This is a genomic window from Methylomonas sp. 2BW1-5-20 (assembly GCF_052474515.1).
The window spans coordinates 3,165,522-3,275,731 of record NZ_CP184127.1 but is presented as its reverse complement, the minus strand read 5'-3'; the positions used below and the strand labels follow the sequence as shown (position 1 = coordinate 3,275,731).

The following is a 110,210-nucleotide window of genomic DNA, read 5'->3' as shown; positions in this document are numbered from 1 at the left end:
GATTGCTGTTGCAAATTGGTTAGGCGCACACTGCAATCGGCGGCGGTTTTTTGCACCTGCGCCGCCAAATTCCTTTCGGCATTGCTGCCCACGTATACGCTCGTGCCTAGCCAGGCTATCACTAACGCGCCAATGCCCGCCGCTGCTTGAATCAGAATTTTGTTTTCCACTTTCACCACCTTAAGGTTGCCTAAAACTGGTGCCAGTCTAACCAGACCGACAGGCGTAAAACTGCGTCAAACCGTAGCAAAAATATAGTTGTTTTATGCGGTATGTAGCGTTCGGCAGCTGGGTGGCCCGGCAAGTTGCCGTATTCTCGCGGCGGCACAGCATGCGCCGGTATCCTAACGGCTGCGGATGTGTGAACAAACCGCAGCCGTTAGCAAGACGACTTAGCGTACTTCGATCAGACTCGGATCGTAATCTTCCGGCGCGTCATAGCCCAGCAGATTCAAAATGGTTGCCGCCACGTTTGACAGACCCGCTTTCGGTAAATCCTGGCGCAAGGTGTAACCCGAGTTTTCCCCGGAAATTAGCACGAAAGGGACGGGATTCAAGGTGTGCGAGGTTTTGGCCTTGGTGCGGCCTTCGGCATTGCGCGTGACATTGCCTTTTTTATCCAGCTCGTACATTTCGTCGGCATTGCCGTGGTCGGCGGTAATGATCGCCGTGCCGTTCATTTCCAAAATCACCGGAATCAAACGCGCCAATTGCAAATCCAGCCCTTGCATCGCAGTAACGGCAGCTTCGAAATTGCCGGTATGGCCGACCATGTCGCCGTTGGCGTAATTGACCCGCAAGTATTTATATTTACCGGAGCGAACCGCGTCGATCAGCGCATCGGTGATTTCGGCGCATTTCATCCAAGGCCGTTGTTCGAAAGGTACGACGTCGCTGGGGATTTCTACGTAAGTTTCGGAAGCTTCGTCAAACTTGCCGGAGCGGTTGCCGTTCCAAAAATAGGTTACGTGACCGAATTTTTGGGTTTCGCTGATCGCGTATTGCGACACGCCGTTCTTGGCTAAATATTCGCCCAGAGTGCGGTCTATGGTAGGTGGTTCGACCAAAAAGCGCGGAGGCAATTTGGTATCGCCGTCGTATTGCATCATGCCGGCGTAAGTCACTTTCGGCAGCGGGCCGCGCTCGAACGGGCTGAATTGCTCTTCGGTAAAGGCGCGGGAAATTTCGATGGCCCGGTCACCACGGAAGTTAAAAAACACCACCGCATCGCCGTCGACGATAGTGCCCAGCGGTTTGCCGTCTTTGGCAATCACGAAACCGGGCAAATCCTGGTCGATGACGTTGGCTTCATTGCGGAAGGTTGCAATCGCTTCGTGGGCACTGGCAAATTGTCTGCCTAAGCCCAGTACATGAATGTCCCAGCCGCGTTTGACCATACTCCAGTCCGCTTCGTAGCGGTCCATGGTGATTTGCATGCGGCCGCCGCCGGAAGCAATCGCCACGTCGAATGCCGCGCTGCGCAAGCCGTCCAGATAGGCTTCGAACGGATCGACGTAATCCAATGCGGAAGTCTCGCCGACGTCGCGGCCGTCCAACAGGATGTGAAGCCGCACTTTGGCTACGCCTTCTTGCTTGGCTCGTTCGATCATCGCTTTCAAATGATCGATGTGCGAATGGACGTTGCCGTCGGAGAATAAACCCAGGAAATGCAAAGTGCCGCCTTGTTTGGCGGTGGCTACCACGTCGTGCCAGGCATGACCTTGCCAGAGATGGCCGCTGGTGATGGATTCGGCGACCAATTTGGCGCCTTGCGCAAACACCCGGCCGGCGCCGAAGGCATTGTGGCCGACTTCGCTGTTGCCCATGTCCTCGTCGCTGGGCATGCCGACTGCGGTGCCGTGCGCCAGCAGTTTGGTCATCGGATAGCTGGCCATGTAGCGGTCCAGGTTGGGTGTGCGCGCGGCTTTCACTGCATCGCCGTCTTCGCGCGGCGAAATACCCACGCCGTCCAGGACGATGGTGACGACAGGGCCAGGGCAGGCGGGAAAACGGGAAGATTTTGCTAATTTCATGGTGTTATTCAATGGGTGGCACTTTGGAAGTTAAAAGAAACGGGGTTAGGCTAACGCGGCAATCAAGCCAGGGCAGGTTATTGCGCTGTCACAAAGCCGTACATCATACCTGATCGGCGACGTCCAGCATTACGTCCTCGTAAATCGCACTTAGATCCAGATTGATGTCCAAGCCGGATAGCGGCAGACGGTCGGCGGTGTTGGTAAAACTGTGCAGCAACCAGCCTTGCGCGGTACGCTCGAAACAATCGATGGCTTGGCTTTGGCTGTCGATCAGCCAATAATGTTGCAGGCTGTCGAGTTGGCGGTAGGCGGCGAATTTGGCGCCGCGATCAAAACCTTCGGTGGAAGGCGACAGCACCTCGGCGATGAATAGCGGATGCTGCTTGAACAGGCGGTTGTCGCGGTCTTTAGGTTCGCAGGTCACCAGCACGTCGGGGTAAAAAAATGCGTTGGCTTTGGCGACATTGACTTTCATGTCGGAAATGTAGGCGCGGCAGGGCGTGCCTTTGAGATGTTGTTTAAGCAGAAAGAACAAATTGCCAGCAATCGAAACATGCGCGTCGCTGGCGCCGACCATGGCCCAGACGTCACCGTCGAGGTATTCGTGTTTGACCTGAGCAGACGCCTCGCCTTGCAGGTAGTCGTCCGCGCTTAGTTTTAATTTCTCTGCCAGAGCCATAGCCGATTTGTCTTGGATATATGACGCGATTCTAACGGTTGCAGGCTAATTGTGGAACCCTTGCACTAAGTATTTCATCTACTGTGCGGATCGAAAATGCATCTTTTTGTTGATAGGCGGAATATCCCACTTAACAAACCAACCTTTCCAAATTACCGAGCGTACAATTTAGGAAATAACGCCGTTTACATGGATTGCTTAATTTTAAAAAGGTGCCAGCCATGACCGTAAACCAACCGCAAAACCCGCTAGAGCAGTTACAGGAAAATTGCCGCTATTTTGAATATACCCAAGCCGCCGATCCGATTGCTTCTGGCGCTATATCCAAGCTGCCGTTTGCTAATTTCGGCAGCGAGTTGCATCAAACCGGCGGCACCCGGATTATCCCGCTCGACGTCAGCGCGCAGTTAAATTGTCCCGGTCCGGCCACCAGCCCGGCGCTGAGCGCGAACTTTGTCAGAATTCTGGCAGGCGATTCGTTGGCGACCAATTTCAATGCCACCTCGCAATTGTTTTACGTGATGTACGGCAGTGGCCGCACCGACTTCGACGACCTGACTATCCCTTGGCAAACCGGCGATTTTGTAGTGTTGCCGATAGGCAAGGATACCCGCCATTTTGCCGACGGCGATGCGGCCTTTTATCTGGTGCACGATCAGCCGCTGTTGACTTACCTGGGCGTCAAAGCTGAGAGACAATGCTTTAAACCGACGCTCTATACCGCGGCTGATTCGTTGCGCGAGTTGGCGGCGGTGCAAAAAGCGGCGGAGACGGTGAATCGCAACCGCATCAGCGTGTTGCTGGCCAATAAAGCCATGGACCAAACCTTGACTGTCACCCATACGCTATGGGCGATGCTGGGTGTGTTGCCCAAAGGCGCTGTGCAATTGCCGCATCGGCATCAATCGGTGGCCTTGGATTTGATTCTGGATTGCGCGCCGGGTTGTTACACCTTGGTTGGGCCGCGGATTTCGGCAAGCGGCCAGATCGTCAATCCGACCCGGGTGGATTGGCAACCCTACTCAGCCTTCATCACCCCGCCCGGCTGCTGGCACGCGCATTACAACGAGTCGGACCAAGAAGCGCATTTGATTCCATTACAGGACGCCGGCTTGCAGACTTATTTGCGGAGTTTGGATATTAAGTTTGTGTTGCCGGATGGGAGTGTTTCGCTGTGAGGTGGGGACGTATTCTGAAGGTTGTTTGGGCTGATGGGTTATCGTTAGCAGCCATTTCCTGACGGGCTGCTTGTATTTTTGAGTTGCTGAGATTTGGAAAACAATGTTGAATTAAGGTTGGGGTGAGTTTACGAATCGCGCTGTTTGCGAACTATGTGGGGCGCTTTGTTTGCCGTATTTACGGGCAGGATCGTTAAGTAGTTGTGTCACTGGCGCGACGGGTTGTTTTGGTGTCGGGTCTCGGCCCGACAGCCGAGACACTTTCTTTTGCTCCGCCAAAAGAAAGTATCCAAAGAAAAGGCGGCCCGGATGCCGCTTATGCCCTGCGCTCCGGAGCTTTTGAACGGGGTTGTCGAAAGGGGCTTCCTGCCCCTTCGGCAACGCGCCGCATCCCTGCGGCGCCCCTGCGGGCTGATCCGTTCAAAAGCTCCGGTGCTCGGCGCGGCATACGGGAGAAAACCCAGAGGTGAAATTCGAAGTTGTCTAATATATACAAAGCCCGTCACTCATTCGGCGCAATACGACGATGTCTATTGACGCCTTATGGATCGCGCCCTATGGCCTTGGACTCGGGTCTCGGCCAGGTATACGGGAAAAATGTACACAACATGGAATTTCAGTTACTTAAAATAATGTGAATTTTTAGCAAGTAGGGCATGCTACATTATTTGCATTATGTTTGAAGTTTTACATGCGGTGCAATATAGTTTTAGCTGTTGATTTCTAATAGTTACAACTTGCCCTTTTAATTATTTTATATTTTCTACTATTATGTGGCCTGTTCATGAAAAGTCCCGTAAATTTAGTGAGTTCCATTTTAGGTGCGCTTGCGGCTATTCCTGCAAGGTTGTTAGGTTTCTTTTCTGGTCCGTCAATAGAAAGCTATCTTAATTGTCAGTTTAAATACTTTTTACTGGAGTATTATAGGAGTATAGAGAGAACAAACGAGCCAATTAGAGAATATATAAAAAATATAATTTCAGAAAAAAGCGAATGTGCCGAATGGAGCGATATTTGCGCGTTAAGAGTGGCTATTATTGATCATCAAGAACTACATGAATTAACAATAGAGGAAAAACATCTAAAGCATAGATTTAAAACTATTGCCGATGATGATCAAATTCAAGCATATGAAGACTTCACTAAGGCCACCCAAGATGACCAAGATAGCTTGGGGCATCTTAGAGCCCAAGCTATTTACTTGGCCCATAGGTTGTATTGGACATACTCGCTTGCGACAAAAGGGCACCAAATTAGATCTTGTGTGAGTATTATGGTTTCTCTATTGTTTATTGCATTATTGGTTTTTATGTTTTCTTACTCCCACGTATATTCTGCCCCAGAAAAATCTGATTTGTTAGCATCTGTTGCTTGTTTTGGCGCTTTTGGGGCTTACGTTAGTTTTCATAGGCGTATGTCAAAATTAAAAATACAGAATGAAACATACTTGTCCTTTCTTCAGCTAAGGAGTAGTTATTTTGACGGCATTTCTGCGCTTTTTTCTGGTGCGTTATTTTCAGTTTTTGTAATGGTGCTTTGGGAGTCAAATGCGTTGTCGCGTGTGCTTGGTGTGGTTTTTAATCCAGAATTGATTAATTTAATTGTTCCGCAAAATACTCCTTATGAGAGGGGGTGTCCCACTAGTTTGCAAGGCTTATTTATTTGTATGAGTATTAACGGTTCTATCGATTTTGCGAAACTACTTGTAATGTCTTTTTTAGCTGGATTTGCGGAAAAGTTAATACCGGATGCGATCGATGGTCTTGTCGAAAAAGCCCGGCCTAAACAATAGAGCTTCTGAATATTAAGGAGTCAAATTTGCTTTGAACAACGGTTTGCTGCTTAGTTTGAATCCCCGGTATTACCTAGGGCGCGTAGGATGTGCTGAACAACGTGAAGCGCATCATTCTCGATTAATGAGCCACCCTAGTGTGGGTACATTCTATAGTGTTGGTTTTCTGCTGAATTGTGGGACGGTTTTGTTCCCGTTATTCTGCCCCGAGCATCGCAGCCGATAGGCTGCCCCGGCGGAGGGTGAAAACCATGGATGGTTTTCGTAGCAGCGCAGGATTAAGGCGGAATGTCGGGTGGTCTTTACTTTGGATACTTTCTTTTGGCCGAAAATTGCTCCTGCATTTTCGGCATTCGCCACATCCCTGTGGTTTGCCAAGCAAAAGAAAGTACCTCGCCTGTCGGGCCGAGACCCGACTTCAAAACCACCCGTCTCGGGAGCTACACAAATTTAAAACTCCTCCACCCTAGCCCTCTACCTGAGAGAGGGAACAGTTCTTAAATTCTGAATTCCGCCGACCGTGCATGCGCAGTAAGACTCTCCCCCCGCGCCAACACAGAAGCAATCTTGCCCAAATTCTGCGCCCCAACCGCTGAACAATTGATCAAACTGCTGCGCTTTTGAAAATCGTAAACGCCTAAAGGCGACGAGTAGCGGGCTGTGCTGGAGGTGGGCAGCACATGGTTCGGGCCGGCGCAGTAATCGCCCAGCGCTTCGGCGGTGAAGCGGCCCATGAAGATCGCGCCGGCGTTATGAATTTGTTCACACAAGGCTTCCGGTTCCGCTACGGACAATTCCAAATGTTCCGGGGCAATACGGTTGGCGACTTGCGCGGCTTCGGACAAGTTAGCGACTTTGATAAATGCGCCGCGACCTGTCAGCGAGGCGCGGATAATGTCGGCGCGTTCCATTTCCGACAGCAACTTGTTGATGCTGGCTTCCACTTGTTGCAGAAAACCGGCGTCGTCGCTGATTAAAATGGCTTGGGCATTTTCATCGTGTTCGGCTTGCGAGAACATATCCATCGCAATCCAGTCCGGGTTGGTTTGGCCGTCGCAGATGATCAAAATCTCCGATGGGCCGGCGATCATGTCGATACCGACTTGGCCGAACACCAGCTTTTTGGCGGTGGCGACGTAAATGTTGCCGGGGCCGACGATTTTATCCACCGCCGGAATCGATTCGGTGCCATAAGCCAAAGCCGCGACGGCTTGGGCGCCGCCGATGGTGAATACTCTATCTACGCCCGCGACATGCGCCGCAGCCAATACCAGCGCATTGGTTTCGCCGCGCGGTGTGGGTACCACCATAATCAGTTCACCGACGCCGGCGACTTTGGCCGGAATCGCGTTCATCAACACCGATGAAGGGTAAGCGGCTTTGCCGCCCGGCACATACAGGCCGGCCTTATCCAATGCGGTGACTTTTTGGCCCAACACGGTGCCGTCTAGCTCGGTGTATTGCCAGGATTGCAGTTTTTGATGCTCGGCATAAGCGCGGACTCGGTCCGCGGCGGTTTGCAGGGCGATGGCTTGGGTGCTGGGCAGGGTGTCCCAGGCGTTTTGCAACGCTGCTCGCTCCAGTTCCAGTTCGGCGGCGGCTTTAAAGGCGGTGCCGTCGAAGCGGTTGGTATACTCCAGCAAGGCTTTGTCGCCGCGTTTTTTAACGTCGGCGATGATGTCCAACACCCGTTTGTGTATTTCCAGATCGTTGCTGGCATCCCAGGCTAAACGGGCTTGCAGTTGTTTTTCAAAGTCGATTGCCGCGCTGTCTAGGCGCAGCATCTTGATCGCAGTCATGGGCTTACCTTTGGGCTAAGGTGGTTTCGAACTGATCTATGAGTGCTTGAATGGCTTGATGTTTCATTTTCATCGCCGCTTTATTTACCACCAGTCGAGAGGTGATGTTGGCGATTAGTTCCCGTGGCTCCAGACCATTGGCTTTCAGGGTGTTGCCGGTATCGACCAAGTCGACGATGCAATCGGCCAAACCGACCAGCGGTGCCAATTCCATTGAGCCGTATAGCTTGATGATTTCGGCTTGTATCCCTAAGTTGGCGTAATAGCTCTGCGCGGTTTTGACGTATTTGGTCGCGACCCGCAAACGGCCTTTCACTTCCGGGGCATTGACCGGGCCGGCGGTCATCAAGCGGCAACCGGCGATGCCTAAGTCCAGCGGTTCGTAAAGGCTTTCCGCGCCGTGTTCCATCAGTACGTCTTTGCCGGCGATGCCTAAGTCCGCCGCGCCGTATTCGACGAAGGTAGGGACATCGGTGGCGCGGATGATCACCAACTGTACGTCGGGGCGGGTGGTTTGCAGAATCAGTTTGCGGCTTTTGTCCGGATCGTCGATCGGCGTGATGCCGGCCTGTTCCAGAAACGGCAGGGCTTCTTCGTAAATACGGCCTTTGGATACGGCAATGGTCAACATGGCTTTGCGATGGGGTTAGTTAGGAACGCGGCGAATGGTGGCGCCCAGTTGCGATAGTTTTTCTTCGATATGGTCGTAACCACGGTCGATGTGATAAATCCGGTCCACCAGGGTTTCGCCTTCCGCAACCAAGCCGGCCAATACCAGGCTGGCGGAAGCCCGCAAGTCGGTGGCCATCACCGGCGCGGCTTTTAACTGGCCGCTACCGGTGCAGATCGCGGTGTTGGATTCCAGTTTGATTTGTGCGCCCATCCGTTGCAGTTCCTGCACGTGCATGAAGCGGTTTTCGAATACGGTTTCGGTGATCAAGCCCACGCCCTCGGCGACGGAATTCAGCGCGGTGAACTGCGCCTGCATGTCAGTTGGGAAAGCCGGATAAGGCGCGGTGCGCACGGTAACGGCTTTCGGGCGTTTGCCGTGCATGTTCAGTTCGATCCAGTTCTCACCACAGGTGATGTCGGCGCCGGCTTCTTTCAATTTAACCAAAACTGCGTCCAGCGTTGATGGGTCGGTGTTTTTCAGTTTGACATGGCCGCGGCTGATCGCGCCGGCGACCAGATAGGTGCCGGTTTCGATACGGTCGGGCAGGATGTCGTAATGCAAACCTGCCACGCCCAGTCTTTCCACCCCTTCCACGGTCAGAATGTCGGTGCCGACGCCGGTGATTTTGGCGCCCATTTTATTTAAAAAATGCGCCAGATCGGTGACTTCCGGTTCTTTCGCGGCGTTTTCGATAATGGTGATGCCTTCGGCCAGTGTAGCGGCCATCAGGATGTTTTCGGTCCCGGTTACGGTGACTTTATCCAGTACCAGATGGCAGCCTTGCAAACGTTTGACCTTGGCGTGGATATAGCCTGCTTCGACGGTAATGTCGGCGCCCATTTTGAGCAGCGAGTCGATGTGAATATCCACCGGACGGGTGCCGATGGCGCAACCGCCGGGTAGCGAGACATAGGCTTCGCCGAAGCGGGCCAGCAAAGGTCCTAAAACCAAAATCGAGGCGCGCATGGTTTTTACCAATTCGTAAGGCGCTTCGTACTTATCGATGGTGCTGGAATCGACTTCGATGTTCATTTTCTCGTCGACGGTCAGGCGCACGCCCATTTGACCCAACAATTCCATGGTGGTGGTGATGTCGTGCAAATGCGGAATATTGCCGACGCTGACCGGCACATCGGACAACAGAGTGGCGGCGAGAATAGGCAAAGCGGCGTTTTTGGCGCCGGAGATTCTTAGTTCGCCGTGCAGCGCTTGGCCGCCGGTAATCAGTAATTTATCCATGGATTCTTATTGGTCTATTAATTTAGAGCGCAGCTTAATGCGTGTGATTTGCAAAATATTCGGTTTCGTCGAAGCCGCTGAGTTTGGCCAAAGCCAGTAATTGCGTTGGGATATTTTTAAAGGACAGTTTAACCCGGCCCATCCGGCTGAGCCTGATCCATTCGATCATCAAGGCCAGGCCGGCACTGTCGGTGGTTTTAACTTTGGCCAAGTCGATGCAAATGGCGTCCATGCCTTTCAAAAATTTGAAGGATTGTAAGGTCTGTTTATCGATACTGGCGAAGGTCAGATTGCCTTCCACGGTAAAGTGGCCGGGAGCTTGTTCGGTTAATGTCAGCTTGGACATTATTTGCCTTCCGCCTTGTTCAGCATGAATTTGCCTATCATTTCTTCCAGCACTATGGCCGAGCTGGTGATGTCGATGGTGCTTTTATCCTTCAAATATTCATCCGACGAGCCGGGGTCCAGGCTGATGTACTGTTCGCCGAGCAAACCGGCGGTATAAATACTGACGCCGGAATCGCTGGGCAGGTTGTTGTATTGCGATTCGATGCGCATTTCCACGATGGATTCGTGGCTGTCCCTGTCGAGGCGGATTGCCGAAACTCGGCCGATGCGCACGCCCGCTACGTTGACCGGCGACTTGACTTTCAGGCCGCCGGAGTTTTGAAAGTGAGCGAACACGGTGTAGCTGTCTTCGCTGGTGTAGCTGCCCAGATTGCTGACTTGCAGAGCCATATAAAACAGGGCGGCGATGCCGCTGGCGACAAAAAAACCGACCAGGGTGTCCTGGGTCTTGGAATGCTGCATGTTAAATGTCTCCAAACATGAGTGCGGTTAGAATGAAATCGAGAGCCAAAACCGAGAAGGCCGAGTTGACCACGGTGCGGGTGGTGGCGCGGCTGACGCCTTCAGAAGTGGGGATCGCGTCGTAGCCTTCGAATAGCGCAATCCACGACACCACGAAACCGAATACCACGCTTTTGATCACGCCGTTGATGATGTCGTCTTGAAAATCGATGCTGGCCTGCATCTGTGCCCAGAACGCGCCGTCGTCGACACCGAGCATGCCGACCCCGACCAGGTGGCCGCCCATGATGCCGATTGCGCTGAACAAGGCCGCCAATAAGGGCATGGACAGAAAGCCGGCCAGAAATCGTGGGGAAATGATGCGCTTGATCGGATCGATCGCCATCATTTCCATGCCGGACAATTGTTCGGTGGCTTTCATCAAGCCGATCTCGGCGGTCAATGCCGAACCGGCCCTGCCGGCAAACAATAAGGCCGATACCACCGGTCCCAGTTCCCGCACTAAAGAGGCTGCGACCATCACGCCCAGGGATTCCTCGGCGCCGAAATCGGACAGAATATTGAAGCCCTGCAAGCCCAGCACCATGCCGACGAACAGGCCGGAGATGGTGATGATCAGAAAGGACAGTACGCCGACCGAATACACCTGCTTGATCAGCAGATTGGGGCGCGGCAGCACATCGCTGATGCCGGTCAGGGTGTGGCTCAGAAAAAACGAGGCGCGGCCGAGCTTGGCAAAGCTGCTGCGGGTGGTTTTTCCCAGATTTTGCAAAAATTGAAGCATCTGATGAATAAGTGGTGGTTATTTGCTGGCCAGCAGGTCTTCCAGGTAATCGCGCGCCGGGTAGTGGAAGTGTACAGGTCCGTCGGCATCGCCGTGCATAAACTGCTGCACCCATGCCGATTCGGAGTCTTGTAATGCTTGCGGTGTGCCCTGGCCGATGATTTTGCCTTCGGACAATACATAAATGTAATCGGCAATGGCAGCGGTTTCTTGCACGTCGTGCGAGACGATAATGCTGGTCAGGCCTAAAGTGGTGTTCAGCGATTTAATCAAATGTACCAGCGCACCCTTGGATATTGGGTCCTGGCCGGTAAACGGTTCGTCGTACATGATCATTAACGGATCGAGGGCGATGGCGCGCGCTAATGCCACCCGTCTGGCCATGCCGCCGGACAACTCGTTGGGCATTAAATTGCGCGCACCGCGCAAGCCTACCGCTTGCAGTTTCATCAGTACCAGCGTGCGGATCATCGATTCCGGCAAATGGGTGTGTTCGCGCATTGGAAATGCCACGTTATCGTACACGCTCATATCGGTAAGTAGCGCGCCGCTTTGGAACAGCATGCCCATGCGTTTACGCAGCTCGTATAGTTCGCGGGTTTTCAGGCGGTGGACATTTTGACCGTCGACATGGATTTGGCCGCGATCCGGCGTCAGCTGCCCGCCGATCAATTTTAGAAGCGTGGTCTTGCCGGTGCCGCTGGGGCCCATGATGGCGGTAATCTTGCTGCGCGGAATGTCCAGGCTCACCGCGTCGAAAATTTTTCTGGGGCCTCTGGAAAAGCTCAAGTTGCTAATAGAAACGATATTGTCTTCGGGACTTGCGCTATTGGCCATCTACCGGAATCACAGGAGTTTTTGGGTTGGGAACGGACTATTTTCTATGAGTCGCCAAGAATAAGTCAATGACTTGGGGTGAAAAGTCGGTGAATAACATGCAATAATGGTTCCTTTTTGTGTCGGTGCGTGGAGTCGATTTGCGTGGGTCGTGATCAAGATATACAAGCGTTGGCGTTGGCGGTGATTCAAACCGAAATGCAGGCGGTTGCCGGCTTGGCTGCGCGTATCGATGAGCAATTCGTCAGTGCCTGTGGTTTATTGCTGGCTTGTAAAGGCCGGGTAGTGGTTACCGGCATGGGCAAGTCCGGGCATATTGCCGGTAAAATTGCCGCGACCTTGGCTAGTACCGGCACGCCGGCGTTTTTTGTGCATCCGGGCGAAGCCAGTCATGGCGATCTCGGAATGATTACCCGGCAAGACGTGGTGTTGGCTTTATCCAATTCCGGCGAAACCGAAGAAATCTTGACGATTTTGCCTATTATTAAGCGACTCGGCGTACCGCTGATAGCGCTGACAGGCAATCCAGAATCGGCTTTAGCTAAATTTTCCACGGTACATATTAACGTGGCTGTCGAGCAAGAGGCTTGTCCGCTGGGATTGGCGCCGACCGCCAGTACCACGGCGGCATTGGTAATGGGGGATGCGTTGGCGGTGTCGTTGCTGCAAAGCAAGGGATTTACCCGCGACGATTTTGCGTTATCTCACCCCGGAGGCAGCCTCGGCAAGCGCTTATTGCTGCAAGTCAGCGACATCATGCATCGAGGCGGCGAGGTGCCGGTGGTCGAGGATACGGTTTTGGTGAGCGATGCATTGCTGGAAATGACCGGTAAAAAAATGGGTATGACTGCAGTTGTTGACGGCGCGGGGCGAGTTGCCGGCATATTTACCGACGGTGATTTGCGGCGCATGTTGGAAAAAAACCTGGATGTACACGCGACACGGGTAGACGAAGTCATGACCGGGCCTTGTAAGGTCATTGGTGTCGATATGTTGGCGGCCGAGGCTATGCAAATCATGGAAACCAAAAAAATCAACGCCCTGTTGGTGGTTGATGAACGGCAAAAATTGCTGGGCGCCTTGAGCATGCACGATTTACTGCGGGCCGGGATAGTTTGAGAGCTGCGAAATGTTCGAGTTAAATTCGCAACAATTAGAGATTGTTAAGCAGTTAAAGCTTTTGATTTTGGATGTGGATGGCGTATTGACCGATGGCCGTTTGTTTTTCGACGATAACGGTAAGGAATACAAATGTTTCCACGCTCGGGACGGTCACGGCATCAAATTGCTGCGGCAAACCGGGGTGGAAGTGGCGGTGATTTCCGGCCGTAAATCCAATTCGGTTACTTTACGCATGCAAGGCTTGGGGGTCGAACATGTCTATCAAGGTCACGAAAACAAGCGCGTCGCGTTCGCCGAAATTTTGCAACGCTTGGCGTTGAAGCCTGAACATGTGGCGTATATCGGCGACGATATTCTGGATTTGCCGGTCATGCGGCAAGTTGGTTTCGCGGTGGCGGTACAGGATGCCAATTTCGCGGTAAAAGAACATGCGCATTGGCAAACGCAAACGGCCGGCGGTTTAGGTGCGGTGCGGGAGATTTGCGATTTGATCATGCAAGCCCAGGGTACTTTTGAAGGCGTTTTGCAAACCTATTTATGAGATTGCTGCAAAATCTGCGGATTTTTATTTATGTCGGAGTGGCCGCGCTGCTGTCCTGGTGGCTGGTGCAGCTTAACGAGCAGCGCGATGCCGAAATCAAAATCGCCGAAAATAGCCCCGATTTTTTCAGCGAGGGTTATTTCAAAAAAGAAATGAATATCGACGGCGTGGCGAAAAGCGAATTAGCGGCGGAAAAAATGCAGCATTTTAAAGCCGACGGCAGCACGCATCTGGAAAAGCCGGTCATGAGTCTATACAACCCCGACCAGATGCCTTGGCTGATTAAAGCCGACAGCGGCGTAATGGCGGCGGACGGCGATAATTTGCAACTCAATGGTAGTACTTATATCAATCGGGAGGCGTCGAAGACCAACTCGGCGTTGACCATTAATACATCGGATTTGCGGGTCAAACTCGCCAGCCATTATGCGGAGACACAGGCGTGGGCCGAGATTATCAGTCCACCCAACAAGACGGCGGGAATAGGAATGGAAGCGACTTTTGTTAGTCCGATTCACCTGAAATTGTTGTCCAAAGTGAAAGGTCGCTATGAAATTAAGTAAAATGGTCGGACTTGGCCTGTTATTGTCGGTGCGGATGGCGTTTGGATTGGAGTCCGATTCCGAACAGCCTATTTATATCGATTCCAACAACGCGGTTTACGACGAAAAAGCGCAAATTAGTACCTATACCGGCAATGTAGTGGCGACCCAGGGTACGATCAAAATCGATGCCGACAAGTTGGTGGTTTATTTGAAGGACGGCGCCATCAACAAATTGATTGCGACCGGCAAGCCGTCAAGATTCAAACAGTTGCCGGCGGTCGGTAAGGACGAGATGCATGGCGAAGGCTTGATTAACGAATACTACCCTGACAAAAATTTGTTGATATTTATGCAGAATGCGTCGGTTTGGCAGGGCGATGCCAAACAATCCAGTGAATATATCGAGTACGATACACTTAATTCCCTGTTGAAGGCCGGCGAACAAAGCTCCGACGGCAAACGTGTGCATTCGGTGATCAAGCCCAAGCCTAAAGCCAAGCAGGCTCAATAATGGCGCGATTGCTTGCGGAACAGTTGTTCAAACGCTACAACAACCGAAATGTCGTCGATGGCGTCAGTTTGCGGGTCGAGACTGGCGAGGTGGTCGGTCTGCTGGGTCCGAATGGCGCCGGAAAGACCACCAGCTTTTATATGATGGTCGGGTTGGTGAAAGCCGATAGCGGCGATATTTTTTTGGACGATCAGCGGATTACTCATCATCCGATGCATAGGCGCGCACGGCTGGGGATAGGTTATTTGGCTCAAGAAGCTTCGGTATTTCGCAAGTTGAGCGTGGCCGACAATCTGCGGGCGGTGTTGCAGATTCGCCCTGACTTGACCGACGGCCAAATCGAGTTATTGATTGACGAGTTGTTGACGGAGTTTAATATCAACCATTTGCGCAATCAGGTGGCTTTGGGCCTGTCCGGCGGCGAACGGCGGCGGGTGGAAATTGCCCGAGCCTTGGCTAGCGAGCCGCAGTTTATTTTATTGGACGAGCCTTTCGCCGGCGTGGATCCGATCTCGGTGCTGGAGTTGCAAAAAATCATTGCCCATTTGAAGCACCGAGGCATCGGTATTTTGATTACCGAGCATAAAGTGAGAGAGACATTGGAGATATGTGATCGCGCTTATATTTTGAATAATGGTAAGGTTATAGCCGAAGGCCAGTCGCGCCAGTTGGTGGATAACGAAGAGGTGCGTAGAGTGTATCTAGGCGAGAAATTTAGTTTATGAAATTCGAATAGTCATGAAGCAATCTCTACAACTCCGAATAGGTCAGAGTCTGACCATGACGCCGCAATTGCAGCAGGCGATCAAGCTGTTGCAGATGTCGACCTTGGATTTGCAACAGGAAATTCAGCAAGCCTTAGAATCCAACATGATGCTGGAATTGGATGAAGAGGATTTGCCCAACATCGATTTTCGGGATAAGAAGCTCGATAACACCGATCAGGTGACCAGCGAAGGTTCGCAAACCGATATGCCGGATGAATTGCCGGTTGACGTCAGTTGGGACGATGTCTACGAAAGTTCGTTGCCTAGCGGCGGCGACGATAGTGACAGTCCCGAGTTTGAGGCTTTTCGCGGTAAGTCCGAGTCCTTGCGCGATCATCTGGTGTGGCAGCTGGAGCTGATTCCGATCTCCGACCGCGATTATGCGATTGCTACTGCAATCATCGATGCGGTGAATGACGACGGCTATGTGACCAGCGAATTGACGGACATTTTGCAGGGCCTGCAGGAGCAATTGGATGGCTTGGAGATGGACGAGGTGCAGGCTGTTTTGCACATGGTGCAAAATTTCGATCCGGTTGGCGTTGCCGCACTCGATTTGGCCGATTGTCTGGGTTTGCAGTTGCAACAATTGCCGGATACAACGCAATACAAGGCCGAAGCGCTGGATTTCGTTCACAGGCATTTGGATTTGTTGGCCAGTTGCGATCAAGCCCGGCTGATGAAGCGGATCGGTTTGAACGAAGAGACCTTGAAAGGCATATTGGCACTGATCAGAACTCTGGATCCGAAACCGGGCGCCCGCTTGCAGGAGTCCGATGTCGAATATGTGATCCCGGACGTGTTTGTGGTCAAGGTTAACGGTAATTGGCTGGTAACCTTAAATCCCGATATTGCGCCTAAATTACGGGTTAATCCTTTTTACTCCGGAATGATCAAGCGTGCCGACAACAGCCAGGACAATGTCAGCATGAAAAACCATTTGCAGGAGGCGCGCTGGTTTATCAAAAGCCTGCATAGCCGCAACGATACCCTGTTGCGCGTGGCGAAAAGTATCGTCGAAAAACAAGGTGATTTTTTTGAGCACGGTGCGATTGCGATGAAACCGATGGTCTTGCGCGACATCGCCGAGGAATTGGAGTTGCACGAATCCACCATCTCCCGGGTGACCACGCAGAAATATATGCACACGCCGCACGGTGTCATCGAGTTTAAATATTTTTTCTCCAGCCATGTCAGTACCGATGGCGGAGGCGAGTGTTCGGCGACCGCGATTCGGGCGCTGATAAAAGAGTTGGTTGGCAGTGAAAATCCGGCCAAGCCATTAAGCGATAGTAAAATATCGGACTTATTGAATGAGAAGGGCATTAATGTCGCGCGCCGCACCATTGCCAAATATCGGGAAGCGATGTCCATCCCTTCAACTAGCCAACGGAAAAGGCATATTTAATCTACTGGAAGAATAATTTTTAAAAACAGGAGTATTCCATGCAAGTCAGTATCACAGGTCATCACGTAGAAGTTACAGAGGCATTAAAAGCCTATGTTGATGAAAAAATTAGCAAAATCAAACGTCATTTCGATAACGTCGTTGATGTTCATGTCATTTTGACCGTTGAAAAGCTGGAGCAAAAAGCCGAAGCGGCCGTGCAAATCAGCGGAGCCAAACTGTATGCCGAAGATGTACAAGAAGATATGTATGCGGCTATCGACAGTATGGTCGACAAGCTCGACAGACAAATTGTCAAACATAAAGAAAAAAATCAGAACCATCGTTAATTTGAGGTTAAGCGATACAGAGTGAGCGCGGTTTTCGCTCTGTATCGATTTGGATATGAAACTTGTCATCGTCAGCGGATTATCGGGGTCGGGAAAAAGTATCGCATTGGATACCTTGGAAGACTGCGGCTATTACTGTATCGATAATCTTCCCGTGACTTTGCTGGAGGATTTTGTCGATCATGTCATGCTGAAAGATCAGGAAACCTACAGTAAAACCGCCATCGGTATCGATGCCAGGAACCGTAATCAGAAGCTGGCGGATTTTCCGGATAGTCTGGCATCCATTCGCGATAAGGGTATCGATTGCGAACTGGTTTACATGGAGGCGGACGAGAATATTATTCTGAAGCGTTACAGCGAAACCCGCCGCCGTCATCCGTTGACTACCGAAAGCCGGCCGTTGCGCGAGGCTTTGGAAATAGAACGGGAAATGCTGCGGCCGGTGGCGACTCGTGCCGATATTGTCATCGATACCAGTTATACCCATTATCATCAGTTACGGGATTTATTGAAAAACCGGCTGGGCGAGAAGGGCAAGAGCTCCTTGTCGATTTTGTTCCAGTCCTTTGGTTTTAAATACGGTATTCCGCTAGACGCGGATTTTGTGTTCGATGCCCGCAGTCTGCCCAATCCGTATTGGGCGCCGGAGTTGCGGGGATTGACCGGCAAGCATGCCGAAGTTATCGATTTTTTGCAGAACGAAGCCATAGTAAAGGAGTTTCTGCATGATATAGGCTATTTCATCGGGCGTTGGGCGCCGCGATTCGAGTCGGATAATCGCAGCTATTTAACGATCGCGATCGGTTGTACCGGCGGCCAGCATCGTTCGGTTTATCTGGTTGAAGCATTGAGTAAGCATTTTCAAGGCATTACTCCTAACGTTATCGTCAGGCATCGGGAATTGCGTTAACGCAATTGTCTAGCCCAATTTCTTGGTTTTTACCCATGACATCAGCAGCAAAGCTTGAAAACACCGAGCATCTAATAGATCGCGCGACGGAAGCGTTGGCGAGCGGTTCTCTAATCGAGATTAGAAATTTGGTCCGTTCCTTGTATCCGGCGGAAGCTGCGCATATTTTGGAGGCGCTGGAACCGGAACAGCGAGCGAAGCTGTGGGCCGTCATTCCGCCTAGTGTGATCGGTGATGTTCTGGTTGCAGTCAATGTCGAAGTGGGCAGCAGTCTGCTGAAGGTTACCGACAGAAAGGATTTGATAGCCGCCACCGAGTCGATGGGCGCCGAGGGGATGGTGGATTTATTGCATGTGTTGCCGGAGCCCTTGCTTTCGCAAGTGATGGAGTCCATCGGCGTGCACAACCGTAATCGCATCGAAAAAGCGCTTAGCTATGACGAGCATACTGCGGGCGGCCTGATGTCGGACGATGTATTAACTATTCGCGCCGACGTGACTCTGGATGTGGTAACGCGCTATTTGCGCTTGCGCGGCAATATGCCTGCAGCCACCGATAGTTTGATCGTGGTGGATCGCAAAGAGCAGTTTCAGGGCTTGTTGCCGATTAATCAGTTACTGACGCACGATCCGCACACCAAGGTAGAGTCGATTATGGATGCGCGTGCTACCGGTATTCCTTATGGCATGTCCAGTCGCGATGTGGCGGGTTTATTCGAGCGAAGAAAGCTGCTGTCGGCTCCGGTGCTGGCGGATGACGGCAAAGTGCTGGGACGCATCACTATCGACGATGTCGTGGGACTGATCAGGGAGGAAGCCAATCATTCCTTGATGAGCATGGCGGGCTTGAGTGAAGAGCAGGATATGTTCGCCCCGGTATTCAGTAGCGCCAAGCGACGGGCGCTATGGTTGGGCGTGAATTTACTTACCGCGTTCTTGGCGGCGTCGGTTATCGATTTGTTCGAAAACGCTATTCAGCAGATTGTTGCGTTGGCGGTATTGATGCCGATTGTTGCCAGTATGGGCGGGATTGCCGGCAGTCAGACACTGACCTTGGTCGTCAGGGGCTTGGCGCTTAGACAGGTAACGACCAGTAACGCCATGAGCTTATTGTTTAAAGAAGTGTCGGTCGGCTTGCTGAACGGCCTAGTCTGGGCGGTAGTTGTTGCGGTGGTGGCCGGTCTGTGGTTTCACAATTCGCACATTGGGGTGCTGCTGGGTGTGGCGATGCTGATCAATTTGGTATGTGCGGCTCTGTCCGGTGTGGCGATTCCGGTATTGCTGGACAAGATCGGCGTGGACCCGGCGCTGGCTGGTGGGGTCTTGCTTACCACCGTGACCGATGTGGTTGGATTCATGGCGTTTTTGGGTTTGGCAACCCTGTTTTTACTGTAAGGATCTGTGCTTTTTGTCACGGAAAATGATAGTATTTCAAGCATTCAGCAGCTGATTTTCCATACTCGATGTCAACCGGCGCACCTACTTCACAAAAAACAGCTTTGGAGTTTAAAAGTACCTCTTTGACGGTGCCAGTGCTGCTGTTAGCCAGTAACGACATCGCTCTCATTGATCAGCAGCTTCAGGAAAAGGTGGTGCAAGCCCCCGAGTTTTTTAAAAATTCGCCGTTACTCATCGATCTGCAAAAGCTCAATGCGCAAAATTTGGCTATCGACTTTGTCGAATTGGTCGGCTTAGTGCGTCGGCACGGTTTTATGCCGGTGGGGATTCGCGGCGGTAACGAAAAACAAAACGGCGATGCGTTGGCGATGAATCTCCCGCAACACTCGCTGCATGGCAGTAACGCGCCCCTGGTCAACAAAACGCCGGCAAAAACGTTGTCGACTCCCGCGCCGGAAGAACAAAAACCAGCCAATCAGTCGGTAGAGAATAAATTGGTTACTCAGCCGATTCGTTCCGGGCAGCGGGTTTATGCGAAAGGCGATTTGATCGTCACTGCAACCGTTAGTGCTGGCGCGGAAATCATGGCGGAAGGCAATATTCACATTTACGGATCCTTGCGCGGACGGGCGCTGGCCGGTGTGTTGGGTGATGTTAACAGCCGGATTTTTTGCTCGGATTTGCAGGCGGAATTGATTTCGATAGCCGGTATTTATCAGATCAGCGATGACTTGAAACAGGCGGCGCATAAACCCGTACAGATCAGTCTGGATAACCAGACGCTGATTATCAAAGATATTTAAGCTTTTCTTGGAGGAACAACATTGGCCAGAATCATCGTAGTAACATCGGGGAAAGGTGGCGTGGGCAAAACCACAACGAGTGCCGCCATCGCCATGGGCTTGGCGAAGCGCGGCCACAAAACCGCTGTCATCGATTTCGATGTGGGGCTGCGTAATCTGGATTTAATCATGGGCTGCGAGCGTCGCGTGGTTTACGATTTGGTGAATGTCATCAATAACGAAGCAACTCTAAATCAAGCTTTGATCCGGGATAAGCGTTGCGATCAGTTATTTATCTTGCCGGCTTCGCAGACGCGCGATAAAGATGCTTTAACGACGGAAGGCGTCGGTAAGATCCTGGAAGAATTATCTAAAGACTTTAAATATATAGTCTGTGACTCGCCGGCAGGAATAGAGCGAGGTGCTACACTTGCCATGTACTTCGCGGACGACGCTTTTGTGGTTACCAATCCCGAGGTTTCGTCGGTAAGGGATTCCGATCGCATGCTGGGTATTTTATCCAGCAAATCGCGCCGCGCCGAAAACGGCGAAGAGCCGATCAAAGAATATTTGTTGTTATCGCGTTATTCGCCGGACCGGGTAAAGTTGGGCGAAATGCTCAGCGTTGAAGACGTTCAGGAAATTTTGTCGCTGCATTTGTTGGGCGTTATTCCTGAATCCAAATCGGTATTGAATGCGTCAAACTCCGGCACACCAGTGATACTCGACGAGCAAAGCGATGCCGGTCAGGCTTATGCGGACATCGTCGCGCGATATTTGGGCGAAAGCAGACCACATCGTTTCATCGAGGAAGAGAAGAAAGGCTTATTTAGTAAGCTATTCGGGAGCAAGTGATGAGTCTCTTAGATTACTTCAGATCATCGAAAACCAATACGGCATCGCTGGCGAAGGAGAGGTTGCAAATTCTGGTGGCTCATGAGCGGGCTTCGCGAAATCAGCCTTCCTATTTGCCCGAGCTACAGCAAGAGCTGTTGGCAGTGATCCGTAAATATGTCAATGTCGGCCAGGATGCCATTACCGTTAATTTTGAACAGGATGGAAACCAGGAAACCCTGGAACTCAATATTGTGCTGCCTGACGAACGTTAGTTGCTATTGCTGCCTGACGTTTTATTCGGCACATGGCTGATCGCGCAACTAAAAACACCCGATTTTTTTTGTTGTTTAAATGATGAGGAGTTGAAATGGTAGATACAATTGGCGAAGCGGCTGGAGCAGTCTGGCAATTTTTGAACACGCATGGCGAAGCCAGCGTTAATAAAGTCACAACCGAAACCGGCTTAGGCAAGAACGATGTGCAGCGCGCTATCGGTTGGCTGGCTAAAGAAGACAAACTGAATATTGAAATCAAGGGGCGTGTAGAAACCCTTTCTTTGAAATAAAAGTTTCCCGCATACCTGCTTAAGGTTGAGCTAAGTGTGGCGGCATTCAATACCGGCTCTTGGCTGGCGAGGATGCCGCCGGTGTTTGTCCTTGGGCGGGTATTCTAAATATGCCGCTGTGTTTTGCTGGTAAATCTGTTACCAGACAGGATGGGTGGCCCGCATTAGACGCGCGCCAAGCGCTCTGTCGAAATCAGATGCTGTAATTAAACGCATTGTAGTCCGCCGAGGGATTGGCTGTGTAATGTCGTAATAACTAAAAATATCAATTCACATAACCCTCTAACGCGGAGTCTTTCTGTCGAAATGAAAGCGAAAATTGCCACATTTTTCACCTTGGTACTGTTGGTTGTCATCAACCTGGGTATCTGGTCTTACGTGAATAACCCGCTAAAACTGCCGTCGTGGAGCGATACCATGATGGGGGTAACCTTTAACCCCAAAGGTCGAGATTTCAATCCCGCCGACGGAGTTTTTCCAACCAGGGAACAGATTCAATCCGATCTGGAATTGCTGTCCGGTAAAGCGCATTCCATAAGAACTTACACAGCGTTGGAAGGAATGGAAGTTGTGCCCGAGCTGACTGCCAAGAATGCCATTAATTTGGCGATGGGCTGCTGGGTTGATCTCGTCGATGACGATAGCGCGGAAGAGGATGCGCAAAAAAGATTGGAGAACACCCAGAAAAGATTGGATAAAAACCATCGCGAAGTCGAAAGTCTGATCAATCTAACCAATCAATATCCCAAAACCATAGTCCGTACTTTGGTCGGTAACGAATCCTTGCTGCGGTTCAGAAATAAAATTAGCGGCACCGTCGCCCAGAAGGATCGTCAGGAGTTCGCCGGTTCGATGAGCGAACAAGATCTGCAACTAAAGATAGAGGCGGACGTTAAAGCCGAGGTTGCAGCTAAGGCCAACGAACTGATCGAGTATATTCGTGAAGTGAAAAAACGTACCTGGAAGCCGGTCAGTACTGCCGAGACTTGGGATATATGGGTAGCGAGCCCGGCATTGGCAGCTGAAGTCGATTACATTGCCGTACACATTCTGCCTTACTGGGAAGGCGTGCCGGTTGATTTGCCGCAAGGCGCGGAGGGCGATAATGCGGTCGAATATGTATTCAAGCGTTATTACGAATTACAACAGTTGTATCCCAACAAAACCATAGTCATAACCGAGGTGGGTTGGCCTTCCGACGGTCCGCCGCAAAAAGCGGCAACAGCCTCGTTGGCGAATCAAGCTAAGTTTTTGCGCGAATTCCTGAACCGGGCGACGGCGGAAAACGTAATTTATTACGTGGTGGAAGCGTTCGACCAGCCTTGGAAAATCAAGCTGGAAGGTACCGCCGGTGCCTACTGGGGCTTATTCAATGCCGACCGGCAGCCGAAATTCCCGATGGAAGGCGATGTATTGGCAAACCCGACATGGCGTAACTGGGCCAGTGGGGCGGCGGTACTCAGTATTATCTTGATGGCGGCGTTCTTGTTCACACGCAAGAGCTTGAAACTGCCGGGTAAATTTTTCTTCGGTATTGTCGCCAACTTGGCGGCCTCGGTCTTGTTTTGGTCGGCTTCGATTGCCGCTGCGCAATATCAGACCAGTTTTTCGGTGGTGTTCTGGGCGATTTTGCTCATGATGCAGGCCATGGCTATTCTAGTGTTGTTGACAGAGAGCCTGGAAATTTCCGAAGTCATTTGGCATAGAAAAGGCAGGCGGACGTTTACGCCGTTAACACCCTCGGCGGATTTTCGTTATCCGAAAGTGTCCATCCATTTGCCGATTCATAACGAGCCACCGGAAATGGTGCGTAAGACCTTGAATGCGTTGGCCAAGGTCGATTACCCGAATTTCGAAGTGTTGGTGATGGATAACAACACCAAGGACCCTACGGTATGGCAACCGGTGCGTGACGATTGCGATCGCTTAGGAGCTAGATTCCGTTTCTTCCATTTGGATAACTGGCCCGGATATAAGGCTGGTGCGATCAATTACGCCTTGACCAACACCGCCGAAGATGCGGAGATCATCGCGGTAATCGATAGCGATTACATCTTGAACCCGGATTGGTTGAAAGCGATGGTGCCGTATTTCGATCAGGAAAATGTCGGCTTTGTGCAGTCGCCGCAGGATTATCGCGACGCCAACCAAGGTGCCTTCAAGGATATTTGTTACTGGGAATATGCCGGTTTCTTCAATATCGGCATGGTGCAGCGTAACGAATTCAACGCCATTATTCAGCACGGCACGATGACCATGGTCCGCAAGTCGGCGTTCGACAAAGTCGGCCCCTGGGGTGAGTGGTGTATTTGCGAGGATAGCGAGTTGGGCTTGCGTTTGTACGAAGCCGGTTACGACTCGGTGTACTGCAAGGAGTCTTTCGGTCGCGGTCTGATGCCGGATACTTTCTCCGGTTATATGACGCAGCGTTTTCGGTGGGTGTATGGCGCGATGCAGATCATCAAAAAGCATTGGCGGCATTTTTTACCCAACAAAAAATCCTCGCTTACATCCGCGCAGCGTTATTACTTTGTGGCCGGTTGGCTACCTTGGTTTTCCGATGCGTTGGCGCTGCTGTTTACCGGAACCAGTTTGGTATTGACCGCGCTGATCGTGTCGGATCCTATCCACAGCGAACTGCCGGTAAATGCCTTCCTGTTACCGACCATAGGGCTATTTGCCTTTAAGATCTTGCGTGGCTTGTGGTTGTACAAGGCGCGGGTGGCCTGCTCAATGATCCATGCGTTGGGTGCTGCGTTGGCGGGTTTATCGCTAACGCATACCGTGGCGCGCGGTACCTTGCAGGGTTTGTTCACTTCCGGCAAACCATTCATGCGTACGCCAAAGTACGAGCAACAAGGGCCTTTGGTGGCCGGTTTGCTGATCATTTGGCAAGAGTTATTGCTATTGAGTTTACTGATTGCAGGTATCTTGGCAATGAGTTCCATCGATCATTTCGATAACCTGAGCGGCAGGCTGTGGATGGCGGTATTGGCGGTGCAGTCCGTGCCTTACGTGGCTACCCTGCTGACGATTCTGATCAGTGTTGCACCCAATTATTTTCCGGGTAAAAAACTCTCGGCGGATGAGTTAGACGCGGAATAATTAGCGTTCCTCGGTTTATATTTGCAAACCCTTGTCGGCTGAAAAGCTGGCAGGGGTTTTTTGATGGGAGATAGCCAATTCGAGTAAGATTATTTCGTTAGCCCTTTTATGGCGTTGAGATTTAACTAATAATGGTTTGCTCGGATTGATTGGATGAATCAAGAGTGCCCAGTCCGGTTTTGATGCCGTAAAGCGTTCTCAATTGACTGTGGCGTATGCCTAACATTCGTAACTTTATCAATAAATGATGATGAAATTTCATATTCCGTTGGCGATTATTATTTTGTTGACGTCCGGCGGTTGCGCCACTGAATCGACGGCACTCAAACCGGATGAGCAATCAAGCGGTCATCAACAGTATGCCGACAAAAAAGCGCATTGTGCCGATGGACAAGCAAGTCCGGTAATTGAGTGTTCCGAGACTGTAACGGCGACTTTCGACAATAAAGGGACTCTATGGTTAGCCTGGGTGGTTCGCGATCGTATTTATCTGCAGTCGTCGACCGATAAAGGTGCGAGTTTTTCCGTGCCGGTTGCGGTAAATGCCGAGCCCGAGTCGATTGCCGCGCGCGGCGAATACCGGCCGAAAATCAAGCTGGATGAGCAGGGTAATATTTACCTGACCTGGACCCAAAATCTGGAAAAACGCCATACCGGTCATATCCGTTTCAGCCGTTCGGTGGACGGCGGTAACAGCTTTTCCAAACCGGTTACGGTTAACGATAACCTGGATGTAATCGGCCACCGCTTCGACGCATTAGCAGTAGGGAAAAATGGCGAGATTTTCGTCGCCTGGCTGGATGCGCGAGACAAAGAGGCGGCCAAGGCAGGCAGGCAAGAGTACGCCGGTACCGCCGTGTATTACGCTTGGTCGGATAATGGCGGTAAAAGTTTCTATCCCAATAAAATCGCGGCGCCGCATAGCTGCGAATGCTGCCGCTTGGGAGTCGAAATCGATGCCGATAATTTGCCGGTCGTGCTGTGGCGGCATGTCTATGACGGCAACATCCGCGATCATGCGCTGGTTAAATTTAAGGATTGGCGAACACCAGGTCCGGTGCAGCGCGTCAGCGCAGAAAACTGGAAAATCGACGCCTGTCCACATCATGGCCCGGCTTTATCGATTACCGATGCTGGCGTTTACCATGCGGTTTGGTTTAGCGGCGCTGCGGATAAACAAGGCTTGTTTTACGGCCACTCCAAGGATGGCGGTCTGAGTTATTCGCCAGCCTACCGTTTTGGCGGTCAAGGTGCCAAGCATCCCAATGTGCTGGCAAGGCGTGAGCAGGTGACTGTGGTCTGGTCGGAATTCGACGGCAACGATAATCTGTTGCAGTTGATTAAGTCCACCGATGGTGGGTTAAGCTGGTCTCAGCCTGAGGTCGTCGCTAAAACGGCGGAAAGCGCGGACGATGCGTTTCTGTTGGGCGACGGCGAAAATGTCTATTTATCCTGGCAAACGGCGCAGGGTTATCAATTCAAGCCGATTTAGGCTCATTATCGAAGACCACCATCCCGCTTGTGGTGCGGGACGGTGGCTTCGGTATCGGTTCAACTTCCAATCAGTTTCAATTCCGCTTCCCGATATTTCTCCGCGCATTTTCTGCTGACTTCTTCCGGCAATTTCGGACCGGGCGCGGTTTTATTCCAATCCAGGGTTTCCAGATAATCGCGCAGATATTGTTTGTCGAAGCTGGGCGGACTGATGCCGACCTGATATTGTTCGACCGGCCAAAAGCGGGATGAGTCGGGGGTCAAGGCTTCGTCGATCAAATACAGTGTGCCGCTTTCATCCAGACCAAACTCGAATTTGGTATCGGCGATGATGATGCCGCGCTCGCGGGCGTAATCAGCCGCTGTCGTGTAAAGTCGCAAGCTGGCGTCGCGAACTTTGCCGGCCAGTTCTTCGCCCATTAACGCGACCGTATCGGCGAAGCTGATGTTTTCATCATGGGTGCCCATTTCGGCCTTGCTGGACGGTGTATAAATCGGCTGCGGCAATTGTTGTGCTTGTTGTAGGCCGGCCGGTAGTTCGATACCGCACACTGCTCCGCAACGTTGGTAATCCTTCCAGCCCGAGCCAATCAGATAGCCGCGTACAATGGCTTCCACCGGCAGCGGTTTCAGGCGTTTGACGATGATGGCCCGGCCTTCCACTTGCGCTCTTAAATCGGAGTCGGGAATCACGTCCGCCAGCGTCAAGTCGTCGCTTAAGTGGTTGGGAATAATGCCCCGCATTTTTTCGAACCAAAAATTACTCACCCTGGTCAATACGCGGCCTTTACCGGGAATCGGATCGGGCATAATCACGTCGAATGCCGACATCCGGTCGGAGGTGACGATCAGCAAATGTTTATCGTCGATTTCGTACATATCGCGGACTTTGCCGCGACCGAGCAATTTCAAATGTGGCAGGGAAGATTCGTAAAGTGCGGCGGGGGCATTCATAATACGGGTGCGGAGTCAGTGGAAAGTGGCTGTAATTTTATCATTAAACCTGTTGAGGGTAGGAAACGCATGAGTTGGTTGGGCAAGTTGGTAGGTGGGGCGTTTGGATTTATGTTGGGCGGGCCTCTGGGAGCGATTTTCGGCGCATCGGTAGGGCATCAGTTCGATACCGGTATGGACGGGATGGCAGGCGAGTCATTTAATCCCGGCGACCAGCAGCGGGTGCAAATGGCGTTTTTCACGGCAACGTTCGCGGTGATGGGCCATGTCGCCAAGGCGGATGGCCGGGTTTCCAACGAAGAAATCGGGCTGGCGAAACGGGTAATGGACAATATGGAGCTCAACCCCGAGCTGCGCGAAGCCGCTGTTCAATTGTTTCAACAGGGCAAGCAGGCCGATTTTCCGTTGACGGACGTGCTGCGGCAGTTTCGTGTGGAATGCCACCGCCGTACTCATCTGGTGCGGATTTTTGTGGAAATTCAGATTCAGGCGGCGTTTGCCGACGGTGTCTACGATGCCAAGGAAGAAAAGCTGTTGTTGGAAATTTGCGCGCAACTGGGCGTATCGCGCTTCGAATATCAGGTCATCAAGGGGCAAGTACAGGCGCAACATCGTTTTCAGCAATCAGGGGAACAGTTCCCACCTAAATCAGGCTTGTCGAAATTGGAAGACGCTTACGCTGTCTTGGGCATACCCGCGGCGGCGGCCGATGCGGATGTGAAGAAAGCCTATCGGCGCTTGATGAGTCAGCACCATCCAGACAAGCTGGTGGCTAAAGGTTTACCGGAGGAAATGATGCAGATGGCCAAGCAAAAGACCCAACAGATCAGAAAAGCCTACGAAACAATACGCGAAACAAGAGGGTTTTAAAAAGAGCCCGCCAGCCACGGAGACGGCTGACGGGCTTGAAATAAACAGATTAACTGCTTAACAACGAGGGAGGTACAACAAAACTTAAGCGCGGAACGAGCCGGTAAAATCCAGATTACTGGAGATAGTAGCGGCGCCGAACAGCATGGTGGAGATGATGAACTCGCCAGACATGAAGCCAAACACGCCGGTGGTGAAAAACAGCCCGGTGAGTACGTCTCTATAAAGATTGTTCGATTTGTTCATTTTTGCTCCTAGACTGAATACAGTCGATACCAATGAAGACGACTTTACTATAAGCCTTATTTTTTTATTTACAATGCCGGCAATAGTGGATTGTTTGTTTCTTTTAGGGAAATAAAAGTGAAATAAAGCTGTCATCTTGGGCTGTTATAAGCCGTTTTTAATCCGGGAATGAGCTAAGTGCGGGCAGATTGCTCTTGGGGAGTTTGACGGTTAGCCGTACCGAATCGGAAAAATCCTGACCGATAATACTGCCGTCCAGTTTTTTCAGTTGGTATTCCAGCGCTTGCAGCCGGTGGTAATCCAGAATCAATGTCAGCTCGACAAATTCAATGTAATCGACGATGTCGGCGGCTTCTATAACTTGCTTGGCGACATTCCCGTAAGCGCGGGTCAAACCGCCCGCGCCCAGCTTCACTCCGCCGAAATAACGAATCACCGCCACGACCAGATTGATTAATTGCTTGCCTTCCAGATGCTGAAAGATCGGTTTGCCGGCGGTGCCGCTGGGTTCCCCGGCATCGTGAAAACGGCAAATCAAACCGTCCGGTGACTGGATGCGGTAAGCGTAAACGATATGGCTGGCATCCGGATAGCGTTGATGCAGTTCCTTCAATAATCGCAAAGCTTCGTGTTCGGTCTGGCAAGGGCTAATGATGCCGATGAAGCGGGACTTCTTGATGATTTCCTCAACTTCACAGGTCTTGACGACGACTCGCACCTTACAACAGGCCGGTAATTGCCGGATGCTGGCTCAGCAAATATTCCCGGAACGCCTCGATTTGCGCTTCTTCGTTACGCAGTTCGCGCGGAATGTTTACCGGAATATCGCTGATGATGCGCATCGGCGGTGGCGATAGGAAAATCAAGCGGTCTGCCAGCGCAATCGCTTCGCGCAGGTCGTGACTGACAAACAACACCGTATGAGGCCGCTGTCGCCACAGCGAATACAACAAATTTCTCACTTGCCTGGCGCTGGGCGCATCCAGCGAAACGAAAGGTTCGTCCATCAGCAAAATATCGGGGTTGATAGCAAAAGCGCGGATAATCGCCACCCGCCGCTGCATACCCAGCGACAAACGCTCCGGATAAACCTGCTGCACGTCGCTCAGTTGCATGTCTGCCAGTAATGAATCGATCAAGGCGGCAGGCGGCGTTTGCTCGAATACTACTTCGATATTTTGACGGACGGTATACCAGGGCAGTAGCCGCGGATTTTGAAATACATAGCCGATTTTGGCGGTCGCGGCTTGGCTGCCGATGCGGATCTGGCCTTGATAATGGCTATCCAGCCCGGCGATCATATTCAATAAGGTAGTTTTGCCGCAACCGGACGGGCCGAGCAGGCAGACGAATTCATTGCGTCCTACGCTGAGTTGCAAATTGGCAATCGCCTGGTGTTGGCGGTCGTCGATATGCTTGGAGCGATAAGTCTTATCCTGGATGCTGATGGTAATATCGTTCATCGCCGCCACCGCAAGGCTTTGCGGTCCAAGGGCCGCAGCAACAGCCACTCGATCAGTTGAATCACAGCGACGAAGGCAAAGGTATAAGCCAGCAGGCTGGCGACATCGAACAATTGAAAAAACAGATGCAATTGATAGCCCATGCCGTTGCTGCGGCCGAGCAGTTCCACCACCAAAATAATTTTCCAGATCAGCGCCAGGCCGGAGCGGGTGGCGGCCATTACGAACGGGTGTAACTGCGGCCAGATTACATGAACGAAGGTTTTTTTGCGGTCGAACCGGTAGCTTTCCGCCATTTCCAGCAGATCTTTGTCCAGCGTTCGCGTTCCCTCGCGAATGGTGACAATCACATTCGGCAGCTTATTGATTACCACCGCCAAAATTGCTGCGGATTCAGCGAGTCCGAACCAGACATAGCAAAGGATGATAGTCACCAGCGCCGGGATATTCAGAAAGATCACCAGCCAGTTATCGAAAAAAGCATCCAGGGTTTTATTTTTACCCAGCGCAACACCTATCGCGCAGCCCAATACCATCGCAATCGAAAAACTGACAAGCAGGCGCAGCAGCGTGATGCCCAAATGATACGGTAGTTCGCCGGACTGGGTCGCTTGCCAAAATACCTCGGCGACCCGGACCGGATAGGGCAGGGTGTGGCTGTTGATCAAGCTGGCCGCCAGCTGCCAGATGCCCAGCAGCACTAACAGCGATAGCAGCGTGACGGCAGCGTGGTTAAGTTTAAAAGTGTCCGTCAACATCAATCGGTCGACCAGAAAGTCCCCGCTTGCAGTTGTGGCGATTGGCCGGTTAGCTTGTTGTTACTAAGTTGATGCAGCAGGGTATAAATTTTTGCAGCTGCGTTTTGTTGGCTGGTACCCCATTGCTCGACCCGGCCCTGGCAATAACGCAACCTGAGTTTTTGCTGTTCGCTGGCAGTTGCGGCGTCGGTGAGCGGCAAAATTTTCTGCCATTCGGCATCGGAACTGCACAAGGCATCGTGAGCTTGTTTGCTTAAGCTCAGAAATTCTTTGAAGGCGGCTTTATGTTGATCCGCCCATTCTTGTTTGAATACGTAGCCGATACTGGGCACCGTTTCGCTGATGCCGAGTTGGCGAATGATGTCCTCGCCGGTCAATAAAGTCCGGTAGCCTTGCGCTTCCAGATGCGCGGCGAATTGCCAGAAAGTCAGTAGGGCATCGACGCGTTTTTCTTGCAGTTGCTGGCTCAATAGCGGTGGCGCGCCGTAGATTTTTTCCACGCCAGCGTTTAGATCCAGTTGTTGTTGCTGGCCGAGCGCCTGCAATAGCAACCAGTTTTTATCCAACTCGCCGCCGGCTATACCCAGCTTTTTGCCCTTTAAGTCAGCCAACGATTTGATCGGGCTATCGGCCGGCACCAAAAGTACGCCCGAGGTGTCGGAAAATGGATAAAAACTTAAATTTGTGCCCGCGCTACGCATGCTGGACGTCCAGATCCAGTCGGAAACGATGATGTCCACCGAGCCGGCCTGCAGGGCTACCTTGCCGGCCTGCTGATTGGTAACGGCGATGTTTTCCACGGTGAATCCCGCTTTATCCATTAGGCCCAGGTTACGCATCGCCGCCAGTTCCCAGTTTAATGTGCCGGCAGCCATGGCTCCTAAACGGATCGCGGGTTTTTCGTTGGCTTGAGCCGTGGGTATCAGAAAGCCGGCAATGGCAAACAGGCAAATTTTAATATTCATCTTGAAAGTCCCTAATCCTATCGTTGAGGCGGCAATTTTAACGCAGCCCGTGGTATTAAGAGAATGTTTGTCGGGTATTGCATAGCGATTTCGCTAAGCCAGTCTAGAGTGCATCTTCGGCGGAAATAGTGCCGTTCCCGAATCAGGAGTAGAATCGATTACGGCAAGGGGGATGCCGATCATTTCAGGTTACGCCCGGGAGGCACTATGAAAATGTCTAAAATCTTTCTTGTTATCAGCTTGTTAACTACAACGGCGCTCGTATTTTCCTGGCAAGATCTGCGGGATGTCTATTGGACGAGTCTTTCGGATTATTTCAACGCCTTGCCTTCGCCGACCGCCGGCATAAACACTCCCGAACCCAAGACCACGGATGTTAAGGCTTACAACGCATTCCCGCGGGATGCGGCAGCTGTCATTACACCGGGGATGCCGCCCGCCGGCAATTCCTTACTGGGCCGTAATTACTTGTGGAACGGTATGTACAGCCCGCGTTGGCAGCAAACTAGCGGTAAGGCTTTGCGGACTATGTTGGCGGCCGGCCGTTCCGCGGATGCGCGACGAGCCTTTCTGGCGATTAAAGTCGGTACCGATGCGATTGCCGCCGACGGCAAAGTGCCTTTTTTATTGCCAAGCAGTCTGCAAGGCTATGCCGTGACGCCTAGTATGGTCGCGCAGGCGGCGAGTTTTTTTCTGGGGGAGTCGTGTTTAGCCATCAAGGCGTTCTCGCAATACCCAGCCAGCTTCAATACATTGGTGGCCTCCGCAGCGGAATTGGCGCAAGTCCGCGAGGCCTTGGCGCGCGGTTTGGACTGGCTGTTGACCCAAGACAGTATTTTGTTTACCGCCGATGCCATTTCGGCGAACAGATTATTGTTCGACGCGGTTACTTACCAAGCTTGTGGTTCGTTATTGGACAATTTGCCGGCTATAGATTTGGTGGATAGTTATTTGGCCAAAGTCATCACGATATTTGATAGCAGAGGCTATTTTATCGAAAGATCAGGCTGGGATACGCACTATCAGGCCGTTGCAATTAATCAGGGTAACGATTTGTTATTGGCCGGCTACAACGGTACTTATGCCGATAATTTAAAAGACGATTTGGCCTTGGCGGCAGCCTGGTTGCTGGCGCGCGTCGATGCCAACGGGGTGGTGCATTCAGCAGGGAATACCCGAATTTGTTGGAGTGGGGAGACAATATTGGGCGGAGAGAAAATGCTGGATCCTCGGGAAACCTGGCGCGCACTGCTTTACAGCGGCTTACGCTTAAACGATGCGGCGTTACAAAACGCCGCCGCCCGAGTGGCTATTTGGTTTAGATCTAAACCCGCCACGACTTGTGTGCAATGAGGCCTTGCCGAGAGTATATAAAAAAAAGTTTCGCCGGCTATTCGGTCAATATGGCGTCGGGCGTCGAGCCGAATGCAGCGGCCGGCATGGGTCGGCCGGTGAAATAGCCTTGATAGGACAGGCAGCCTTTATCGCGTAAAAAATTCATTTGCTCTTGGGTTTCAACACCTTCGGCAATGACATGCAGGCCCAGGTTTTTAGCCATATTAATAATGGTTTCCACAATCACCGCGTCGTTAGGGTCGCTGGCTATATCTCTAACGAAGCTTTGATCGATTTTAAGCTGGCTGATAGGCAGTTTTTTCAGATAAGACAAGCTGGAATAGCCGATTCCGAAATCGTCGATGGAGGTTTTCACGCCCAAGGCCTGCAAGTCGTGCATTTTTTCCACGGTATCGTCGATGTCGCTGATGACGCAGCCTTCGGTTAGCTCAATCACCAGACGTTCGGCGGGGAGTTCGGCGTCCAGTAAAATACGCTTAACTTGATCGACGAAATCGGCTTGGCGAAATTGCCGGGAACTAACGTTGACAGCCACATGATGAATAGCTTGGTTTTGCGCGTCCCAGACTTTGATTTGCCGACAAGCCTCGCGCATTACCCAATCGCCTATCGGTAAAATCAACTGGGTATCTTCGGCGATTGGAATAAACTCGGCCGGCGACACCATCCCTTTCTCGGGATGCTGCCAGCGGATCAGCGCTTCGGCGCTGACTATTTGGCCATGGTGATCGACTTGGGCCTGATAGTGCAGCAAAAACTGCCGTTCTTTGATGGCTTGGCGGATTTCCTTCTCCAGCGTTAAACGCCGGTCGGCGGTTTCCTGCATCGATGGCCGGTAAAAACTGATGCCGTTGCGGCCGCTTTCCTTGGCTCGATACATGGCTGTATCCGCTTGCTGAATTACCGCTTCGGGATGCTCGGCGGCTTCAGGGAATAAGGTCACGCCGATACTGGTCGAGAAATGGTGTTCGCTGCCCTGTACTGTGAAGGGCTGATTGATAGTGTGCAGGATTTTTTCCGCCAGCATTGCCGCGTGGCTGGTGGCTTGCGGCAGCTGCGCATAGCGACCCGGCACCATCACGATAAATTCGTCGCCGCCCAGCCGGCAGGCCGTATCTTCGTCCCGAATAATGGATTTAAGCCGTTGGGCAACCTGAATCAGCAATTCGTCGCCGACTTGATGACCCCGCGAGTCGTTTAAGGTTTTGAAGTGGTCCAGATCCAGAAAAAACAGCGAACCGTAAAAGCTTTGGCGCTTAGCGGCGGCGATTTCCTGTTTCAGACGGTCCAGTAGCAAGCGTCGGTTGGGTAAACCGGTCAGCGGATCGTAAAATGCCAGTTCATGGATCTCCCGTTGGGCGGCTTTTTGTTCGCTGATGTCCGAAAAAATAGCCACATAATTCAATAAATTATCGTTCTCGTCTCTGACGCCGGTGACCGTTAGCCATTCAGGAAACACATCGCCGCTTTTGCGCCGGTTCCAGATCTCGCCTTGCCACTGGTTGTTTTTGACTAAGGCCTGGGTCAGGTTTTGGATAAAATCGGGTTTTTGGTGGGTGGGCGAGAGGAAATCCGGATGACGGCCTATCACTTCCTCCGCGCTATAGCCGGTAATTTTGTTGAAGGCATTGTTCACGCGCAAGATCAGGCCATTTGCGTCGGTAACGATAATGGCCTCGTGCGATTGAAAGGTGGTCGCGGCAATGCGTAACTCGTTTTCCTGTTGCTTGCGGCGTTCGATTTCGGTATTCAGCGCTTGATTGCTGCGCAGCAAGTCCCGGGTTTTTAAGGCGACCAAGTCTTCGATACGCGCGGTACGGCCGCTCATCAGCATCAATCCGAAACTGGTTAAACCGCATAATAGAAAGCTGCCGGTTAGCAACCACCAAATCGTCCAGGAATGTTGTTCGGTGTAAAAGGCCGGCAAGGGCCGATATTCAAGTATCCAGGCTCGGTCGGCTATGGTTAGCGTTTGTTGTTTGGCGGGCACGGAAAAGTTGGAGTTGTATGCCAAGCTGTCCGTGTTGCTGTCATAGAGTAGTTGCTGTTGGTCGTAAACGGCTAAGGACAATTGTTTGCTTTGCACCCGGGTGAAGATTTCGTCGATTTCGTTGCGTATTACAAACGTGTTGCTCACCAAGCCTTCGAAAAATTGTTGGCGCTGGGCGCTGTTGTTCAGGGGTTTACCTTTGGCGTACACCGGCGAATAAATGACCAAGCCGGATGGTTTGTTTCCGGTAGCGGGGTTGAAGGCGAGAACGGTTTCGCCGGAGGCTACTGCCTTATTGATGGTGGTAATTAACTGCGGATTGCTGGCTATATCGAAGCCGATGTTTTGTTCGTTGCCGAACGTATATGCAATAGGTAAATAAATGTTCCGTTTTCTGGCCGCTATCAGCTGTTGGTTGGCGTCGTGTTCGCTAATGGTGGTTTCGAATTGACTCTCAAACTCGGCGCGTTCTTCGCCGTTAATCTTGGGTATCCACTCCAAGGCTTCTAATTCGGGGTGTTTAACGAAAATGGTGTGAGCGAAGGATCTGAATTCGTTGCGATTGACCGATTCGGAACTATCGAATAAGGCTTTTAACAGCTGATTGTTCAATATGTTTTCGTTGAAATGCCCCTGTAGACTGATATGTGTGAGATTGACCTGATTTTCGAATAGCTCGACGATACGTTCGTTTTCCAGGCGGCGGCTGTAGACGAAGGCTGTAATCACCAGCAATAGCGATATGGACAGGGGATACGCCACGAATTTCTGCCGTTGTCGCCAAATATGGCGGGGGGCGCCGACGAACAGCAACAGCAGCGGAGCGAAGATGACCGAACCTATCGCATCGCCTATCCACCAGGTACACCAGTTTAAGCCGATTTCCGAGAAGCTTATAACGCCTAAAAAATACAACAAACTTGCGCCGATGCTGGCGGAGACCACGCAACTGGCTATCGCCAGGAAAAAAAAACAGACGATATGCCTATCTTCCATCAGCGGATTGTGTTTGCCTATCCAACGGTTGATCAGCGCGGCACCTAGCCAGGATTGAATGCAGGCGCCAATGCTGGTAGCTGTACCTAGCCAAATCGGCATTAACCCGTCGTCGATAGCGGCCGTATCCCAAAATGCGTATATTTGCGTGCCGAGCGTGCCGAATGCGAGTCCCGGCAATATTCTCGGTCCGTAACTTAACATGCCGGCCAAGGCAATGCCTGCCGAGGGCCATATCGGGCTGGCGTGGCTGGGTGGCATGGTCAGCATGTGACCCAAATAGCCGCCGATAAAATAGGCCAGCGCGAATCCGCTATTGACCAGGAGTAATCTTATGGGTGCTGACATGGTTGAACAGGCGAAATCCCGGCATGGTCGAGGGCGGTTAAAAATTAGTTTTATCGGCTAGCCGTTCACAGATTGCTATTGTCGATATTAATGCTAAATGCTTTGCCAAATCCCGCGACATAGTGGCCGCGTGTCGGCGTCAATGCCATTAGGTGAAAATCGGCTAGAGAACGCAAAATACCGACTGTTTCACCAAACCGGTTTTGCAGCATGTCTAACAACTGTCCGTATTCCACCTGTTGTTTTTCAATTTCTGTCACGCGGCAATCGAAGGTTACGCGTTGCCGGGCAAACGGATTAAGCGTAGCGGCTTCCGGTTCGATAAACATGATGGAAGCCCGGCCTTGGTGCAGCATATTGCCGGTGTGCCTGGCCAACCGGCTGACATAGATGTAATAAGTGTTCTCGTATGCTAAAAAAGGTGCGTAACTGACTTCCGCTGTACCATCCTCGGTACAGGTCGCAATCGTCAGGCTTTGGCTGTCGGCGATTAAAGTCCGGTAATCGGCGGTGTGCGGTTCGGAACTCATGGCGTTTTGCCGGCTGTTAATTGCGAATAGCGGAAACAATCGACGGTGTGATCGTTGACCATGCCTACCGCTTGCATATAAGCATAGCAGATGGTTTTACCGACAAATTTAAAGCCGCGTTTTTGCAGGGCCTTGCTCATCCGTTCCGACTCCGGCGTATAAGCCGGTAATTGGCTATGCTGTAACCAATGATTTTGGCGCGGCTCGCTGTCGACAAAGCTCCAGATGTAAGAGTCAAAACCGCCGAATTCCTGTTGTACTTTTAAAAATGCCTGGGCGTTGGCGACGGCGGACTGGATTTTTAAGCGATTTCTGACAATGCCGGGATTTTGCAGCAGCGACGCTAGTTTTTTGTGATCGTAACCGGCGACTTTAACCGGATCGAAATGATCGAAAGCGGCACGGTATGCCTCGCGTTTATCCAGAATAGTTCGCCAGCTCAGACCGGCCTGCGCGCCTTCCAGCACCAGAAACTCGAACAACTTTTGCTCGTCGTGCAGCGGCACGCCCCATTCGTTATCGTGATAATGCTCTTCGTTGGCGCTACCCAGCGCCCACACGCATTTGCTGGGCATCAGTCTTTTTTCATTAGGTTTTTCAGATCGGCAAACGGGTTGAAGGTCGCTACCGGCGCCTTGCCGTCCGATGTGGCTTTGCCGCCGTAACGCACGTGCTCTTCGTAGCGTTGATGTTCATTATCGTGGCAGTACAGGCACAACAACTCCCAGTTACTGCCGTCGGGTGGATTGTGGTCGTGATCGTGATTGACGTGGTGTACAGTCAGTTCGCGCAGATTTTTATGATCGAACTCCCGTGAACAGCGCCCGCAAATCCAGGGATACAGCTTTAAGGCTTGCTCGCGGTAGCCTTTTTCCCGCTCTTCCTTGTAGCGCCGGGCTTCGGCGACGATGTGGTAGGCTTTGTTATCCGACATGAGATCCTCCGTTGTTCAGCCGCCGGTAGCGTTCATGTGCCGCAAAATCACCGGCTGTTCGTGAATGTTAAATTCGTGTTTTTCGGGTTTGCTTTGCATGGCTTCGACAATGGCTTGTTTCAGCATGGCTTTGTCGCTGGGATGTGATCTGACTACCTGCTTCAGATCGACCGAATGTTCGTTGCCCAAACACAGCAGCAGACGACCCTCGGCGGTCAGCCGCACCCGGTTGCAGGTACCGCAGAAATTGGCGCTGTGCGGCGAGATAAAGCCGACCTTGCTATCGCTGCCCTCTACCCGGTAATAAGCCGAAGGTCCGCCGGTCGAGTCGGCGACGGACGTTAACGTAAAGCGCTGTTGTAAATCCTGCCTAATCAATTCGCTGGGATAAAAAGCGTCGCCGCGATGATGGTTGTCTACCGCACCCAGCGGCATCTCCTCGATAAAACTGATGTCGATGCCATGCTCGACGGCAAATTGCACCAAATCGCAGACTTCTTGGTGATTACGGTTTTTCAGAATCACCGCGTTGAGTTTGATGCGTTGGAAGCCGACCGTTCGCGCTTTGTCGATGCCTTTCAGCACCTGGTGCAAATCGCCGGTACGAGTCAGTTCCTTGAATTTGGCCGGGTCCAAGGTATCAAGGCTGATGTTGATGCGTCTCACGCCGGCTGCTTTTAAGTCGTCTGCCATTTCGGCCAGATGCGAACCGTTGCTGGTCAATACCAGTTCGTTCAAGCCTGGCACGCGTCCCAGGTCTTGCATCAAACCTAATGCGCCTTTGCGCACCAGCGGTTCGCCGCCGGTAATTCTGATTTTGCCGACACCCAACTCGACGAAGGTTTCGCAGATAAAGCGGATTTCCTCCAGGCTGAGAATCTGGCTGCGGGGCAGAAATGTCATGTCTTCGGCCATGCAGTAGACGCAGCGAAAATCGCAGCGGTCGGTAATCGATACTCGCAGGTAGTTGACCACTCTGCCGAAGCGGTCTATCAGTTGCAACGGTTTGCTAGGCGCCATTACATTCAAACAGTAAAAATAAAAGAGGAAAATAGTAACACAGCGCCGCGCTGTGTTATCGCCGTTTGCTAAAAGAGTAGGATTATACTGACAAGTTCCTGTAACGGTGTTCGCGTGGCGGGCTGGAGAAGTAAGCCCGGTCGGATTTTTATTAGGCTAACCGTCACTCAGGCGCTGCAGCAAAGCCAATACCGCCGCTTCTATCTGCGGCAAGGCCTCATTTGGGTGAGCATCTTCTATATCGTCAACCTGCCAGTATTCCACGCGCTCCACCCAGTCCGGGAAGCGGCTATGCAGCAAGGGTCTATGTTCGGTTTGCTTCAAGGCAACGATATGCCGGGCTGTGGCCAAGTCCTGTTCGGTCAGTGCAAGCGGCGCGCGAATGGGTTCGATGGGAATCTCCCGTAAGGCTAGGCCATGCCGGGTATGCGGCGAAAGCGGCCCGGCATCGTCCTTCAGCAACTCGATAGCCAATCCGCGCGAAAACGCCCGCCACGGCAACGCGTAATCCGGCGCGTGATGGTTGAACAAATACTCGGCAAACCGGCTGCGGTAGTAGTTGCCGGTGCAGAGGAATAGGACTTGGGAGTGCGGCGTTGTCATAAAAATACTCTTGTATGTGACTTAAGGCATTTATGGATGTTACTGCTCGATAGATTTTAAGTGTTTGTTAGGGTAAAAAGTCTTCCAGCATTTTGATCCGTTTTTCCGTCAAATAGGTTTTCCAACTGGTGGCGCTGACTGCGGGGTATTTTATGCTGCCAAACTTTACCCAGGCATCGCGGTATTTCAGCCATTCGCGCTGGGTTTTCATAATGCCGTTGTTGGTGATCGTTCCCCATGAAGCATCTTTGGTCTCGGTTTGAATTCTTTTATAAATCGCATTCAATTTGGTGTCGGCATTGGAAAATTGTTGGGATGTGAAGCTTGGAACCTGACCATTCTCAAAATTTTCCAGAGACCCGATAAAGTCGTTTTCCAGGTCAATGGATTCACCGAGCAAATATGCTGTGTGGGCACTTCCACTTGCATCGATTTCGTTATCAACTCGCGTACTGAAAAACTTATTGGCTGATTGCCTCAGGCTATCAAATGCTTTTTTTGGTTTAGATTCCAAGACGCCAGCAATTTAGCTAGCCTCGCTGCTCTAATAGGTTCCTCGATGCTGTCATTGTGGATTGAACAGAATCCCATCATCATGCTGCTGGTAATGTCATCACATAGGTCTATATCCTTTGCCTCCGCCCCCTGTTGTTTCATTTGTAGAAGGTGTTCAAGTCGGCCTTCGATCTCAGCGGGCGCGCCTTCGATCCCACAAGCCATTTTAATGGCAAGATCGTAATTACGGGTGACGCCTTTGCCGTTGGCGTAGATCATCATCAGTGTCGCCGGGCCTTGGAACGGGTCCTCGGGGCCACGCCGCATTTCTTCATAAGCGCATGCACGGGCTTTTTGCCAATCCGCAGTTTGGCCTATCCCGTAGTAAAGCTCTTCGGAATTGCAGCCGGCGAGCGACTGAATAATTTTGGCGTCGGGTCTGTCTTGGGCTGGAAATTCAATAGCTTTTACCCGCGCACAAATTTGTTCCGGAGAAATCCGCGGCTCGGCGAAAGTTATTGGCGATACTTGGATTAGCAGCACAGACAGTAATAATTTTATCGGTTTCATGGCGTTACCAAGGATGTGGATGAAAAAAGGGGGCAATACATTAACCGGTAAACCGGCTTCGCTGTCAGGCACCCGGCTAAGAGGTCATTATTGCAGAGCTTTTATTTTTAGCTTAGGTTGACTGCATTGATATGGCGCTAATTTAATACAACAATTCCGAGATTCTTTGTCCTCTATGAAGCCTTTTCTAAAGCCGACCGTCAAGGCTGTGTTCGACGAGTATCCTCTGGAAATTCGCCGGAAAATGCTGGTGTTGCGCCAAGCGATCTTTGCGGTAGCGTTTAGCGAGGGTGTTGGGGAGCTTGAGGAAACATTAAAGTGGGGTGAGCCTGCTTATGTTACCGCCGAAACCGGATGTGGCAGTACGATCAGAATGGCGTGGAAGAAAGACAAGCCGACCCAATATGCAATGTACTTTATCTGCACAACGAATTTGGTTGAGACGTTTCAGACGCTTTTTCCGCACCAGTTTACGTACGAAGGCAATCGAGCGATTGTTTTTCAAGAAACCGAAGATGTCGATATGGATAGCCTATCACTTTGTATCGCCGCAGCCTTGACCTACCATCGGTTTAAGAAAAGCAGGCAGGCATAAGTAAGGAGTTGGCTTCAGGCTTTTCTCTCAATGGTATTTTGCCCGGCGGTCGCGGATGGCAGATGTCGTCGCAAAAACTCACTAATCCGCTCCTCCACCCAATACTCCGGCCTAAACAATGATCCACCCACAAACCCCACATGCCCGCCACCGGCGCAAACTTCCAGTTGCACTTGATCGGATAGTTCGGCATTGGTTGGCAATACCCGCTCAGTCATGAATGGATCGTCCTTGGCTTGCAAGACCAATGTTGGAACGCGGATATGTTTCAGAAATTGCCGGGAACTGCTGCGCCGGTAATAGTCGTGGGCATCCTTAAAGCCGTGCAAGCCGGCGACGACTTTGTCGTCGTATTGCCAGAAGGATTTAATGCCGGATAGATCGCCTAGTTTTAAAATCCGCTCCGCTTGTTCGTGCTGGCCGATATTTTGCAAATGTCGGAGTTTGATACGCATGTACTGTTTCAGCTCGCGCAGTAAATAGTCGCGATAGAGTTTCGAGAAACCGCGATCCAGTTTGTCGGCGCATTCGTTTAACAGCAGCGGCACCGATACCGCAACCGCCGCCGTTAATTCAATTTTATCGCCTTGCTCGCCCAGCCATTTTAACAACACGTTGCCGCCCAGCGAAAAACCTATCGCGGCCATCGTTCGATCCGGAAAACGCTGGCGTAAGGTTTTATATAAAAAGTCGATGTCCTCGGTTTCGCCGGAGTGATAACAGCGTGCCATCCGGTTCATCTCGCCGCTGCACCCGCGAAAATTCAGCGCCACGCTGGCGAAGCCGGCGGCCAGTAAACTGTGCTGCAAACCCTGGATATAAAGGGAGCGGCTGCTGCCGGCCAGGCCGTGCAGCAGAATCACCAACGGCCGGCTGTCATTGTCGATCCAATCGATGTCCAGAAAGTCGCCGTCCGACGTTTCCAGTCGCTCGCGGCGGATGCCGGCAGGCGGCGATATGCGCCGCAAAAAGGCCGGATAGATAGTCTGCAAATGCGGACTGTTCAGCCACCAGGCCGGGCGGAAGGCGTTGTGCATGGTTATGGACCTGCTTTATAGTAGTTATTGGACGTAATTGGTAACAGGAATATACCGCCTGTGTCGCCAAACGCCAGCGCTAGTCTTTACGGCCGGATTTTCGCCGCCGCCAATCTCGGTTTTTTCGGATTAATGCCACATGCTTTGTTACTTTCGATGACTCGGCCTATCACTCTAACCAAATCTCGGCCAAGGTCGGTGCAACCTGTTCGCGCCAAAGCCGGAAAAAGTCGAAAGTCACCCGCTAAGCCGCGTCGTAAAACCAAGCAGCGCTTGCCCAACTGGTGGCTGATTGCCTTGGAGGGGCTGGCGTTGGTGATCACTGCGGTTTTGGCGACCATGTTTCTGCTGGGTTATTCGGCTAGTTGGCTGTCCGGTCCCGGATTTTTTACCAGTTTGCTGCCGTTTGCATTGGGCGTGCTAGTGTTGATGTTGGCGGTGGCGGCCTTATTGATCGGCTGGTCGCGGGTGCGCGGCTGCTTGCATAGTCGAGTGGAGTATTTGCCGGCAACCTTGGCCGTCAGTCTGGCGGTTTCGACCTGCTGGTTCGTAATGCATGACGGTTATACCTCGGTGTTTACCCATTTTCGTACCTTGGTCGGCGGCAAGCAGGAAGCCGAAAAAGTCACCCTGGCCCATCAAGTTTATGCTGCGTATCGCCGCCATGGCATCGGCGGTCTGCAAAAAATGATGGTGCGCGCCGATGCCTTCAATCCGGCAATCGAGTCGGCGGCCAAGGCGTTTGACGTCGATGTCAATTTGCTGCAGGGCATCGCCGCTACCGAATCCTCGTTTATGCCGCGCGACAGCTTCGATGGCGGCAAAGGCTTGTTTCAAATCACCGCCGTGCCCAAGGCTATTACCCGCGAGGCTGCCGACGAGCTGGATGTAGAGGAACTGCAAGTCAACGATCCGAAACACAACGCCTATGTCGCCGCCGCCACCTTTAAACACTACCTGGAACAAATGAACGGTGATTTATTTTTAGGCTTGCTGGCCTACAACATCGGGCCGCGCAACGGCGGTTTGCGTTTCATCATGCAGCAATACGGCGCCACCGACTTCGCGATGATGCAGCCCTACCTACAAACCTTGCCGCGCGACTACCCGATTCGGGTGTTGTCGTATGCCTTGGCCTTCAAGCTTTATCAGCATGATGGCAAATTGCCGGCGTATGAAGAGGGCGATAATGCGATGCGGATTCAGCAGATAGGTATTCCGGGCTTATAAGGTTTAATCGATTCGCCGGTCGCCGAGCGGGATGAATTGGCTGTCGTCAAGGTCTGACGATTTACCCGCTGCGACCGTTTTTCTTTCCGACAAATCGGCCGATTTTGCCGGGTGTTCTTCAATTGTCGTATTCGCGACAATTTCGTCTTTATCTTCCGGCGTTGTCTTGTCGGTATTCTGCCAATACCCCTGCCAAGACCGCAAATCTCCAACGTTTTCCAGTTGGCAAGTCTTTTGCATTATTCCATTCGAAAGGCGTGATTTACGCTCCGCTTAGAAAATACTTAACTTTGCGACTCAAGGTCTAACCATGAAAAGCAACTCCCGCAGCATCGTGATAGACGACACCACACTCCGCGACGGCGAACAATCGGCTGGCGTAGTGTTTTCGTTGGATGAAAAGTTGGCGATTGCTTCACAGCTGGCGGCGCTGGGAGTGCCCGAGCTGGAAATTGGCATACCGGCCATGGGTTCACAGGAGCGGGAGGAGATCAAAGCCATTGTCGCCTTAAGCCTGCCCAGCAATTTATTGGTGTGGTCCCGGATGCGGGACGAGGATTTGCAGCACTGCCTGAATTTAGGTGTCTGCACGGTGGATTTATCCATTTCGGCATCCGATCAACATATCCAACACAAACTCAAACAAAGCCGGTCATGGGTGCTTGGCACCATCGAGCGTTGCGTGAAGACGGCGGTCGACGCCGGCATGCGGGTTTGTGTCGGTGCCGAGGACGCTTCTCGCGCTGACGGTGATTTTCTGGCTTCAATGGCCGAGGCCGCGCAAGCTGCCGGCGCCTGCCGGATTCGCTTCGCCGATACGGTCGGCATCATGGAGCCGTTCGGTGTATTCGAAGCGATTCGCAAGTTGCGGGCGGTCACCGACATGGATATCGAAATGCACGCCCACGACGATCTCGGTTTGGCAACCGCCAATACTTTGGCTGCCGCATATGCTGGCGCTACCCATGTCAATACGACCGTTAACGGACTGGGCGAGCGGGCGGGCAACGCGGCGCTGGAAGAAGTGGTCGTCGGTTTGAAACAACTGTACGGCTTCGAAACCGGCGTGGATTTGCGCAATTTCCCAATGCTGTCGCATCAAGTAGCCACGGCTTCCGGCGACACGATAGGCAGCCGAAAAAGCCTGATCGGCCGCGATGTGTTCAGCCACGAAGCCGGCATCCATGTCGACGGTTTGCTGAAAGACCCCAACAATTATCAAGGCGTCGATCCTGCGCTGGTTGGCCGTAGCCACCAATTGGTGCTTGGCAAGCATTCCGGCAGTCAGGGCGTGATGCACGCCTACAAGCAACTGGGCATCCAAATTAACCGCTGGCAGGCCGGCCGCCTGCTGCCGCTGATTCGCGAGTTTGTCAGTCTTAACAAACGCGCACCGCAATCGACCGAGTTAAATCATTTTTTACATAGCCTATAGCGAGGTGTCCGATGAGTAGCAATCGTCAAAAACCAGCCGTGCCCAGCACTGCCAAAGTAGACGTACCACAGCACAATCCGGCTCAAAACGAGTTGCAGGATGATCGTTATCCCGGCACTTTCTTCCGGGTACCTGGCGTACCGATGCCCGGTAAAACCACCTGGAGCTTGGCAAAATGATGTTCTTCTCGCCGTCGCGTCCAAGCGTTGCGTTTGGACTCTGGCAAGACTGGCGCGACGATGTGGCCTGCGTGTTTGCCCGAGATCCGGCGGCACGCGGTTTGCCGGAAGTATTACTGGCTTATCCGGGGGTGCATGCGGTGTTGCTGCATCGGGTAACCAATCGCTTGTGGCATGCGGATTGGAAATTGACGGCGCGTTTATTGGCGGCTTTCGCCCGCTGGCTGACAAACGTCGATATTCATCCGGGCGCGACGATAGGCAAACGCTTTTTTATCGATCACGGCGCCGGCGTGGTGATCGGCGAAACCGCCGAAATCGGTAACGATGTGACCATGTATCACGGAGTTACCTTGGGCGGCACTACCTGGAACAAGGAAAAACGCCATCCCACATTGGGTAACAACGTGTTAATCGGTGCCGGTGCCAAGATTCTCGGCGCGATCACGCTGGGCGACAACGTCCGTGTCGGTGCGAATTCGGTAGTGATCAAAGACGTGCCGCCTTGCTGTACCGTCATCGGTATTCCCGGCCGGATCATTCAGCAAAAAGGCTTGAAGATTCAAGATCCGCGCGGTATCGATCTGGACCACCATCTGGTGCCGGACCCGGTCGGCAAAGCGCTGAGTTGTTTAGTTGACCGCCTGGATGAGCTGGAAAGCAACCAAAAACGCTTCGTGGTGGCGGAAGAAACCTGCGGCAGTTGCGAGGCGGAAGGTGTCTGTCACGGCGACGATGTGGTGATATTGAAACAAGCGGCGGGCGGTAAGTGATGGAAATGGATTTACTGCAGTTCGACGCCAAGGATCTGTATTACGAGAAAGCCGACAGCCAGGAAGTGGAGGACTTGATCCAATACGCCTCCGAGCTTTACGCCAGCGGCGAAGCGGAGTTACCGCTGTTACAAGCTTATTTGCGCGCACCGGAATCCTTGAATGTGCTGGTGTCGCTAAATCGGTTTTATTACTACCAGCATCGCCTGGCGGACGCTTTATTGATTTCCGAACGGGCGTTGACCCTGATCCGCCCCGGCATCGATTTTCCGGAAGATTGGCGGGAGCTGGAAAGAGAGCACATCAGCGAGGCGCCGAAAGACTTGCTGACCCGGATCAGGCTGTATTTGTTTACCTTGAAGTCGATCGGTTTTTTGAACATGCGCTTGGAAAACCTGGAATTGAGCAAGGCGATTTTCGAAAAGTTGGTGTCATTGGACGACAAAGACCGGATTGGCGCGCGAGGCTTGTTGGAGTTGGTCGTGCGTCGGCAGGAAGCGGCCGAGGGAATTTTCCGCATGCCGCAATCTTTCGGGTAGGCATCGCCCATGAATCAGATGCAAACGTTAAGTGATGTTTGTTGTTCCGCGCTATTAACCTAAAGGTGATCGCCATGATGAAGAAACAAAAATCCGATCCATTTTTGGCCCAAACAGCTGTGATGCTGGTGGTTTTATTAGTGGTGTACGCATTGGGAGAACAACCTGCCAATCTTGATCACCTGATGATGAGGTAATAGCGATGAGTTTAGAAGAAGATATGGAAGAGTTGGAATCGGCGGAGGACTTTCTGCTCTATTTCCAGCTGGAATTCGATACCACCGTCGTGCACGTCAACCGATTGCATATCCTCCAGCGCTTCCATAATTATTTGGATCAAGCCGGCGAGAACATGCCGGAAGACGAAGATGCGCAGCGCGAGGTCTACAAGAAATTGTTGCAACGCGCCTACAACGACTTCGTGGACTCCGACGCACAGACCGAAAAAGTATTTAAGGTCTTCAAAATGATGGAACCGCAAACCGTGTTTGTTTCACTGGGCGACATTAAAACATGATAGACGAACGTTACGACGAAGAGCGCTTCGAATTCGGCGAGCGGGTCAGGCTGACGCGTAACGTTCGCAACGATGGCACTTACCCGGGTATGGATGTCGGCGACTTTTTGCTGCGCAGGGGTAGTGTCGGCAACGTCATCGAAGTGGGTACTTTTTTACAGGATCAAGTGATCTATACCGTGCATTTTCTGGATGCCGGCAGGATGGTTGGATGCCGCGCGGAAGAACTGATTCCGGCTGACGCCCCTTGGAATCCAAGTCGATTCGAATTTCGCGATCAAGTGGTTTGCACCATCGACATTCCGACCCAAGAGGGTAGCTTTCCTGCCGGTACTCAAGGCGAAATCCTGAAAGTATTGCGCGATAGCGATCCTTTGCTATACCACGTACGTTTTCCAGGTAAAACCATGCAGGTGCCGGAGAGCGTGCTGGAGCCGGCGGACCCGGCCACTTTTAAAGAACCGGAGGCATAATGATGAGCCAGACTTCGATAGAGCCTTACACCCTGCTGCGGGCGGCCTTGAGCCTATTCCAAAAGGCACCGGCCGAGTTGGAGCAACTGCAATTGCGTCAGGTGGAAGTGCAAGCCAAAAACGAATACGAAATCGAAGGCCGGGTATTGAATTCCGCCGAAGCCACCGGTGTGGTGATTTCCGATACCGAGCTGGATCGGGCTTATAAAGAAGTACGCGGACGCTTCGAAGACGAAGATGCATTTTTAGCGGCATTGACCGCGAACAGTTTAGACATCGATATGTTAAAAGCGGCCTTGTACCGGCAGTGTAAAGTCGATGCGGTTATGGATAGGGTGGCGGCGCGCGCGCCTAAAGTCAACGAAGTGGAAATCGGTATTTTCTATCACTCGCACCCGGAAAAATTTCATAAACCGGAGCAACGGCAGGCCAGACATATTTTGATCAGTATCAATCCGGATTATCCTGACAATACCCGCGAAGCGGCCTGGCGGCGCATCAACGAAATTCTTGGTACATTGAAGCGCAAGCCTTACAAATTTGCCGAGCTGGCGCTGAAATATTCCGAATGCCCTACAGCAGTACAGGGCGGGGAAGTGGGTGCTGTCGTCAAAGGGACCTTGTTTCCTGAACTGGATGCGGTTTTGTTCGGTTTGAAAGAAGATGCGATCAGTGAGGTCGTGGAAACCGAAATGGGCTTTCATGTGATTCAGTGCTTGAAAATCATTCATGCCGAAACGATGTCCTTGAAAAAAGCTACACCGAAGATCCAGCAGATCATGCAGGATCGTTACCGCAGAAATTGTCAGCGCACGTGGCTGGCCAGTCTGCCCGCAGTCAACAGGAGTGCCTAACATGGTAAAAGAACCCAAACATTGTTCGTTTTGCGGTATCGAAGCGTCGGCGTCGGTGCCGATGATCGCTGGCACCGAAGGCTATATTTGCGAAGCCTGCGTCATGCTGGCCAGTCAGGTGGTTTCCAGCTGGGGTAAGAAAAAGGAATTGGCTGATATGCAAGGTCCGCTGCCCAAGCCAGCCGAAATGAAGGCTTTGCTCGATCAGTATGTGATCGGCCAGGACCTGGCCAAAGAAATCCTATCGGTGGCGGTCTATAACCACTACAAACGCCTGAAGCATGTCGGCAATAAAACCGGCGGCCTGGGCGATGCCGACCAAAGCGTGGAGATCGGCAAATCCAATATCTTGATGATAGGGCCGTCCGGCACAGGTAAAACTCTGTTGGCCAGCACCTTGGCGAAGATTGTCGGCGTGCCGTTTGCGGTAGCCGATGCCACCACGCTGACGCAGGCCGGTTATGTCGGCGACGATGTGGAAAATATTCTGGTGCGCTTGCTGGACGTGGCCGACGGTCAGATCAGCAAGGCCGAATGGGGTATGGTCTATATCGATGAAGTGGATAAGATCGCCCGCAGTCCGGAACAGGCATTCGGTACTCGCGACGTGTCCGGAGAAGGTGTGCAACAGGCATTGCTACGGTTGGTGGAGGGTTCGCATGTCAAGGTTCCTTCCAAGGGTAGGCGCAAGGATCACAGCGGCAACGATTCGGTGATGGTGGATACCAGCAATATTTTGTTCATAGCCGGCGGCGCGTTTCCGGGCCTGGAAAAACATGTGGAAAAACGTTTGTTGCCGCCGAAAACCGCCATCGGTTTTCATGCCGAAGTCAGCAATCCCGATGACAAACCGAGTTTGGAAGCGATGTTGAACGCCACCCAGCCGGACGATTTGAAACGTTTCGGTTTGATTCCCGAGTTTATCGGCCGCTTCCCGGTACTGGCGCCGTTGGAACCGCTGGATGTAGACGCCTTGATCCAGGTACTGACCGAACCGAAAAATGCCCTGGTCAAGCAATATCAGCAACTGTTTGCTTTCGATGACGTCGAACTGGAGTTCACTCAGGATGCGTTGGTGGAAATAGCCGAGAAAGCCATTGCCCGCAACACTGGTGCTCGCGGTCTGCGTGGCATCATGGAGCACGTATTGCGCCGCACTATGTTCGATTTGCCTTCGCGGCCCGATGTCGAGCGCTGCATCGTCAACGCCGACGTGATACGTGGCGAGGGGGAGATTGAAGTCATGCCGCGGGAGAAGGCCGGCGAGGCGGAAGATTTACAGCGCTTATCCGGCGGCGAGTGATTTCCTGTTTTTCGACACTTTCGGTTGGTGTCGCTCGGGCGACGGATGATTTTTAAGTCGGTTCTCGCACCGACAGGAAGATACTTTTGCTACGAAAACCATCCATGGTTTTCGCCCTCACGGGCCAGCCTTTTGGCTGTTCAAATTCGTTCCAAACGAATTTGTGCTCCGCCAAAAGAAAGTATCCGAGGAAAAGGCGGCCCGTATGCCGCTTTGACCCTGTGCTCCGTAGCGGCATACGGGAGCTAGTCTGCGTAGGATGGGCTGAACAGTGTGGAGCCCATCGGTCGGGCGGTGGGCGTTTTGTATTTCAGAATTTAATTTACTTGAGAAAACCAGCTATGAGCGTTAAAGAAAAAATACTGCAACAAATCGCCGAAAACCCGGTGCTGATTTACATGAAGGGTGTGCCTAGCGCCCCGGAGTGCGGGTTTTCCGCGAAGACAGTCGGTATCTTGAACGAAACCAAGATTCCCTACGCTTATGTCAATGTCCTGCAATCGCCGTTTATCCGCGAAAAATTGCCGTCGATTTCCAAATGGCCGACGTTTCCGCAAGTGTTCATTAAAGGCGAACTGATCGGTGGTGCCGATATCGTCGAGGCGATGTATAAGGACGGCAGCCTGTTACCGCTGTTGCAAGCCACGGTTCAACCCGCCGAAGGCGTGGATGCCAGTCAGACCATCACCCATTCCGAAGTTGAATCCTTGATTTTGGCCGACTATCCGGGAGCGACCATCGGTATCGAAGGCGCGGGTTGCGATTTAAACATCACGGTGGTCAGCGAGTTGTTCGCCGATCAGACCATGATTAAACAACATCAGGGTGTGATGTCGACTTTAAGCGAGCCGCTGGCTTCCGGCCGCTTGCATGCCGTCACGCTGAAAACTTTTACCCCAGAAGCCTGGGCGGCGCAGCAAGCGCCAGCCAATCCGGGCCTGTTACAAATTCAAATCTAATTAAGCTAACAAGGAGACATCATCATGGCAAAAGTAGGCATTTTTTTTGGTACCGATACCGGCAACACCCGCAAAGTGGCGAAGGCAATCGCCACGAAGTTGGGCGATGCAGCCGACAAACCGGTGAATATTAATAAAGCGTCCGTAGACGATTTGCTGGCTTACGACGTATTGATCGTAGGTTCGCCCACTTACGGCGAAGGCGAACTGCCGGGCATGAGCGCGGGACACGATAACGAAAGTTGGGAAGAGTTCCTGCCGACTTTGGCCGGCGCGGATTTTACCGGTAAAACCGTGGCGCTCTATGGTTTGGGCGATCAGGAAGGTTATCCCGGCCATTTTGTCGATGCCTTGGGCTTTTTGTACGACGCTTTCGCCGATGCCGGCGCAACCATCGTCGGTATGACCAGCAGTGCCGGCTATACCTTCAAAAAATCCAAAGCTTTGTTGGGCGATCAGTTCGTCGGTTTGGCATTGGACGAAGACAACCAGAAGGAACTGAGCGAAGGCCGTCTCAGCGATTGGTTGGCTTCGATCTCCTCTGCCTGGGCTTGATAGCCTAGCCCCATGATCGAAGAAGCGGCCGTCGTTACTCGCGTCAGCGACGGCCGAACCTGGATCCAAAGTCTACAGAGCAATGCCTGCAGCGGCTGTTTGCAACAGCAATCCTGCGGTACCGCGACCTTGGCAAAAGTGCTGCCCAAACGCGAGTTTCCGGTCGATTGCGAGCTGAATCTGCAAGCCGGCGACCACGTGCTGGTGGCGATAGACGACGGTCAATTGCTGCTCACCTCTCTGTTACTCTATCTTTTGCCACTAATTTTTATGATAGCCGGCGTCGGCTTGGCCGAGGCCTGGCTGCCGGTACTGTTTAATACCGACTACTTGCCGGAAGTCGCGTTGGTATCGTTGCTGACCGGATTTTGGTTAATTAACCGCTGTCAGAATTTGTTATTGCTCCATCTCTGTTTCAAACCGCAGATCGTCAAGAAGCTCGGTGCGGATTGATTTTTCATGTGTGGTTAGAGCGACAGTTTTGGGTTGATGTTGGGCGGTTGTTGTAATCCTGCGCCGGAATACGACAGCCAAAGTGTGACGCATCCCGGAAAGTCTCGGCGGATTGCGCCTTGCGGCGAGTTTTTTCCGTGGCATTGATATTGCTGTTAATAAATTGAAAACCACTGCGATTTTCAAGAGGGCGATAGGCAAGGGCCAGCGCCTGTCGCCGTTTTTTTTTTGGCGATGTCATTGAGGTAATGAGATGAGTGAAGTTCTGTTGGTAGGTTTAATTATGTTGATAGTCGCCGCTTGCGCCTTTGCACCTTTGGGTTGCGCGATTGCGGCATATTCCAAGCCGGGTAAATCCAGCCACGATAAGGCAACGGTGCCGGTAGATACCATTACGGCAATTTTGCCGGAGGATTCCATCCTTAAGCGGCATTTTTTGACTCAGCTGCAAAGCGAGATTGAAGCAACCTTGTTTCCGCGGCCAACCGATTCGATGCTGCAGCGCCACTACGATTCGATGGTGGCGGCCAAGGTAGAGACTCGGTTGCAGTTTATCAGGAAATAAGATTCTATCCGGGTGGGGACAGTTAGGAATGATTTGGTGCAAGCCTAAGTAGGTAAATGCAGATTAGTTCCTAACTTCCTCGCCAATTCAACGAGGCCATTGCGTTTTTTCTATACGCCTACGCGTATTTTTCTGGCATTCCTTATGGCTGTTTAGCGAGAATAGGCGACAAATATGCCGCATCGTTTGCGATGTTCCCGTGATTTTACCAAGGCTTTGCATGCTGAACGCTGCCGATCTCGACACCTTGTTTTTGACCTTTCGCGTGGCCAGTCTGGCTACCTTGCTGTTGCTGTTGTTGGGCACGCCGCTGGCTTGGATGCTGGCGCGCAGCCGCTCGCGTTGGAAAGGTGTGATCAATAGCGTGGTGGCTTTGCCTTTGGTGTTGCCGCCGACGGTATTGGGTTTTTATTTATTGGTGTTGATGGGGCCGGCCGGGGTGGTGGGGAAATTTACCCTGTGGTTGGGTATCGGCACCTTGCCGTTCAGCTTTGGCGGTTTGGTGGTGGCTTCGGTGTTGTATTCGCTGCCGTTTGTGGTGCAGCCTTTGCAGAATGCCTTTATAGCGATGGGCGATGCGCCCTTGGAAGCTGCCGCGACCTTGGGTGCCGGGCCGCTGGATAGATTTTTCAGTGTGGCCCTGCCTTTGGCCAAGCCTGGGTTTTTAACTGCCGGGGTGCTGGGTTTCACCCACACTGTTGGTGAATTCGGTGTGGTGTTGATGGTCGGCGGTAATATTCCCGACAAAACCCGCGTGGTGTCCGTGCAAATCTATAACCATGTCGAAGCCCTGGAATACGGCCAAGCGCATTGGCTGGCCGGCGGATTGTTGATTTTCTCCTTCCTGGTGTTACTGCTGCTATACAACAGCCAGCAAACGCAAACGCTGACGCAATCCCTGAAATGAGCATGTCCCAAGTTCAAAGCATCCGGGCCTGCTTTCGCTTGGCTTACGATCAATTCGATTTGCATGTCGATTTAAATCTCCCTGCCAATGGGGTGACGGTGTTATTCGGCCATTCCGGTTCCGGTAAGACCACTTTGTTGCGTTGTATCGCCGGTTTGGAACGGGCGTCGCAAGGTTATTTGAAAATCGGCGAAACGCTTTGGCAAGACAGCGAAAACGATTTTTTCCTGCCTACTCACCGGCGTAACTTGGCTTATGTGTTTCAAGAAGCCAATCTGTTTCCGCATCTGTCGGTACGTGGCAATCTGGATTACGCAGTGCGGCGCTTGCGTGCCAAGGACCGGGCGTTTTCCTTAGAGCAGGCGATCGAATTGCTGGCGATAGGGCCGTTGCTGGAGCGTTTGCCGGCCCGGCTCTCCGGCGGCGAGCGGCAGCGGGTAGCCATTGCCAGGGCTTTGGCGGCCAGCCCGGACGTGTTGTTGATGGACGAACCGCTGGCTTCGCTGGACGATCAGCGCAAACAGGACATTCTGCCTTACCTGACCGGCTTACATCGGAATTTACAGATACCGATTTTATACGTCACCCATTCCTTGCAAGAACTTAATCAACTGGCGGATTACTTACTGGTGATGGCTGGCGGTAAGGCCGTGGCCTGCGGGCCGCTGGCGGAGACGCTGACCCGGCTGGACGGGCCCATGGCCTTGGACCGGCAGGCGGCTGTTGTTTGGCGGGGCAGGCTGGATAGTCACGAGGCCGAATATCATCTGAGTCACGCCGAATTTGCTGGTGGCAGCCTGAGTTTGCCGTATCTGGAATTACCTATCGGCAGTCCTGTCAGAATCAGGGTTTATGCTCGCGATGTCAGTATTACCTTGCAGCCGCCGGAAGCCTCCAGCATTCTGAATATCCTGCCGGCGCGAGTATTGGCGTTGAGCGAGATAGGACAAGGCCAAACTGTCGTGCAATTGGCGGTGGGCGAGGAAATATTGCTGGCGCATATCACCCAAAAATCGGCGATGCTATTGAGTTTAGAGTCCGGCATGACCGTTTATGCCCAAATCAAAGGTACCTCAATAGTCGGCTAAACAACAGCGGGATACCGCTGAATTCCAAGCAGGATGCACTGCTAAATTCCCAATCCCGGCACGCATTTTCGGCCGACGAAATGTGATAGCCCTCAAAAAACGCAACGAATTTTCCGTTGTTTGTCTGTTGGAAGCCTCTTATCCCGGTTTAGCGACTATCTTGTAGAGGGCTTTCCGGGAAGAGTATTGCCAGTTAAATCTTCAAGGCTACTTCGTCCTCTTAATAAAAATTAAAAAATGAAATCAACGATGTGGCTAAAGTGCCGGTTTCAAATGCAAGTGACGAATCCTTTACAGTTATGCCTATTGGGCGTAGCGCTTAATCTTTGCCCTGAATTTGGCGCGGCCGCGGAGGCGGCGCCGGATATTGAGACGTTTTCCATTAACGAGCTGATGCAAATGGAAGTATCGTCGGCTTCCCGAAAATCGCAAACGGTATCCGATACCGCGGCGGCGGCATTCGTCATCAGTCAGGAAGACATCCGTCGTTCCGGTGCGACCAGTATTCCCGATGCGTTAAGGTTGGCGCCAGGCATCGAAGTGGCGCAAATCAACGCCAGCGTCTGGGCAGTTACCGCGCGCGGCTTCAATGGCCGTTACGCCAATAAATTGCTGGTCTTGATGGACGGCCGCTCGGTTTATACCCCGTTATTTTCCGGTGTGTTCTGGGATTTGCAGGACACCATGATGGAAGATATCGAACGCATCGAAGTGATCCGTGGTCCCGGCGCGGTGATGTGGGGCGCCAACGCGGTTAACGGCGTGATTAACATCATCACCAAAAAAGCCAAGGACACCCAAGGCAATCTGTTCGTGGCCGGCGGCGGCAACCAGGAGCGCGGCTTCGCCGGTTACCGGTACGGCGGCCGCGTCGGCGACGACGGCAGTTATCGCGTATATGCCAAAACCTTTGAGCGCAATACCTTCGTTAATGCGGCCGGAGAGAGGCTGCATGACGACTGGCGTTCGGTGCAGGGCGGTTTTCGCATCGATGACCGTATTTCCAACGATAGCCGCTACACTTTGCAAGGTGACGTCTACCGCAAAAATGTCGGCAACACGGTGCCGGCGCAGACGGTCGTGCCGCCGTTTAATACGCCGTTCAATGTCGACGACCACGCCGAAGGCGCCAACTTGTTGGGCCGTTGGGAGGGCAACTTCAGCGATGGTTCCGAGTTTATGTTGCAGGGCTATTACGACCGGGTTAATTTCAGCGCGGCGGCGCTGTCCGACAGCCAGGACATGCTGGATATCGATTTTCAACATCGCCTGCATCCCAACTCCGACCACGATTTGATGTGGGGCGCCAGCTACCGCTTCATTCATAGCGCGGCAACCAATAGCGCGGCAATCTCCTTCAATCCGAACAGTCTGGGATACCATAACGGCAGCGTTTTCGTGCAGGACGACATCACACTGATCGACGACACCTTGCGCCTGACCTTGGGTACCAAACTCGAAGAAAGCCATTTCGGTAATACTCAGGTGCAACCCAATGCCCGCTTGATGTGGACGCCGGACCCAAAACATTCGGTGTGGGCGTCGGTTTCCAGAGCCGCGCGCACCCCGTCCCGCGGCGAAGCGCAAGCCAATATTGCGCTGGGCAGCGCCCCGCCGCCGTTCACGATGATTCAGGTAATAGGACAATCCGATCCGAAGTTACGGGCTGAAAAAGTCTTTGCCGCGGAAATTGGTTACCGGACGCAATGGACCGACAAGTTTTCGACCGACATTACGGCATTCAGTAACCATTACACCGATCTGATTATGTTTCGCCAGGGCGTGCTCGACTTCGCAACGCTGACGCAACCGATGATCTGGTACAACAACAGCCGTGAAGTCACCACCCGCGGCATCGAAATCGCCAGCGAATGGCAAGTATTGGACTGGATGCGCTTTACCGGCAATTACAGTCACCTGAAAATCGAAATGCCCTATGATGCCGCCAATCCGGATACCGCCGGCCTCAGTCCGCGCCACCGCGGTTCGCTACGTTGGCAAATGGATTTACCGGAAAAAGTCAAACTGGACCTGACCTTACGCCACGTCGGCAAGTTGGCCGGGGTCGGCCAGGAAGTTCAGGCTTATACCACCTTCGATGCGCGTCTGGCTTACGAACCCTATACCGGCTTGGAGCTGGCGGTTATCGCCCAAAATTTGTTTTCCCCCAGACATCCAGAATATCACGATTCATCGGCCATCTCCTTGCCCGGTAGCGCGTTGGAGGTCCCTCGTTCGATCTACGGCAAGCTGAGCTGGCGTTTTTGATTTTTTCAACCCCTTAAGAGTATTGACGATGCGTAAACTATGGAAAAAGCTACCCTGGATTATTGCCGCAATTTTATTGGTAATAGGGCTGATCAAGCCGCCGCTCTTGCCCTGGATGCTGCTGCTTCTGGTGGTGGTTGCTTTTCTGTTCCTGCCGAGGCGCGGTTTGATCGGCCCGGTGGAACTGCCGGCCGACGATGCATTTTTACCTAGCGAACAAGTGCAATGGTGGTATTGGACCGGTCACTTGTTCACCGACGACGGCCGGCGCTTTGGCTTTGAAATCGTGTTTTTTTCATTCGACAGTTTGGTGATTTTTCGCGATCAACTGGTGCAGGCGGCAGTCACCGACGTGAACGGGCAGCGTTTTTCGTTTGAAGAGTTCGTCGAGTTTCATCTGCCCAATCGCACGCCGAACGGCTTCAATCTGACTTCCGGCGCTGACAATAAAGTCACCGCAATCGGTGGCGACGGCCACGATCGCTTGTATGCGCAAGTTGGCGATTACGTGCTGGATTTGGAACTCAAGGCGACCCAGGCACCGGCCTTGCATTATGGCGGCGATGCCCACCCCTATCGCTTCGGCGGGTATACTTATTACTATTCGCGGCCGAAAATGGCGACAACGGGTACTATCAGCATCGGCGGCCAAAGCTTTCAGGTTAGCGGTAATAGTTGGTTTGACCGCCAATACGGCGAGCTGTATCAGGCAATTCAGCAAGGTTGGCAATGGTTTGCGATCGAACTGGAGGATAACCGGCAAATCATGTTGTTCGACTTCAAGGGTGGCGACAGTTCGGTAGAAAAATCCGGTTCGATCACCGATGCCCAAGGCCAAACCATTACGCTGGCCGCTCACGAATTTGCGGTGACCGTACTCGGCGAATGGGTAAGCCCTCACACCGGTTGCTCATACCCCTCAGGCTGGGAAGTAGAGGTGAGAGGGGAGAAATTTACCGTACAGCCATTGGTGCAAGATCAGGAATTGCACGCGCAGCACATGATCTGGGTCGGTCCGGTATACTGGGAGGGCGCGTGCAGTGTGGCCGGCGCGACCGCCGGTCAGGCCTATGTGGAATTAAACGGTTTTTGCCGCTGCCCCGGCAGAGGCGGTTAGCATTCGCCGTAAGTTTTGCTTTCTTGGGTAGGGGCGCAAGAGCTTTTTGCTCTGCGGGTTTGCGCTTCTACCGGTACAATCCAAAGCGGACGCCGTTTGTCGGCTCCTCAAATTAATCTCATCGCAAATCGGCCTTGTCGTTTTTTAACCAAAACATGATGCATAAAGGACAACGCATACAACGCGAAACGATAGGCCGAAAAGGTCTGCGGCAAGCGTTAGGCGTACTGCTGGGAGTTAGCAAAAATATCCTGCCTTGGACTTTTTTGGCGCCGTACCCCAGGCGCTATATGCTTTTTAAATTAGTTATCTGCTGGTTTTGCCTGTTACTGCCTTGCGGCTGGCAGGCAATGTCCGCCGATAGTTTGTCGGAAGCGCAGATCAAAGCGGCTTATCTTTATAATTTTGCTAAATTCGTGGAATGGCCGGCCGAGGTGTTGCAGCCCGGTGCCGATATTTTGCTCTGTGTGGTCGGGAATAATGTGCTGGACGGCGAACTGCAAGCCTTGGACGGCCGTAAGGCCGGCGAGCGTCAGTTGCGGGTTGTGCAACATAGTCATACCGATCTTAATTTGCAGGGGTGTCATCTGCTGTTCCTCGGCAGTTCCGAGCAGCAGCGTTTCCTGGTGACCCTGAAAACCCTGCGCGACGCGCCGGTGCTAACGCTGTCCGACATAGAGGATTTCGCGGAAAAAGGCGGCGGCATAAGTCTGCTGTTTCGCGACAACAAGGTAGTGTTTGAAGTCAATTTGGAACCGATTCGTAACGCGCGGCTACATTTGCCGGGCCAGTTGTTGAATATCGCATCCTATGTTTACGGGAGATAGTTTGGTGCGCGCCCTACCCAATTTTTCCAACTGGTCCCTGCGGCGAAAGCTGGTATCCATCATTATGGTGAGCTGTGCGGTTTGCCTGTTCGTTAGTCTTTCGGTGATGGTGGTTAGCTCGGTAGTTAACCGTTACCGGGAAGTGCTGCACGAACTGTCCAGTTTGGCCGATGTTTTGGCCGAGAACGGCCAAGCCGCATTGGTATTTTCCGATAAGCAGGAAGCCGGCAGGTTGCTGGTGTCCTTGAAAGACCGGCCGGAAATCGTCTCCGCCTGGATGATGTCGGCCGACGGCGAGGCGTTAGCGTCCTGGAGTCGGTCGAGATCGGTCCCTGAAATATCCATGGATTACCGGCGGCCGTTCCGCGAATTGCATACCGATTTTTGGAGCCGGCGCGCCGAGTTGTTCACGCCGGTCGTCAAAAATACCGAATTGGTCGGATATGTGTTGCTGCAAGCCGACTTTACCGCGCAATGGAACGATCAATTGGCCGATTTGGGCAAGGGATTGGGTGCGGCGGGGCTGGCGTTGATATTGGTGTATCTGCTGGCGATTCGTTTGCAGCGCATTATTTCCAGGCCAATAGAAGAACTGGCCGAAGCCGCGCGCCTGATCGCCGAAGATAAAAACTACAGTTTACGCGTCGTACAACGCGATCGGGATGAAATTGGCGACTTGGTGCAAGCATTTAACGCAATGTTGGGCGAGATTCAGGTGCGCGACGAAAATCTGACCGGTCATCGTGATCGCCTGGAGGCGGAAGTCGCGCAACGAACCGTCGAATTGTTACAGGCCAAGGAGGAGGCGGAAGCGGCTTCTCGCTCCAAAGGCATGTTTTTGGCAAACATGAGCCATGAAATCCGCACGCCGATGAACGCCATCATCGGGTTGTCGGATCTGGCTTTGAATAACGATTTGTCGCCCAAACTCCGGGATTATTTGCAGAAAATTCATACTTCTTCCTTGGCGCTGTTGGCGATTACCAACGATATTCTCGATTACTCAAAAGTCGAAGCCGGACGCATGGAGTTGGTGGCCGATGCGTTTAGTCTTGAGGAATTGCTGGAAAACGTGCTGAATCTGTTCATCGTTCGCGCCGAGGAAAAAGGTTTGGAATTGGTGTTGGAGCTCGATTCCGCGGTGCCGCCACTATTAATCGGCGACGCCTTGCGTTTGGGGCAGGTGCTAAACAATCTGGTCGGTAACGCGGTGAAATTTACCGAGAGTGGAGAGATTCACGTCAAGGTTTCGCAGGTCTCCAATGCGCACGGGCACGTAAAGCTGAGCTTTTCGGTACGCGATACCGGCATCGGCATGACCATGGAACAGCTTGATCTGTTGTTTCAAGCTTTTACGCAGGCCGACGGTTCCATTACCCGCCGCTTCGGCGGAACCGGGCTAGGCTTGGCCATCAGCAAGCGGCTGGTGGAAATGATGGGCGGGGATTTGATAGTACAAAGTCAGGCCGGCGAGGGCAGTCTATTCGAGTTTACCTTGCTGTTACCCTATCCGGTGGAACAGACGGTGCGGCAACTTCCCGCGCATTTGCAAAGCATGCGGGTGCTGATCGTTGACGACCTGGATATTTCCCGGCAAATGCTGCGCGACATTTTGTTGGCCTGGGGGTTTCAGGTAGAGGAAGCGGCGTCAGGCGACGAGGCACTGGCCCGATTGCGGGCGGCAAACGATGCCAAGCAGGATTTCGAATTGGTATTGCTGGATTGGAAAATGCCGGGCTTGGATGGCTTGCAGGTAACGCGCGAGATTCGGGAAATGGTGCGCCGCACGGAAATTCGCAATGCCCCGGTGGTAATCATGGTAACGGCGTTCAGTCGCGAAAAATTGTTGAATGCCGCCGGCGATATCATCCCCGACGATATTCTGGTGAAGCCGGTGATGCCTTCGACACTGTTGGATGCGTTGACGAGGTTGCAGGGGGGTAAGGTCGATTTGACCGCCGAACGAGTCCGGCCGCAGCTAGGCAGCATGGCAGCTTCGATCAGCGGTGCGCGTATCCTGTTAGTGGAAGACAACGAGGTCAATCAGATCGTGGCGCGCGAATATCTGGAAAGTTCGGGCTTGCTGGTGACGGTGGCCAATAACGGCCGTGAAGGGGTCGAAGCGGTCCGAAAAATGCGCTTCGACGCGGTGTTGATGGATCTACAAATGCCGGAGATGAGCGGTCTGGATGCCACCAGACTGATTCGTCAGGACCCGCGTTTTGCCGATTTACCCATCATTGCGATGACGGCGGCGGTACAGGAGCGGGAGCGTAACGATTGTTATGCGGCCGGCATGAACGATCATGTCGGCAAGCCGGTATTGCCGCAGACCTTGATGGCGGCGCTGATCCGCTGGATCAAACCGTCGGCGCCGGGCCTGCCTAGTTATCCTTCCGTCCGCAAATCCGCTACGGCAATTTCCGCTTTGCCTGACGAACTGCCGGGGTTCGATATGGCGTATATTCGCGCCATAATCGGCGACGACACCGCCAAATTGCAACGCCTGTTTGGATCTTTCAGGGACAAGTTTGCCGATGTGATGGTAAGGATACGGCTTATGCTGGGCGACAACGATAACGAGCAGGCCGCGGTATTGCTGCACAACTTGAAGGGGGCGGCCGGGGTGCTGGGCGCGGTGGAGTTGAGCCGGGTCGCGGCGGGCTTGGAAGATAGCTTGCTTAAGGGGGGGGCGGTCAATGGCGAAATGGCGTCTTGCGAGGGTGCATTGGCCGCCACCCTGCAAACTATTGCCGAGTTGACAGCGAAGGAGACTATTGCCGACAACGGTTACGATTCGCCGAATTGGGAGGCCGCGAGAGAGCTTGTCGTTAAATTGCATACCTTGCTGGAGGGCAGCGACTTTGTGCCGCTTGAATTGCTGGAACTTTTGAAAAAAGCTTTGCCTGGCCCGAGTACCCGCAAACTGTTGCGGCAGATAGAAAAACAGGTCGGCAACATCGATTATCGGGCCGCGCGAATCAGCCTCGCGGAGCTGGAAGCCGGCATTTCACAATATCTACAGAGAGGATCGTCATGACTATCGAACCCTCCAAACCCTTGATTTTGATCGTCGATGATACGCCCACCAATATTCAGGTATTGGCGGAAAATCTGATCGATGACTATCGGGTGAAGGTAGCCGTCAGCGGCGAGGCCGCGCTGGAGACAATCGCCAGACAGGGACCGCCCGATTTGATTCTGTTGGATGTGATGATACCCGGCATGGACGGTTACGAAGTCTGTCGCCGACTGAAAAGCGACCCGCTCACCAGTGCGATTCCGGTGATCTTCGTCACGGCAATGAACGCGGCCACTAACGAAGAGTATGGCTTAAACCTGGGCGCAATGGATTACATAACCAAGCCGTTTTATTTGCCGGTGGTTAAAGCCCGTATCCGAAATCATATCCGTCTGAAGCAAATGACCGATATATTGGAAGCGATGGCCTGGATGGACGGTTTGACCGGTATCCCCAACCGCCGGCGTTTCGATCAAGTATTGGAAAATGAATGGAAGCGGGCGCAACGCAATCAGATGCCGCTGGCCTTGATCATGGCGGATGTCGATTATTTTAAGGCCTATAACGACTGTCACGGTCATGGCGCCGGCGATATTTGTCTGCGGCAGGTGGCAACGCTGCTGGCGGCGTCGGTAAGCCGCTCCGGTGATTTGGTGGCGCGTTACGGCGGCGAAGAGTTTGTGATGTTGATGCCGGACACCGACGTCGATGGTGCGCAACGCATTGCCGAGATGCTGTGCCGGCGGGTAGAAGCTCAGCAAATTCCTCACGCCAGTTCCAGCGTGTCGGCATGGGTAACGATCAGCGCGGGTTATGCGGTGTTGATTCCGGACTTGCAGCAAGCGCCATCGATATTGCTCGATGAAGCCGATAGCCGGCTGTATCTGGCCAAGGAGGCGGGCCGTAATTGTGCTTACGGTGTTGTAAAAACAGCGGCGTAGCCTAACTCGCACTCAAGCAGTCGGGCCACGCCGTTTATTGTACTAAGCGGCGACTGCGGCGGCCTGTACCGTTTGCAAGAAGTCTTTACAGTCGGCGTTGATCAGTTCAAAGCCCATTTTCTCGCTGAAGCGTTTTTCCTTGTCGGTTGGGTTTTTTCGCAGGAACCAGCCTCTATGCTCGTCGGCGCCGTAAACGATGTCGCTCATCACCATGCGCTCGGAATCGCGATTCAACGGCAGCCCCAACAGCAGGTATTTTTTGCCCTTGCGGTATTCTTTTAAAAAGTCCGGAATCGCAAAACCGCCCATCAGCTCGGTAATGTAATCGACATAGTCGGCATCGGAAGCGATGTAATTGGATTCCGGTTTCGGCGTACCCATCGGTTTAAACAAAATTGGTAGATTTTTATCGACTTGTTCCTGCGGAATTTCGAAATAGCTGCTGCCGTCGTAATGATAAATTTTGAAACGATAAGCGGTAGCCACTATCCTGGCCACGCCGACGATCAGGGTGTGCTCTTCGTCGGCATAACTGTCTTGCAGTTGAGTGTCGCGGTTAACGTCTATCACGTATTTGGGCCGCCATTCCTTTAGCCAATCGTGCAGAGAGGCCCGTGTGTATTGAATTTGACCGTAAGTCTTGTCAAGAAACTGGGTGACGTAGTTGCGGCCGCGCTTCAATTCCTGATTCATCGCCGCGCGCGGAAACTCGTACATCAGTTTCGGCGCCATCGGTTTGCCGCCGTTCATTGCCAAAATCAGGCTGTCGCTGTCGGCCGGCATCGGTTCTCGGGTCAATTTACTTTGGGCGTCGAAGACTGCCCCCGGCCCCAGATAAGGAATGACTTGGTTATCGTACAAGCCGCTTAGGATTTCAGTAAAAACAGTGCTCGACATAATGCGCCTCAAAAAATGAACAGTAATGTCTAGGCAATGCAAAATTCAATCCAGTTTGTTTGTAGGCGTCCTAAGCCTTTGGCTGTCTAGGGTAGGGGCGATTTTGACGGCCGAAATCGCGGCAACAACCGTACGAATTGGCGGTGATTTGTCGTAAGCCCGACAATCGTCAGCGAAACTTGTTTCCTCGGCAGCGGCTGGCAAGTCGCTAATGCCAGCCACCATACTGGGTAGTTGGATCGCCGCGAAATCCGGACGTGGTTTTATTCGTATCCGGAACGTGCGCGATACTTTCGGCGGCCTGCACCATGTTGCTGTGGGTATAACCGCCCATGGCCTTGGCTTGTTTGGCGATGGTGGTGGTAGTTGGGTTGATGTCGTACTTGCTGGCGTCGGGCTGGATCACCACGCTGATTAATTGTTCGTCTTTCGCCGCATTGGGGCTAGGGGCATAGTGCAAAATCACAGGTAGCACGGTACCGGCCGGAACCTGAATTTCGTAACGCTGGCTGTTGTTCAATTCGGTGCTGGTCAGCGCTTCACCGCTCGCCGTCAGTAGTGTGACGATGCCGGTTTTGATCGGACCGGCGTTATTACTGACTGCGCCGAGCAGCGATGTTGCGCGTAAAGATTGTTTGACGACGGCTTTGCTGGTGGCGTTGGATTTCGGTTGTTCCCGGCCGCAACCGGTCAGTACGGCGCTGCTCAGCAAGCTGAGGCCGCTAATCAAGATTAGGCTCAAAGTAGTCGGTGTTTTCATGAATGTCTCCGTTGGCGTGAGCTTAAGATACCCGCACCAGGCGTAACCGACAAGTGGGGTGACGTCGCGGGGATAGCATTAGATAGCAGTTGAATAATGCCGGTAAGGCCGTTATAGTTGCCCAACTTTTATACTTGTAAATCAATGCTATGCCATCATTCGACATCGTTTCAGAACTCGACAGCCACGAAGTGACCAACGCCGTGGATCAAGCCAATAAAGAAGTGTCCACTCGCTTCGACTTCAAAGGCTCAAATGCCTGTTTCGAACAACAAGACGACAGCATATTGATGAAGGCCGAATCGACTTTTCAACTGCAACAAATGCTGCCGATTTTATATGCCAAGATGGGGAAGCGTGGCATCGACATTTCCAGTTTGGAAAGCGGCAAAATTCAGGATACCGGCAAAACCGCCCAGCAAAGTATTGCCCTGAAGCAAGGTGTGGGTACCGATCTGGCGAAAAAAATCGTCAAGCTGATCAAGGATAAGAAACTAAAAGTTCAGGCCGCGATCAATGGCGATAAGGTGCGCGTGACCGGTAAAAAGCGCGATGATTTGCAGGAGGTTATCCAAATGTTACGTACCGAAGATCTGGAGCAACCGCTGCAATTCAATAACTTTCGCGACTAAGCTCGGCTGTATGGCTTTGCGCGGTCGTCGAGCCTTAAGCAGTCTTCCGGTCCGTTAGTTAGGTAAATCTGTCCGGGGAGAGCAATGACAACAGTAAAGATCGGTCAGCGAGTGCCGCCACTGTCTGTTTCCGAATGGGTGCGGGGGACGCCTGTCAATTTCGAGCGCTTGCTCGGTCAAGTGGTGCTGGTGGCGGTGTTTCAAGTCAACTGCCCCGGTTGTTTCCTCTCCTGCCTGCCGCAGGCCCTGGCTTTAAAACAGCGTTATGCCGATAGTGGTTTGACGGTATTGGGTCTAGCGACCGCGTTTGAGGATTTCGATAAAAATAACCTTGAAAACTTAAAACGTCTGATCGACACCGGCGAAGTCGTCGGGGAAACTCTGCGGGTGTTAAGCGGACGCGGTTTGCTGCGGGACGGCAAGTTACCCTACGAAATCGATTTTCCGGTGGCGATGGATAGGTTGACCAAGCGGGAGTTCGGCAGCATCGAAAGCGAAATAGATGCTTTTATCAGTCAACGCCTGAGCGATCTGGAGCAAGAGATCGGCCTGCGTCAGCCGCATGTGCGCGCACAAGTAAAACAGTATTTGCAAACTCTGGAGTTTCACGCGGAAACTTTCGAGTTTTTTCAGTTGCAGGGAACGCCCTCTTATATTTTGGTCGACAGAGCCGGCTTGCTGGCCGCTTGTCGGTTTGGGGCTTATCCTGAACTGGAAGCCGATATTCTTAAGCTGTTGTAACAATACTCAGAGCATACCGGCTGAGTGGAACGTTGGAAAGTCCGTTTGCGCCGTCATGAAAATTAAGGTCGACATCCCTGTCTATTGTTAACATTTTTAGCGAGCCAAACATCTCCGTTTCCGGTTGAGTTAGGCCGGGGTCAAGCAGTAACGCTTTGATTCTACGAATTGTCTAAGTCAACACGGTTACCAATCGGTGAAAGAATGAAGTAATGTAATACAAGCTTATTCGGTCATTTGCTGATCCGGCGCCAATCTAAAAATTAAAGGCAGCTGTTTGTTCTTCTAGCCCAAAGTACCGTGGCTCGTGGCCGAGCACGTTGACGTATACCCAACAACTTCGGTCATGGTATGGTTGCGCGATTTTTATCGTCGTCGATTTTTTCAGGAAACACTCATGACCGAACCCTTGCTGATCGCCAAATCCCAATCTGCCGAGCTTTGTCTGTTGCCGGCCATGGCCAACCGCCACGGCTTGATTGCCGGCGCTACCGGTACAGGTAAGACCATCACTCTGCAAACTCTGGCCGAAGCGTTTTCGCAAATCGGTGTGCCGGTCTTCATGGCGGATGTAAAAGGGGATTTGTCTGGAATCAGCCGAGCTGGCGGCGGCAATGCCAAGGTTGAAGCGCGGCTGGCCGAGCTGGGTATAACCGCCAATTATTCCGCGATGCCAACCCTGTTTTGGGACGTGCTGGGTAAAAAAGGCCACCCCTTGCGTTCGACCGTGTCGGAAATGGGACCATTATTGTTGGCGCGGATGCTGGATCTGAACGAGGTGCAAAGCGGCGTTCTCACCGCAGCCTTTAAAATTGCCGACGACAATGGCTGGCTGTTGCTGGACTTGAAAGACCTGCGGGCCTTGCTGCAATACGCCTCAGAAAATGCCTCGGAGCTGTCCGGCGAATACGGCAGCATCTCGGCGGCCAGCGTTGGTGCGATTCAGCGCGGCTTGTTGCAACTGGAGCACGAAGGTGGCGAGAACTTGTTCGGCGAGCCGGCTTTGGATTTCAACGATTTCCTGCAAACCGACGGCGGCCGGGGCGTTATCAATATTCTGGCTGCCGACACCCTGTATAACTCGCCGCGCGTTTACGCCACCTTGTTGCTTTGGCTGTTGTCCGAGCTGTTCGAAAATCTGCCGGAAGCTGGCGATTTGGACAAGCCCAAGCTGGTGTTCTTCTTCGACGAAGCGCATTTGCTGTTCAACGATGCCCCGGCCGCATTGCTGCAAAAAATTGAACAAGTGGTGCGATTGATTCGTTCCAAGGGCGTTGGAGTGTATTTTGTCAGCCAAAACCCCTTGGATATTCCCGATGTGATCTTGGGACAGCTTGGCAACCGCGTGCAGCACGCTTTGCGCGCTTTTACCCCGCGCGATCAGAAAGCCGTGAAAGCGGCGGCGGAGACTTTCCGGGCCAATCCGGGTCTGGATGTCGAAACGGCCATAACCGAACTGGGCGTCGGCGAAGCCTTGGTATCCTTCCTGGACGAAAAAGGCAAACCCTTGCCGGTACAGCGGGCGATGATCAAGCCGCCAAGCTCCCATGTCGGTGCAGTCAGCGACACCGAACGTCAGGAGTCTATCAGCACGTCGGTGATCGCTGGCCATTACGAAAAGCAGGTCGATCGCGAATCGGCTTACGAAATTTTGAAAGGCCGCGCGGAAAAAGTTGCGCCTGCTGAGCCTGCCAGCGAGAGCGGCGATTCCGGATCAGGTTTCAATTGGGGCGAAGTGTTGTTGGGCGGCGTCGGTGCCGCTATCAAATCCCGGCGCGGCCGCAGTGGGGGACAAAGCGTGCTGGAAGCGGCCGCGAAAAGCGCCGCACGCAGCATCGGCCAGGAAGTGGGCAAGCAAATCATACGCGGGGTGTTGGGTTCGCTGTTGGGTGGTCGGCGCTAACGCATAAAACATTGCTGACATAACGCTGTCAGGAGGGCTGTTTTAGGATGACGGCTCTTTTAACCACAACGAGGAGAACATCATGGTCAATAACTTAGCAACTTGGTTTGAATTACCCGTCAACGATATGCCGCGCGCGCAGGGTTTTTATCGCGGCGTTTTGAATGCATCGTTCAAAGAAGAGGAAATGAGCGGCTATCAAATGGCGATTTTTGAATCGGAAGAAGGAGCTGTCAGTGGTATGTTGATCTTGGGTGAACACTATCAACCTAGCGCGACCGGCGCGGTGGTGTATTTCAACGGCGGCGCCGATTTGAATGAGCCGCTGGCCAAGGTGGAGGCAAATGGCGGCAGCGTGTTGATGCCAAAAACACCCATCCACGATGGCGAATGTGGCTACTTTGCGATGTTACTCGATAGCGAAGGTAACCGTGTTGGTCTGTATTCCCAAGCTTAAAGGTCAATAAAACCGGCGGGCAGTTTCACTCTTGACTGCCCGAACTGCTGATGCGCCGCGCTGATCGTCTATTTCAAATCGTACAAATCCTGCGTAACCGCCGGCTGGTTACCGCCAAGGCGCTCGCCGAGCGTCTGGAGGTTTCCGAACGTACCATTTATAGAGACATCCAGGTATTAAGCCTGTCCGGCATTCCTATCGAAGGCGAGGCCGGCGTCGGTTATATGCTGCGCCACAGTCTTGATATTCCACCCATCATGTTCAGCGCCGCCGAACTGGAAGCCTTGGTAATCGGCGCACGGATGGTGAAAACCTGGGCCGGCAAGGAGCTTGGCCATTCGGCGCAGTCGGTGCTGGACAAGGTGACGGCGGTAGTGCCGGCTGAACTGCGCGAGCAACTGGAGCGCAGCAAATTATTCGCGCTGCGTTTTTCGCAGCGCGAAGATTTGGATGTGACCATGGACATTTGCCGCAAGGCGCTGGACGGCAAGCGCTTGCTGTCCATGGATTACCGCCGTGCCGACGGTACCTTCAGCCAACGGCGGATCAGGCCGCTGGGTTTGTATTTTTGGGGCAACGTCTGGACCTTGGTGGGCTGGTGCGAACTGCGCAGCGACTTTCGCAATTTCCGGCTGGATCGTATCCTGCGCGCGCTGGTGCTGGACGAAGTGTTTACCGACGACGCCGGCCAAACCTTGCAGGATTTTATTCGGCGGATGCAGTGTTTGTCGCAATGAGATTTTCCGTATGGTAATGATTCGGGTTGCCGAAAATCAGGTTTTCTCTATCATGTCTGTTTAAATCGGCGTTCTTGCCGGTGTTTTTCATTTCATCGACTCTCTACTGCTCCTGACTCATGACAACAATCAACATCCAACAAATGATGGCCGACAGCGGCGTGGCCTTTGGCACTAGCGGCGCGCGCGGCCTGGTTAGGCAAATGACCGGCGAGGTCTGCGCTGCTTATACGCTGGCGTTTATCCAAGGTTTAAATCTGGCACGGCGCGGCCAAAAGATCGCATTGGGTATGGACTTACGGCCCTCCAGTCCGGAAATTGCCCAAGCCTGTGTGGCGGGTATTCGTCAGGCTGGCTGCGAAGTGGATTTTTGCGGGGTGTTGCCGACGCCGGCTTTAGCCCTGTATGCGCTGACGCAAGGTTTGCCGGCGATCATGGTGACCGGCAGTCATATTCCATTCGACCGCAACGGTATCAAGTTTTATCGGGCCGACGGCGAGATCAGCAAGGCCGATGAAGCGGCAATGACCAGTGCGACGGTGGATGTGCAGCATGTGTCTGCGGAATTGCCGGCTGTTAACCCGGCTGCGCTCGGGCAATTTCAGGAGCGCTACACCAGCTTGTTTGCGCATGATTTGTTAAACAGCTGGCGGGTGGGTGTTTACGAACATTCCAGCGCCGCGCGCGATGTGCTGAAAGACGTGCTGGCGGAGCTGGGCGCCGAGGTGATCGGCTTGGAACGCACAGACACTTTCGTGCCTATCGATACCGAAGCAGTCGGCGAGGCTGATCGGCAGCGCGGCCGCGACTGGGCCGCCGAATACAAACTGGATGCGCTGATTTCCACCGACGGTGACGGCGACCGGCCCTTGATCGGCGATGAAACCGGCGAATGGCTGCGCGGCGACATCGTCGGTTTGCTGTGCGCGAAGTTTTTGGGTGCGGACACGGTGGTGACGCCTGTGAGTTGTAATACCGCTATCGAGGCCTCCGGCTGGTTCAAGCAGGTGATACGCACCCGGATTGGTTCGCCTTACGTGATTGCCGGTATGGAACAAGTGACCAGCGGCGGTGTGGCCGGCTTCGAGGCCAACGGCGGCTTCCTGGCTGGAAACGGTTTGTCCGTGAACGGCAAAGCCTTGGCGCCATTGCCCACTCGCGATTCGCTGCTGCCGGCCTTGGCTTTGTTGGCGATGGCGAGTACCCAAGGCGTGACATTATCGGGACTATTGCAAGGCTTGCCGCAGCGTTACACCGCCAGCGACCGTATTCAGGAGTTTCCGGTCGTCAATAGTCGTGCTCTTCTGGAACGCTTGCAAGCCGATGAAACCGCCTATCGTGGATTGTGGGGCGACAAATTGGGCGCGCCGGTCAGTAGCGATACTACGGACGGCTTACGCTTGACCTTCGCCAACGGCGAGATCGTGCATCTGCGCCCCTCCGGCAATGCGCCGGAATTGCGTTGTTATGCCGAGGCCGACGCTATGGCGCGCGCGGAAGAATTGGTGTCTGCAACTCTAAAGCGAATTGCCGGCTAAGCGCTTAATCCGCCGTTAAGCTTCCGTGTTGTATCGTCTAATCTCGATAATAACTAAATACGAGGGTAACACCATGCAACATAAAGCAATTTTATTCAGTTCTTTAGTATTGGTTTCCGGCGCTGCGTTTGCACAATCGGCGGTATTGGAAGGTGTGGCTAAACAAGCGGCGAAAGACACGGCAACATCGGTAGCCCCTGGCGCGGTGAAGGGTGTCGAACAGGCCGGTCAGGCTGCGAATCAGGTGCAACAAGTTCAGCAGGGTGTGCAAAGCGCGCCCGCCGTTCTAAAAGATCAAGCTCAGGAAGTCGTTAAAGACGCAGCTCAACAAAAACTGGAGCAAGCGGTACCGGCGGAAGTCAAACAAGGCGCCGAAACCTTGAAGGCCAACAAGGAGAAAGTCACCGAATTGAAAGGAAAGGTAGACGCTGCGCCTAAATCAACCGGCGAAGCGGTCAAAGCGGTTAAAGGTAAAGCCAAGCAAAAAGCGGCGGCAAAAGCGCTGGATTTGTTGAACTAATCGACTGGAAAAAGGGCGGCGAGGTTCTACGCCGCCCTTCCTAAATCTCGCCAAGACCAACGCTTGGCGAGTTCATTACTAACGAATCACTTCCCGATTTTTCAACGCCACGTAAATCTCATCGACGTTGTATTGATCGCAATCGAAACTCAGATCGGCTGAAGCCGGTTTTTCATCCAGACACAAGCACAACAAGCCGGCGTTTTTGATCGCATTAGCCAGCGCATCGGTAGCTTGTTCCAATACCGTGGTAGCGTGGCCCGTGTCGAACAGTTTGCGTTCCAGCTGATAAGCTACTTGCTGGGCATTGGCGCCGCTCAAGGCGATGATGCTGGCGGTTTGGCTGAAGCGTATCGCTCGTTCCGCGGCGGACACCGGCGACCAGTCTTCCGCGCTGGCGTCGCCGGTGATCATACCTGCGCCGACCGTGACATTGGTTAGGCGGTCTATGACGATGAACGAGCCGGTGGTTTTATTGCGTTTGTAAGGATCAAACACCACCGGCGCATTGGCCGCCACGGTGCATGAGCCGATTTCGTTGAGTTTCAACTCGTTGGCATCGTGGTGTTCCAGGGTGTTGACGTCGATGCGATGATGAATCATCGATATCGAGCCGGACACGCTACGCGTCGCCAGTTTAATCACGTATTGCCGGCCAGGCACCATGGCTTGTTCGGTCATCCAGACGATGGTGGCCTTGAATTTGTCGGCGATGCTGGGCGCGGCTTGTTGTTGACCCAAGATAATGTCGCCACGGCTGACGTCGATTTCGTCTTCCAGGGTCAAAGTGACGGCCATGGCCGCAAAAGCCTCGTCCAACTCGCCGTCGAAGGTGACGATGGATTTGATTTTGCTGGTTTTGCCTGATGGCAATGCCGTGATTTGATCACCTCTTTTGAATACGCCGGAGGCGACGGTGCCGCAGAAGCCGCGAAAATCCAGGTTGGGGCGGTTAACGTATTGCACCGGGAAACGGGCGTCGTCAAAGTTATGGTCGCTGGCGATTTCGATGCTGTTCAACAATTCCATCATAGGCATGCCGGTAAACCAGGGCATGTTTTCGCTGGGGTTGACTACGTTATCGCCGTCCAAGGCCGACATCGGGATGAAATGTACGTCGTGTAGATCCAGGGTTTTGATAAATGCCAGATAGTCGTCCTGAATCTTGTGGTAAGTCTCTTCGCTATAGCCCACCAAGTCCATTTTGTTGATGGCGACGATGATGTGCTTCAGGCCCAGCAAGGAGGCGATGAAACTATGACGTTTGGTTTGGGTTTGCACGCCGTAACGGGCGTCGATCAAAATCACTGCTAAGTCGCAGGTCGAAGCGCCAGTGGCCATGTTGCGGGTGTATTGCTCATGGCCCGGCGTGTCGGCGATGATGAATTTACGCGTCGAGGTCGAAAAATAGCGATAAGCCACATCGATGGTAATGCCCTGCTCGCGCTCGGCCTGCAAGCCGTCAACCAGCAAGGCCAAATCGATCTTGCCGGCGCCGGTGGTGCCGGACTTCACACTGTCGGCCTGCACCGCCGCCAGTTGGTCTTCGTAAATCATTTTCGAGTCGTGCAATAATCGACCGATCAAGGTACTTTTGCCGTCGTCGACATTGCCGCAGGTTAAGAATCGCAGTAATTCCTTGCGTTCGTGTTGCGCCAGATAGGCGTTGATGTCGGTGCTGATTAAGTCGGATTGGTGGGACATGGGATTCCTAAGTGCCTTATTTGTTATAAAAAGGTGCTGCGCTTTGTTAAAGCGCTTAATTGCAATGCTGTTTTAAAAAGTTTGCTAAATCATCACGACTCAATTGCCGGGTTGCTACATTGATCACCCACTCGTAAAGTTGGGTGTTGCTCATCGCCGGCTGTTTATGATTGGCAGCCAGAAAAACCAGCATACAGGCCGCAGCGGCCCGCTTGTTGCCATCCAGAAACGGGTGGTTATTGGCCAGCGAATAGCAATATTGAGCTGCGGTTAGAAAAATGTCGCCGCTGTAATGCCAGGATTGTTGGGCCGCTCCAAGCGCCGATTCCAGCAACGTTTCATCTCTGATTCCTTGCGTACCACCGAAGCGTTCTATTTGTTGCCGATGTATCGTTAATACCAATGTTTTTGAGATAAAAAACAAGTCGGGCATTGTTACTGCGCTAATTTCGCAAAGGCGTCGGCATACTGATCCATCAGTTGTTGATGAATCTTTAAGGCTTCTTCACCGTTAATTACTGTGTCGGGTGACGATTGTTGTTGTTTGTGTTCCAAAAACAATACGAAATCCAATACCTCCGCTTGTAGATGGGGTTCCAGTCTTACAAGGTGTTCTTGTATTTCTTCATGTAATTGCATGAGTCACCGTCAAAATTAAGACTTATTGACACCACTGTTTTTCGCAGGGAATGCCGTCATTGTTACCATCCATTTTGGTGTCCGGACAGTTATTGATGAAAAAAGTCGCTTCTTCGCAAGAAGTCATTTGAGAACAATAAGTGCGGCCATCGCATCTGTAATTTGGCGATTTATTGACAGTAGGGCCAGCATTTGGAATTGATTTCACTGGCTCCGTGTTTGAGGCGCTTTGGAAGAAGCCTTTCAGCTTTTCGGTGATTCTGGACAGAAATGACTGTTCGGCTTTGACTTCCGCAAGTGGTTGCAACTCCAAGGGTTTGCGGTTGGTGTTGCTATCGCATGCAGTATCGGAATAGATAATCCGGCCGTTCGCATCGGTGCATTTATAAACTGCGCCTGAGCTGTCTACTGCATAAAGCACGATAAACACCAAGAATAAATTTCTGATCGCCATGAGCGCTGCCGTATTCCGCATACTGCCGGATAGTTAGAAGTAACCTTCGCGCTTCTTCTGCTCCATGGACCCGGCTTGGTCGTGGTCGATTAAACGGCCCTGGCGTTCGGAGGTAGTGGTCAGCAGCATTTCCTGGATGATTTCCGGCAGCGTAGTCGCCGTCGATTCAACCGCACCGGTCAAGGGGTAACAGCCAAGCGTGCGGAAACGTACCATTTTCATTTCCACTTTGTCGTCCGGGCCGATTGGCATGCGCTCGTCATCGACCATGATCAGCATGCCGTCTTTTTCGACCACCGGCCGCTCTTTGGCAAAATACAACGGCACGATGGGGATGTTCTCCAGATGGATATATTGCCAAATGTCCAGCTCGGTCCAGTTGGATAGCGGGAACACGCGGATGGACTCGCCCTTGTCGACCTTGCCGTTATAGATGTTCCAGAGTTCCGGGCGTTGATTTTTTGGGTCCCAGCGGTGATTTTTATCGCGGAACGAATATACCCGTTCCTTGGCGCGGGACTTTTCCTCGTCGCGGCGCGCACCGCCGAAGGCCGCGTCGAACTGGTATTTGTTTAGGGCTTGTTTCAAGCCGTCGGTTTTCATCACGTCGGTATGTTTTTTACTGCCGTGCGTGAATGGGCCTATGCCTTGGGCGACGCCTTCTTCATTGATATGCACGATTAAATCCCAGCCTAGATCTTTCGCCATGTTGTTACGAAACTCGATCATTTCCCGAAATTTCCAGGTGGTATCGACATGCAATAAGGGGAAGGGTGGTTTGCCGGGGAAAAACGCTTTGCGCGTCAAATGCAGCATGACCGCGGAATCCTTGCCGATCGAATACAGCATGACCGGCTTTTCAAATTCCGCTGCCACTTCGCGAATGATATGGATGCTTTCTGCTTCGAGCTGTTTCAGATGGGTTAATTTATAATCGGTCATCAAATATCCGGGGCGCACGGCCATGTTTGCGGGGAGGTATAAGCCCGGTATTTTAAAGGCAAACCCCCATCGACGCTATCGGCAAAGCTTATGAGACAGATACACGGATTGGAAAAGTTGGTTGAGCAACAGTCAGGGCGGCTCAACGCGCAAAAATTGGCCGACCTGTTGCTGACCGATTTGCGCCAGTGCCGTTGCAGTATTTACGGCACTATAGGCGATGACGACAAGGTGTTGCTGGCGGAGTTGGATTTGTTGGCGGACAGCCTGGAATATGAGATGTTCGATCAACGCATCGATTTGATCGTCGCTGGGCCGATATTGCGCAACGACTGCGTGCCGTTGATTTATCGCCTGCAAGGCGAACAGTTTGCCATTAGCGGCCGCTGCTCGATGATCGCCCGAGTCTGCGGCGTGGATTTATATCTGCAGCGCAGTTATACCGGCGTGATTGGCGATGTTGCCAGGCAAAAATTCTCAATTCCGCTGAAACCGCTACTGCAAAACTTGTAGCACTTTGCTCGATACCCCAATAAAACCGGCAAGGCAACGGATTTGGGGTACCATGAGGTTCAGGCCCCGCGTATCTGCGCAGGCCATTGGGCAGGATGGCGACGGAGTCAGACAGATGAAATTCTATGATCGCAGTCGTAGCCTTTGCGAGTGGGAGCGTTTCGAGGAATGGCGCGATAAAATGCGCGTCAGCCTGGCGGCTCAGGAGAGTAATAAAGTATCGCCTTTTCATTTGCTGTCGATACCGGGCGTGTCGGCAGCTGAACAGCGGCTGTGCGCCGATCTGTGGTTGAAGGAGCGTATAGACGCCAGTGCTGACGAACGCGCGGGTTTAGCTTTTAGTTACGATAAGATAAACAAGTCTAAAATTCGCTTGGGCTATTTGTCCTGCGATTTTCATGAACATGCTACGGCTTTTTTGTTGGCGGAACTGTTCGAAGCCCATGATCGAGAACAGTTTGAAGTGTATGCATACTCCTACGGCCCGGACGACGGCCTGGGCATGCGCCAGCGGCTGTGCGAGTTTTTCGATAGCTTTGTCGATCTGCAAGCATTGTCACTATCCGAAGCCGCGCAAGCCATCCACCGCGACAACATCGATATTCTGATCGACCTAAAAGGCTACACGCGCGGCACCCGCACCGAGATTCTCAGCTACCGGCCGGCGCCGATTCAAGTCAATTATCTGGGTTACCCCGGCACCTTGGGTGGCGATTTTTGCGATTACATCATTACGGATCCTTACCTGACGCCTGACGCCAGCGCGGCCGATTACAGCGAAGCCTTTGCCTACCTGCCAGACAGCTATCAACCGCACGGCCGGCATGCCGAGATCGGCAAACCCACCAAGCGCGCGCAACATGGTTTGGACGAGCATAGCTTTGTATTTTGCTGTTTCAATCAGGCCTACAAAATCACCCCTGACGTGTTCGATATTTGGTGCCGGCTGTTGTACAGCGTGCCGGGCAGCGTGCTGTGGTTGCTAAAAAATTCCAAAGCCAAGGGGCGGCTACGAAACGAAGCCTATCAACGCGGCATTTCACCGGATCGATTGATATTTGCCGACGATTTGCCGCAAATTGAACACTTGGGGCGTTTAGCGTTGGCTGATTTGGTGCTGGATACCCAGCCTTACAACGCTCACACCACGGCCAGCGATGCGTTGTGGGTGGGCGTGCCGATAGTCACGTGCGTCGGCGATACCTTTGCATCGCGGGTGGCCGGGAGTTTGTTGCATGCGATTGGCTTGCCGGAATTGATTGCCGCCGATTTGGAAGGTTATTACGATCTGGCTTTGGAGTTGGCGAGCAACCCGGCGCGTTTAAGCGAAGTCCGGCAAAAGCTGGCCGACAATCGCCTGAGTACGCCGCTATTCGATATCAAGGCCTATACCCGGCATTTGGAAGCCTTGTATAAAACCATGTGGCAGCGGTATGCCGCCGGCGATCTACCCACGGCGATAGGGCAAACCGAACCGCGTCTATAACTGGCTATTCACCCAGCGCACGATGTCTGGCGCGCTCAGTGCGCCGGCTTGTCTGGCCAGTTCCCGGCAGGCTTTGAACAGAATCAGCGTCGGAATGCTGCGAATATTGTAACGGGCGCTGAGGTGTTGCTCGGCTTCGGTGTCGACTTTGCCCAATCGCGCGCGCGGTTCTAAAATTTGCGCGGCTTGGGCAAACGCCGGCGCCATCATTTTGCAAGGCCCGCACCAGTCCGCCCAAAAATCCACCAGCAGCGGAATATCGTTGCGCGTTAGATGGGTTTCAAAGCTTTTCGCTGTCAGCGGCAAGGGATGGCCATTGAATAATATTTGATGGCATTGTCCGCATTTAGGACTTTGTGACAGACGAGCCGCCGGCAGGCGGTTGACGGCCAGGCAATGCGGGCAGACTAGATGCAGGGATTCGGACATGTTGTTATCTCAAGTAAATAAGCCGATTATCGCCACAAACCTCCGATGCGCCAACGTGCCGGCCGGATAACCACCCGGTTACCATAGCCCGGTAAGAGGAACGGTTCTTGCCAAAGTGTCTGCGGCCGGCTCGGGCTCAAAGCTTGCAGGCGGCGGATGCGCTCTGCTGTGGGCGGATGTGTGCGCAGCCAGGATGGTTCCGGATTGCCCCAACCCGGCAGCAAAATCGACAACCAGCTGCCGCTGGCTTTTTCAATATGCACCAAAGCCGATGCCAAACCTAAAGGATCGCCGGTCAGCGCCGCCGCATTCAGATCTGCATCGTATTCGCGGATGCGGGATAAGCCCAGCTGCATTAGCAAGGCTAAATGCGGCGAGAACAACAGCAGTAATAAGCCCGGCCAATTGATTTGAAAATCGATCTCGCCAAACACCAGTAACGGCAGCGATAGTAGCAAAAACAACTGTCCGGTCGCGGCGAACAAAGCGGTAATTCGGCTAATCGCATCGGCTAAGCCCATCACCCGCAAATCGTTATTGGCGATATGCGCCATTTCGTGCGCCAATACCCCGGCCAGTTCCCGCGAATTAAGTTGTTTGAATAAACCGTCGGTCAAGGCGATGGCCGATTGTTTGCGGTTACCGACTGCAAAGGCATTGATTAGCGGACTGGGAATGTAATATGGCGTCGGAACGCTGGGCAGTTCGGCGCGCTCGGTCAGTACTTGCAGGATTTGCCACAGCGCCGGCGCTTCTTGCGGGTAAATCGGCCGCGCCCGGTAAATGCTTAGTGTCAAGCGCCAAGCCGCCGCCGGTTCGAAGATCAGTGCGAACACACCGGTCGCCAACGCGATCCAGATGCCTTCTTCCCCGAACAACAGACTGCCTGCCAAGGTACAGATTGCCAAAAGCGCCAGCATCAGCAGCACTGTTTGCAGCCGGTTGAGCCAGCTATGACGATGCCAGACTATGCTCTGCATACGCTACTCCAGGCCGGCTCGCCGCAAACGGCGGCGCAATTCGTCTATCTCTTCCTGCATGTCCGCAACCAGCGCGGCCAACTCCGGCACCGCTTCAAAATTGCGTTCCAAGCTGACGATACGCCGTACCCGCACCAGATGCGCGCTGGAAAAACGCCATTCGCTTTGCTTTTGCGGCAGCGGGTTAAGCAAGCCTTCTTCAATATGTCGGGTAATCCATTCCGGCTCAACGGCGCAGATGGCCGCCAGCTGCTGCAAAGTCAGGCCGCTGTCTTCCAGAACGGCATCTATCAAGTTCTCGGCTGATGGCATGCTTTAACTCCTGTGATTTGTGCGCGGGTCGAAGGCCAGTTCACGCGCCATGGTTTCATAAAGTTCTCGGGCTTTTGGCGAGCTGGCAGGCGGCAATACCACCTGAATATCCAGAAGCAAGTCGCCGGGCGTCGCGCTGGGAATACCCTTGCCGCGCAGCCTAAGTTGCTGGCCGCTTTGCGTGCCTTCCGGGATGCGTACTTTTAGGCCGGTATCGAATAAATTCACCGGCACCATCGCCCCCAGTACCGCTTCCCAAGGCGTGATCGGCAGGCTCATGTGCAGATTGCTGCCGTCCACCCGCAAGCCCGGATGCGGATTGAAATGCACTTCCAGCAACAAGTCGCCGGGTTTGCCATTACCCATGCCCGGCGCACCCTGGCCGGCCAGACGAATGATCTGGCCTTCGTAAACGCCCTTGGGAATTTTGACGTTCAAGGTGCGGGTGTCCAAAACCACATGACCGCCGGCATCCATACGCGGCACCCGCAAGCTGATTTGCCGGGCCGCGCCGTTAAAGGCATCGGCTATATCCAGCAGCACTTTGGCGTGATGGTCCTCGCCTTGGGCATGAAAGCCGGTTTGGGTTTCGAACGGCCCGCCGCGCGCCCGGCCCGCGCCCATCTTGCCGAATAATTGGCTGAAAAAGTCGCCGAAATCCGTCGTATCGGTGCTGGAAAATTCGAAGCCGGCATCCCAATTGGGCGGCGGATGAAATTCCTGGCCCGGTTGATAGCCGCGTCCCAATTGATCGTAAGCCGCGCGCTTTTCTGTATCGGACAGTACGGCATAGGCTTCGTTGAGTTCCTTCATGCGCGCCTCGGCATTCGGTTCTTTCGAGACATCCGGATGATATTTGCGCGCCAGCTTGCGGTAAGCCTTTTTGATGTCCGCTATTGCTGCATCGCGGTTGACGCCGAGAATCTGGTAGTAATCTTTATATTGCACGCAGTGGCTCCTGTTGATGCTATGGCGAGGGCTTGGGCGTTATGGTTACTGCTGTTTATAGCGGATAGCTTGGGCTGCGACAACTGATAAAACAAGGTTTATCAACATCGAACGAAATAGGTTTTGAGTTGCCGCAAATCAAGGTTAAATTTAGGGCGACACTGTTCAGGCGATTGCGAATGATGCCCTCTTGAAATAATTGATTTAAAACCTATATAGCTGACAATTATTTTATCGATTTGCTAAAATGAAGTCTCTTGGGGGTGACATGGCTTCGACGTGGGTAGCAAAACCTCAGGTGCATGCCGAGCACAGTACAGCTCGTAAAACCTACTGAAAACAAGTATTCGCAAACGACGAAAACTACTCAGTGGCCTTAGCAGCTTAAAACCTGCACCACTTCTCTGACCAGATGTACTTATGCGTCTGGAGTCTCTTTCGGGAGGCGCTCAGGGATCATATTACATAAGCTCGCGCCAAGGCTTAGTTCGGAGCCCGAAGCGCTAAATCCAATCGAAATCGCTGTTGATCCTCTTGGCCCGACGGGTAGTCAACAGTTAAATCAAAAGCGCGGGATAAGCATGTAGAGCTTGTGGCGGAGTGCTTGCGGACGGGGGTTCAATTCCCCCCACCTCCACCAAGTATAAGTACCAAGAAGTATCAGAAAGTCTCAAAGCCCGCATCTCGCAAGGGATCGCGGGTTTTTTGTTGCCCAAAGAAGTGTCAGTAAATCCCACTACAGCCCACAAAACATGCAGTAAAATCTACAGTAACCGCCAAGATTTACTGTTACTGCAAGCGAAGTTACTGCACAAGTCGCCAGCCCTTGAGGCCTCTAGCTTCCAAGCACTCAGCACTTATTTTTGCTTCTCGTGTGATGTTGAATTTGAGGGCAAGCATTGATTGTTTACGTAAGTTACGTAAGTTACGTAAAATACGGAAAAATACTATTGAGGTGTGTCATGATAGAAGTTCCTGCAACAAAATTTGTCAAAAACTTTGGTCAATACCGTGAACAGGTCCAGAGGGAGGCTATTGCGATTACAAGTCATGGAAGGACCAGCGGTTATTTTCTTTCTGAGCACGAGTACATGGAATACTTGCAACTAAAAGCGAGTTCCAGAAAGGCTTACAACGTTAGTGAACTTCCTGACGAAACGATCAGCGCTCTGGCGACCATAGAAATGGACTCAGCACACGATCATCTCAACAGCTTAGTGGACTGAGGATCGTATGCCTCTACCAGAACCGGAAAGCGGTCTTATTATTTCCTATTCTTAATTTATGGAGGAATGAATACGAAGCTGAAAAATTTGAAGGGCAAAAGAATACGCCCTGCGCAATCATTCTGGTTGTTAAGAATGAAGATGAAAGTAAAAAAGTAACCGTTGCACCTATTACACATACACCGCCAGCCAATCCAGATTTAGCCATTGAAATTCCAGCAAAGGTAAAAAGCCATCTCGGATTAGATTCCGAAAGGTCCTGGATTATTCTTGATGACTTTAATGAGTTTGCATGGCCTGGGGCTTTGTTGCATAAATCGAGGCAAGGATAAACAGCCCTTCCCCAAATCGCCAGACGGATTTAGGGCATGACCACGGTGATCGGCGTTCCCAACTGGGTAAACCTATTCAATAGCGCCGCTCGAATTTGTAACTCAGCGACTTGGCTATTAAAGATTCGCGCCCTGACCCGTTCGCCCAACAGCTTGAAACAACGCATTTTGGTTTCCACCAGGCTGCGACGATGATAACCGCTCCATTTCTTCCAGATGGCTCTGCCTAACCGCTGCGTGGCGCGTAGCGTTTCATTTCGGCCTTGAGCCCCTGAGGTATTTTCTTTCCAGGGTTTGCCGTTCTTGCGCACAGGAATAATCGCTTCGGCATCCCGTTCAACGATGGCGGCGTGCGCGTTCTTGGTGTCATAAGCGCCGTCACCGCTAACCGAATCGATGCGTTCGTCGCAGGGTATCTGGTTTAGCATATCGGGCAACACCTGCGCGTCACCGACTCGATTCGATGTCACTTCAATCGCCCGAATTTCCAAGGTTTCAGCGTCAATGCCCAAATGAACCTTTCGCCATTGCCGACGGTATTCGGCGCCATGCTCCTGGGTTTTCCATTCGCCTTCGCCCAGCATTTTTACGCCCGTACTGTCCACCAACAAATGCAAGCCATTGGGGTTAGGACGATAGGAAATACACACCTGTAAGTGCTGTTGGCGACGGCAGAGTGTCGTGTAATCCGGCGTGGGCCAGTCTATGCCAGAGAGCCTCAACAAACTGGCCACCATGCCACTGGCCTGACGTAATGCCAGTCCGAATAAATTCTTAACCATCAAGCAAAACTGAATGGCAGCATCCGAAAACTTCTCAGCCCGACCTCGCTTACCGCTGCCAGGGGCTAACCAATCCATCTTTTTATCAATCCACAACAGCATCGCGCCTCTCTGCTTCAAAGATTGATTGTAATCAGGCCAGTTTTGGGTGCGGTATTTCTTCGGTTGTGGCTTGAGCATTCCAGTTAGGGATTAGTGAATTCCCTTGCAACATGGGGGCTGTTGTCGATTTATGCAACAAAGCCAAAATACTCATGTATAGAAGCTAGATCAACATTGGCAAACGCGCGGGCAGCTTTGGCTCCTTTATCATCAATCTCACCGAACAAATACCGTTCAATTTCATCATTAAGGGTATTTCCGAACTGGGTGGTATAAAGATCGTTCAAACAGAAACAACTCTTCGGAGATGGTGCCGAGACCTCACGACCGATAATCACGACTCGCCCATCGGACAATTCCTTTTTGGGAGGATCAAGGTCTAAGTAATAGAGTGCGTTTTTGTCTTGGGCGAAAAATCTCCGCTGATACCAAATTGGCACATAATGATTTTTACGTTTGATTTGTTGTTGGATCAACATCAGCTCTAAATAATCGGGATTCTCATATATCCAAAAATTGATTTTTAAGAGTATCGGTTATTAACGTGGTCAGGGGCTAACTGATTTCAGTAAACCCTAACATCATAACCCAGGGCTCGTAAGGCTTTGCTTGTCCGCCCGTTCCTTGGAGGCACCACTTCTGGGCGAGCCCAGCCAATTAACTCAGCAATTGAATTAAGCCCATAATGGGACAATGAATAATCAGGCTCGCGAGTCGCGGTGTATCTGGTCGTACCTCATCCAAATACAAGACGATAGCGATTTGCCAGGCAGTGTCCAATAAAATCAGCTTTTTGGTCATTGAAATTTGAGCCGTATGCAATTGCTGCCATCACGCCACCTATTTCCACATCAGATGGAGGCAGGATGTTGCGTAGGTAATTTCCATTTAGGCCATTGGCGATAAATTGCATCGATTAATTTCCCGTCCGAACTTGTTGATAAACCGCGCGCATCAGATAGCCAGATGCGATATTACGAAATGCCTCGTCGTTCATCAGCCGGACAAAAATCTCTTCGTTACCGTCCATGCGTTCAACAAACAAGTTTTCTAGTTGCTTATTGAACACCGGTGCAAAATTCTCCATAGTGTTGGCCATCACCGCCTGCCTCAATTGCTCATTGGCTACTGCTGTCTCTTTAACCTGATCAAAAAACAATTGGTCGGCGGGTGTAAATTCAGTGCCAAATCGTTCATTTAGTTTATCGACCAAAGTCGATAACTGAACTTCTTCATCCGGTTGGCCTGTGCCAACAGCCGTCTGGCCATACAATGGCTCGGCTTCTCCCACTTTAAGATCAATAGCGCCTTCACTGATTTTCTGTAATCGGTAATATTTCAACTCAACATCATCGTCGACTTGAACCGTCCCTGTATCAGTATTGCGTGGTAATTTATTTAGCAAAAAACGGATATAGCTGTATAACTTCTCATGATCCGAATCCTGATACGGGATGATCTGCGAAACAAACATATATAAATTGCGGAAGGTTGCCAGCTGGCCTTTAAAGAACAGCTTGTCTTCTTCCGACAGCTGTTTGAAACGTTCTACCGCCAAATCCAGCAAGCCATTTAATTTCTTGTGTTCGCCGCCGGTGGGATTCATCCGATTCCTAAACCAGATTTCACACCAGGCATTCACCTCATCCTTGGTAAACACTTTCCATTCGACCAAGCTGTGAGCCAACGTGTTTAGTTGTTGCGGATCGGTATCTTCGCCTTTAGGTGTCACTTGATAATAGGGCTTGAAAGCCTTATAGATGTCTTCCGGCTCATTCACAAAGTCGAGCACAAAAGTATCGCTTTTACCGCGCGTGGTCCGATTAAGACGACTCAGAGTCTGTACCGCTTGAATACCGGCCAAGCGTTTATCAACATACATACTGTGCAGCAAAGGCTGATCAAAACCAGTCTGGTATTTCTCCGCCACCAATAGCACTTGATATTCTTCGGTATTAAATTTTTCCGGCAGTTCGGTTTCCTTGATGCCGTTATTCATATTCACTTCGGTGAATTTTTTGTCCGCAAACTCCTTCAAGGTAATTTCACCGGAAAAAGCCACCAGCGACTTCACATCGGTATAGCCTTTTTCCTTGATGTACTTATCAAACCCCAGCTTATAGCGCACGGCATGTTCCCGTGAGCCAGTCACCACCATCGCTTTGGCTCGGCCACCGATTTTGTGGCGAGTATGGGTGCGAAAATGTTCGACGATAACTTCTACTTTTTGCGCAATCTCATAATCATGAAACGCCACAAAACGCGCAAGCGCCTTGGCGGCCTTGCGGCGCGGCACCTCAGGATCTTGTTCAACTTTCTGAATCAGTTTGTAATAGCGTTTGTAGCAAGTGTAGTTTTCCAACACATCATGGATGAAGCCTTCTTCAATAGCCTGCCGCATGCTGTAATGGTGGAAAGGCGACGTGCCAGTGGGGCCTGGTTCGTCAAATACCGCCAAGGTTTTGAATTTGGGTGTGGCAGTGAACGCAAAATAACTCAAATTGGGTTGTTTGGTACGCTTAAGTTGTTCCCGCAGCATTTCCTTTTTGGCATCCTCGCTTAGTGCGTCATCATCCATATCCAGCAATTGTTCGGCAATCGCCGATTCGATCCCATCCCGATTCAAAATCTTCCGCAGCTCCATAGCTGTTTCGCCACTTTGTGAACTATGTGCCTCATCTACAATCACTGCAAAACGCTTGCCGGCGGTTGAAATGGCAATTGCTTTGCCGTTCGCTTCCAGTGTGCGAATGGCTTGGGCAATAAATGGGAATTTCTGTATAGTGGAAATGATGATGGGCACACCACCAGCCAACGCTTTTGCCAACTGCTGGGTATCTTCATCGATTTTCTGCACCACACCCAATTTGTGCTCAAACTGGAAAATGGTGTCCTGCAACTGCTGATCCAACACTAACCTATCGGTAATCACCACCACTGTATGGAAAATCTTCTCGTCGTTAGCATTATGTAAACTGGATAAACGATGTGCCAACCAGGCAATCGAGTTCGACTTGCCAGAGCCGGCGGAATGTTGAATCAGATAATTGTGCCCGGAACCCTGGCTTTGGGCGTGATCGGTCAGTGCGCGGACGGCATCCAACTGGTGATAGCGCGGAAAAATCATGGTTTCCTTGCGATGCCGTTTAATACCTTTCTCAGTTACCACGGTCTTTTCTTCCACATCCAAATGGATGAAACGGGCGAGAATGTCCATCAAACTATCCCGAGTCAGCGCTTTATGCCATAAATAGGTGGTGCGTACATCGCCCTCTGCGGGTGGGTTGCCGGCACCGTGGTTATGCCCCAGATTGAACGGCAGAAAGAAAGTATCCTTGCCTTCCAGCTTGGTGGTCATATATGCCAACTCGGTATCGACAGCAAAATGCACCAGACAGCGTTGCTTAAACGCAAACAACAGCTCCTTGGGATCGCGTTCATAACGGTATTGAGACTTGGCGTTTTCGACATTCCAGTGTGTCGCCGACATCGGATTCTTCAACTCCAAGGTCACTACCGGCAAGCCGTTGACGGCCAACACCACATCAGGAATGGCGCCACTCTTGGTTTTGACCTGGCGAGTGATGGTCAGGCGGTTGTCGGCATAGCGCCCGGTCGCTGAGGGATCAAGCCCGGTGTTGGGCGCAAAATAGGCGATCCGTACCGTTTTACCCACACACTTAAAGCCTTCTCGCAGCACCGCCAAAGAGCCTTTAGCCGCTAACTCCTTGACTAAGCTGTCTAGCAACAGAGTCTCGGCCTTGCTCGCATCGAGCTGCGTCAAACGCGCCCAGATTTTAGGCTGGGTCTTTTGCACAAAGGCGACTGTCTCGGCCGGAAACAGTGCGATTTCCGGGGCATAGGTTTTCGGGTCGCCTTTCTCGTAGCCACCGCTGCTAATCAGTACCTGCTCGATGTCATTTTCAAAGTCGATTTCCTTATGCATCACTCTCTCCCTCAGTGTGTTGTAGTGCCTGCTCAATCGCCTCAATGCTCGGCAGACTGGTTTGCAATTCAGCGGGCAGGGATTCAAGCAGTTTGTATTCGGCAATCCCCATAGGTTGAGTTTTATCGCTCAAGGCATATTCGGCCACGACCTTGTTTTTGCTTTTGCACAGCAGCAGACCAATGGTAGGGCTATCGTGCTCGTCCTTAATCTGCCGATCCACCGCCGTCAGATAAAACCCAAGTTGGCCTAGGTGTTCCGGTTTGAATGCGCCGGTCTTAAGCTCAATCACCACATAACAGCGCAACTTCAGGTGATAAAACAACAAATCGAGGAAAAACTCATCGCCGCCCACATCCAGCAACACCTGCCGTCCGACGAAAGCAAAACCGGCACCCAACTCAAGCAAAAATTCGGTGACATGCTTCACCAGGGCGTTTTCAATCTCGCGTTCCTGTGCTTCTTCGGTCAATCCCAGAAAGTCAAAACGGTAGGGATCTTTGAGCGATTCGCGAGCCAGATCAGATTGCGGTTTGGGTAGGCGATCCTCAAAGTTGGTAATGGCAGTGCCGCTACGATCAAACAAGCGGGTTTCAATCTGCATCACCAGCACGTTGCGTGACCAGTTGTGCTCCAGAGACTTGGCGACATACCAGCGGCGTTCTGCCTCGGTTTTCAGCTTATCTAGCAACGCTAACTGGTGATACCAAGGCAATTGTGCAAGCACCGCTTGCACAAATTCGGCATCAGGCCACGCCTCGGCAAAGGCGCGCATGTATTTCAGGTTGCGTGGCGAAAATCCCTTCATGTCTGGGAAGGAATTGCGCAAATCCTGCGCCAATCGATCGATGACTTTAGCCCCCCAGCCTTGCTGGTTTTGCCGTATTAGAATGTCTTGACCAATTTGCCAATACAGCAACACCAGCTCACGATTAACCGCCAGCGCTGCGCGTTGTTGGGCGCTGTGAATGCGAGATTTCAGCTCAGTCAGCCACGTGGGGTAATCGGCGGGTAAATGCACGATATCAGGCATGGGCAGATTCCTGTTGCTCGGATTGCGTAGGGATTTGGAAATCTCGCACGTCGATTTTGCCGGTGACAGCGTTGGTGATGAGGGCGGAGCGATATTCTTTTAATCGATCAATCACATGACCAATTTTTGCCTTTTGTTGATCAATCTGAACCGTTTTTTCATCAATAAAAAAAACAATAGATTTTTGTTCCAAGAGACTTGGGAGAGGAACAAATACTTCCTTCAGCGAATCCGAATAAACGACCTCAATTGTTGTTGCGTTGCTCTTCAAGCGTAATTGCTCAAGTACAATTCCACTGTCACCAATAAGAATTTCCATAAACCTATTTGTGATTAGCTTTCCATCCAGTTGTAAGCGCATCAGGCACGGATGCAAAATTCCACGCTCGGCATGATCAGGAACTTCCATACAACGACCGATAGTGCCGCGAGTGGTTACAAGAAGGTCTTTTTTAAAAACCTCAAATGCCTTTAATTCTTCAAATTTTTCGAGGGATACGTAATTTTCCCCGGAAAATATATTCTTTTCGATTACTGTTTTTTGATTAAAAACTTTAACTTCGGAATTCATCATTTCAGAACTATGGAGTTGACTACCGAATGGCCCAGTTTTAATTGCTCCCTTTTTTGCTGCTAAGAGATGCTTTATCCGCATTTTTTTCCAGTGCGCTGGAATTTCCCCCAACCAAGCAACACCCGAATCCTTCAACGGCACCGATGGATCAAGCCCCTTGGTGACGGCATGGCTGATCAACGCCGTGCGCTTTTCGGCCAGCTTGTCGAGCAAGGTTTGTTTCTTGGCAATCAGGGCATCTATTTGGGCGGCTTTGAAATCGAGGAAGCGCGCGATGGCTTGTTGTTCTTCAACTTCTGGCAATAGTACCGGGAGATTCCCAATGAAGTCCCAGCTTGCTCGCGGCATTTTGCTGCCGTAAGTCGACGAATCGACAATATTGATGAAATCGCGTGATAGCATGTAGTATTTGAGAAATTCAGCGTGTAATCCATCCTTGGCTCTTACTACCAATGCTTCGCTCGAAATTAATCCAGGTTGCTGCGCTAAGTGAACTTTGGCAAGGTATGGACGCAACTTACCAAAGAGAACGTCATCAGTAACAAACGCCGAGGCTAAACCTTCACTGTTACTAATTTCACCGTCGATTTTCCGTCCCGTCCATGACTCGATGTGTTCCAAACCTAGATAAGGCAAAGATGAATCTTGAACACTTAGTTTGCTATTGATTAGGTCGGTTGAAAATTTCAGTCTTTTGATTCGCCAATGACGGGGTTTATTCTGTAGCCACGAAATCTCGGAGCTATCCATCTCACTATATTGCGTATATTCCATCACACCACCTCGCCCAACATCGCAACAATCTCTTTCTCCAGCTGGCTGATTTCGCTCGCAATGACCGCCAACGGCCGCGGCGATTGGTAGACATAGAAATGCCGGGTCAGCGGAATCTCGTAACCCACTTTGGTTTTGCTGTGATCGATCCAGGCATCCGGCACATGCGGCAATACTTCGGCCTTGAGATAATCTTCGCAGTGGTCTTTGACCAACGTTAGCAGCTGGTCGTGCCCGGTTTCGTTGTCGTATTTAAGCGGCAGCGGCAAGCTGATGTCATCCGGCAACGGTACGATTTCAGTGTCGCGCAGCTCGGGGTCGGGTTCTGGATTACCTTTGGCGTCCAGGCAAATGTCTGCATTAGGATCACGCTCCGACAGCGCTGCCAAAATAGCTTTTTTGAGCGGTGCGCCAAGCTTGACGCCGGCATCTTGCAAGGTGTCGGCGAGCAGGGATTCAAATTCGGCGCGGTTGAAATAAAGTGTTTCACTTTCCACCTCGTGCAGAGTGGCTTTGATCACGGCTTGCATTTCTTGTCCGGCAGCGACTTCGGCGTGATAGGCGGCATCGTCCTTGCGCTTTTTACTACTGGCGAGATTGACGAAGGTGCTTTGCTCATCCAGCCGGGCGATGCGCTCAGGGCTGACTTGAAAATTCAGGCGTAGCGGACGCTCGACGGTGATTTTCAGAAAGCCGAAGTCTTGGTTATTAAACAGCTTGCTGCACACACGGCGCAGGGGTTTGCCATCGACCAACACATCGCTTTCCGCATCGTGCTCGTGTTCGGCGTACAGGCGCACCAGTGCCTTGATGTGCTCATCCGACAGCTCGTTGCGCTTATTGCCTAAGCTCTTGTCCATTTTTTTGAAATGCCGTGTGCCGTCGATCAATTGCACTTTACCGTGACGGTGGGCGGGCTTTTTGTTGGTGACAATCCAGACGTAGGTGTAGATGCCGGTGTTGTAGAACATCTGATCCGGCAGGGCGACGACGGCATCGAGCAAGTCGTTTTCAATGATCCAGCGGCGGACATTGGATTCGCCCGATCCGGCGTCGCCGGTGAACAGCGGCGAGCCGTTGAACACGATGGCTATTTTAGAGCCGTCGCCACCGCTTTTTGGTGGATTGTGCATCTTGGAAATCATGTGCTGTAGAAATAGCAACGAGCCATCGTTGATGCGTGGCAGGCCCGCACCAAAACGGCCTGAAAAGCCTTGATCTTCGTACTCTTGGCGCACGAAGTCTTCTTCCGGCTTCCACTCCACGCCGAACGGAGGGTTGGCCAGCATGTAGTGGAATTTCTTGTCTTGGTGGCCGTCGTGCGGCACAAAGCCATTGGTTTTATTTTTGGCGTCCTTGATGCCAAGGGTATCGCCGTAGATCAGGTTGTTGATTGGCTCGTCCTTGATCAACAGGTCGGAGCAACAAATGGCGTAAGATTCGGGGTTGTATTCCTGGCCGAATAATTCAATGTTGGCATCAGGGTTAAGTCCTGTGGTGAAGCCGTCACCGCAAATGAATTTTTCCGACTCCGACAACATGCCACCCGTGCCGGCGGTGGGATCGTAAACGCTGCGGTAAATGCCTTTTTCGTAGATGCCTTCCTCGCCGGTGAACAGCAGTTGCACCATTAGGCGAATGACTTCACGCGGGGTAAAGTGATCCCCGGCCTCTTCATTGGCTTGCTCGTTGAATTTGCGTACCAGCTCTTCAAACAGATAGCCCATTTGCAGGTTGCTGATGGCTTTGGGGGACAGATTGATTTCTGCCGAGCAGAATTCTCTGATGATCAGAAACAGCCGGTTGGCTTCGTCGAGTTTGGCAATCTCGGTCTCGAATTCGAACTTGTCGAAGATGTCGCGGGCGCGGGGCGAGAAGCCTTGAATATACGCGATCAAGTTGCCGGCGATGTTGGGCGCATCACCCAGCAATTTTTCAAAGGTGAAGCCGCTGGTGTTGAACAATTCCTGCTTGCGGTCATTGGCGGCGATACGTGATAGCGCCTTTTCCAGTGCTGGACCGGTGATGCCTTTTTCCTCAAGCCGCTTTTTCTCATCCAGCACTTGTTGCTTGTTTTCCGCTAACACCAAATCAAAGCGACGTAACACAATCAAGGGCAGCATCACACGGCGGTACTGCGGAGGACGATAAGGGCCGCGCAGCTTATTGGCGATATTCCAGATGAAGCCGACTAGGTTTTGGTGTTGGGTGCTTTGCATAGAAGTTTTGAGTGCATCGGTCAGTGATTGAGTTTTATGAATTTAGGCGCTTTGATTGGTCAATTGATATCCGGGAGCCAAAACGGCGTTTTTTACACCGTAAAGCGCTAGATGATCTTTAAGCCAAAGTCGATATTCAGGGCCATGCAGACTGTGATCGGGTGAACAATCCACACTCCATTTGCGCAGTGTGTAACCCGCAGTGGCCGCTCGGAGTTTGACATGCAGAACCCCTTCGTTCATGGCGTAATCCATTTCCGTAATTTCAGGGTATGGTTGATCGGGATGCGGGACCAAGTCGAGTTCTACTATACGAGTCCACTGAATATCTTGGTCGCTTCGTTCGTGTGTTAGAACTTCAGCGCCTTTCATCACAACAGGCTGTTTTATGCGGGTAATAACGAAATCCCGAAACTCCCGGCTTTTCCGATCAAATGCTCGCACGTGCCAGCGCAGGCCATTGTCAGTTAATGCAAAGGGGATAATTTCACGAACGCTTTTGCCGTTGGAAATGGAGAAATACTCTATTTTTAACGGGCATTGCAGATGAACGGCGCGGGTTACAGATGCCAGTATCTCAAGGTAGGGGTGGGTAAGCCGTGAGGGGATTTCACAGGAAACCCAAGGCTTTAACAACATAGGCTCCCCGTCACCGAATCCCTGTGACAACCAAGTCAAAACCCGTTCCGGCGGGAAATCGAATATCGGCGAAAAATCAGAGCCGATGATGTAAGACTTACCTTTGGAGTCGTAGTCGATGTTATTTGGCGCCAATTCTTTATAAAGTGCCAAATCCCGGGTTGCTGCTGCGGACTGGATGCCAAATCGCGACACCAAATCCTGTCGACGTATCTCCCCCACAAAGCGCACACGCAGCTCTACGAACGCGAGCCGGTCGCGTTGAGGCTGGGTCAGTTCTGCAAGTTGATCTATGGGCATTCTTGAGTGCTCTATCAGGTTAAGGAATATTTATGCGGACTGTTGCGCAAAGTATATAAGCTGCTCTAGAATGTATCAATGCAATGTTTTTGATTGCTATATGCGTTGTATTATGATTACCATAAACCGGGCGACGCCTACACTTTGGAGAGCGTGAGTGAAAGCAGACAAAGCCATCGCTACATATCGGCGTATGCGGGCGCAGCCGCTCTGGCGCCTGCTTGCCTCGAACACTGGGCCTACCGTCATCGGTCTGCTTCAAACCCATCTATACGAGAGTGAACGTAGCCTTCCGGCCTCTATTTTTCACGAAAGAATCGCAAGGGATCTCGAAGCTCTGCGTGCCCAAGTTGAGGACTTTCCCCAAACCGCACAAGCGTATGTCGCCAGCTGGCTCGCCGATGGTTACCTGGAGCGACGTTTCCCGGCTGGGTCTTCAGAGGAGGAATATGAACTCTCTACGCCAGCCGTCGAAGCTATTAAATTTGTCTCTGGCCTAGCGCAGCCGCACTCAGCCGCGACCGAAAGCCGCCTGACACTCGTTATCGAGGCACTGGCTCGGCTTGCAGAGGACACCGATACCGACAAAATCCGCCGAATCGATCGACTCATGGCCGAGCAAGCCCGCATCGATAAGGAGATAGACCGCATTCAGAAGGGGCAGATGCGCGTATTGCCCCATTCAACCGCGCTGGAGCGTACGCGGGAGATCATCACGCTGGCTGACGATCTTGCGGGTGATTTCCGCCGTGTCCGCGATCAGTTCGACCAGCTCAATCGCGATCTCCGTGAACGCATCATGGACAACGATGGCAATCGTGGGAATGTGCTGGATTCGTTGTTCGCGGGAATCGACCTGATTTCAGAGAGCGATGCCGGAAGGACTTTCTCTGCTTTCTGGCGATTGCTTACGGACCCAGAGCAAGCCGCTACGCTTGATCAGGCTCTGGATAGCGTGATGTCGCGGGAGTTTGTGGGGCAGCTCGAAGCCAAAGAGCGACGATTCCTTCTTCGGCTGACGCGGACCCTTCTCGAGCAGGGCGGCATGGTTCACGAGGTGCTTCAGACCTTCGCGCGCAGCCTGAAGCACTTCGTCCAGAGTCGTGAATACCTCGAGCAATGCCGACTCAATCACCTTCTGAAAGACGCTCAACGCGCAGCACTGGCCTTGAAGGACGAAGTCAGGGCCACAGAAACGCTCCAGTACACGCTGGAACTCACGAGCAGCCGTTTGCGTTCCTTGTCTCAATGGGTACTGCACGACCCATCGCTGCAAGCCTTGCCCGGGCAGATGGCGGAAGGGGACGCGCCGCCCATCGACCTGGAGTCTGTGAGCGAACTGGTCGCCCAGTCCGAAATCGACTTCCGAGCGCTGAGGGCCAACGTGCTGGCAGTCCTGGAACAACGCTCACAGGCATCGATTGCCGAAGTTCTTGAACAGTTCCCAGCCGCACAGGGGCTGGGCAGCGTCGTCGGCCTGCTGGCATTGGGTAGTCGGCATGGGTTCAAGGCCGACCATAGTGAAACCGTAGCCTGGGTTGGAGGCGACGACGAGCGTCGTAGCGCACTAATTCCAAAGATATTCTTTTTGAGGGAGCGAGCCAATGAACTGGTCTGAACACGACGAAGCGGCTATGACAGCCGAAGTACAAGCGCCAGATGCTGCTACTCAGGCATCTGGCAACACCCTGTTCATGGGCGACAGCGGCGAGTTGGCACTGGATACCCGGCGTGCCCTGGTGCAACTGCTGGCAGGGCCATCGCTCGACGGACGTCGACATCCAAAACTCTGGCCGATCTTGGTGCGAGACGAAGTAGTGATACGTCGGCAACTGGCCGAGTTGTTTCTCGAACTGGTTATCGACCGAGACGTACAAGTGGCCTTCACCCGTCAGGCAGATACCGGCGACCTTGAAGTGCCACTCCTGTTGCGTCGCGCCCAGCTGACGTTTATCGACTCTATTCTGCTGCTCCACCTTCGCCAGCGATTGACCCAAGCGGACTCGCAGGGCGACCGTGCTGTGGTGTCGACAGACGAGATCATGGAATTTCTTGCCCTCTATGAGCGCGCGGCCAACACCGACCGTGCGGGGTTCGTGAAACGGGTTCAGGCCTCCATCGAGAAGGTCAAAAAGCACAGTATCCTTCAGAAGATTCGTTCGAGTGAGGATCGCTTCGAGATTTCACCGACGCTGAAGCTCCTCTTTTCTGCGGAAGAAATACAAGCACTGATCCACTTGTATCAGCGCATGGCTGACGGAGAAACTCCAGCGCAACTGGATCAGACTGAACCCGATGCGGAGGCCGACCAATGATCTCGGAACCCCAAACCGCCTCCTTGTTTGCCCGCGAGCAGTTTCGGATGACTCGTCTGCAGGTTTACAACTGGGGCACTTTCTCCGGCCTGCACGACGTGCCGATCAGCGAGCGAGGCTTTCTGTTTGTGGGTCGATCCGGGGCGGGGAAATCGACTCTTCTCGACGCATTTTCGGCGTTGCTGACACCACCTCGCTGGATCGACTTCAATGCTGCTGCGCGCGAGGCGGACCGCAGTGGTCGTGACCGAAACCTCGTCACCTACATACGTGGTGCGTGGGCCGAACAGAAGGATGGAGAGTCAGGTGAAATTGCCACTCGTTACTTACGCTCGGGGACAACATGGTCTGCTCTGGCGCTGACCTACCAGAATGCGTTGGGTCAGTCTGTGGTGCTGGTTCAGGTGTTCTGGCTGCGGGGCAATGCGAACGGCAGTACCGACGTCAAACGCCACTACCTTGTCATGGAGCGGGCCTTTGACCTACGCGAGCTGGAGGACTTTGGTCAATCCAACTTCGACATCCGGAAGCTCAAGCAGTCTTTCCCTGAGGCATTCGCCCGCGACGAATTTCGACCCTATTGCGAACGATTCTGTCGCCTGCTCGGCATCGAGAGCGAAATGGCGCTGCGTTTGCTACACAAAACCCAGTCGGCCAAGAATCTCGGTGACCTCAATACCTTCCTGCGCGACTTCATGCTCGACAAGCCCGACACCTTTGAGGTGGCGGATCGATTGGTCAGCGAATTTGGCGAACTCAATGCGGCCCACCAGGCGGTAGTGACGGCTCGCGAACAGGTTCAAACACTCGCGCCAGCGCGGGAGCAACATCAGCACAGGGACTCGTTGATGCTGCAGCGCAATGGGCTGGACGAGCTTCGGCTGGGGGTTGATGGCTACCGTGAGACTCGCCGTATTGATCTCCTCAAGGAGCACGTAGCATCCCTGGAGGTGCAAGCCAACGGCTCGGAAGGCGAAGTGGGGCGACGTCAAAGCACCTTGGATAACCACGCCGCAATCTTGCGCGATCTGGAGCGACAGCACCGTGAAGCAGGCGGTGATCAGATCGAGCAATGGGAAGCCGAGAAATCGGGGCTGGAGGGCCAGCGCACAGATCGCCTGCGCAAACGCGGTCAGGCCGAAGAGGCATGTAAGAAGCTGGGCTGGAGCCTCCCGGATTTGCCTCAAGCTTTCGCTGAACTGTTGGGCAGCGCGCGGCAGGAGGTCGAAAACTGGGAGCAGCGCAGCAACGATAGCCGCGCCGAGCAGTTCCGCCTGGACAGAGAAAAGAAGGATGCCGAGACCGCGATTTCGCAAGCACTGAAAGAGGTGCAGGCACTCCAGCGCCAGCCATCGAACATTCCAGCCGACATGCTGGAAATGCGTCGAGACATCGCCGCCGCCATCGGGATCTCGGAGTCGGCACTTCCTTTTGTAGGCGAACTCGTCGAGGTGAAGCCTGACGAGGCCGAGTGGTAGGGTGCCATTGAGCGCGTATTGCACGGGTTTGCGCTCTCACTCCTGGTAGACGAGCGCCAGTATTCGGCGCTGGCCAATCACATCAATAACACCCACCTTGGGCAGCGTCTGGTGTACTACCGGACTGGCCGCCCGGAAACCTGGCACGCTAAGCCCATCGGGGCCAATTCGCTCGTCCTCAAACTGAACGTCAAGGAGGGGACGTATGCCGATTGGCTACAGGCCGAGCTACGGCAACGCTTCGATTACGCGTGCGTCGATTCCATTCAGTCGTTCAGGAGTGCTGATCGCGCCATCACCCGTGAGGGCCAGGTCAAGCACAGCAAAACCCGGCATGAGAAAGATGACCGCCGAAGTGTCGGCGACCGACGAAACTGGGTGCTCGGATTCGATAACCGGGAGAAGCTCGGGCTCTTTCAAGCTCAGGCGCAGGAGCTGGCTGACACCATATCGCGCCTCGGCGAGGAAATCGACAAGCTCTCCGACCAGGACAAGAATCGTGCGGCCCGAGCGATGCAGTGCCAGACCCTGGTGAATCTCCAGTGGCAGGAAATAGATTTAGTCCCATTGCTGGACCGGATTTCCACCATCGAGCGGCAGATCCGCGAAGCGCGGGAGGGCAATACCACCCTGCTGAAAATCAGTGAGCAGATCGAGAAGCAAAAGAAGCTCGTTGATGATGCTGACAAGGAGCTTCGCCAGGCAACTCGCGCGCACGATTCGATTCTTGACCAGATCAAGACCAGCACCCAGAAACTGGAATCCCTCCGGCAGGACGCGTCTATCGTTCCATTGACGCCCTATCAGGTCTCGGGTCTCGACGAGCGCTTCGCCAAGCAGTCAGATGCCGTGCGGCTCGACAACCTCGACAAGGTGACAACGTCTGTAGAACGCGCACTCAATGCGGAGATCGAAGAGGTCAACCGTGGGATTGGCATTTGTGAGAAGGAAATAGAAGCACGCTTTACCGATTTCAAACGGCAGTGGCCGATGGATGCTGGTGACATGGACACGAGCCTCGCCAGCGCGCCAGACTTCTTCGCCAAACTGGTTCGGCTGGAGACGGATGGACTGCCCGCCTATGAGCAGCGATTCTTTGAATTGCTGCAGAACCAAAGTCACCAGAATCTGGCGGCGCTTTCCACCTACCTGAACGATGCGCGTAAGGCGATCCTGGATCGGATGGATCTGGTCAACGACAGTCTTGGTCAGGTACCCTTCAACCAGAGCGCCAATCAACGCACCTATCTCCACATCGACGCCAGTGACCGGCAGCTTGTCGACGTCAAGGAATTCAAGCAGGAGATCCAGCAGGCGCTGAGCCATGCATGGACGGAGGATCGCGAGTTTGCCGAGGCGCGGTTCCTGGCCTTGCGACGACTTGTTGATCGACTCGCCAGTCAGGACCCCGAGCAGAGGCGCTGGCGCGAGACTGTGCTCGACGTTCGACAGCATGTTGAGTTCATCGGGCGGGAGATCGACGAAAGCGGCATCGAGGTCGAGATCTACCGCAGCGGAGCAGGCAAGTCTGGCGGCCAACGGCAGAAGCTGGCCACCACGTGCCTGGCCGCTGCCCTGCGGTATCAACTGGGAGGGAATGATCACGGCGTGCCGATGTATGCACCCGTCGTGCTTGATGAGGCATTCGATAAGGCTGACAACGAATTCACTGCCTTGGCGATGAACATCTTTACCAATTTCGGATTTCAAATAGTAGTCGCTACGCCGCTGAAGTCCGTCATGACCCTCGAACCATTCATCGGTGGCGCCTGCTTCGTAGATATCAGCGACCGACGCGTGTCAGGCGTATTGTTGATCGAGTACGACGGTGATCGTCAGCGGTTGATACTGCCCGAGCATACTCGAGAGGAGGCTAGCGTTGAAGCTTCCTGAAGATGTCCGACAGTTTCTTACGCGTCGCTTTCAGAGCAAACACCGAGAGTGGTTGATTAGCGAGGCTGGCGAGAGCCAATGGCCACTGGAAGTACCGCTCGGCATACCGACGGAACAGGCTGCTCTGCGGCAAGTCGACGGCGTTCGCGCGTGGGTGGGCACATGGCAACGCTGGCAAGGAGTCGGTACTCTTTCCTGGTGTGAGCGCCGGTGGAAAGCGCTTGGCACCCAGCGACTGCCAGATAAACTGGCGTTACGCGGCCCTGAAGATGTTGCCATGTGGATTGGTGAATCCACACGGTGGGAGCATGCCCTGTCTCGTTACCAAACACTCACTGTTCGTTGGCCAGTCCTGGCGCAGCAGTTGCCGAGGTACTTTGATGTCCTCGCGGACTACAGCGATGCCGATTTTCGTCGGCTGGCAGAGATGCTGGATTGGATCAATCTCAATCCGAAATCCAATCTCTACCCACGACAAATTCCGGTTGCCGGTGCCGACAGCAAATGGCTGGATTCTAGAAAGGGTCTTATCTCTGACTTGGTTGCGGCGCTCCAGAGTGACCCGACAGGAGATCGCGACTTCTTTAGGCGCTGCGGCTTGCGACCGCAGCCACAACTGATCCGCATGCGAGTTCTGGATCCAGGACTGAGAGCCCGTCTGGGCGGTCTTGGCGATATCTCTTCACCTTGTGAGGAGGTGGCAAGTATTGGCATACGGCCAACGAATGTCTTCATTGTTGAGAACCTTCAAACTGGACTTGCCTTTGATGACCTGCCAGGGACGGTTGTAATCATGCGACTGGGTTACGCGGTTGAAGTTTTAGGGCAGCTTCCATGGCTACAACAGGCGCAATGTATCTATTGGGGTGACATTGATACGCATGGCTTTGCCATTCTTAATCGAGCCAGAGCATACATTCCTAGCTTGAGGATTGTGCTGATGGATGAGTCAACACTAATGACCCATCAAGATTTGTGGGTGGAAGAAAAAGACCAGCACTCTTCCTCTGAATTCCCTCTGCTCACCAGTACCGAACAAAAGCTATATCATTCGCTCAAAAACAATAGCTTTGGTCAACAAGTCCGCCTTGAACAAGAGCGAATACGCTGGGATGTGGCTTGGAATGTCATACAGGCAAGTATTCGATGACTCAGGAGTTCTTGACCGTTATGCTTAACAGGCAGGACTCCTCGTATTCCTCGATGTCGGCAAGCCTGTAACGCACATGACCCTGGATTTTAAGAAATTTGGGACCGATGCCATCACATCGCCATCGCTCTAAGGAGGCGTCGCTGATACTCCATCGGGCAGCCAGTTGCTTTTGGGTGAGGTGATTTACTTCCATTTTGGTTTTCTTCAACATTAGTTAACGTGAGACTGTGAAGCCGTTGTCTTCGGATAGAGTCAAGCTCGGTCAGCAGGAATTGGGTGTAATTGGGCGTGGGATTGGTAGCTGTGTACAATGGTATTGAGTAACGTTTATTCGCAGGGCCAATTCGCGTAATGTCTGGCCTAGCGCACAGAATCTGAGACTCATCATGACTGACTTGAAAATGACTACGTTAACACTTAATGAGATGTGTGCAGCTCGTGAAAGCGGTGAATCGAAAACTGATTTAGCGCTTTTGCACCAAAATAAATTGGCGGGCATTGAGCCTGAAGATGACGAGGATTCGCCAGACGCAACCCTGGCGATACGAGAAGCAATCACACTGCGCCGCGCTGGACGTCCAGCAGGCAGTGGCAATAAGGAACAGGTTGCCATCCGATTTGACAAGGATGTACTGGAAGCTTTCCGTGCCACAGGTCGCGGCTGGCAAACGCGAATGAATGATGCGCTTAAAGCGTGGCTTAAAGAGCATGCTCCAGGATAAAAACTAATACATCAAACTCGGGGTTACGGACGCCGGTTCAATTGCGAATTCGGGAATTGAACTCATTGCCAAACCAGCCTGCGAACCTGATTAAAAATAGTAGGTTTGTGGCGCTTCAAAAGACCGTAAAAAGCCACTTCCTTAACGAACCCGCAACAGCCTGCATCCACCAGCAATAGCAGAGTAGACGCGGTTTGTTTCAAGTGGCGACTCCACCACCAAATACAAGGGCTTGGAAATTCTCCAGGCCCTTTTTTTATGCTCGAAACCCTGCGTGGTGCGGGCTGTGGCGGTTCGACGCTGCGGGTGCGCTACCCTGTTATTGGCTCAAAATCGGCCGTCTTCAGCTCCAATCAGTATCTTTTCTCTGTTTTGCTTGCGGAAATTCCGCAGCCCAAAACGCCGGTTTTACTGGGTTTGTGGCCTGTCGTTCTGTTTTTTCAAGTGCAGACCGATAGACAAATAATCCCATTTTCAGGTGTCAAAGTGATCGCCACGTTCTTCCTATTGGGACAAAGGCATCTGGATAGGTTGCCCTTGTTTGTATCGCAAAAGAGATACATAATGAGAAAAAACGGAGGATTCGATGATGGCGCATTCCAGTATGTTACACGTCCGCGTGGACGACGAAATCAAGACCCAAGCCAGCGAAGCGTTGGCGGCGATGGGCTTAACCGTGTCCGATGCCGTTCGCATCCTGCTTAAACGTGTGGTCAATGATCAGGCTTTCCCGCTAGAGCTTAAGGTGCCGAACACGGCAACGCGTGAGGCGATGGATGAGGCCCGGGAAATGATGAAAACCAAGGCGACTCGTTTTGAATCCGCTGATGCCCTGATCGATGACCTCGAAAAAGCCGGCCAGCAGTAAGCGAACGCATCCGCCAAGAGCCTGCGATTACACCAAAACCTTTCTGAAAGATTGGGAGCGGCTTTCGCGCTCCGGTCAGTATGATTTGACGCGCCTGAAAGAAGTGATGTTGCTACTGATAGCTAATGACTCACCATTGGGACCCGAATGGCTGGATCATCCGCTTAAAGGCAACTGGGCTGATCATAGAGAATGTCACATTGGCGGCGATTTCCTGCTGATTTATCAGCTGGAAGGCAATACCATTATCTTCGTTCGCACCGGAACCCACTCCGACTTATTCGAGGAATAAACGATGGCCATTGAATCGCTGCCCGACTTTACCCCGCAGGCGCGTCAGCGATGGGATTCTTTTCCTGCCGACTTTCGCCAACGTATTCTCTCCAATGTTTGGTGCTCGCAATGCCGCCACGAAGTCACCATCACCAACTTCAGCGGCACCATCAAACATGGCGATCTGTTACTGGTCGGCAAATGCGCCGAGTGCCACAATGATGTTGCCCGAGTGATTGAGGACTCGTAAGCCGTTATTTGTCAAAAGCAGCTATGACCTTCCGTTGCTCAAGCCAGTCAACCGGCAGCGGATTGCGCTGAAACCAGATCAGACTCATGCATTTCGGTTGCTGCCCGGCCAGGATGCTCTGGATAATCGCCGGCTCCAACATCGTCAGCCGCAGTAATTCATTGACCGTGGAAGGATGCAGCCCTTCGCGTTTAGCAATGTCGCTGCCACTCTCGGCGAGTCCCTCCGACAGTAACCGTTGCCAGTGAAAGGCTCGAGATAGTGCCATTAACATCGGTGAGTCGTAACCTGGTGCGTGTGGTGATTGGGCGTGACCGGTTTCCGGTTGCACGATGATTCGCTTCCCGCCCCGCTTTTTGATTTTCAGCGGAATGAAGGTGGTCAGTTTCAATTCGCCATTGATGGCTTTTTGCTGAACAACGGCATCGCCGGTTATACGTATTCCGCTCATGCCACATCCTCCATTTCAGCTAATTCCGCACCGATGGTGCCAGGTTGCAATTCGCTGGCCAGGGTTTGCCATCCGCAGTCGCTCCAGACGATTTCGAGACCCGAGTCGCCGATGATCACACGCTCAACCAGCAAATGTAACAATCGGTGTTGTTCGGCTGGGAACAGCTGTGGCCAGAATTTACCCAACTGGCGCATCGGTAACACTACCTCAGGCTCGGTCAACCTGTCGGTGTTGGCTTGGACCTGATCCCAGACCGCTTGCACGATGGTGGGTGCCGACAAGGCCCGCTGGACTTGAGTTAGAACCAAATCTTCAATGTGTTCGGCCGGCAAAGTGCCAAAGGCACTCGCACCCGCGCCGTAGTTCTGATTGCGACTGGCCACGTAGTAGCGACAGGTTTTACCCTTCTTGTTCGTAAAGGTGGGCTGCAGCCGTTCACCGCTCGGGGTAAACAATAGGCCACGCAACAAGGCATCGGTTCTGCCACGATTTTTAGTGTCACGCTCCCGGTCACGGCGATCATCAGCTAATACAGACTGCACGGCGTCCCACTGGGCCTGGGTAATAATCGCCTCCTGCTGACCCGGGTAGCTTTTGCCTTTGTGGCTGATTTCGCCAAGGTACATGCGGTTGTGGAAAATCTTGTACAGCGGTTGTTTGCAAAAGCGCCGACCAGATTTTGTGAACACGCCTTCAGCGGCAAAGGTTCGCACCATTTGAGTTGTCGAGCGGTCGCGCACAAATTCATCGAAAATGCGCCGGACAATGGCCGCTTCGGTGTCGTTGACCACCAGTTTACGGTCCATAACATCGTAACCCAACGGCAGCGACCCACCCATCCAGAGGCCTTTGGCTTTACTGGCGGCGATTTTGTCACGAATCCGTTCACCAGTGACCTCGCGTTCGAATTGGGCAAACGACAGCAACACATTGAGCATCAACCTACCCATCGAGGTCGCCGAGTTGATTTGCTGCGTTACGGCGCTGAAACTGACTCGGCAGCGATCGAAGGTTTCGACCATGCGGGCAAAATCCGCCAAACTGCGTGATAGCCGATCGATTTTGTAAACCACCACAATGTCGACCTTGCCCATCTCGATGTCAGCCATTAATCGTTTCAACGCCGGCCGCTCCATATTGCCTCCGGAAAAACCGCCGTCGTGATAATCATCGGCAACGGGAATCCAGCCCTCGTGGCTTTGGCTTTTGATAAAGACGTGACCGGCTTCCTTCTGAGCATCGATAGAGTTGAAGGACTGATCCAGTCGCTCATCCGATGAAACGCGGCAATACACGGCACAGCGTTTTGGGCTTTTCATTAGGGTGCTATTCAACGTTGTTTACCTCCCTTGGCATCGATTAAGCCGAAGAATTTAGGCCCGGACCATTGGGTGCCAGTGATATAACGTGCAGCGGCCGACAAACTTTTGAACACTTTCGCTTCGCCCTCCAATTGGTACAACCCTTCGACAGTCACTGTGAGTCGATATTCGCGGTCGTCCCATTCTCGGACCAACGTGGTGCCCGGCATCAAATGCCGTTCTGCACCCCGACCCAGCGGAGAGTCGATTTTGATTTTCGAATGCTTCTGCCCGCACTCAGCCAGATGGCGACAAATGCCCTCGGGCAAGCCGCCGTAGGCCAGTTCCTGGAGTCGATACGCCAGTCGCGATTCGATATACGGCCGGTTGACGTGTTTGGGTCGGTGAGGAAAATGGTAATCCCACAATGCCCAGAGTTTTGGCATTGGCAAGGACGGTAATGCCGCCACTTGGGCGGCGACGGTAGTGGGTGGTCATAAAAAACTCCTGTCTTTAAAGGCAGGCTATGAACGCTCTGTGGTGGGCAGAAGCCAAGTCGAAACTTGGCTCTGTGCGACTATTTCTCGCCATTAGCGACGCAGACCTCGACGAATCGGCCGGCGCGGGAAATACAAGCGTGCCGCCTTGCGCACCACCTTCTTGACGGTTCGGGTTTGTTGCTTGATGAGCTTCTGTTGCTTGCGCCCCATGCGGATCATGGCCACACACAAGGCCCATTGCCAAGGCACCTGCTTGGGAATGCGGCGGGGCCGGAAATACACAGTCGGCAATGATGAACCCGTATCAAAATCGCTACTCGCCGAATAGGTTGGTTCGGCTGGATGAAATCCCATCGTGCTTATACCTGCCGAGTCCGGTTGACGCACGTTCAGTGATGGCATTGATCTGGGCAAGTCATTCAACAATTGCGGATTTTGCTGCAGCTGATGAATCATCTGCTTGGGAATCGCAAATGGGTCGGATTGGTCGAAGTGTCGTTGGGGAATATGCATAGCTGGGCTCCAGATTTTGGTGGGCATCGCACCGAGAGCGCTGAGCGCGCTCCCGATGTGCCGAAAGATGAAGTTAGGGTAGATTCAGCGGGCCAAGGCCATCAAGCCGCCAATTCCGCATTAAGCTGCACCATCATCGATTCGACCATCTCCCGAGGAATCGTGATTTCATAGCGGTCCGCGCTTTTACCTAAATTGCCGAGATGCCGACTGACGGCCGCTTTGGCTACGATGTCGATAAACACCGGCAACTGCTCCTGTAACTCGATTTCCGCCACCGTGGCTCGGTAGGCAACAATCGCCCCTCGAGCGGCTTTGATGGCATTTTGGGTATCCAATTGCTGATCACTGATGTGCTGATATTGCTGTTGCAACTCAGCCAAGGTCGTCTTGGCTAAACGCAAAGCCATATCTAGTTGCCCGAGCGAAGCCGGCACCGCGAACTCAGACGCATTGATGAGTCAGGTCATCCCGGCTACCACCGCCATGGGTGGTGCGCTAACGGCAATCGAGAAAACCGACTGGTCACCCTTGGCAGGCAAAATTGTCGCGGTATGGCCTGACAATGACGACGCCGGCAGCAAATATGCGCAAGCGGTCATTGCCAAACTACAAAGCATGGATGCTGAGGTTAGGTTGGTCAGCATCCCAGGCGATAAACCCAAAAAATGAGATGCGGCCGATGCCGTTGATGAAGCGTTTGAGGTGATTGATCTGCTGAAGCGGTCTGTTCCCATCCGCTCGGAATCAGCCATGGTGGAGCCACCTAAAATTCAGTTTGATATCCAGCATTGGCATGAGTCTGAACGGTTTATCGGAGAACCCAAACCCCGACTCTGGTTGGTCGAGGGAATCTTTCCAATGGCTCAGGCGGCACTGGTTGCTGCGGGTGGTGGCGTTGGCAAATCGTTCCTCTTGCTGTCACTGGCTCGTGAGGTAGCGGCTTATGATGGTTCATGGGCGCATGCTCCTTACTTGTTTGGTGGTGCCTTGCGGCAACAAGGCGTGGCCATCTATGTGACGGCCGAGGACGATGCTATTGAAGTCCATAATCGGCTGAATACACTGGGAGAGATCCCCAAAAACCTGTATGTGATTCCACTGCCGGATGCCGGTGGGGCCGTACCGTTATTCGCGCCTGATCCTGCAACGCGAGGACCGGCTGCAACGGCAGCGTGGCAGGAATTGGAGCGCCAGTTAAAAACCATGCCCGAGTTGCGCCTGGTGGTGCTGGCCCCCTTGCAACCCTTGTGCGCATTGGATTTAAACGTACCGGAAAACGCGCAGTTTGTTTGTTCTAAGCTGGCTGCGTTAGCTGCGACAACCGGTGCCTCGGTCGTCGTTTCGCACCATTTTGCCAAACGGGAAGCGTCAAACCCTGAACAGGCCCGGGAAGCCATTCGTGGCACCGGTGGTTTGGTGGATGGTGTGCGCTCAGTTTATGCCTTGTGGAATCCTAAGGTCGGCGAGGTGATTGATATTTGTGAAACTCTTGAGGTCGATTATCAGCGCGGTTGTGTTGTCCAAGGTGGCGTAGTTAAGGCCAATGGTAAAGCGAACCTCAATGTAACCACCTACCTGCGGGACCGTAGCGGTTTGTTGATCGACCAAAGCAAAGCCCTCAGATGCGCCAATCCGACTGAAGAAGACCTGTTGCGTGATTTAAAGGAGGCCATTGCCCGCGCAGCTGTTGATGGTCAGCCGTATACCAAAACCGGTGGCAATGGCGTGTACGAGCGTCGCCACGAGTTACCCGAAACGTTCCACAGTGTGGGCAAACACAAATTCTCGCATTGGGTGGGTGTGCTGCTGGGCAAGGGAGAATTGGTAGCGGCAATGGCCGAAGGCTCCAAAATGGTCAAGTGGCTGGATGTACCGGATGGCCCTGTTGCCAATGGACGTGCCTGCTTCCGGCTAGGTCATGTAGGGCGATCCTCGCCTGGGGGCAAGGCCGAGATCATTGAAGTCGATCTCTTGTAATCGTTCCCGGCTTCCCGGGTTCCCATGGGAACGATACACGCCCGGGAAGGGTTGCAAGCCAGGAAAATCAAGGGTTCGAGTCTTTTCCGGGCTAAATCGTTCCCACCGGCCCCGGGAACGGCTGGAGGCCACGGATGGCGCCACTTTCCCGGGTTCCCGGATTTCACTTAATATATAAGGATAGTGAGCATGGGAATGCTCACCTCTATCTTGTCTTGGTTCGCGGCCGGGAACGATCGATTTCATGTAGCTTTCGGTGACTAGTCGGATTGTGCACTGATCTCACCGTAGTAAGGCAGTTGGCCTAACCTCGACAAACGTGCCGTAATAGCCCCTTGGGTTCGCTTATGTTTAGTCGCTAAAGCCTTTACGGGCTGGCCGCCTTGGAATGCCTTGATCAATGCCTTGTCTTCATCTTCAGACCAAGGCTTCCCTACATTTTCGGGTAATGTCGATAGCCGGTCCTTTCGTCTAGCCAGCAGAGCCAAAGCTTCAGATGCCAGATTCAACGCCGCAATCAATTCTGGCTTTATGGCAATGGCTTGATTATCAGTGAATTCGCTAGTCTCTGGATCTGCCTCGTTGAGCAAAGCATCGACAATTGATTTAGCTTGTTGTGGAGTCATATCTGGCCCTGACGCTTGGTGCAGTTTTAAATCTACTCCGGATATGTTCTAGTGGCCAAGTCTTTTTACGAAATCCTTGTTTCCAATATCAATGGGTCCTTCCTGGCAAGATGCACTAGCGAGGGCTCACAGCGCGCAACCTCGCTAGCGTCAGAGTGCAAACTAAGGTTTGCAGGGGTTGCACCAAATTCCCCCTCTAGCTTGTTTACTGACAGATCATGTGCCTGCGTGATAACATCATCCTATCACAATGGGGACCGAAAAATGCGCACAGTGATCGGCATCCGCTCAAACAGCATCAGTGGCAGTGTGGCGGATGAAACCAGCGACCTTACTCCGACCGTATGGTTTGACTCCTGGCGACAATTGGCCAGTGTGCTTTCCGATGAAAATCGTGATTTGCTCCGACTAATCCGTGATCGCGAGCCCCGTACAGTTATGGAACTCGCGGAACTCTCCGGCAGAGCGGCCAGCAACTTGTCGCGAACCTTGCGGAATCTGGAAACTTACGGACTAGTCCGGTTGCATCGTAGTGTGGAAACGCGTGCTGTTAAACCGGAAGCACTGGCTACAGAGTTTTTGGTTGTGCTGGATTAAGTCACTCTCCGAGCCATCACCTACCCAGCATAATCAAATAAGGCAACGAGCCAATAATAGGGAATGATTAAATGAACACAGAAGCCCACCGCCAGCTTGCCAACGACATCTGGAGTATCTGCAATCTGCTGCGAGGCCCATACAAGCGTAACGAGTATCGTAAGGTCATCCTACCGCTAACCGTACTGCGCCGTTTTGACTGCCTGCTTGCGCCCACCAAGGCAAAGGCGCTGACAACCTTTAATGAATATAAAGGCAAGCCAGAAAGCATCATTCGCAGTGTGATGCAATCGGCCACCGGTTATCCGTTTTACAATTTGTCCAAGCTGGAGTTGCGCCCTTCGGAAAAGGGTATCAACTCGCTACTGGATGACCCGAGCAATTTTGCGCCCAATCTCAATAGCTACATAAACGGCTATTCGCCCAACATACGCGCCATTTTCGAACGCTTTAAGTTTGGTGAGCAGATCGAGCGTATGAGCGAGAAAAACCTGCTATTCAAAGTGGTTCAGAAGTTTGCAACCTTTGATCTGAGCTTTTCCGGACTTTCGGCAGATCAGGCGGCCATGCAAATGGGTTATGTGTTTGAGGAATTGATACGGATCGGCGCGGAACAATCCAACGAAGAAGCCGGAGAGCACTTTACTCCCCGTGAAGTCATCAAATTGATGGTCAACCTACTGCTTTCTCCTGAGCAGGATTTGCGCCGTAGCCACGTTGTCAAAACCATCTATGATCCAGCTTGCGGCACTGGCGGCATGCTATCAGTAGCCGAAAAATACCTCCGCGATCTTAATAGTGAAGCCAATCCACTACTCTACGGGCAGGACTGGAATGACGAAGCCTGGGCAGTCTGCCGCTCTGACATGCTTATCAAAGGCGAGGATGCCGATAACATTGCCATGGGTGATACCTTTACTAAGGATGCCCATGCTCGCGACGAGCAAGGCCAGAAACGCAGGTTTGACTACATGTTGGCCAATCCCCCATTTGGGGTAGAGTGGAAGCAGCAGCGTTATATAGAACATGAACGCGACAGCCTTGGTTATAACGGTCGTTTTGGCGCAGGCACTCTTCGCATCAATGATGGTGCCTTGTTATTTCTGCAACATATGATCGATAAGATGCAGCGCGCCGAAGAAGGAGGCAGTCGGATTGGCATCGTGTTTAATGGCTCACCTTTGTTTACCGGTGATGCTGGCGGTGGCGAATCCGAAATCCGTCGTTGGATCATCGAAAACGACTGGCTGGAAGCCGTGGTCGGCCTTGCCTGATCAGTTGTTTTATAACACGGGCATTAGCACCTATATCTGGGTGCTCAGCAATCGTAAGGAAGAACACCGTAAAAACAAGGTTCAACTTATCGATGCTCGTAACCATTGGGTGCCAATGGAAAAAAGCCTGGCCAACAAGCGCCGCCGTATTGGCGACCCTACGGATAAACCCAAAGACCCCGACTACATCGGCGACATTACCGATCTACACGGTCAATTCCAAGCAGAAGCCTGTCGTTGGGTGTTGTTCGACAAAGACGGCAAAGTCGTTACTGTCACGAATAATGCACCAGCCGATGCGGCACCTGAAGGCCAAATCTGGAAGCAACTCGTGGTCAGCAAAATTTTCGACAATGAGGATTTCGGTTATAACAAAATCACCGTCGAGCGACCCTTGCGCTTAAATTTTCATGCCACGCTGGAACGCTTGGTTCGTTTAGAAGATGAAACAGCTTTCAAGAATCTAGCGACCAGTGCGAAGAAAGATGAATCAGCGCGTTTGATTGACATCGCTGCCGGCGAAGCACGTCAGCAACAAATTCGGGATTTGTTGGCAGAATTCGCTAAACGTCATCCTGAGCAAATCAATGATCGCAAAGCATTTCTGGACAGCCTCAAACCCATGGATCGCGAATTGGGTGTTCGCTTGTCCGCTCCCGAACTCAAGGCAGTGGTGAGTGCCCTGAGCGAACGAGATGAAACAGCAGAAATCTGCCGCAACAAAGATGGGGGTCGCCTGAACCTAAACATTATGTATCTTTTATCGCTAAAGATTGGAAGCATGATCGCGTACAGGAGTGTTCGTGTGATCCTTTGCAGCTAGGCAATTACTTCGTGTCATCAGATCTCCCGTTTGCAACCAGTCCTGCTTTCTTCAGGCCTGAGGTTTTGCTTAAATACAAAGCTGATCCGGATAAATATCAGATAGAAAGCCGGTCTATTCATTGCCGGGGGGGCTGGTTCCTGAAAAGCTTTGACATCAATGAGGCTGGGCAGGTCCATGCTTACCTTTGCGATCTCAGTCACCTCCCTTATGCCGAACAACTCTACTGGAAGTCGTTCAACGAGCCGCCCAAGGCGGGCATCTCGACGCGAGCATATAGATCTGATTTTTTAGCGCAGTGGGATAAGGCCCCGTTTTTTATGGTTTTACCTTGATGGATTCATCTAATCCACCAATGAGGCCACAAACAAGGCTACATGATCCGGCGTGCAATCATGAGACAAGCGGCTTATTTATGGAAAAACGAGCGCGGTATATGCTTCTTTCGAGTCAGAGTTCCAAAACAACTGTCTGGACACTTCAGCAGCTCAGAAATCAAAAAATCACTCAAAACAAACAGCTACAGGGTTGTAGTCAAATTGGCGTGCGTTTGTCGAGTTGAATTAGACGAGGAAATGGAGGCTTGAAAAAGGCACTTATGGTGTGTTTGAGCTGTAAGTTACTCGCATTATTCAACGCCCCTCATCAAGGAGGCGAAGGATGTATCATATACGCTTTGATCAGCAAAGCCGCTCCAGGCCTTAGTCACCGCCTGATAATTAGAGATTGACCAAGTGTCATTTGGATTAGCTGGAAGATAGGAAAAAATGAAGTTGAGCAGATACAGGCGAAGCTAATGCTTTTAAGCCTGGCAAATAGCTAGTTTGAATGCGTAGCAGAGATAGGTATTTTTGAGGATTTTTCTTATTATCAGATTGATAAATAAGATGAAATGGTGGGGTGAACGATGGGGCTCGAACCCACGACAACCGGAATCACAATCGAGGGTGTAAGAATTTTTGTGTAAACGGTCATTAGGCAGGACACTGCCCTTACTTTGAGGAGTAACCATGACCGAAACCCAATCTATCCCAACTGACCTAATCGATACCTTATTGTCCGGCTATCAAAAACCGGAAGACCTGCTGGGCGAAAATGGCCTGCTGAAACAACTCACCAAGGCGCTGGTGGAGCGGGCTTTAGAAGCTGAAATGACCGAACATCTGGGGCATGGCAAGCATGAGTCTGTCAGTAATGCTACGGGGAATACGCGCAACGGCAAAAGCCGTAAAACGCTGAAAGGTGATTTTGGCGCATTGCCGATTGAGATTCCACGTGATCGTCATGGTCAGTTCGAGCCGCAAATCATTGGCAAACACCAATCCCGTTGGACGGGCTTTGACGACAAGATTATTTCGCTTTATGCCCGAGGGCTGACGGTCAGGGAAATCCAGAGCCACCTGGAAGAGCTGTATGGCACTGAAGTGTCGTCGAGCTTGATTTCCTCAGTGACGGACGCCGTGATTGAGGAAGTGAAAGCCTGGCAATCGCGACCGCTCGATCCGATTTACCCCATCGTTTATCTCGACTGCATCCACGTCAAAGTGCGTGATACCGGTGCAGTGCGGGTCAAGGCTGTTTATCTGGCGATTGGCGTCAATATGAACGGCGAAAAGGAAGTGCTGGGCTTATGGATAGCTCAAACCGAGGGCGCCAAGTTTTGGTTGCAAGTCGTCACCGACCTCAAGAACCGCGGCGTCCAAGACATCTTCATCGCCTGTGTCGATGGCTTGAAAGGCTTTCCCGAAGCGATTGAAACCGTCTATCCACACACAGCCGTTCAACTGTGCATCGTGCATTTGGTCCGCAACAGCCTCAACTATGTCGGCTGGAAAATGCGCAAACAGATCGCCGCCGATCTCAAACAGATTTACCAGTCAGCCACCGTCGCCGAGGCGGAGCAGAAGCTGGCTGAGTTCGAGGTGCAGTGGAACGATGCCTATCCACCGATTGACCAAATTTGGCGACGCAATTGGGATCGGATCATCCCCTTTTTCGACTATCCGCCGGAGATACGCCGCATCATTTACACCACCAATGCCATTGAGTCGGTCAACATGAGTTTGCGGAAAATCACCAAGAATCGCGGTTCATTTCCCAGTGATGAAGCCTTGTCGAAATTGTTCTATTTGGCCCTGATGAATATCAGTAAAAAATGGACCATGCCTTTGCATGACTGGAAAGCCGCGTTGAATCGGTTTAGCATTCAGTTTGAAGACAGGATGCCCAATCGATAATTAAATCCCGTTTACACAAAATTCAGGACACCCTCAGGCGTGGAATGGAGTAGGCCCTAAGCCTAAATGGCTTAAAGAGTGGGCTGCTGAGGGTAAAGATATTTCAGACTTATTGATTGAAAAGCCTTAATTAAAATAAGACCTATAGAGACTTTATTAAATAAATAGGAATGACGATTCATTCCACAATTATTAGAGTTGTAAGACATTAACGCAATTATTCTATGAGAAAAATAATGAAATTACTTAAATTCTCTCTCTGGTTATTTATTCTAGCTTCATCTGGTGTTTATGCGGAAATGTATAAATGTACTGATGACACTGGTAAAGTAAGCTATGGGACATCACCTTGCAAAGAGACTGAAAAAGAAAAAGTCGTACAGAAGCCTAGCTTAGCATCAAAAGATGGTCGCTCTCACCCTGATGAAAAGTCAATATTGGAGCAACAGATAAGCGCTATGGAGTCAAGCAATGCCGGCCTGTTAGGTGCAAGAATGTGGAACATAAGTGCGTTAAAGAAGAGACTTCACGATGTAACAGTCTATGGAAATTTTCC

General features: G+C 52.4%; 123 protein-coding genes and 1 other RNA gene (2 of these 124 cut by a window edge). 71 read left to right on the top strand and 53 right to left on the bottom strand.

All coding sequences use genetic code 11. The features are described 5' to 3' along the window. The 3 genes from ACH50O_RS15095 to ACH50O_RS15085 all read right to left on the bottom strand — a co-directional run. Positions 1-170 carry the start of a DUF945 family protein gene (locus ACH50O_RS15095; RefSeq protein WP_446808596.1) on the bottom strand. The gene continues 1,468 nt to the left of window position 1, outside the view, so the window shows 170 of its 1,638 coding nt (coding positions 1-170); its start codon is at positions 168-170; the stop codon falls past the left edge of the window. A gap of 222 nt (positions 171-392) precedes the next feature. Next, a complete protein-coding gene (gpmI, locus tag ACH50O_RS15090) occupies positions 393-2,033 on the bottom strand; it encodes a 2,3-bisphosphoglycerate-independent phosphoglycerate mutase (protein ID WP_446808595.1) in 1,641 nt (546 codons plus the stop codon). 103 nt (positions 2,034-2,136) lie between these two features. Continuing rightward, on the bottom strand, positions 2,137-2,715 hold the full coding sequence (locus ACH50O_RS15085; RefSeq protein WP_446808594.1) for a Uma2 family endonuclease: 579 nt from the start codon (positions 2,713-2,715) through the stop codon (positions 2,137-2,139). A 221-nt stretch (positions 2,716-2,936) separates the two neighbouring features. On the opposite strand from ACH50O_RS15085, the gene ACH50O_RS15080 reads away from it, so the two are divergent. After that, complete coding sequence (locus ACH50O_RS15080) at positions 2,937-3,893, top strand: cupin (protein ID WP_446808593.1); 957 nt, start codon at positions 2,937-2,939, stop codon at positions 3,891-3,893. A gap of 784 nt (positions 3,894-4,677) precedes the next feature. After that, positions 4,678-5,685 (top strand): hypothetical protein, encoded by a 1,008-nt coding sequence (locus ACH50O_RS15075; RefSeq protein WP_446808592.1) that lies wholly within the window; start codon positions 4,678-4,680, stop codon positions 5,683-5,685. A gap of 497 nt (positions 5,686-6,182) precedes the next feature. On the opposite strand, the gene hisD is transcribed toward ACH50O_RS15075, so the two are convergent. The 7 genes from hisD to ACH50O_RS15040 are packed head-to-tail and all read right to left on the bottom strand — an operon-like array spanning position 6,183 to position 11,827. Continuing rightward, a complete protein-coding gene (gene hisD, locus ACH50O_RS15070) occupies positions 6,183-7,484 on the bottom strand; it encodes a histidinol dehydrogenase (RefSeq protein WP_446808591.1) in 1,302 nt (433 codons plus the stop codon). Positions 7,485-7,488: 4 nt separating this feature from the next. Continuing rightward, a complete protein-coding gene (gene hisG / locus ACH50O_RS15065; protein ID WP_036272871.1) occupies positions 7,489-8,115 on the bottom strand; it encodes an ATP phosphoribosyltransferase in 627 nt (208 codons plus the stop codon). A gap of 15 nt (positions 8,116-8,130) precedes the next feature. Continuing rightward, a complete protein-coding gene (gene murA, locus ACH50O_RS15060; RefSeq protein ID WP_446808590.1) occupies positions 8,131-9,396 on the bottom strand; it encodes a UDP-N-acetylglucosamine 1-carboxyvinyltransferase in 1,266 nt (421 codons plus the stop codon). Between the two features lie 34 nt (positions 9,397-9,430). Further along, positions 9,431-9,742 carry an STAS domain-containing protein gene (locus ACH50O_RS15055; protein WP_446808589.1) on the bottom strand — a complete coding sequence of 104 codons (312 nt, stop codon included), beginning with the start codon at positions 9,740-9,742 and terminating at the stop codon, positions 9,431-9,433. Further along, positions 9,742-10,206, bottom strand: coding sequence for an outer membrane lipid asymmetry maintenance protein MlaD (gene mlaD / locus ACH50O_RS15050; protein WP_446808588.1), 465 nt, complete (start codon positions 10,204-10,206; stop codon positions 9,742-9,744). Before mlaD ends, ACH50O_RS15055 begins: the two co-directional genes overlap by 1 nt. Position 10,207: 1 nt before the next feature. Further along, on the bottom strand, positions 10,208-10,990 hold the full coding sequence (mlaE, locus tag ACH50O_RS15045; protein WP_446808587.1) for a lipid asymmetry maintenance ABC transporter permease subunit MlaE: 783 nt from the start codon (positions 10,988-10,990) through the stop codon (positions 10,208-10,210). 18 nt (positions 10,991-11,008) lie between these two features. Further along, complete coding sequence (locus tag ACH50O_RS15040) at positions 11,009-11,827, bottom strand: ABC transporter ATP-binding protein (RefSeq protein ID WP_446808586.1); 819 nt, start codon at positions 11,825-11,827, stop codon at positions 11,009-11,011. A 144-nt stretch (positions 11,828-11,971) separates the two neighbouring features. On the opposite strand from ACH50O_RS15040, the gene ACH50O_RS15035 reads away from it, so the two are divergent. The 15 genes from ACH50O_RS15035 to ACH50O_RS14965 all read left to right on the top strand — a co-directional run bounded on the left by ACH50O_RS15035 (position 11,972) and on the right by ACH50O_RS14965 (position 26,141). Continuing rightward, the gene (locus ACH50O_RS15035; protein WP_446808585.1) at positions 11,972-12,946 is read left to right on the top strand and encodes a KpsF/GutQ family sugar-phosphate isomerase; all 975 of its coding nucleotides are present in this window, start codon (positions 11,972-11,974) and stop codon (positions 12,944-12,946) included. Positions 12,947-12,956: 10 nt separating this feature from the next. Then, positions 12,957-13,490 (top strand): 3-deoxy-manno-octulosonate-8-phosphatase KdsC, encoded by a 534-nt coding sequence (kdsC, locus tag ACH50O_RS15030; protein WP_446808584.1) that lies wholly within the window; start codon positions 12,957-12,959, stop codon positions 13,488-13,490. Continuing rightward, positions 13,487-14,053, top strand: coding sequence for an LPS export ABC transporter periplasmic protein LptC (gene lptC, locus ACH50O_RS15025; RefSeq protein ID WP_446808583.1), 567 nt, complete (start codon positions 13,487-13,489; stop codon positions 14,051-14,053). Before kdsC ends, lptC begins: the two co-directional genes overlap by 4 nt. After that, positions 14,040-14,546, top strand: coding sequence for a lipopolysaccharide transport periplasmic protein LptA (lptA, locus tag ACH50O_RS15020; protein WP_446808582.1), 507 nt, complete (start codon positions 14,040-14,042; stop codon positions 14,544-14,546). The genes lptC and lptA overlap by 14 nt, the downstream gene beginning before the upstream one ends. Beyond that, a complete protein-coding gene (lptB, locus tag ACH50O_RS15015; RefSeq protein ID WP_446808581.1) occupies positions 14,546-15,271 on the top strand; it encodes an LPS export ABC transporter ATP-binding protein in 726 nt (241 codons plus the stop codon). Before lptA ends, lptB begins: the two co-directional genes overlap by 1 nt. Positions 15,272-15,284: 13 nt before the next feature. Beyond that, complete coding sequence (locus ACH50O_RS15010; protein WP_446808580.1) at positions 15,285-16,721, top strand: RNA polymerase factor sigma-54; 1,437 nt, start codon at positions 15,285-15,287, stop codon at positions 16,719-16,721. A 38-nt stretch (positions 16,722-16,759) separates the two neighbouring features. Then, complete coding sequence (gene hpf / locus ACH50O_RS15005; RefSeq protein ID WP_036272894.1) at positions 16,760-17,050, top strand: ribosome hibernation-promoting factor, HPF/YfiA family; 291 nt, start codon at positions 16,760-16,762, stop codon at positions 17,048-17,050. 55 nt (positions 17,051-17,105) lie between these two features. Further along, positions 17,106-17,963 carry an RNase adapter RapZ gene (gene rapZ / locus ACH50O_RS15000; RefSeq protein ID WP_446808579.1) on the top strand — a complete coding sequence of 286 codons (858 nt, stop codon included), beginning with the start codon at positions 17,106-17,108 and terminating at the stop codon, positions 17,961-17,963. A gap of 35 nt (positions 17,964-17,998) precedes the next feature. Beyond that, the gene (mgtE, locus tag ACH50O_RS14995; protein ID WP_446808578.1) at positions 17,999-19,357 is read left to right on the top strand and encodes a magnesium transporter; all 1,359 of its coding nucleotides are present in this window, start codon (positions 17,999-18,001) and stop codon (positions 19,355-19,357) included. Between the two features lie 68 nt (positions 19,358-19,425). Further along, complete coding sequence (minC, locus tag ACH50O_RS14990) at positions 19,426-20,163, top strand: septum site-determining protein MinC (RefSeq protein WP_446808577.1); 738 nt, start codon at positions 19,426-19,428, stop codon at positions 20,161-20,163. A gap of 21 nt (positions 20,164-20,184) precedes the next feature. After that, positions 20,185-20,997, top strand: coding sequence for a septum site-determining protein MinD (gene minD / locus ACH50O_RS14985; RefSeq protein WP_446808576.1), 813 nt, complete (start codon positions 20,185-20,187; stop codon positions 20,995-20,997). After that, the gene (minE, locus tag ACH50O_RS14980; protein ID WP_020483546.1) at positions 20,997-21,251 is read left to right on the top strand and encodes a cell division topological specificity factor MinE; all 255 of its coding nucleotides are present in this window, start codon (positions 20,997-20,999) and stop codon (positions 21,249-21,251) included. Before minD ends, minE begins: the two co-directional genes overlap by 1 nt. Before the next feature lie 95 nt (positions 21,252-21,346). Next, positions 21,347-21,544, top strand: coding sequence for a winged helix-turn-helix domain-containing protein (locus ACH50O_RS14975; RefSeq protein ID WP_446808575.1), 198 nt, complete (start codon positions 21,347-21,349; stop codon positions 21,542-21,544). 306 nt (positions 21,545-21,850) lie between these two features. Further along, a complete protein-coding gene (locus tag ACH50O_RS14970) occupies positions 21,851-24,649 on the top strand; it encodes a glycosyltransferase (protein ID WP_446808574.1) in 2,799 nt (932 codons plus the stop codon). Between the two features lie 244 nt (positions 24,650-24,893). Continuing rightward, the gene (locus tag ACH50O_RS14965; RefSeq protein ID WP_446808573.1) at positions 24,894-26,141 is read left to right on the top strand and encodes a sialidase family protein; all 1,248 of its coding nucleotides are present in this window, start codon (positions 24,894-24,896) and stop codon (positions 26,139-26,141) included. 59 nt (positions 26,142-26,200) lie between these two features. Here ACH50O_RS14965 and ACH50O_RS14960 read toward each other — a convergent pair whose 3' ends face one another. Beyond that, positions 26,201-27,097, bottom strand: a complete 897-nt coding sequence (locus ACH50O_RS14960) for a phosphoribosylaminoimidazolesuccinocarboxamide synthase (protein ID WP_446808572.1) — start codon at positions 27,095-27,097, stop codon at positions 26,201-26,203. A 69-nt stretch (positions 27,098-27,166) separates the two neighbouring features. Between ACH50O_RS14960 and djlA the strand changes: the two genes are divergently transcribed. Next, positions 27,167-27,967 carry a co-chaperone DjlA gene (gene djlA / locus ACH50O_RS14955; protein WP_446808571.1) on the top strand — a complete coding sequence of 267 codons (801 nt, stop codon included), beginning with the start codon at positions 27,167-27,169 and terminating at the stop codon, positions 27,965-27,967. 84 nt (positions 27,968-28,051) lie between these two features. On the opposite strand, the gene ACH50O_RS14950 is transcribed toward djlA, so the two are convergent. The 5 genes from ACH50O_RS14950 to ACH50O_RS14930 all read right to left on the bottom strand — a co-directional run bounded on the left by ACH50O_RS14950 (position 28,052) and on the right by ACH50O_RS14930 (position 31,399). Then, positions 28,052-28,213 (bottom strand): hypothetical protein, encoded by a 162-nt coding sequence (locus tag ACH50O_RS14950; RefSeq protein ID WP_165917754.1) that lies wholly within the window; start codon positions 28,211-28,213, stop codon positions 28,052-28,054. A gap of 157 nt (positions 28,214-28,370) precedes the next feature. Next, a complete protein-coding gene (locus ACH50O_RS14945; protein WP_446808570.1) occupies positions 28,371-28,931 on the bottom strand; it encodes an IMPACT family protein in 561 nt (186 codons plus the stop codon). A 1-nt stretch (position 28,932) separates the two neighbouring features. Further along, positions 28,933-29,676, bottom strand: a complete 744-nt coding sequence (locus tag ACH50O_RS14940) for an ABC transporter ATP-binding protein (RefSeq protein WP_446808569.1) — start codon at positions 29,674-29,676, stop codon at positions 28,933-28,935. Next, positions 29,673-30,434 carry an ABC transporter permease gene (locus ACH50O_RS14935; RefSeq protein WP_446808568.1) on the bottom strand — a complete coding sequence of 254 codons (762 nt, stop codon included), beginning with the start codon at positions 30,432-30,434 and terminating at the stop codon, positions 29,673-29,675. The genes ACH50O_RS14940 and ACH50O_RS14935 overlap by 4 nt, the downstream gene beginning before the upstream one ends. Continuing rightward, positions 30,434-31,399: an ABC transporter substrate-binding protein gene (locus ACH50O_RS14930; protein ID WP_446808567.1), complete on the bottom strand. Its 966-nt coding sequence runs from the start codon at positions 31,397-31,399 to the stop codon at positions 30,434-30,436. Before ACH50O_RS14930 ends, ACH50O_RS14935 begins: the two co-directional genes overlap by 1 nt. Before the next feature lie 207 nt (positions 31,400-31,606). On the opposite strand from ACH50O_RS14930, the gene ACH50O_RS14925 reads away from it, so the two are divergent. Beyond that, positions 31,607-32,752, top strand: a complete 1,146-nt coding sequence (locus ACH50O_RS14925) for a hypothetical protein (RefSeq protein WP_446808566.1) — start codon at positions 31,607-31,609, stop codon at positions 32,750-32,752. Between the two features lie 37 nt (positions 32,753-32,789). On the opposite strand, the gene ACH50O_RS14920 is transcribed toward ACH50O_RS14925, so the two are convergent. The 8 genes from ACH50O_RS14920 to ACH50O_RS14885 form a co-directional block, all read right to left on the bottom strand. After that, complete coding sequence (locus ACH50O_RS14920) at positions 32,790-36,089, bottom strand: EAL domain-containing protein (protein WP_446808565.1); 3,300 nt, start codon at positions 36,087-36,089, stop codon at positions 32,790-32,792. A gap of 65 nt (positions 36,090-36,154) precedes the next feature. Beyond that, positions 36,155-36,619: a HugZ family pyridoxamine 5'-phosphate oxidase gene (locus ACH50O_RS14915; protein WP_446808564.1), complete on the bottom strand. Its 465-nt coding sequence runs from the start codon at positions 36,617-36,619 to the stop codon at positions 36,155-36,157. Continuing rightward, on the bottom strand, positions 36,616-37,194 hold the full coding sequence (locus ACH50O_RS14910) for a DNA-3-methyladenine glycosylase I (RefSeq protein WP_446808563.1): 579 nt from the start codon (positions 37,192-37,194) through the stop codon (positions 36,616-36,618). Before ACH50O_RS14910 ends, ACH50O_RS14915 begins: the two co-directional genes overlap by 4 nt. Further along, positions 37,194-37,553: a YajD family HNH nuclease gene (locus ACH50O_RS14905; protein ID WP_020483531.1), complete on the bottom strand. Its 360-nt coding sequence runs from the start codon at positions 37,551-37,553 to the stop codon at positions 37,194-37,196. Before ACH50O_RS14905 ends, ACH50O_RS14910 begins: the two co-directional genes overlap by 1 nt. 15 nt (positions 37,554-37,568) lie before the next feature. Next, the gene (gene moaA, locus ACH50O_RS14900) at positions 37,569-38,573 is read right to left on the bottom strand and encodes a GTP 3',8-cyclase MoaA (RefSeq protein WP_446808562.1); all 1,005 of its coding nucleotides are present in this window, start codon (positions 38,571-38,573) and stop codon (positions 37,569-37,571) included. A 156-nt stretch (positions 38,574-38,729) separates the two neighbouring features. Next, the gene (locus tag ACH50O_RS14895; RefSeq protein ID WP_446808561.1) at positions 38,730-39,176 is read right to left on the bottom strand and encodes an arsenate reductase/protein-tyrosine-phosphatase family protein; all 447 of its coding nucleotides are present in this window, start codon (positions 39,174-39,176) and stop codon (positions 38,730-38,732) included. 67 nt (positions 39,177-39,243) lie between these two features. Then, complete coding sequence (locus ACH50O_RS14890; RefSeq protein WP_446808560.1) at positions 39,244-39,576, bottom strand: lysozyme inhibitor LprI family protein; 333 nt, start codon at positions 39,574-39,576, stop codon at positions 39,244-39,246. Between the two features lie 77 nt (positions 39,577-39,653). Beyond that, positions 39,654-40,241: a hypothetical protein gene (locus tag ACH50O_RS14885; protein ID WP_446808559.1), complete on the bottom strand. Its 588-nt coding sequence runs from the start codon at positions 40,239-40,241 to the stop codon at positions 39,654-39,656. Positions 40,242-40,416: 175 nt separating this feature from the next. Between ACH50O_RS14885 and ACH50O_RS14880 the strand changes: the two genes are divergently transcribed. Then, positions 40,417-40,836, top strand: coding sequence for a DUF1801 domain-containing protein (locus ACH50O_RS14880; protein ID WP_446808558.1), 420 nt, complete (start codon positions 40,417-40,419; stop codon positions 40,834-40,836). 14 nt (positions 40,837-40,850) lie between these two features. Here ACH50O_RS14880 and ACH50O_RS14875 read toward each other — a convergent pair whose 3' ends face one another. After that, on the bottom strand, positions 40,851-41,873 hold the full coding sequence (locus tag ACH50O_RS14875) for a hydrolase (RefSeq protein WP_446808557.1): 1,023 nt from the start codon (positions 41,871-41,873) through the stop codon (positions 40,851-40,853). A 198-nt stretch (positions 41,874-42,071) separates the two neighbouring features. Here ACH50O_RS14875 and ACH50O_RS14870 point away from each other — a divergent pair, with 198 nt between their 5' ends. Further along, positions 42,072-43,103 (top strand): transglycosylase SLT domain-containing protein, encoded by a 1,032-nt coding sequence (locus ACH50O_RS14870; RefSeq protein ID WP_446808556.1) that lies wholly within the window; start codon positions 42,072-42,074, stop codon positions 43,101-43,103. Between the two features lie 3 nt (positions 43,104-43,106). On the opposite strand, the gene ACH50O_RS14865 is transcribed toward ACH50O_RS14870, so the two are convergent. After that, the gene (locus ACH50O_RS14865; RefSeq protein WP_446808555.1) at positions 43,107-43,343 is read right to left on the bottom strand and encodes a hypothetical protein; all 237 of its coding nucleotides are present in this window, start codon (positions 43,341-43,343) and stop codon (positions 43,107-43,109) included. Between the two features lie 70 nt (positions 43,344-43,413). Here ACH50O_RS14865 and nifV point away from each other — a divergent pair, with 70 nt between their 5' ends. The 12 genes from nifV to ACH50O_RS14805 all read left to right on the top strand — a co-directional run bounded on the left by nifV (position 43,414) and on the right by ACH50O_RS14805 (position 51,143). Further along, complete coding sequence (nifV, locus tag ACH50O_RS14860; protein WP_446808554.1) at positions 43,414-44,538, top strand: homocitrate synthase; 1,125 nt, start codon at positions 43,414-43,416, stop codon at positions 44,536-44,538. An 11-nt stretch (positions 44,539-44,549) separates the two neighbouring features. Further along, positions 44,550-44,717 (top strand): hypothetical protein, encoded by a 168-nt coding sequence (locus ACH50O_RS14855; protein ID WP_446808553.1) that lies wholly within the window; start codon positions 44,550-44,552, stop codon positions 44,715-44,717. Continuing rightward, complete coding sequence (gene cysE / locus ACH50O_RS14850) at positions 44,714-45,490, top strand: serine O-acetyltransferase (protein ID WP_446808552.1); 777 nt, start codon at positions 44,714-44,716, stop codon at positions 45,488-45,490. Before ACH50O_RS14855 ends, cysE begins: the two co-directional genes overlap by 4 nt. A gap of 5 nt (positions 45,491-45,495) precedes the next feature. Continuing rightward, a complete protein-coding gene (locus ACH50O_RS14845; protein WP_446808551.1) occupies positions 45,496-46,029 on the top strand; it encodes a hypothetical protein in 534 nt (177 codons plus the stop codon). A 74-nt stretch (positions 46,030-46,103) separates the two neighbouring features. Next, positions 46,104-46,226: a hypothetical protein gene (locus ACH50O_RS14840; protein WP_256438917.1), complete on the top strand. Its 123-nt coding sequence runs from the start codon at positions 46,104-46,106 to the stop codon at positions 46,224-46,226. Positions 46,227-46,231: 5 nt separating this feature from the next. Beyond that, positions 46,232-46,546: a nitrogenase-stabilizing/protective protein NifW gene (gene nifW / locus ACH50O_RS14835; protein ID WP_446808550.1), complete on the top strand. Its 315-nt coding sequence runs from the start codon at positions 46,232-46,234 to the stop codon at positions 46,544-46,546. Continuing rightward, positions 46,543-47,019 carry a nitrogen fixation protein NifZ gene (locus tag ACH50O_RS14830; protein WP_446808549.1) on the top strand — a complete coding sequence of 159 codons (477 nt, stop codon included), beginning with the start codon at positions 46,543-46,545 and terminating at the stop codon, positions 47,017-47,019. The genes nifW and ACH50O_RS14830 overlap by 4 nt, the downstream gene beginning before the upstream one ends. Further along, a complete protein-coding gene (gene nifM, locus ACH50O_RS14825) occupies positions 47,019-47,873 on the top strand; it encodes a nitrogen fixation protein NifM (protein WP_446808548.1) in 855 nt (284 codons plus the stop codon). The genes ACH50O_RS14830 and nifM overlap by 1 nt, the downstream gene beginning before the upstream one ends. A gap of 1 nt (position 47,874) precedes the next feature. Further along, a complete protein-coding gene (gene clpX, locus ACH50O_RS14820; RefSeq protein ID WP_446808547.1) occupies positions 47,875-49,176 on the top strand; it encodes an ATP-dependent Clp protease ATP-binding subunit ClpX in 1,302 nt (433 codons plus the stop codon). 341 nt (positions 49,177-49,517) lie between these two features. Beyond that, positions 49,518-50,135 (top strand): Grx4 family monothiol glutaredoxin, encoded by a 618-nt coding sequence (grxD, locus tag ACH50O_RS14815; protein WP_446808546.1) that lies wholly within the window; start codon positions 49,518-49,520, stop codon positions 50,133-50,135. Between the two features lie 24 nt (positions 50,136-50,159). Beyond that, positions 50,160-50,690: a flavodoxin gene (locus ACH50O_RS14810; protein WP_446808545.1), complete on the top strand. Its 531-nt coding sequence runs from the start codon at positions 50,160-50,162 to the stop codon at positions 50,688-50,690. A gap of 12 nt (positions 50,691-50,702) precedes the next feature. After that, positions 50,703-51,143 carry a SoxR reducing system RseC family protein gene (locus ACH50O_RS14805; RefSeq protein ID WP_446808544.1) on the top strand — a complete coding sequence of 147 codons (441 nt, stop codon included), beginning with the start codon at positions 50,703-50,705 and terminating at the stop codon, positions 51,141-51,143. 4 nt (positions 51,144-51,147) lie between these two features. On the opposite strand, the gene ACH50O_RS14800 is transcribed toward ACH50O_RS14805, so the two are convergent. Then, a complete protein-coding gene (locus tag ACH50O_RS14800) occupies positions 51,148-51,384 on the bottom strand; it encodes a hypothetical protein (RefSeq protein ID WP_446808543.1) in 237 nt (78 codons plus the stop codon). A gap of 12 nt (positions 51,385-51,396) precedes the next feature. On the opposite strand from ACH50O_RS14800, the gene ACH50O_RS14795 reads away from it, so the two are divergent. From ACH50O_RS14795 to ACH50O_RS14760, 8 genes are all read left to right on the top strand, one after another. Continuing rightward, entirely contained in the window at positions 51,397-51,708 is a 312-nt protein-coding gene (locus ACH50O_RS14795; RefSeq protein ID WP_446808542.1) for a hypothetical protein, read from the top strand. 220 nt (positions 51,709-51,928) lie between these two features. After that, positions 51,929-52,615 (top strand): molybdate ABC transporter permease subunit, encoded by a 687-nt coding sequence (modB, locus tag ACH50O_RS14790; protein WP_446808541.1) that lies wholly within the window; start codon positions 51,929-51,931, stop codon positions 52,613-52,615. Then, a complete protein-coding gene (gene modC / locus ACH50O_RS14785) occupies positions 52,612-53,703 on the top strand; it encodes a molybdenum ABC transporter ATP-binding protein (protein ID WP_446808540.1) in 1,092 nt (363 codons plus the stop codon). The genes modB and modC overlap by 4 nt, the downstream gene beginning before the upstream one ends. 237 nt (positions 53,704-53,940) lie before the next feature. After that, a complete protein-coding gene (locus tag ACH50O_RS14780; RefSeq protein WP_446808539.1) occupies positions 53,941-55,971 on the top strand; it encodes a TonB-dependent receptor plug domain-containing protein in 2,031 nt (676 codons plus the stop codon). Positions 55,972-55,999: 28 nt separating this feature from the next. Further along, positions 56,000-57,088, top strand: coding sequence for a lipocalin family protein (locus ACH50O_RS14775; RefSeq protein WP_446808538.1), 1,089 nt, complete (start codon positions 56,000-56,002; stop codon positions 57,086-57,088). Positions 57,089-57,222: 134 nt separating this feature from the next. Further along, on the top strand, positions 57,223-57,915 hold the full coding sequence (locus ACH50O_RS14770; RefSeq protein WP_446808537.1) for a YfiR family protein: 693 nt from the start codon (positions 57,223-57,225) through the stop codon (positions 57,913-57,915). Between the two features lie 4 nt (positions 57,916-57,919). Further along, positions 57,920-60,955 (top strand): response regulator, encoded by a 3,036-nt coding sequence (locus ACH50O_RS14765; protein WP_446808536.1) that lies wholly within the window; start codon positions 57,920-57,922, stop codon positions 60,953-60,955. Next, positions 60,952-61,878 (top strand): diguanylate cyclase domain-containing protein, encoded by a 927-nt coding sequence (locus ACH50O_RS14760; RefSeq protein ID WP_446808535.1) that lies wholly within the window; start codon positions 60,952-60,954, stop codon positions 61,876-61,878. The genes ACH50O_RS14765 and ACH50O_RS14760 overlap by 4 nt, the downstream gene beginning before the upstream one ends. A gap of 42 nt (positions 61,879-61,920) precedes the next feature. Here ACH50O_RS14760 and ACH50O_RS14755 read toward each other — a convergent pair whose 3' ends face one another. Together ACH50O_RS14755 and ACH50O_RS14750 are read right to left on the bottom strand one after the other, a co-directional pair. Then, on the bottom strand, positions 61,921-62,775 hold the full coding sequence (locus ACH50O_RS14755; protein WP_446808534.1) for an SIR2 family protein: 855 nt from the start codon (positions 62,773-62,775) through the stop codon (positions 61,921-61,923). 208 nt (positions 62,776-62,983) lie between these two features. After that, entirely contained in the window at positions 62,984-63,535 is a 552-nt protein-coding gene (locus tag ACH50O_RS14750) for a hypothetical protein (protein ID WP_446808533.1), read from the bottom strand. A gap of 149 nt (positions 63,536-63,684) precedes the next feature. On the opposite strand from ACH50O_RS14750, the gene ACH50O_RS14745 reads away from it, so the two are divergent. The 7 genes from ACH50O_RS14745 to ACH50O_RS14715 all read left to right on the top strand — a co-directional run bounded on the left by ACH50O_RS14745 (position 63,685) and on the right by ACH50O_RS14715 (position 70,063). Continuing rightward, positions 63,685-64,167 carry a YajQ family cyclic di-GMP-binding protein gene (locus ACH50O_RS14745; RefSeq protein WP_446808532.1) on the top strand — a complete coding sequence of 161 codons (483 nt, stop codon included), beginning with the start codon at positions 63,685-63,687 and terminating at the stop codon, positions 64,165-64,167. An 84-nt stretch (positions 64,168-64,251) separates the two neighbouring features. Continuing rightward, entirely contained in the window at positions 64,252-64,908 is a 657-nt protein-coding gene (locus ACH50O_RS14740) for a TlpA family protein disulfide reductase (RefSeq protein WP_446808531.1), read from the top strand. Positions 64,909-65,254: 346 nt separating this feature from the next. Then, a complete protein-coding gene (locus tag ACH50O_RS14735; protein ID WP_446812156.1) occupies positions 65,255-66,811 on the top strand; it encodes a helicase HerA-like domain-containing protein in 1,557 nt (518 codons plus the stop codon). 82 nt (positions 66,812-66,893) lie between these two features. After that, positions 66,894-67,268: a VOC family protein gene (locus ACH50O_RS14730; protein WP_446808530.1), complete on the top strand. Its 375-nt coding sequence runs from the start codon at positions 66,894-66,896 to the stop codon at positions 67,266-67,268. A 50-nt stretch (positions 67,269-67,318) separates the two neighbouring features. Continuing rightward, positions 67,319-68,005 carry a helix-turn-helix transcriptional regulator gene (locus tag ACH50O_RS14725; RefSeq protein ID WP_446808529.1) on the top strand — a complete coding sequence of 229 codons (687 nt, stop codon included), beginning with the start codon at positions 67,319-67,321 and terminating at the stop codon, positions 68,003-68,005. A gap of 119 nt (positions 68,006-68,124) precedes the next feature. Continuing rightward, a complete protein-coding gene (locus ACH50O_RS14720; RefSeq protein ID WP_446808528.1) occupies positions 68,125-69,543 on the top strand; it encodes a phosphomannomutase in 1,419 nt (472 codons plus the stop codon). Positions 69,544-69,616: 73 nt separating this feature from the next. Next, positions 69,617-70,063: a hypothetical protein gene (locus ACH50O_RS14715; RefSeq protein WP_446808527.1), complete on the top strand. Its 447-nt coding sequence runs from the start codon at positions 69,617-69,619 to the stop codon at positions 70,061-70,063. Between the two features lie 78 nt (positions 70,064-70,141). Here ACH50O_RS14715 and cysN read toward each other — a convergent pair whose 3' ends face one another. From cysN to cysD, 5 genes are read right to left on the bottom strand one after another with little or no spacing between them, the layout of a single operon-like run. After that, complete coding sequence (gene cysN / locus ACH50O_RS14710; RefSeq protein ID WP_446808526.1) at positions 70,142-71,767, bottom strand: sulfate adenylyltransferase subunit CysN; 1,626 nt, start codon at positions 71,765-71,767, stop codon at positions 70,142-70,144. 55 nt (positions 71,768-71,822) lie between these two features. Continuing rightward, a complete protein-coding gene (locus tag ACH50O_RS14705) occupies positions 71,823-72,200 on the bottom strand; it encodes a type II toxin-antitoxin system death-on-curing family toxin (RefSeq protein ID WP_446808525.1) in 378 nt (125 codons plus the stop codon). Positions 72,201-72,202: 2 nt separating this feature from the next. Continuing rightward, a complete protein-coding gene (locus ACH50O_RS14700; RefSeq protein ID WP_446808524.1) occupies positions 72,203-72,406 on the bottom strand; it encodes a hypothetical protein in 204 nt (67 codons plus the stop codon). 22 nt (positions 72,407-72,428) lie between these two features. Next, the gene (locus ACH50O_RS14695; protein ID WP_446808523.1) at positions 72,429-72,860 is read right to left on the bottom strand and encodes a DUF4124 domain-containing protein; all 432 of its coding nucleotides are present in this window, start codon (positions 72,858-72,860) and stop codon (positions 72,429-72,431) included. 33 nt (positions 72,861-72,893) lie between these two features. Then, positions 72,894-73,802, bottom strand: coding sequence for a sulfate adenylyltransferase subunit CysD (gene cysD / locus ACH50O_RS14690; RefSeq protein ID WP_101052058.1), 909 nt, complete (start codon positions 73,800-73,802; stop codon positions 72,894-72,896). A gap of 90 nt (positions 73,803-73,892) precedes the next feature. Here cysD and ACH50O_RS14685 point away from each other — a divergent pair, with 90 nt between their 5' ends. Both ACH50O_RS14685 and ACH50O_RS14680 read left to right on the top strand, forming a co-directional pair. Then, positions 73,893-74,315, top strand: a complete 423-nt coding sequence (locus tag ACH50O_RS14685) for a hypothetical protein (protein ID WP_446808522.1) — start codon at positions 73,893-73,895, stop codon at positions 74,313-74,315. A 115-nt stretch (positions 74,316-74,430) separates the two neighbouring features. Then, positions 74,431-75,801 (top strand): O-linked N-acetylglucosamine transferase, SPINDLY family protein, encoded by a 1,371-nt coding sequence (locus tag ACH50O_RS14680; protein WP_446808521.1) that lies wholly within the window; start codon positions 74,431-74,433, stop codon positions 75,799-75,801. Here the strand turns inward: ACH50O_RS14680 and trxC are convergent. The 4 genes from trxC to ACH50O_RS14660 are packed head-to-tail and all read right to left on the bottom strand — an operon-like array spanning position 75,796 to position 78,470. After that, a complete protein-coding gene (gene trxC / locus ACH50O_RS14675; protein ID WP_446808520.1) occupies positions 75,796-76,230 on the bottom strand; it encodes a thioredoxin TrxC in 435 nt (144 codons plus the stop codon). The genes ACH50O_RS14680 and trxC overlap by 6 nt on opposite strands. A 26-nt stretch (positions 76,231-76,256) precedes the next feature. Further along, on the bottom strand, positions 76,257-77,210 hold the full coding sequence (locus tag ACH50O_RS14670) for a zinc metalloprotease HtpX (protein WP_446808519.1): 954 nt from the start codon (positions 77,208-77,210) through the stop codon (positions 76,257-76,259). Between the two features lie 3 nt (positions 77,211-77,213). Next, the gene (locus tag ACH50O_RS14665; RefSeq protein ID WP_446808518.1) at positions 77,214-77,522 is read right to left on the bottom strand and encodes a chaperone modulator CbpM; all 309 of its coding nucleotides are present in this window, start codon (positions 77,520-77,522) and stop codon (positions 77,214-77,216) included. Between the two features lie 3 nt (positions 77,523-77,525). Continuing rightward, positions 77,526-78,470, bottom strand: coding sequence for a DnaJ C-terminal domain-containing protein (locus ACH50O_RS14660; protein ID WP_446808517.1), 945 nt, complete (start codon positions 78,468-78,470; stop codon positions 77,526-77,528). A gap of 259 nt (positions 78,471-78,729) precedes the next feature. On the opposite strand from ACH50O_RS14660, the gene ssrA reads away from it, so the two are divergent. Beyond that, positions 78,730-79,110: a transfer-messenger RNA gene (gene ssrA / locus ACH50O_RS14655) on the top strand. Between the two features lie 322 nt (positions 79,111-79,432). Beyond that, positions 79,433-79,696, top strand: a complete 264-nt coding sequence (locus ACH50O_RS14650) for a type II toxin-antitoxin system Phd/YefM family antitoxin (protein WP_446808516.1) — start codon at positions 79,433-79,435, stop codon at positions 79,694-79,696. Between the two features lie 361 nt (positions 79,697-80,057). On the opposite strand, the gene ACH50O_RS14645 is transcribed toward ACH50O_RS14650, so the two are convergent. From ACH50O_RS14645 to ACH50O_RS14610, 8 genes are all read right to left on the bottom strand, one after another. After that, positions 80,058-80,990 (bottom strand): IS5 family transposase, encoded by a 933-nt coding sequence (locus ACH50O_RS14645; RefSeq protein ID WP_446808515.1) that lies wholly within the window; start codon positions 80,988-80,990, stop codon positions 80,058-80,060. Positions 80,991-81,040: 50 nt separating this feature from the next. Then, a complete protein-coding gene (locus tag ACH50O_RS14640) occupies positions 81,041-81,391 on the bottom strand; it encodes a hypothetical protein (protein ID WP_446808514.1) in 351 nt (116 codons plus the stop codon). Between the two features lie 257 nt (positions 81,392-81,648). Then, positions 81,649-81,825: a hypothetical protein gene (locus ACH50O_RS14635; RefSeq protein ID WP_446808513.1), complete on the bottom strand. Its 177-nt coding sequence runs from the start codon at positions 81,823-81,825 to the stop codon at positions 81,649-81,651. Between the two features lie 3 nt (positions 81,826-81,828). Further along, on the bottom strand, positions 81,829-84,858 hold the full coding sequence (locus tag ACH50O_RS14630) for a type I restriction endonuclease subunit R (protein WP_446808512.1): 3,030 nt from the start codon (positions 84,856-84,858) through the stop codon (positions 81,829-81,831). After that, on the bottom strand, positions 84,851-85,891 hold the full coding sequence (locus ACH50O_RS14625; protein ID WP_446808511.1) for a PDDEXK nuclease domain-containing protein: 1,041 nt from the start codon (positions 85,889-85,891) through the stop codon (positions 84,851-84,853). The genes ACH50O_RS14630 and ACH50O_RS14625 overlap by 8 nt, the downstream gene beginning before the upstream one ends. After that, entirely contained in the window at positions 85,884-87,239 is a 1,356-nt protein-coding gene (locus ACH50O_RS14620) for a restriction endonuclease subunit S (RefSeq protein ID WP_446808510.1), read from the bottom strand. Before ACH50O_RS14620 ends, ACH50O_RS14625 begins: the two co-directional genes overlap by 8 nt. After that, positions 87,239-89,458, bottom strand: a complete 2,220-nt coding sequence (locus tag ACH50O_RS14615) for a type I restriction-modification system subunit M (RefSeq protein ID WP_446808509.1) — start codon at positions 89,456-89,458, stop codon at positions 87,239-87,241. The genes ACH50O_RS14620 and ACH50O_RS14615 overlap by 1 nt, the downstream gene beginning before the upstream one ends. Before the next feature lie 42 nt (positions 89,459-89,500). Next, positions 89,501-90,397 carry a WYL domain-containing protein gene (locus ACH50O_RS14610; protein WP_446808508.1) on the bottom strand — a complete coding sequence of 299 codons (897 nt, stop codon included), beginning with the start codon at positions 90,395-90,397 and terminating at the stop codon, positions 89,501-89,503. Between the two features lie 157 nt (positions 90,398-90,554). Between ACH50O_RS14610 and ACH50O_RS14605 the strand changes: the two genes are divergently transcribed. Genes ACH50O_RS14605 through ACH50O_RS14585 form a run of 5 tightly spaced genes read left to right on the top strand, consistent with a single transcriptional unit; the run spans position 90,555 to position 97,233 of the window. Next, a complete protein-coding gene (locus ACH50O_RS14605; protein ID WP_446808507.1) occupies positions 90,555-92,015 on the top strand; it encodes a DUF3375 domain-containing protein in 1,461 nt (486 codons plus the stop codon). Then, a complete protein-coding gene (locus ACH50O_RS14600) occupies positions 92,002-92,712 on the top strand; it encodes a DUF4194 domain-containing protein (RefSeq protein WP_446808506.1) in 711 nt (236 codons plus the stop codon). Before ACH50O_RS14605 ends, ACH50O_RS14600 begins: the two co-directional genes overlap by 14 nt. Continuing rightward, positions 92,709-94,190 (top strand): ATP-binding protein, encoded by a 1,482-nt coding sequence (locus tag ACH50O_RS14595; RefSeq protein ID WP_446808505.1) that lies wholly within the window; start codon positions 92,709-92,711, stop codon positions 94,188-94,190. The genes ACH50O_RS14600 and ACH50O_RS14595 overlap by 4 nt, the downstream gene beginning before the upstream one ends. 18 nt (positions 94,191-94,208) lie before the next feature. Further along, positions 94,209-96,083, top strand: a complete 1,875-nt coding sequence (locus ACH50O_RS14590) for an ATP-binding protein (RefSeq protein WP_446808504.1) — start codon at positions 94,209-94,211, stop codon at positions 96,081-96,083. Beyond that, positions 96,070-97,233 (top strand): Wadjet anti-phage system protein JetD domain-containing protein, encoded by a 1,164-nt coding sequence (locus ACH50O_RS14585; protein ID WP_446808503.1) that lies wholly within the window; start codon positions 96,070-96,072, stop codon positions 97,231-97,233. The genes ACH50O_RS14590 and ACH50O_RS14585 overlap by 14 nt, the downstream gene beginning before the upstream one ends. Before the next feature lies 1 nt (position 97,234). On the opposite strand, the gene ACH50O_RS14580 is transcribed toward ACH50O_RS14585, so the two are convergent. Continuing rightward, positions 97,235-97,429 (bottom strand): helix-turn-helix transcriptional regulator, encoded by a 195-nt coding sequence (locus ACH50O_RS14580; RefSeq protein ID WP_446808502.1) that lies wholly within the window; start codon positions 97,427-97,429, stop codon positions 97,235-97,237. 193 nt (positions 97,430-97,622) lie between these two features. On the opposite strand from ACH50O_RS14580, the gene ACH50O_RS14575 reads away from it, so the two are divergent. The 4 genes from ACH50O_RS14575 to ACH50O_RS14560 all read left to right on the top strand — a co-directional run bounded on the left by ACH50O_RS14575 (position 97,623) and on the right by ACH50O_RS14560 (position 99,349). Further along, positions 97,623-97,958, top strand: coding sequence for a BrnA antitoxin family protein (locus tag ACH50O_RS14575; protein WP_446808501.1), 336 nt, complete (start codon positions 97,623-97,625; stop codon positions 97,956-97,958). A 586-nt stretch (positions 97,959-98,544) separates the two neighbouring features. Further along, entirely contained in the window at positions 98,545-98,826 is a 282-nt protein-coding gene (locus ACH50O_RS14570; protein ID WP_446808500.1) for a type II toxin-antitoxin system RelB/DinJ family antitoxin, read from the top strand. Continuing rightward, positions 98,798-99,118 carry a type II toxin-antitoxin system YafQ family toxin gene (locus ACH50O_RS14565; RefSeq protein ID WP_446808499.1) on the top strand — a complete coding sequence of 107 codons (321 nt, stop codon included), beginning with the start codon at positions 98,798-98,800 and terminating at the stop codon, positions 99,116-99,118. Before ACH50O_RS14570 ends, ACH50O_RS14565 begins: the two co-directional genes overlap by 29 nt. Positions 99,119-99,121: 3 nt before the next feature. After that, positions 99,122-99,349 (top strand): hypothetical protein, encoded by a 228-nt coding sequence (locus ACH50O_RS14560; protein ID WP_446808498.1) that lies wholly within the window; start codon positions 99,122-99,124, stop codon positions 99,347-99,349. A gap of 4 nt (positions 99,350-99,353) precedes the next feature. On the opposite strand, the gene ACH50O_RS14555 is transcribed toward ACH50O_RS14560, so the two are convergent. The 5 genes from ACH50O_RS14555 to ACH50O_RS14535 all read right to left on the bottom strand — a co-directional run bounded on the left by ACH50O_RS14555 (position 99,354) and on the right by ACH50O_RS14535 (position 102,527). Further along, on the bottom strand, positions 99,354-99,800 hold the full coding sequence (locus tag ACH50O_RS14555) for a site-specific recombinase resolvase (RefSeq protein WP_446808497.1): 447 nt from the start codon (positions 99,798-99,800) through the stop codon (positions 99,354-99,356). After that, complete coding sequence (locus ACH50O_RS14550) at positions 99,797-101,137, bottom strand: recombinase family protein (protein ID WP_446808496.1); 1,341 nt, start codon at positions 101,135-101,137, stop codon at positions 99,797-99,799. The genes ACH50O_RS14555 and ACH50O_RS14550 overlap by 4 nt, the downstream gene beginning before the upstream one ends. Next, positions 101,134-101,550, bottom strand: coding sequence for a DUF2924 domain-containing protein (locus tag ACH50O_RS14545; RefSeq protein ID WP_446808495.1), 417 nt, complete (start codon positions 101,548-101,550; stop codon positions 101,134-101,136). The genes ACH50O_RS14550 and ACH50O_RS14545 overlap by 4 nt, the downstream gene beginning before the upstream one ends. 144 nt (positions 101,551-101,694) lie before the next feature. Then, positions 101,695-102,117, bottom strand: a complete 423-nt coding sequence (locus ACH50O_RS14540; protein ID WP_446808494.1) for a hypothetical protein — start codon at positions 102,115-102,117, stop codon at positions 101,695-101,697. 101 nt (positions 102,118-102,218) lie between these two features. Then, on the bottom strand, positions 102,219-102,527 hold the full coding sequence (locus tag ACH50O_RS14535) for a hypothetical protein (protein WP_446808493.1): 309 nt from the start codon (positions 102,525-102,527) through the stop codon (positions 102,219-102,221). 46 nt (positions 102,528-102,573) lie between these two features. Between ACH50O_RS14535 and ACH50O_RS14530 the strand changes: the two genes are divergently transcribed. Then, positions 102,574-102,789, top strand: coding sequence for a toprim domain-containing protein (locus ACH50O_RS14530; RefSeq protein ID WP_446808492.1), 216 nt, complete (start codon positions 102,574-102,576; stop codon positions 102,787-102,789). Between the two features lie 33 nt (positions 102,790-102,822). Continuing rightward, the gene (locus tag ACH50O_RS14525; protein ID WP_446808491.1) at positions 102,823-104,097 is read left to right on the top strand and encodes an AAA family ATPase; all 1,275 of its coding nucleotides are present in this window, start codon (positions 102,823-102,825) and stop codon (positions 104,095-104,097) included. A 260-nt stretch (positions 104,098-104,357) separates the two neighbouring features. Here ACH50O_RS14525 and ACH50O_RS14520 read toward each other — a convergent pair whose 3' ends face one another. Next, positions 104,358-104,723 carry a hypothetical protein gene (locus ACH50O_RS14520; RefSeq protein ID WP_446808490.1) on the bottom strand — a complete coding sequence of 122 codons (366 nt, stop codon included), beginning with the start codon at positions 104,721-104,723 and terminating at the stop codon, positions 104,358-104,360. A 264-nt stretch (positions 104,724-104,987) separates the two neighbouring features. Between ACH50O_RS14520 and ACH50O_RS14515 the strand changes: the two genes are divergently transcribed. The 8 genes from ACH50O_RS14515 to ACH50O_RS14480 all read left to right on the top strand — a co-directional run. Beyond that, positions 104,988-105,320, top strand: a complete 333-nt coding sequence (locus ACH50O_RS14515; protein WP_446808489.1) for an HVO_A0114 family putative DNA-binding protein — start codon at positions 104,988-104,990, stop codon at positions 105,318-105,320. A gap of 71 nt (positions 105,321-105,391) precedes the next feature. Then, complete coding sequence (locus tag ACH50O_RS14510; protein WP_446808488.1) at positions 105,392-106,594, top strand: type I restriction-modification system subunit M; 1,203 nt, start codon at positions 105,392-105,394, stop codon at positions 106,592-106,594. After that, positions 106,587-107,417 carry an N-6 DNA methylase gene (locus ACH50O_RS14505; protein WP_446808487.1) on the top strand — a complete coding sequence of 277 codons (831 nt, stop codon included), beginning with the start codon at positions 106,587-106,589 and terminating at the stop codon, positions 107,415-107,417. The genes ACH50O_RS14510 and ACH50O_RS14505 overlap by 8 nt, the downstream gene beginning before the upstream one ends. Positions 107,418-107,428: 11 nt before the next feature. Then, positions 107,429-107,752 carry a hypothetical protein gene (locus ACH50O_RS14500; RefSeq protein ID WP_446808486.1) on the top strand — a complete coding sequence of 108 codons (324 nt, stop codon included), beginning with the start codon at positions 107,429-107,431 and terminating at the stop codon, positions 107,750-107,752. 42 nt (positions 107,753-107,794) lie between these two features. Next, positions 107,795-108,004, top strand: a complete 210-nt coding sequence (locus ACH50O_RS14495; RefSeq protein WP_446808485.1) for a DUF6538 domain-containing protein — start codon at positions 107,795-107,797, stop codon at positions 108,002-108,004. Between the two features lie 423 nt (positions 108,005-108,427). Further along, a complete protein-coding gene (locus ACH50O_RS14490; RefSeq protein WP_446808484.1) occupies positions 108,428-109,654 on the top strand; it encodes an IS256 family transposase in 1,227 nt (408 codons plus the stop codon). Between the two features lie 4 nt (positions 109,655-109,658). Continuing rightward, on the top strand, positions 109,659-109,784 hold the full coding sequence (locus ACH50O_RS14485; RefSeq protein ID WP_446812155.1) for an H-NS family nucleoid-associated regulatory protein: 126 nt from the start codon (positions 109,659-109,661) through the stop codon (positions 109,782-109,784). Positions 109,785-109,890: 106 nt separating this feature from the next. Further along, positions 109,891-110,210 carry the 5' portion of a DUF4124 domain-containing protein gene (locus ACH50O_RS14480; protein WP_446808483.1) on the top strand. 247 nt of this gene lie beyond the right edge of the window, so only the first 320 of its 567 coding nucleotides appear in the window; its start codon is at positions 109,891-109,893; its stop codon lies off the right edge, out of view.

What these genes read in the sequence shown, in the direction of transcription:
- gpmI (WP_446808595.1), bottom strand. Translation starts at nt 2,033, where the DNA reads ATGAAATTAGCAAAATCTTCCCGTTTTCCCGCCTGCCCTGGCCCTGTC.
- ACH50O_RS15085 (WP_446808594.1), bottom strand. Translation starts at nt 2,715, where the DNA reads ATGGCTCTGGCAGAGAAATTAAAACTAAGCGCGGACGACTACCTGCAA.
- ACH50O_RS15080 (WP_446808593.1), top strand. Translation starts at nt 2,937, where the DNA reads ATGACCGTAAACCAACCGCAAAACCCGCTAGAGCAGTTACAGGAAAAT.
- ACH50O_RS15075 (WP_446808592.1), top strand. Translation starts at nt 4,678, where the DNA reads ATGAAAAGTCCCGTAAATTTAGTGAGTTCCATTTTAGGTGCGCTTGCG.
- hisD (WP_446808591.1), bottom strand. Translation starts at nt 7,484, where the DNA reads ATGACTGCGATCAAGATGCTGCGCCTAGACAGCGCGGCAATCGACTTT.
- hisG (WP_036272871.1), bottom strand. Translation starts at nt 8,115, where the DNA reads ATGTTGACCATTGCCGTATCCAAAGGCCGTATTTACGAAGAAGCCCTG.
- murA (WP_446808590.1), bottom strand. Translation starts at nt 9,396, where the DNA reads ATGGATAAATTACTGATTACCGGCGGCCAAGCGCTGCACGGCGAACTA.
- ACH50O_RS15055 (WP_446808589.1), bottom strand. Translation starts at nt 9,742, where the DNA reads ATGTCCAAGCTGACATTAACCGAACAAGCTCCCGGCCACTTTACCGTG.
- mlaD (WP_446808588.1), bottom strand. Translation starts at nt 10,206, where the DNA reads ATGCAGCATTCCAAGACCCAGGACACCCTGGTCGGTTTTTTTGTCGCC.
- mlaE (WP_446808587.1), bottom strand. Translation starts at nt 10,990, where the DNA reads ATGCTTCAATTTTTGCAAAATCTGGGAAAAACCACCCGCAGCAGCTTT.
- ACH50O_RS15040 (WP_446808586.1), bottom strand. Translation starts at nt 11,827, where the DNA reads ATGGCCAATAGCGCAAGTCCCGAAGACAATATCGTTTCTATTAGCAAC.
- kdsC (WP_446808584.1), top strand. Translation starts at nt 12,957, where the DNA reads ATGTTCGAGTTAAATTCGCAACAATTAGAGATTGTTAAGCAGTTAAAG.
- lptC (WP_446808583.1), top strand. Translation starts at nt 13,487, where the DNA reads ATGAGATTGCTGCAAAATCTGCGGATTTTTATTTATGTCGGAGTGGCC.
- lptA (WP_446808582.1), top strand. Translation starts at nt 14,040, where the DNA reads ATGAAATTAAGTAAAATGGTCGGACTTGGCCTGTTATTGTCGGTGCGG.
- lptB (WP_446808581.1), top strand. Translation starts at nt 14,546, where the DNA reads ATGGCGCGATTGCTTGCGGAACAGTTGTTCAAACGCTACAACAACCGA.
- ACH50O_RS15010 (WP_446808580.1), top strand. Translation starts at nt 15,285, where the DNA reads ATGAAGCAATCTCTACAACTCCGAATAGGTCAGAGTCTGACCATGACG.
- hpf (WP_036272894.1), top strand. Translation starts at nt 16,760, where the DNA reads ATGCAAGTCAGTATCACAGGTCATCACGTAGAAGTTACAGAGGCATTA.
- rapZ (WP_446808579.1), top strand. Translation starts at nt 17,106, where the DNA reads ATGAAACTTGTCATCGTCAGCGGATTATCGGGGTCGGGAAAAAGTATC.
- mgtE (WP_446808578.1), top strand. Translation starts at nt 17,999, where the DNA reads ATGACATCAGCAGCAAAGCTTGAAAACACCGAGCATCTAATAGATCGC.
- minC (WP_446808577.1), top strand. Translation starts at nt 19,426, where the DNA reads ATGTCAACCGGCGCACCTACTTCACAAAAAACAGCTTTGGAGTTTAAA.
- minE (WP_020483546.1), top strand. Translation starts at nt 20,997, where the DNA reads ATGAGTCTCTTAGATTACTTCAGATCATCGAAAACCAATACGGCATCG.
- ACH50O_RS14975 (WP_446808575.1), top strand. Translation starts at nt 21,347, where the DNA reads ATGGTAGATACAATTGGCGAAGCGGCTGGAGCAGTCTGGCAATTTTTG.
- ACH50O_RS14970 (WP_446808574.1), top strand. Translation starts at nt 21,851, where the DNA reads ATGAAAGCGAAAATTGCCACATTTTTCACCTTGGTACTGTTGGTTGTC.
- ACH50O_RS14965 (WP_446808573.1), top strand. Translation starts at nt 24,894, where the DNA reads ATGATGATGAAATTTCATATTCCGTTGGCGATTATTATTTTGTTGACG.
- ACH50O_RS14960 (WP_446808572.1), bottom strand. Translation starts at nt 27,097, where the DNA reads ATGAATGCCCCCGCCGCACTTTACGAATCTTCCCTGCCACATTTGAAA.
- djlA (WP_446808571.1), top strand. Translation starts at nt 27,167, where the DNA reads ATGAGTTGGTTGGGCAAGTTGGTAGGTGGGGCGTTTGGATTTATGTTG.
- ACH50O_RS14950 (WP_165917754.1), bottom strand. Translation starts at nt 28,213, where the DNA reads ATGAACAAATCGAACAATCTTTATAGAGACGTACTCACCGGGCTGTTT.
- ACH50O_RS14940 (WP_446808569.1), bottom strand. Translation starts at nt 29,676, where the DNA reads ATGAACGATATTACCATCAGCATCCAGGATAAGACTTATCGCTCCAAG.
- ACH50O_RS14935 (WP_446808568.1), bottom strand. Translation starts at nt 30,434, where the DNA reads ATGTTGACGGACACTTTTAAACTTAACCACGCTGCCGTCACGCTGCTA.
- ACH50O_RS14930 (WP_446808567.1), bottom strand. Translation starts at nt 31,399, where the DNA reads ATGAATATTAAAATTTGCCTGTTTGCCATTGCCGGCTTTCTGATACCC.
- ACH50O_RS14925 (WP_446808566.1), top strand. Translation starts at nt 31,607, where the DNA reads ATGAAAATGTCTAAAATCTTTCTTGTTATCAGCTTGTTAACTACAACG.
- ACH50O_RS14920 (WP_446808565.1), bottom strand. Translation starts at nt 36,089, where the DNA reads ATGTCAGCACCCATAAGATTACTCCTGGTCAATAGCGGATTCGCGCTG.
- ACH50O_RS14915 (WP_446808564.1), bottom strand. Translation starts at nt 36,619, where the DNA reads ATGAGTTCCGAACCGCACACCGCCGATTACCGGACTTTAATCGCCGAC.
- ACH50O_RS14910 (WP_446808563.1), bottom strand. Translation starts at nt 37,194, where the DNA reads ATGCCCAGCAAATGCGTGTGGGCGCTGGGTAGCGCCAACGAAGAGCAT.
- ACH50O_RS14905 (WP_020483531.1), bottom strand. Translation starts at nt 37,553, where the DNA reads ATGTCGGATAACAAAGCCTACCACATCGTCGCCGAAGCCCGGCGCTAC.
- moaA (WP_446808562.1), bottom strand. Translation starts at nt 38,573, where the DNA reads ATGGCGCCTAGCAAACCGTTGCAACTGATAGACCGCTTCGGCAGAGTG.
- ACH50O_RS14895 (WP_446808561.1), bottom strand. Translation starts at nt 39,176, where the DNA reads ATGACAACGCCGCACTCCCAAGTCCTATTCCTCTGCACCGGCAACTAC.
- ACH50O_RS14885 (WP_446808559.1), bottom strand. Translation starts at nt 40,241, where the DNA reads ATGAAACCGATAAAATTATTACTGTCTGTGCTGCTAATCCAAGTATCG.
- ACH50O_RS14880 (WP_446808558.1), top strand. Translation starts at nt 40,417, where the DNA reads ATGAAGCCTTTTCTAAAGCCGACCGTCAAGGCTGTGTTCGACGAGTAT.
- ACH50O_RS14875 (WP_446808557.1), bottom strand. Translation starts at nt 41,873, where the DNA reads ATGCACAACGCCTTCCGCCCGGCCTGGTGGCTGAACAGTCCGCATTTG.
- ACH50O_RS14865 (WP_446808555.1), bottom strand. Translation starts at nt 43,343, where the DNA reads ATGCAAAAGACTTGCCAACTGGAAAACGTTGGAGATTTGCGGTCTTGG.
- nifV (WP_446808554.1), top strand. Translation starts at nt 43,414, where the DNA reads ATGAAAAGCAACTCCCGCAGCATCGTGATAGACGACACCACACTCCGC.
- ACH50O_RS14855 (WP_446808553.1), top strand. Translation starts at nt 44,550, where the DNA reads ATGAGTAGCAATCGTCAAAAACCAGCCGTGCCCAGCACTGCCAAAGTA.
- cysE (WP_446808552.1), top strand. Translation starts at nt 44,714, where the DNA reads ATGATGTTCTTCTCGCCGTCGCGTCCAAGCGTTGCGTTTGGACTCTGG.
- ACH50O_RS14845 (WP_446808551.1), top strand. Translation starts at nt 45,496, where the DNA reads ATGGATTTACTGCAGTTCGACGCCAAGGATCTGTATTACGAGAAAGCC.
- ACH50O_RS14840 (WP_256438917.1), top strand. Translation starts at nt 46,104, where the DNA reads ATGATGAAGAAACAAAAATCCGATCCATTTTTGGCCCAAACAGCTGTG.
- nifW (WP_446808550.1), top strand. Translation starts at nt 46,232, where the DNA reads ATGAGTTTAGAAGAAGATATGGAAGAGTTGGAATCGGCGGAGGACTTT.
- ACH50O_RS14830 (WP_446808549.1), top strand. Translation starts at nt 46,543, where the DNA reads ATGATAGACGAACGTTACGACGAAGAGCGCTTCGAATTCGGCGAGCGG.
- nifM (WP_446808548.1), top strand. Translation starts at nt 47,019, where the DNA reads ATGATGAGCCAGACTTCGATAGAGCCTTACACCCTGCTGCGGGCGGCC.
- clpX (WP_446808547.1), top strand. Translation starts at nt 47,875, where the DNA reads ATGGTAAAAGAACCCAAACATTGTTCGTTTTGCGGTATCGAAGCGTCG.
- grxD (WP_446808546.1), top strand. Translation starts at nt 49,518, where the DNA reads ATGAGCGTTAAAGAAAAAATACTGCAACAAATCGCCGAAAACCCGGTG.
- ACH50O_RS14810 (WP_446808545.1), top strand. Translation starts at nt 50,160, where the DNA reads ATGGCAAAAGTAGGCATTTTTTTTGGTACCGATACCGGCAACACCCGC.
- ACH50O_RS14805 (WP_446808544.1), top strand. Translation starts at nt 50,703, where the DNA reads ATGATCGAAGAAGCGGCCGTCGTTACTCGCGTCAGCGACGGCCGAACC.
- ACH50O_RS14800 (WP_446808543.1), bottom strand. Translation starts at nt 51,384, where the DNA reads ATGACATCGCCAAAAAAAAAACGGCGACAGGCGCTGGCCCTTGCCTAT.
- ACH50O_RS14795 (WP_446808542.1), top strand. Translation starts at nt 51,397, where the DNA reads ATGAGTGAAGTTCTGTTGGTAGGTTTAATTATGTTGATAGTCGCCGCT.
- modB (WP_446808541.1), top strand. Translation starts at nt 51,929, where the DNA reads ATGCTGAACGCTGCCGATCTCGACACCTTGTTTTTGACCTTTCGCGTG.
- modC (WP_446808540.1), top strand. Translation starts at nt 52,612, where the DNA reads ATGAGCATGTCCCAAGTTCAAAGCATCCGGGCCTGCTTTCGCTTGGCT.
- ACH50O_RS14780 (WP_446808539.1), top strand. Translation starts at nt 53,941, where the DNA reads ATGAAATCAACGATGTGGCTAAAGTGCCGGTTTCAAATGCAAGTGACG.
- ACH50O_RS14775 (WP_446808538.1), top strand. Translation starts at nt 56,000, where the DNA reads ATGCGTAAACTATGGAAAAAGCTACCCTGGATTATTGCCGCAATTTTA.
- ACH50O_RS14760 (WP_446808535.1), top strand. Translation starts at nt 60,952, where the DNA reads ATGACTATCGAACCCTCCAAACCCTTGATTTTGATCGTCGATGATACG.
- ACH50O_RS14755 (WP_446808534.1), bottom strand. Translation starts at nt 62,775, where the DNA reads ATGTCGAGCACTGTTTTTACTGAAATCCTAAGCGGCTTGTACGATAAC.
- ACH50O_RS14750 (WP_446808533.1), bottom strand. Translation starts at nt 63,535, where the DNA reads ATGAAAACACCGACTACTTTGAGCCTAATCTTGATTAGCGGCCTCAGC.
- ACH50O_RS14745 (WP_446808532.1), top strand. Translation starts at nt 63,685, where the DNA reads ATGCCATCATTCGACATCGTTTCAGAACTCGACAGCCACGAAGTGACC.
- ACH50O_RS14740 (WP_446808531.1), top strand. Translation starts at nt 64,252, where the DNA reads ATGACAACAGTAAAGATCGGTCAGCGAGTGCCGCCACTGTCTGTTTCC.
- ACH50O_RS14735 (WP_446812156.1), top strand. Translation starts at nt 65,255, where the DNA reads ATGGTATGGTTGCGCGATTTTTATCGTCGTCGATTTTTTCAGGAAACA.
- ACH50O_RS14730 (WP_446808530.1), top strand. Translation starts at nt 66,894, where the DNA reads ATGGTCAATAACTTAGCAACTTGGTTTGAATTACCCGTCAACGATATG.
- ACH50O_RS14725 (WP_446808529.1), top strand. Translation starts at nt 67,319, where the DNA reads ATGCGCCGCGCTGATCGTCTATTTCAAATCGTACAAATCCTGCGTAAC.
- ACH50O_RS14720 (WP_446808528.1), top strand. Translation starts at nt 68,125, where the DNA reads ATGACAACAATCAACATCCAACAAATGATGGCCGACAGCGGCGTGGCC.
- ACH50O_RS14715 (WP_446808527.1), top strand. Translation starts at nt 69,617, where the DNA reads ATGCAACATAAAGCAATTTTATTCAGTTCTTTAGTATTGGTTTCCGGC.
- cysN (WP_446808526.1), bottom strand. Translation starts at nt 71,767, where the DNA reads ATGTCCCACCAATCCGACTTAATCAGCACCGACATCAACGCCTATCTG.
- ACH50O_RS14705 (WP_446808525.1), bottom strand. Translation starts at nt 72,200, where the DNA reads ATGCCCGACTTGTTTTTTATCTCAAAAACATTGGTATTAACGATACAT.
- ACH50O_RS14700 (WP_446808524.1), bottom strand. Translation starts at nt 72,406, where the DNA reads ATGCAATTACATGAAGAAATACAAGAACACCTTGTAAGACTGGAACCC.
- ACH50O_RS14695 (WP_446808523.1), bottom strand. Translation starts at nt 72,860, where the DNA reads ATGGCGATCAGAAATTTATTCTTGGTGTTTATCGTGCTTTATGCAGTA.
- cysD (WP_101052058.1), bottom strand. Translation starts at nt 73,802, where the DNA reads ATGACCGATTATAAATTAACCCATCTGAAACAGCTCGAAGCAGAAAGC.
- ACH50O_RS14685 (WP_446808522.1), top strand. Translation starts at nt 73,893, where the DNA reads ATGAGACAGATACACGGATTGGAAAAGTTGGTTGAGCAACAGTCAGGG.
- ACH50O_RS14680 (WP_446808521.1), top strand. Translation starts at nt 74,431, where the DNA reads ATGAAATTCTATGATCGCAGTCGTAGCCTTTGCGAGTGGGAGCGTTTC.
- trxC (WP_446808520.1), bottom strand. Translation starts at nt 76,230, where the DNA reads ATGTCCGAATCCCTGCATCTAGTCTGCCCGCATTGCCTGGCCGTCAAC.
- ACH50O_RS14670 (WP_446808519.1), bottom strand. Translation starts at nt 77,210, where the DNA reads ATGCAGAGCATAGTCTGGCATCGTCATAGCTGGCTCAACCGGCTGCAA.
- ACH50O_RS14665 (WP_446808518.1), bottom strand. Translation starts at nt 77,522, where the DNA reads ATGCCATCAGCCGAGAACTTGATAGATGCCGTTCTGGAAGACAGCGGC.
- ACH50O_RS14650 (WP_446808516.1), top strand. Translation starts at nt 79,433, where the DNA reads ATGATAGAAGTTCCTGCAACAAAATTTGTCAAAAACTTTGGTCAATAC.
- ACH50O_RS14645 (WP_446808515.1), bottom strand. Translation starts at nt 80,990, where the DNA reads ATGCTCAAGCCACAACCGAAGAAATACCGCACCCAAAACTGGCCTGAT.
- ACH50O_RS14640 (WP_446808514.1), bottom strand. Translation starts at nt 81,391, where the DNA reads ATGTTGATCCAACAACAAATCAAACGTAAAAATCATTATGTGCCAATT.
- ACH50O_RS14635 (WP_446808513.1), bottom strand. Translation starts at nt 81,825, where the DNA reads ATGCAATTTATCGCCAATGGCCTAAATGGAAATTACCTACGCAACATC.
- ACH50O_RS14630 (WP_446808512.1), bottom strand. Translation starts at nt 84,858, where the DNA reads ATGCATAAGGAAATCGACTTTGAAAATGACATCGAGCAGGTACTGATT.
- ACH50O_RS14625 (WP_446808511.1), bottom strand. Translation starts at nt 85,891, where the DNA reads ATGCCTGATATCGTGCATTTACCCGCCGATTACCCCACGTGGCTGACT.
- ACH50O_RS14620 (WP_446808510.1), bottom strand. Translation starts at nt 87,239, where the DNA reads ATGGAATATACGCAATATAGTGAGATGGATAGCTCCGAGATTTCGTGG.
- ACH50O_RS14615 (WP_446808509.1), bottom strand. Translation starts at nt 89,458, where the DNA reads ATGCAAAGCACCCAACACCAAAACCTAGTCGGCTTCATCTGGAATATC.
- ACH50O_RS14610 (WP_446808508.1), bottom strand. Translation starts at nt 90,397, where the DNA reads ATGCCCATAGATCAACTTGCAGAACTGACCCAGCCTCAACGCGACCGG.
- ACH50O_RS14600 (WP_446808506.1), top strand. Translation starts at nt 92,002, where the DNA reads ATGAACTGGTCTGAACACGACGAAGCGGCTATGACAGCCGAAGTACAA.
- ACH50O_RS14595 (WP_446808505.1), top strand. Translation starts at nt 92,709, where the DNA reads ATGATCTCGGAACCCCAAACCGCCTCCTTGTTTGCCCGCGAGCAGTTT.
- ACH50O_RS14580 (WP_446808502.1), bottom strand. Translation starts at nt 97,429, where the DNA reads ATGGAAGTAAATCACCTCACCCAAAAGCAACTGGCTGCCCGATGGAGT.
- ACH50O_RS14575 (WP_446808501.1), top strand. Translation starts at nt 97,623, where the DNA reads ATGACTGACTTGAAAATGACTACGTTAACACTTAATGAGATGTGTGCA.
- ACH50O_RS14570 (WP_446808500.1), top strand. Translation starts at nt 98,545, where the DNA reads ATGATGGCGCATTCCAGTATGTTACACGTCCGCGTGGACGACGAAATC.
- ACH50O_RS14565 (WP_446808499.1), top strand. Translation starts at nt 98,798, where the DNA reads ATGACCTCGAAAAAGCCGGCCAGCAGTAAGCGAACGCATCCGCCAAGA.
- ACH50O_RS14560 (WP_446808498.1), top strand. Translation starts at nt 99,122, where the DNA reads ATGGCCATTGAATCGCTGCCCGACTTTACCCCGCAGGCGCGTCAGCGA.
- ACH50O_RS14555 (WP_446808497.1), bottom strand. Translation starts at nt 99,800, where the DNA reads ATGAGCGGAATACGTATAACCGGCGATGCCGTTGTTCAGCAAAAAGCC.
- ACH50O_RS14545 (WP_446808495.1), bottom strand. Translation starts at nt 101,550, where the DNA reads ATGCCAAAACTCTGGGCATTGTGGGATTACCATTTTCCTCACCGACCC.
- ACH50O_RS14540 (WP_446808494.1), bottom strand. Translation starts at nt 102,117, where the DNA reads ATGCATATTCCCCAACGACACTTCGACCAATCCGACCCATTTGCGATT.
- ACH50O_RS14535 (WP_446808493.1), bottom strand. Translation starts at nt 102,527, where the DNA reads ATGGCTTTGCGTTTAGCCAAGACGACCTTGGCTGAGTTGCAACAGCAA.
- ACH50O_RS14530 (WP_446808492.1), top strand. Translation starts at nt 102,574, where the DNA reads ATGAGTCAGGTCATCCCGGCTACCACCGCCATGGGTGGTGCGCTAACG.
- ACH50O_RS14520 (WP_446808490.1), bottom strand. Translation starts at nt 104,723, where the DNA reads ATGACTCCACAACAAGCTAAATCAATTGTCGATGCTTTGCTCAACGAG.
- ACH50O_RS14515 (WP_446808489.1), top strand. Translation starts at nt 104,988, where the DNA reads ATGCGCACAGTGATCGGCATCCGCTCAAACAGCATCAGTGGCAGTGTG.
- ACH50O_RS14510 (WP_446808488.1), top strand. Translation starts at nt 105,392, where the DNA reads ATGAACACAGAAGCCCACCGCCAGCTTGCCAACGACATCTGGAGTATC.
- ACH50O_RS14495 (WP_446808485.1), top strand. Translation starts at nt 107,795, where the DNA reads ATGATCCGGCGTGCAATCATGAGACAAGCGGCTTATTTATGGAAAAAC.
- ACH50O_RS14490 (WP_446808484.1), top strand. Translation starts at nt 108,428, where the DNA reads ATGACCGAAACCCAATCTATCCCAACTGACCTAATCGATACCTTATTG.